Below are 102,675 nucleotides of genomic sequence, written 5' to 3' on the forward strand. Positions count from 1 at the left end.
CAGTTGTGCTGGCGACAATAGCAAGAGTGAACCACCTGATCCCTTCCCGAACTCAGAAGTGAAACCTCTTAGCGCTGATGGTAGTGTGGGGTTACCCATGTGAGAGTAAGTCATCGCCAGCTCATTATTCAAAATCCCCCTAGCTTAAACAGCAGGGGGATTTTTTTATGCGGGAAATTTGTGTGGGAAATAAAGATAAGTAGAATCAAAATGACAGTGAAATGAGAAAAATAGAGAAGATTAACCTTCCTCTTGATTTCTCAACTGTCGGCGAGCATGTTTTAAAGCCGTTCTTAAACCTTCTTCAAGCGTCGGATGATAGAAAGGCTTAGCAAGAAGTTCATCTAACGTTACCCCTTCATCAATCAGCCAGGCAAAAGTATGGGCAAAATGTTCGGCAGATTTTACAAAGAGTTCTGCGCCTAATAACTGGCGTGTACGTTTATCAATATAAATTTCGACAGCGCCTTTATTTTTAGCCAGAACCATCGCCCGACCTTGGCGCTCATAAGAAACCTTTCCAATCACAAAGTCGATGTTCTTGTTTTTAAGCTGTTTATAGCTTTGGCCAGCAATTGCCATTTCCGGTTGACTAAACACAATACTCAGCGGTGTTAAGTCTTTTAAACTCTTCAGTTTTGGATAATTAAGGCAGTTATGCACTGCACCTCGGCCTTCATGGGCTGCTTCATGCTGAATGGGGGTAGAAGTATGCGCATCACCAACCACAAAAATTGGGTAATTTCCCAGTTGTTTGGTTTGTGGATCAATCGGTAGCTCTTTAAGATTACCAAATTGAGAGTCAATCTGTTGTAGATTCAGCGAATCTAAATGACTACGACGGCCGGTGGCCACCAATACGTAATCAACCATAAGGTGCTGCGTTTGACCTTGCTCGCTAAACTCAAGCTTGACCTGATTGCCTACCTTTTCCACTTTTTGCGGTAAGACTTCAAACTTAATCTTTAATTCATTGCTGAGAAGTTCTTGGGCGAGTTGTTGCAGATCAGGGCTGGTCAGGGCACCAACACGACGGCTTCGTGCGAATATTGTCGTATCACAGCCCAACCTTTGCATGGCTTGAGCCAGCTCCAGTGCAATGACACCACTGCCAATCACGGCTAAAGATTTAGGGATGGCGTCTAGTTCAAAGATTTGATCTGAGGTAATCAGTCGTTCACCGAGCTGCTGCTTCCATTCAGCGTCATAGGTTGGGGTAGAGCCGACAGCCAGAATAAAGGCTTTGGCCTGATATTGCTGTTGGTTCACCTGTACGGTTTGAGCATCAATAAACTCTGCCTTGCCTTGAATTTTGTGTTGTGCATCCCAGCTTTCGACTTCTTTTAAAGTGGCTTGAGTGAAATGGTCACGCAAAGCGCGGACATGCGGCATCACCTGTGTGGTATCGACCTGTGCTTTGATGTTGAGACCGACTTTATTTGCCTCGTGTAAATCATGTAGGCGATGTGCAGCAGAAATCAGCACTTTACTGGGCATACAGCCCACTCGGGCACAGGTGGTGTCCCAGGAACCGTCATTAATAATAAGAATATTTTGTGTGTGCTTGATGGCTTCTTGATAAGCAGTGATTCCTGCTGTGCCTGCACCAATAATGATGAGATCGTACATGTGTAGATAACTTCACGTAATAAATAATTTTAGGCTAACACAAGTAAAACATTTATCATCCTTTCATTTACATAAAGCAGTAACTATGGTTACATATCTGATAATATTAATTATATATTTGACCAACTCGTTGTTTTGAGGGATTTAGGGGGGAATAATTCGGTGAAAAACAAAGAAATTAGTTTAAAGTTCTCAGCAGTTGCTTTAGCAGTTTTATTGACCGGCTGTGGAGGTGGTGGGAGTGATGGTTATTATGGTGGTGGCACTTCTCAAGTTAAACCAGAAAATTCTAATGGTATTCAACAGCCAACTTTATCAGCTTTGAATATCTCTGATGTAAAACTAATAGATACTAATAATTTGAATACTGCCATTATAACTAGTGCAGGGGTATTGGCTACAGTAAAAGTTACTGATCAGAATGGTCAACCTGTTAGTGGAGCTTTAGTTACATTTACTGGTGAGAATGTTATTTTCGGTACTTCAAATGGCGCAGTTATCACTAATTTAGACGGTATTGCGAATATTTCTGTAAAACCTTTAGATTCAAAAGATACAGGTAGTTATAAATTATCAGCTTCTGCAGAAAGTAATGAAAAAACTGCTAAATCAAATGATTTGTATTTTTCAATAGAGCCTTTTAAAACTAAATTATTAGATTTAACAGCAGTACCAAATGAAATTGATGCTGGTGGTTCCTCGACTATTACATTAAAAACTGTAGATCCTGTAAGTAATGCTATTCAAAGTAATGTTCAGGTTAATTTTTCTGCTAATTGTGGCACCTTTGAAAATAATTCAGTGTTATCAAATCAAGGTATGGTAGAAACCAAATATATTGCTATTTCTTCAGGCGGACAATTATGTACTGGTCCACAAGTAATTTCTGCATTGGCAAATAATGGTGCGATATCAAGTACAGTCAATATTACTGTTAAATCAATTAAAGCAAATTCATTAGTTTATACCTCAAATGAAATTAAGCTTGGCACAGTTAATAGCGGATCTTCAACTGCGGGGCAAGTGGAATTTACGGTTTATGCTGATAACGTTCCAGCAAAAGACCAAGATGTTCGTGTTGAATTAATTAATGCTCCTCATGATTTAAGCTTTGTTTCATTAGGAAATACAGAAAGCAAGATAATTAAATCAGATGCCGCAGGAAAAGTAGTATTAAATCTTTATCCTGGTAGTTTGCCTGGTCCTATAGAAATAAAAGCTACTCTTGTTTCAGATCCAACTATTTTTGCTTTGACTAAAAGTGTTTCCGTAGCAACTGGACGTGTTTCACAAAATGGTTTAAGTCTAGCTGTTAGTAAAAATTCACTACAATGGGATGTGGATGGAGATAAAGCTACAATTACAGCACGTTTAAGAGACCGGGTAGGTAATAAAGTTCCAAATGGCACGGTGATTAGTTTCGTTTCTGAAGGTGGGAGCATTACGCCAAATTGTTCTACTGCAGATGGTGAGTGTTCAGTTACTCTTCAAACCCAAAATCCACGCCCATTAGATAATCGGGTAACAGTTCTTGCCTTTGTTGAAGGTGATAAGCAATATATTGATAAAGATTCTGACAATCGGTATACAGCTGGTATTGATGAACTAGTAAGTAATATTGGTGATTTCTTTAGAGACGATAACGAAAATACTATTTTTGAAGCAGCTTTAGGTGAGTTTTTATATAAGCGAGGAGCTACTGGAGCTACATGTGCCCCAAGTACTTTCAAACAACCTAATATAGCAGGGACTTGTAATACTGGCTTAGAAGCGGTCATAAGAGAACAGTTAGTTTTTGCATTTAGTGATGATACACCTACTGTTACCTCTGCTAATATTAATTCAGACAAGACGAATTTTAGTTTTAAACTATTTGGTAATACTCTTAGATCTGTACCAATGCCAACAGGGACAACAGTTGATGTAGTTGCGGAAGATAATACAGATAAGAACGAATTATCTTGCACGGCAGAATTGTGGAGTGGAAATCCAACTGTAGCTTCTGTGTTTAATTTATTAACACCAAGTACTTTTGTAAATAGTAGTCAAGTAAATTATTCATATCGTTTAAAAGGGTGTGGTACTGGCGATAGTCTGATTTTGTCAGTCACAGCTCCCAACGGCAAAATCACTAAAGATGAGTTCAAACTTTTTTAAAACCAAAAAAACAGCGCCTCGGCGCTGTTTTTTTATGGGAGTTTAAATAAAAACTATAAAGAGGTCCCCACACTCACCCCCACCGTTGGGCGGACATCCATGGAGCTACAACCTGCCAATACACATGTACAAATCAGCATGATCCAGATTTTATTCATGCAATAACCCCTGATTTTTTGCCTGATTAAATAAGGCTGCCGAGCGTGAACCACTACGACAGACCATTAAAATCGGTTTCGGTAGTTCATTATAGTATTTCGCAAACTCTTGCACATCGGCCTGGGAAATTGCACCGCTGCTGACCGGTTGATAAATCACGCTAACCCGGGATTTCTCGGCAATGTCACGTAATTGATTCACTTTCACCGTGTTACCTGCTTCCTGATCAGGGCGGTTTACAATCACCGATTTAAACCCATCTTGCAGCAAGATCTTAAATTTCTCAGGTGTCATTTGCCCAGAAACACTAAGATTGGCATTTAACGCACGGCTAAAATCACTGGCAGCAACGCATAGGGAGGTCGTGGTCATTGAGAGCGCCAAAACCATCCCCATCCACAACGATTTAGTCATCTAACAGGTCCATTTGTTTGGCCAGTTGATATAAGTTATTTGAGCGGTTGCCGGTACGGCAGAACATCAGAACCGGTTTTGGCAATTCATTAAAGTGATTGGCAAAGGTGCGGACGTCTAATTCGGTGATTTGCCCAGCCACCACCGGTTGATAGACATAATCTAACCCTGCATTACGCGCTGCATCTTCAATTTGTGCGCTGGTCGGTTGTTCCGGGCCACCTTCCATGTCTGGACGGTTGTTAATAATTGATTTAAAGCCTTTTTCAACCACTTGGGTTACGTGTTCCGGGCCAATTTGACCTGCAAAGCCAACATGCTCACTCATAATGCCACTCCATCATCCATATCTGAATATTATGCTCTATAATACCACTAGCCAGATTTTCGCGCAGATTGTTCTGAAATATTTATAAACGATTACAACCATAAAACAACGCACTGGAGCAGCCATGCATGCCTATACTGTCGAGCCTCTCTATGTCAAAAGCGGTCAGGAGGTCATTGCTGCCGATTTTTACCTGCCAAAAACTTCCACTAAACCAGCCGTGATTTTAATGGCGCATGGTCTGGCCGGCCTGCGTCAGTTCAAGTTGGTGCAATATGCCAAACGCTTTGCCCGCGCCGGTTATGCGGTGGTGCTGTTTGATTATCGCTATTGGGGCGGCAGTACCGGGCGTCCGCGGGAGCTGGTGTCGTTGTCGCGGCAGCTGGATGACTGGCGTACCATGATTTCACATGTACAGGAACGGCAATCGGTGGATGGGCGGCGGATTATCCTGTGGGGTACAGCGCTAAGTGGCGGCTATGTTTTAACTTTGGCTTCGCAGTTAAACCATTTAAAAGCGGTGATGGTGCAGGTGCCATTTGTGGATGGTGCGGCCAGTGCCAAGCTGTATCCGATTCAGCAGCTGCCACGTGCCTTAAAAATTTCCAGTCAGGATTATATGGGCGCTAAAGTCGGCTTAATGCCAAAAACCTTGCCGGTAGTTGATCCGAAAGGGCTGTGTTTCTTACCGACGGCGGATAGTTATGAAGGTTATCTGTCGATTTTACATCCAGATTTTTACTGGAGTGGCGAGATTCCGGCACGGGCGCTGTTTCATCTGATCCGTTATCGGCCGATTCAGGATGTGCGCCAGATTAATATTCCGGTGCTGTTTATTGCCGCCAAACGCGACAGCCTGATCCCGATTGAATCGAGTCGTGAAACAGCCACCAATATTGCGCCTTATGTGCAATATCATGAATGGGATATGCAGCATTTTGATGTTTATCATGGCCAATATTTTGAAAAAGCCGTCAAGACTCAATTAGAATTTCTACATCAGCATATTGGAGTAAGCTAAATGATTGTTGTCTGTCCAGCCTGTAGTGCCAAAAACCGTGTTCCGGAGGATAAGCTAACTGCCCATCCAACATGCGGACAATGTCATCAGGCTTTAATTCCACTGGCGCCGATTGACCTGAATGAGCAGAATTTTAGCCAGTTTATCCAGCACAGTGATTTACCAATCCTGATCGACCTGTGGGCAGAGTGGTGTGGACCCTGCAAGATGATGGCGCCGCATTTTGCCCAGGTTGCGGCGCAATATCCGCAAGTAATTTTTGCCAAAATTAATACTGAAGAAAATCCGCGTTTAAGCAGTGCTTTTAATGTGCGCAGTATTCCCACGCTGGTGTTGATGAATAAGACCACCGAAATTGCTAGAATAAGCGGCGCATTAAGATCGACCGAACTGAAACAGTGGTTAGATCAGCACTTAACTTCAAATCCTTAATCACGCCCGGAGCGAATGTGTCAGATTCTCAACTAAAACCGGAAGGGACGCTCTCTCTTCAAACCATTGCTATGCCTGCCGATACCAACTGGAGTGGAGATGTGTTCGGGGGCTGGATTGTTTCGCAGATGGACTTGGCCGGGGCAATTCATGCCGAGCGTTTTACCCAAGGCCGCTGTGCTACCATTGCCATTAACCAGATGACTTTTCTGGTGCCTGTGAAAGTGGGGGATGTGATCAGCTGCTATACCAAAATCCTGAAACTGGGCAATACCTCAATTCAGATGCAGATTGAAGTCTGGGATAGCCATGACAGTTCACGTGCAGCAAAACGTGTTACCGAAGGCGTCTTTACCTTTGTCGCAGTGGATGTCAAAGGCAACAAGCGTCAGATTTCCGAAGAAGTGAAGCAGAAGTATCTGGAATCGAAAGCTGTATAATTTGTGCGCTCAAAGATCAAAAATCCCAGTTCTGAAACTGGGATTTTTTTTATGACTTAAAGTGGGTTAACGGGCTTTTTTAAGCTGATCTTTGCTGACCCAGGCCCAGAGCATTTCACATTGAATTGGCGCTTCACCCGATTCATCGGTCACTTCGACTGCAACCAGCGTTTCACCTTTTTCGGTGTGTTGCATCAAGTGCTGCTGTTCTGCACTCAGCGTTGCGACTGCGGTCATGGCGCCTTGGGTCGGGCGTTTAAAATCAACTTTAAAGCTTTTAATTAACACAATCGAGTGATCGGGCACATTCATGCCGGTGACAAAGCCGGTGGCAGTTTCTGCAATTAGCGCCATAGCACAGGCATGTACCTGGCCAATATGGTTTTGCATGGCTTTATGATTGTCAATTTTCACCACCACTTTGGCCGAACTGACTTCGAGATATTTTAATTTGGCTGTCCCCACCATAGGCACGATCCGGCCAAAGGCTTTGCTCCACAAAGTGGTGCGAATCACCTGTGGAAATTTTGCTGTCGCTTTGACTAATTTTGCTAAACGATTCGCTTGTGCCATGATCGATTCCTATGCGGGAGCAAAGAGCTTAATCTTTGAAGTTGTTAAATTGCAGTGGCAGACCAAATTGCTGTTCTTTTAAAAACGCCATCACTTGCTGCAAGGTGTCGCGTTTTTTATCCGTCACACGGATTTTGTCGCCCTGAATAGAAGATTGCACTTTAATGCCGCTTTCTTTAATGGCTTTATTAATTTTTTTCGCGGTATCAGAGTCAAGACCATCTTTAAGCTTCACCGTCTGAATCACATTTTTACCTGAGGCCGTGGCTTTCTGCGGGTCTAGTGCCTGCACATCAATCTTACGTTTATAAAAATGATTCTCCAGCATGGTATATACTTGCTCACATTGGAAATCACTTTCGGTTTTGATTTTGATCTCTTTGGCTTTCTCATTCAGTTCGATAGAAACATCTTGACCACGGAAATCGAAACGTGTTGCGATTTCTTTTTGAGTATTCTGAACTGCATGATTTACTTCAAAAATTTCTAATTCTGAAACAATATCGAAAGATGGCATAGTTTAGACCTTTACAAATGGAAAGAATATCTGAGATGCTAGGGATGTTTTCTTCATTTGCCAAGTGTTGTTTACATCAAAGGAGTGCACAATGATCCGTAAGCAAGAAATTACAACATTTGAGTTCCCAGAAAATGCAATCATCTGGGATGTCCGTGATGCAAGTGCTTATGCTGAAGCGCATATTCAAGGCGCAGTCAATCAGCCAATTGCCAACTTGTCAGCAGATAGCTTGACTCAGGTGTCAGCGGATCAACCGATTTACATCTTATGTGGCGGTGGCAGCAAAGCGCCGCGTGCGGCTGAATTGTTAGAAGAGCTGGACAGCTCACGTGAATATGTGGTGCTGATGGGCGGTACCCGTGCTGCACGTGATGCTGGTTTGCCTTTGGTTCAAGGGCAATAATCAAAAAGCGCCGTCAGGCGCTTTTTTATGAACACTGTTTATCATTGACTAAAAAAGATCAGAATACTCTCTCACATGATCAAGCATTTAAAATGAAGAAAATAAATGCTCTCCTCGACTTCCACACTAAGCCTGATCTTTCAAACTAAACCGGGCCATCATTCTCGATCTATACAACGTTTTTAGCTTAGGCCTTAAAATACGGTTTCTTGGCTTTGGCTTTCTTTTGAAAACGGCGGATGTTGAGTTTTTCCAGTACCTGCATCGGCACCGGGCAGGCCTCGTTTAAAATCTGCGCGGCCAGAATTTCACTACATAGCGGTGCAAACAGAAAACCTTTGGAACCGAGTCCAGTCAGGCTATAGACTTGCTGTCCGGGTTCAAGCGCCCCGAGCAGCGGGAAATAATCCTGACTTTGCGCACGGATCGACGCGCGGCCTTGCCAGTTGCGTGGATCGGGCAGGGTGTCCGCATAGTCGGGGAAGACGCTGCGAATCAGCGCCAGATTATGTTCATGATCTTCTCGTAAGACTTCGGCATCATCCCGACCCGGATAAAAAGACGCGCCTAAAATCAACTGCTCTGCATCGAGCTGCATACAGTAACCGCCATAACTATAGGCGCTATCTAAACGCAGCGGTTGCTGGGTATTCTTCAGCCAGCTGACCTGACCCCGAATCGGTTTTAACAGCGGATAATGTTCAAAAAACTGGCCAGATTCACGGGCTGTGCAGACAAAGACATGATCAAACTGGCCCAGAGATTGGTTGTCACTGAACAGTTCCGGTCGATCTGTCGGGTGAATCTGGGTGATTTTGGCCTGCTGATATTGAATCCGCTCATGCGCCAGAATCTCCGCACACAGTTGATGTGGCGACACCGCGCCAGCCTGTAGCAGACGCAGGGCAGGAAATTCTGATCGCAGCTGTGCGTCTAAATCTTTTTCCAGAATACCTGGCGGATATTGATCGGCCAGTGCCAGCAGCTGTTCCGGATTTTTTAGCCCAAGCTGATTGACCTGAATCGGGCGGAAGGCCTGAAACTTTGCATAATGATTTAAGGCATGTTGCCAGGCCAGGGTCATTAAATGGGTATGGCTCTGTTCAATAGCACAGAGCTTCGGATTGAGCAGGGCCAGTGGATTGCCCGAGCCACCCGCCAGTGGCGCGCTTTGATCATACAGAGAAACTTGATGCCCACGCTGAGCAAAAGCCCAAGCCAGACTTAAACCGGCAATACCGGCACCAATAATGGCAATATGCCGTTGCTGTACAGAGGTCGAAGGAACTGAGGTTGCTGGTTCAGTTTCCCGTTCTGGGCTAAGCGGTTCTTCTGGCGCTAACCAGATGCCTTTTAGCATTTCGCGTTTATGGCCAAACCCGCGCGGCCGGGAAATATGAATCCCGTGCTGTCTTAAACCTCGCTTTAACACCCCGGCTACACTAAAGGAAGCGAAGGTAGTGCCGACATCTGACAGGCGAATAATATGATTGAGCACCTGTTCTTCCCACATATCCGGATTGCAGGAGGGCGCAAAGCCATCTAAAAACCAGGCATTGACCTGTGTGGTTTTGGCCATCATCGGAAAGACATCGTGCGCATCACCGAGCCAAAGGTCGATAGAAAAACGCTGCTCCGGAAACGACAGGCGATGACAGCCGGCCAGTGGTAATGGATACTGGGCAATCAGCTGATCGGCCAGAGGTTTTAGTTCCGGCCAGGCATTTAAGGCGCGAATTAAATCGGCTTTGGAAAGCGGAAATTTCTCCACCGAAATGGCATGTAAATGGCTGTGATTATTCGGACGCACCTGTTGCCACAGTTGCCATAAGGCCAGAATATTCAGGCCGGTGCCGAAGCCGGTTTCTCCGACACAGAAATATTCATAATCTTGCAGGTCTGCCAGACGCTCGGACAGGTCATTACCGTTTAAAAACACATGCCGGGTTTCCAGCAGGCCATTGTCCTTGGAAAAGTAGACATCCCCAAACTGTTTCGATACCGGGACATCAATGCCCTCAATATGTTGCCAATCGAGATCGGCGGTTTGAATGCGATTAGACAACACCCAGATTACCTTTAATGAAGCAGAACATTACCACTGACGACGACGTTTGGTATACACATAGCTGGCCACCAAAAAGCCCAGCAATACGCCGACAGCCAGCGTGGCAGCGCCGTAAAGAAACATCTGTGCGCTACGTTCACTTTGTAAGACCTGAACCTGTACACCCAGATTGTCATTTTTCAGCTGCAGTTCCTGGTTTTGCGCCAGTGCTTCCAGATTGGCTTTTTCCAGCTGTTGCAGGCGGCTTTCCTGATCTTTGACCAGCGCCTTGATTTTAGCTTCCTGTGCCGCTTTATTCTTGGCTAGCTGCTCAGCGGTCAGCGGCTGGTTGGCCGTTGCCGGCGCTGTGGTGGTGGCCACAGCCGGTATAATCGCCGGTTTGGCTGGCGTTGCGACCGCTGGCGTGACTTGAGCCGTGGTATTTACAGCAGCGGGTGCAGCCGGTTCAACGGCCCACAGTGCAGAACAGAAGAAGGATAGACCCAGTAGACTCGGGACAACAACGCGCATGCAGCTTATCCTTTAGGAAATGCTTTATTAAAAGGTTTGACTTCAATCTGGCCATAGACGCCTGCTTTCAGGAATGGCTCATCTTGCAGCCAGGCATCAAGGGCTTCACGAGAATCAAAATCGACAATAATGGTACTGCCATAAAAACCCACTTGTGGATTGGCCGGATCTTTCGGCATCGCACCGGCGACAATCAGACGGCCTTCATCATCCAGCTGTTGCAGACGTTCAAGATGTTGCGGACGAATGGCCAGACGTTTTTCGACGGTTCCTTCGTTATCGGTACAGGTCACCACAAATAAAGGCATAAGGTATTCTCGCTCAAGCGGACTGAAGGATTTATTCGGCAGTTTTAAAGTATTTACGCAATACAATAAACTGAATAATGATAAAGGAAAACATCACAATCATGTCACCAAAAGCAGTGAATTCTCCCCAGTATTTTCCACCCATAAAGATATAGGCAAAGAAGCCGTGCAGGAAGGACATTAGCAGAAACATCCCGACCCAGGCATAGTTCAGTTTCAGCCAGCCTTTGTCGCTTAAATTGAACACTGGTCCAAACAGACGCTGGATTAACGGCTTGCGATCTTTGCTGAACCATGGTGACAGCAGGAAGGCGCCAGCAAAGACCAGATTCAGCAAGACAGCTTTTAGGCGAATATAGAAGTCATCGCTCAGCATTAGGGTAATACCACCAAAAATCACGGTCATAAACAGCACAATCCACTGCTGTTTGTCCAAACGGAATTTTTGAGAGACAAATAATGCGCCATACACCACTAACATGGAAATGATCAGACCAGTGGTGGCCACAAGAATGTTATTGTTATCCACACCACCGGCAGAGCCGATCATTTGCAGCAAAGGATGGTGGGTATCTTTTGGATCTACAGTTTTATATAAATAAAAGAAAATAATGAGTGGCACAAAGTCTAAAAGTGCTTTCATGTTAGAGTATCTAAATCTGATCAAATAAATGTCATAGTATAGAGATGCACGGCGTAGATTTACATACACATAGCAATATTTCTGATGGAACTTTAAGTCCGCAGCAATTGATTGCAGCAGCAGCTGAACTGTCGATCCATACGCTGGCATTGACTGATCATGACAGCATGGATGGAATTGCACTGGCTCAGGAAGCGGCGAAAAATCACGGGATTAAGCTCATATCTGGCGTAGAAATTTCCAGCCAGTGGTCACGACCGGCGACCAAAAAAAGCTATGCTGTGCATATTGTGGCCTTGAATATGCAAAATCCGGCGCCGATGGCGGCACTACTGGCCCAGCAAAAAAATATTCGTGCTGCGCGCTCCAAACAGATTTGCGAGCTGCTAATTCCGCTGATTGGTGAAGATATTTATACCGATGTGATTGCCAAGGTAGATAATGTCCCGGATCGGGTGACCCGTACCCATATTGCCAAAACCCTGGTGGAAAAAGGCTATGTTAGTCGGCCGCAGCAGGCCTTTGATAAATACATTAAAGAAGGCAAAAAAGCCTATGTGAAATTTGAAGGCTTGGGCTTGGAGGAAACTATTCAGGTGATTCATGCCAGTGGCGGTTTTGCGGTGCTGGCGCATCCGACCCGTTATGATCTGTCGGCGACCAATATCCGTTACCTGATTGAAATTTTTGCCAAATTTGGTGGAGATGCCGTCGAGTTGCCGCCGGCGATTGATCCAAGTTCTACCCGGCAGATGGTGGACCGGATGATTGCCGAGCATGGCTTAAAAGTCTCGGTCGGTAGCGATTTTCATGGTGAAAATATGCCGTGGATGAAACTGGGCAATATTCCCAGCCTGAAACCGGGGCAGGTCGGAATTTGGGAAAGTTTTGTCAATCCATCACCGGCGCTGACTGCGTAAACGTATTTCAGCATCAAAAAAAACCTCAGCTGGGCTGAGGTTTTTTGCTTTAGAGCAGGTTATTGTCCTGTGCCTGAATTGGTGGTGGTGTCGGTTTCCCCAAAGTCGAGAGTAATTCGATTTCAATGGTGCGCACCATCGCATCTAAAGGCAAGTCATTACTTTGCGTACCAAATGGCTCTTCAATTTCCGAGCTTAGGGCGTCCAACCCCAAGAAGGTATAAGCCAGAATCCCGACCAGTAGTGGTGTCGCCAGCCCCAGCGTCGAGCCCAAGCTAAACGGCAGCATAAAGCAGAAAAAGTACACGGTACGGTTTAGCAATACCGAATAGGCAAACGGCAGCGGGGTGGTGGCAATCCGGTCACAACCGGTTTGCACCAGGCTGAGTTCCATCACATGCTGGTTCATCTGGCTGTAAATAATATCGGAAATTTCACCTTCTTTTAGGGCCTGCATCAGTTCCCATTGAATCAGGCTGAGGGTATATTGCGGCGCATTGGCCTGTTGATACAGCTGGGTTACGGCCTGCTGGCTCATACCGCTGGTTTCTACCAGTTCAGTCGGATTGGCAGTTTGATGGCGCAGACGGTCACGCAACACATTGGCAAACACAATCACATGCTGAATCACCCGTTCCCGGCGGCCTTGGGCCAGCATCCGGCAGTCGCGGTCAAAATGGCGCGCATTGGCAATTAACATGCCCCACAGTTTGCGGGCTTCCCACCAGCGGTCATAACAGGCCGAATTTTTAAAGCCAAGGAAAATCGACAGTACCACCCCAATTAAGGTAAAGCCGATCAGGGGGAAATCAGAGAAGTGAAAATACCCGACATAGGACAGGCCGCCGACAATCGCCGACAGCAACATGACCACGCCCAAAGGTGGTAACACCTTCGGTAAGATGGTACCTCGCCAGGAAAATAACAGCCTAAATACGCTCGGTTGGTCACGTACAATCATGTCTGGGAATCAGCTTAAGTTTTTCATGATCTTCTGTGCTGGCCGGGTTTTTGTCAATATGTTGCGCTGCTTAAAATGTCGACTTGATGAGTTGATGTTCAGCAAAGGAAAAACTGCCTTCGGGAGCAATAATACAATGATCAATCAGGCGGATATCAACCAGCTGGCAGGCCTGCTGGATGCGCTGGGTCAATTGTAAATCGGCCGGTGAGGGCTGTGGCTGTCCCTGAGGATGATTATGACTGATCACCAGCGCCGTAGTGTTTTTCTGGATGGCAAAGCGTAGCAGCTGGTTGATCGAAATTTCACATGAATTGAGCGCGCCAAAAAACAGTTTCTTAAAACAGATTTTGCGCAGCTGCGCATCCAGGCACAATACTGCAAATACTTCCTGAGTTTCACCGAGCAGTTCAAAGCGTAAATAGTCCAGTAGCAGCCGGGAGGAGCTGAGTTCCAGTTTGTCCTGCTGCAAATGCTGGGCGGTATAGCGCCGGCCCAATTCCTTGACCGCCATCAGCTGGCTGTATTTACTTGGACCCATGCCATGAAACTGGCTTAAATCGGGCAGGGCGGCATCGAGTACCGCATTCAGGCTGCCAAAGGCCTGTAATAAATGACGGGCCAGTTCAACGGCAGAGTACTGCTGGGAGCCGGAGCGCAGGAAAATAGCCAGCAGTTCGGCATCGGAAAGACTGTGCGCGCCGTACTGGATCAGGCGTTCACGCGGACGCTCCTGTTCCGGCCAATGTTTAATACTGAAGTTCATTGTTATTAGACTTATTGGTGATGAATTGTTATGGATTTCGCCCAGACATGTCTTGGGAATGACAATATTTAATGCTATTGTGAGCCCCACTGCAACAGAAAGGTAAGCTGTTCGTGAGTTTTGATTTAAGTGTCATTCCTAATAAAAATATTATTGTGGGTATTACTGGCGGTATTGCCGCCTACAAAAGTGCCATTCTGGTTCGCCGTTTAAAGGACGCTGGCTTTAACGTCCGGGTGGTGATGACCGAAGGGGCACAAGCCTTTATTACACCGCTGACCTTTCAGGCGTTGTCGGGCAATCCGGTGCATACCCAGTTGCTGGACCCGGAAGCCGAGGCCGGCATGGGGCATATTGAACTGGCACGCTGGGCCGATCTGGTGCTGATTGCACCGGCCAGCTGTGACACCCTGGCCAAATTTGCCGCCGGTCTGGCAGATGACTTGTTATCGACTTTATATCTGGCCACCAGTGCCCCGGTCTGGGTGGCACCGGCCATGAATCAGCAGATGTGGGCGGCCAAAGCTACGCAGCGCAATCTGGCGACGCTGGTAGACGATGGCGTGCATGTGATTATGCCGGAATCCGGCTCACAAGCCTGTGGTGATGTCGGTCTGGGCCGTATGCCTGAGCCGGAAGAGCTAGCGCGTCAGGTCACCGATTATTTCCATAAAGCGCAGCGTGCGATTGCTGAAAAATTTGGCTTACTGGCCAGCAAGCATGTGGTGATTACCGCCGGGCCAACCCGTGAAGCAATTGATCCGGTACGTTATATTTCCAATCATAGTACCGGGAAAATGGGCTTTGCCCTGGCAGCAGCCTGCTATGCAGCTGGCGCCAAAGTTACGCTGATTGCCGGGCCAGTCAGTCTGGATACACCAAACGGGGTCCGCCGTATTAATGTCTCTTCAGCCGTGCAGATGCTGGACACCAGTATGCAGTTGCTGGATGAAGGCTGTGATGTGTTTATTGCCACCGCGGCGGTTGCCGATTATCGCGTGGCTGAAGTTGCAGAACACAAAATCAAAAAATCCGGAGATGAACTGGATATCGCCTTAATCAAGAATCCGGATATTGTGGCGACTATCGCGCAGCAGGACAAACGTCCGTTTATGGTCGGCTTTGCCGCTGAAACGCGCAATGTGGAAGAATATGCGGCCGGCAAACTGGTGGCGAAAAAGCTGGATATGATTGCCTGCAATGATGTGTCCCGTGCAGATATCGGCTTTGCCTCTGATGAAAATGCCATGACGGTGTTCTTTGCTGAAGGCTATCATCTGCCAAAACGCGATCTGGAAAAAGCCTCCAAGCAGGAAATTGCCCAGCAGCTGGTCGAAGCCATTCATGATGCCTTGCACCATGATCCGGCGCAGGATGAAGCCTTCTGATCTTGTCAGAACAAATAAAAAAGCCCTGCAAGTGCAGGGCTTTTTCGTGCTGGACTTAAATGCCTGAATACAATTAAGCCTGACCTTCTGCAGCAGCGGCTTGTGCGCGTTGCATGTTGGCTTCAAATTCAGCATCAAAGTTGATTGGCGTTAACAGCAATTGCGGGAAGCTGCCTTTGGTAACCATATCATTCACTGCTTCACGCAAGAACGGGAACAGGATGTTCGGGCAGTAGGCACCCAGAATATACGGCAGACGTTCTTCTTCTACGCCATCAATCAGGAAAATACCTGCTTGAGTGACATCTACAATAAATGCTGTATCACCGGCATTGTTGGCTTGAACAACAACTTTTAAAGACACTTCAAAGTGGGTTGGATCAATCTTTTCTGCAGAAGACGACAGATTGATATTCAGTTCAGGCTGCCATTCTTTGGTAAATACTTGTGCCCCTGGAACTTCAAAAGAAATATCTTTTGTATAAATACGCTCTAATGCCAATTGTGGTTGAGCTTGTTGTTGTTCACTCATTATTTATTCCTTAAAAATATGAACAGAAAATTAATTGAAATTATGACGCCAGTAAGTCATCGAGTTTGCCTTCACGCTCAAGGGCGTAAAGTTGGTCGAAACCACCAATGAACTGCTCATTAATAAAAATTTGTGGAACAGTACGATGGTTGGTGCGCTGCATCAGTTCAGTGCGGACTTCTGGTGCTTCGTTGGATAAATTGATTTCTTTATAGACAACGCCTTTACGCTCAAGAAGCTGTTTTGCACGTACGCAATATGGACATACAGTTGTTGAATAAATCGTTACTTCAGCCATTGCTAATCTCCTCAAGCGGATTATTTGCTTTTTACTAAAGGTAAGCCTTGTGCTTTCCAGTTACTGATCCCACCATCCAGACGATAGCTATCTGCGTGGCCTACCTGTTGCAGGGCAGTGCCGGCAATTTGACCTAAATTGCAGATAAACACCAATGGACGGTCAGCGGTTTTTAACTCTTCAATATGGCTTGAAATTTTGCTGTAAGGAATGTTGCGGCTGCCGCTGATATGGCCTTCACGGAAGTCTTTGGCATCACGTAAATCAATCAGCATGGCATTTTTGGCTTTCACCAGAATCCCTAAAGATTGTGGGGAAATTTTACGCCCGTTACGTTGGCCTTCCAAAATGAAGAATAAAACCACCAAAACTGCCAGTGTTCCAAACAAGAAGGGGTGATTCCCCATAAACTCGAACCAACGTTCCACAAGTCACCTAAATTACAATTTCAAAAATTGTCACAGAGTATAGCCTATAAATATGGTGATCAAAATCACCGCTTCAAGGGTCGGGCTGCAATTAAACTAATTTTTTTGCTGGGCTTCGTTGACTTCATCAATCAGACGCAAATAACTGTCGAGCCGGCGCGTTAAAATCTCACCCGCTGCTACCGCCTGACGCAAGGCACATTGCTTTTCGTGCTTATGGGTACAGTTACGGAATTGACAGTGACCGAGCAGATTTTCAATTTCCGGAAAACCCTGCTGGATTTTTTCAGTCGTCAAATGCCACAGGCCAAATTCACGGATGCCCGGCGAGTCAATGAGCGCTGAACCTTCACCAAACGAAATTAAGCGGGTGGAAGTGGTGGTGTGCTGACCCAGGGCCGAGTTTTCTGAAATGATATTGGTTTTCTGCGCCGCTTCCGGCACGATGGCATTAATCAGGGTACTTTTACCCACGCCAGACTGACCGACAAAGGCCACAGTTTCATTTTTTAAACGGTTGGACAGTTCGGTCAGATCTGCATCAGACTGGGTCTGCATCACTTCATAACCCAAATTGCGGTATTCTTGCAGTAAATCCAGAATCGGATCATTTTCGGTAAGTAGGTCGGATTTGTTCAGGATCAGCAGCGCCGGAATATTGGCATCGGCACAGGCCACCAGATAGCGGTCAATCAGACCCGGTGCCGGTTCTGGCAGCGGTGCAAACACAATCACAATCAATGAGATATTGGCGGCTACCGGTTTAACTTTGTGGTAACGGTCCGGACGCGTGAGCAAAGACTGGCGCGGATGGATGGCGCTAATAATGCCCAGACCGGTATTTGGATCGGCCTGCCATTTAACCCGGTCACCGGTAACCAGTAATTCCAGGTTGGTACGGGTATGACAGCGCCAGATGCTGCCCAGTTCAATCGGTTTCCAGAACGGTTCAGGTTCACCTTCGGCCACCACGGGTTTTTCAGGATGCTGCTCCGGCACGGAGAGGGCTTGTACTTCCAGCTGGCGTCCATAATGCTGCACCACCAGACCTTCCAGATCATTGGAGCTGTCTATATCTTCCTGCCGGGTTTGCTGCTGTTTCTGAATGCGGCGTTGTTGCTGTTCAGTCAGGCGACGCTTACGAATTAAAGCCATTCATATCCTAAAAAAACCATGAAATCTGGAGTGCAAAAATAGCATGAAGCACGGGCAGAATGACACCCAAGAACACAGAAATTTGCTACTATAGCCGTTTTTAAGACGAATAAGATTGCACATTTATGAGCAGCACGCCTGATACCCGCTTAATTTGGATTGACCTGGAAATGACAGGTTTAGATACCGATAATGATCAGATTATTGAAATTGCCACCATTGTGACAGACGATCATTTAAATATTCTGGCGGAAGGTCCGGTACTGGCCGTGCATCAATCAGATCGTATTTTAAATGCCATGGATGAATGGAACACGCGTCAGCATGGTCAGTCTGGCTTAATTGAGCGTGTACGTCGCAGTAAACTGAGCGCGCAGGATGCCGAGCAGCAAACCTTGGAATTCCTGAAAAAATGGGTCAATCCAAAAACTTCGCCGATGTGCGGTAACTCGATCTGTCAGGACCGACGCTTTTTACACCGGTTAATGCCGGAGCTGGAGCAGTTCTTCCATTACCGTAATCTGGATGTATCTTCTGTTAAAGAACTGGCCAAACGCTGGCGTCCGGAAATCATGAGCGGCTTAAAGAAAAATGCCTCTCACCTGGCCATGGATGATATCCGTGACTCGATTGCCGAGCTGAAATACTATCGTGAATATTTCTTTATTATGAATAAATAAGTATCTGTTCATCATCCATCTATTTGCACTGTGGGGACTAGCGTATCCACAGTGCTTAAGAAGAGGCTTTTGGCCTCTTTTTTTATCTCTATCGTTTTATCTGCTGTTACTCCGGCGTAATTCAGAAATCACACCCGTTATAAAGATGTAATCTTTTTGGTGATTATTTAGACAGGATGCAGCTGCGCGCTTATGATAGGAGCAATGAGTATTTCAAAACCCATTTGCCGCAATGATCGGAGTACCTTAAATCATGCAAAGTAATAACCCGATCCTGACACGCGTTGAGGTGTCGAGTGATTATGCCCAGCCGATGAGCGTGCAGGGAGCAATCCAAAAATCTGTCCTGCTGACTTTAATTGCCGCCGTGGTGGGCATCGGCCTGTTTTTCTACAGTTTCCTGACCGCCAATCTTTCTATTGCCTATGCCGGCGCAATTGTCGGTGCCATTGGCGGACTGATTCTGGCTTTGGTGGCCACCTTTAAGCCAAATACAGCGCGCACGCTGGCCATTCCCTATGCGCTGTTTGAAGGGGCCTTTCTGGGCGGGATTTCAGTGATCTTCCAGTTGCAGTTTCCGGGTGTGCCATTACAGGCCTTGCTGGCTACCTTTGTGACCACATTGGTGATGTTTGTGCTGTATCGTACTCGGGTAATTCGCGCCACTGAAAAATTTAAGGCGGTGGTGATGTCGGCCTCAATTGCGATTGCGATGGTGTTTGTGGTGCAAATCTTTCTGAGTCTGGCTTTGGGGTCGAGTATTCCTTATCTGTTTGAAAGCAACTGGCTTGGAATTGGCTTTGCAGCATTTGTGGCCGTGATTGCCTCTTTAAACCTGATTCTAGACTTTGACCTGATTGAAACCGGAGCAGCACAAGGCGCACCAAAAAGCATGGAATGGCTGAGTGCCATTGCCTTATTGGCTACCTTGGTCTGGATGTATTATTCCTTCCTGCGTTTGCTGGGCTTATTGCAAAGCAATGATTAACTTCCCGGCATTTATCGACATTAAAATCGCGCAACCTTTGCGCGATTTTTACTTTATTCGGAGGAATTGAAAAAAAGGCGCATTATGCAATTTCCGAATTGGCTCAGAATTGGCATGATACTGCAAAATCAATATGAGTGAGATTCACATGGCACAAGGACTATTAGCGGGTAAACGCTTTTTAATCGCGGGTATTGCGAGTAAATTATCCATTGCATTTGGTGTTGCTCAGGCTTTACATCGTGAAGGTGCAGAGCTGGCTTTTACCTATCCGAATGAAAAATTGAAAAAACGTGTGGATGAATTTGCAGAACAGTTCGGTTCTAAAATTGTTCTTCCTTGTGATGTTGCGGTAGATGCTGAAATTGAACAGGTCTTTGTCGATCTTGCTCAACATTGGGATGGTCTGGATGGCGTGGTGCATTCAATTGGTTTCGCACCAGCCCATACCTTAGATGGTGACTTTACTGATGTGACCGACCGTGAAGGTTTTAAAATTGCGCATGACATCAGCGCCTACAGCTTTGTTGCGATGGCGCGTGCCGCAAAACCATTATTACAGGCGCGTCAAGGCTGTTTATTAACCCTGACTTATCAGGGTTCTGAGCGTGTAATGCCAAACTACAACGTGATGGGCATGGCCAAAGCTTCGCTTGAAGCAGGGGTGCGTTATTTAGCCTCTAGCCTGGGTGCTGAAGGCATTCGTGTTAATGCCATTTCTGCCGGTCCAATCCGTACATTGGCTGCATCAGGAATTAAGTCATTCCGTAAAATGTTAGATGCCAACGAAAAAATTGCCCCATTAAAACGTAATGTCACCATTGAAGAAGTGGGCAATGCTGCATTATTCCTGTGCTCACCGTGGGCCAACGGGATTACCGGTGAAATTCTGTATGTAGATGCTGGCTTTAATACCGTGGGTATGAGCGCCGCCATGATGGACGCAGAATAAGTCGGAAGGTTTTAACCTGCGCCGGCTTTTTATCGGATAGTTACATATTGATAAACAAGCGGCCGGGTTGAAGCGATGTTTTATGTGGTTATTTTGTATAAAATAGCCACACTTTTTTTTAGCTATTTATTACAGAACAATGATGCCAAGCAATATATTTGCAGCACTAGAAAAATTAGGCCTCAGCCCACAAAAACGTGCCCTCCATATTCAATTTTCTCAGCCGGCCTTAAATGCCGATGTTTTCTTGCAGCGCATCGACGGTGAACACCAGCTCAATGACGGTTTACATGCCGAACTGATCTGTCTTTCGACCAATGCCCAGATTCCGTTAAAACAGTTTATCGGCGCGCAGGTTGCCGTCGATCAGGTCACTGACCAGGGCCAGCTATTTCGCAGCAGCGGTATTATCACCGCAGCCGCGCAAGGCCAGAGTGATGGCTCTCTCACCCTCTATAAACTTACGCTAGAAGATCCAACCGCACTCTGGCATAAACGCCGTAACAGCCGTGTGTTTATGAATAAAAGCGTGCGTGAGGTCAGTGAAATTTTATTTAAAGAATGGCAGAACAAAAGCCCGCTCTTTGCCGCCAGCCTGACCCTGGACTTAACCGGACTGACCCAGGAACTGGATGTGCGTCCTTTTATCATGCAGTCCAATGAAACCGACTATGACTTTTTGACCCGGCTCTGGCGCAGTGAAGGCATTAACTGGCTGATTGATGAAGCCCAGTTACAGGTCGTACATTCCAGCAGCCCGATACAGGCCCAGAAACTACGTCTGATTGATGACAACAGCCAGTACAGCGCCTTAAATCGTCGCAGTATCCGCTTTCATCGCTCCAGTGCCACCGAACAATTAGACAGCATCACCCAGTTGATTGCCCAGCGCAGCCTGCAACCGACCGCCGTACATCTGCAACGCTGGCAGTCAGATAGCCTGAGCCAGGAAGAAGGCGCTGGTTCTGTACAAAGCAAACACCAGCACAGCCACAATCAGGACAATGCCAGCTTAAGCCTGGAACAAGCCTGGCAGATCAGCCCGGCCTGGATGCAGGATTTAAATGGCGAAGACCAGGCCACAGCCTCTTCCAACAACCAGCTGGATAAACTGAACCAGAACCTCAGCCACTACAACGACCTGCAATCCAAATACTTCAGCGCGCACTCCACCGTCCGTGATGCCCAGGTCGGCTACTGGTTTGAACTGAATGAACATCCGGAAATTGATCAGCACAGCGCAGCAGACAAAGAATTTCTAATTACCGGCAAACAGTTCTATAACCAGAACAACTTACCTAAAGACCTCAATCAGCAGATCAACCAGCTACTCAGCCAGAGCCACTGGCATAGCCATTTTAGTTTTCAACAAAAACAACACCCGGATGAACGTCAAGGCAATACCTTAACCTTACAACGTCGCAACATCCGCACCGTACCGGAATACCATCCACTACAGCACCGACCGGCGGCTCATCCACAGCGCGCCCGGGTAGTCGGTCCTGCTGGCGAAAGCATCCATGTCGATGAATGGGGACGGATTAAAGTCCGCTTCCTGTTTACCCGCAGTGATGACCATCAGCATGATGGTGGGGCCGGTAGCAATGACAATGACACCGATTCCGCCTGGGTCGATGTACTGACACCTTGGGCCGGAGAAGGCTACGGGGCACGTTTCCTGCCACGGATTAATGAAATTGTGGTGATCGACTTCTTTGACGGTAACATCGACCGGCCTTTCGTGGTTGGTCGTTTACATGAAGCAGAACGCTCGCCAACCCAATTCGACCAACAAGGCCAACTACCCGACACCAAAAAACTCAGCGGGATCCGCTCACAGGAAATTGAAGGCAGTGGTTTTAACCAGCTGCGTTTTGATGATACTCCGAAGCAGATTTCAGCCCAGCTGCAAAGCAGCCATGGTGCAACACAACTAAATCTGGGGAACTTGAGCCATCCCAAAGCCAGCGCCGAAAGTGACGGTCGTGGTGAAGGTTTTGAACTCAGAACCGATCAGTGGGGGGCGGTTCGTGCTGGAGAAGGATTACTAATTTCCACCCATCCACAGACACAAGCCGAAGGCAATCATCTCGATGCCAATGAGGCCAAGAGTCAGATTGAAGGCTCACTGAACAATGCCCAAGCCTTAAGTGAAGTGGCCAAAAACCAGCAGACCGATCCTTTAGAAGTTCTCGATAACTTAAAGAACTTCTTAGAGCAGATCGAACAGCAGGATGAAAATAAAGCTGCTGCTTTTAAACAGGCACTGATGATTCTTAGCGCACCAAACTCTATTGCCTTAAGTAGCCAGCAAGATGTACATCTCTCTGCTGATGGTCAGATCAGCCACAGTGCCGGAGAGAGTATTAACCTGAGTACGCAGCAATCCCTGATTGCCCATGCCAGCCAGAAACTGAGCCTGTTTGCAGCACAAGAGGGTGCACGCTTATATGCCGGTAAAGGCAAGGTTGAGATTCAGGCCCAAGGAGATGGCGCAGATCTGATTGCCAGAAAAGGGGTGCAGATTATTTCGACGGAAGATGCGGTTTATATTACCAGTCCAACCGAAATTAATCTGACCGCCGGTGGTTCACAAATCAAGATTAATGGCTCTGGGATTTTTCCGACCACAGGCGGAAAATTCGAGGTAAAGGCGGGGCAGCATTTGTTTAAGAGTGGTGAAAATGTTCATGCAACCATTCCTTTAATGTCTAAATTGGGATTACACAAAATACAATTTGAATTGCGAGATACTGAAACACAAGCGTTGTTGCCTTTCACTTCTTACATGTTAATGAATGATCAAGGACATGTAAGTTATGGGAAAACAGATGCGAATAGTTTGACTCAGGCAATTGTCACTGATAAGCAGGAGAATTACTACCTACACGCAATTAATCACAATATTAAGAAATTGGATAAATAAGATGGCAAAGTATCCTCAACCTAAGATTGCACAAGCAATATTAAAAAATGTACCAAAACATATCACTTTGCCACGTTTGAAATATGTGATCACTGCAAAAACATCTGAAGCTAAATCTACTTATGTATCTAAATTGACACCTTTTAATAAGTTTATGAAAACCCATAAAATTGAGGTTAACTATGATACTGCGGTTGTTCAGGTTGATGTTTTCTTGGATGGTAAATGGTATCAAGGCGCAATCCTTCCACATTTAGCACAATCTGAAAGCGCAAAGTTTACAGAGATCAAATTTAAGTATCATCAAGCGCAAAGTGCCCCTATTGAAGAAAATAAAATCCAAAAAGTTTATATAAAAGAGGGTGTCGAAGTTGGTTGGCTGTTAATTCGAGAAGATGAGACAGTTGATGCACTGTTAAAACGTATTTATGCATATCCTCCTACGACAAAAGAGTTTTCGATTTTTAAAAATAACAATGCCCATTTGCCAGAGTTATCAACCAATGGACCAATGACTGTGCTTAAGCCTTGTCAGGTGGTCATTTTGTCAAATAAATATGGAAATGATCCTAAGCTGAGTGAATATAAGCAGTTAGCAAATAGTGTTGAGGATAAATTAAAACTTTTGAGAAAAATAGATAAATTTGATGCAAAGTTTTTAGCCCATAACTATGAGCTTTTATATGATTATTGGAATATGGCACAAGAAATGGTTTTGGCAAATGAAGTTCCAAAAGATAAAGTTGCTGAATTCAAAAAAGTATATTGTGATACTGGTAGAGAAGACACGACTTTGGAGAAAGTAGAAGATAAGGCAGGAGCAATAGTCGGTTATAGAGAGGAAAAAGATAAAGCTTTACGTACTCTAAAGGCAAATGAGTTAAAAGAACTCAAAGAAGATGCTATTAAAAAGGCAAATAACATTGTAAAGAAAATTGATCAGGCCTATGCCTATGAGGAAAGTATTAAATCACCGTTAGCAAGAGCTGTAAATAGAGAGAAATTTAGGCAAAAATATATCAAGTTATTTAATGAACTAGATACTGTGGCAAAAACAGACTTTCATGCGGTGAAACAAGTAAATTATTCTCCAGCATTAAAGAAGTTTTTAAAAACTGATATTTTATTAAGAGATGAAGCATTTAAAGGTGGTCTTAAAGCTTTTGATCAAAAAATATTAGATTTAGGAAAAATTAGTGCTGGTTTAAAAGATGCTAAAAATTTAGTCATCGGTTTAGGTATGGCAGTTGGAGCGGTACAGGTTCTAGAAGCATATGCAACTGGTGATAAAGAGCTTGCCAAAAAAGTGGCATATGTTGAAACGGCAAAATTTGCTGGAGGGATGGCTGGAGGGGCTTTAGGTGGATTTATTGCTGGTATAGTGGTTGGAACATCAGGAGCTGGTGCCATAGTAATTATTGCTATTGCTGCTTATTACGGTGGAAAACAAAGTAGTGATTTAATACAAGAGAAAGCATCAAGATATTTAGAGATTTGTAAATGATTAGTTTAGAAAATATACCAACCGCAGATGTTGTTTTTTTTAGTGTAATTATTTTTGGAGGACTATATACCGTTTTTTTCTATATTATGGTTGGATATTTCATTAAGAAAAAGAAAGATAATTTTTCTGAAAAATTATTTGGGGATAAAACACACAATTTAAGTTTGGATTTTGAAAATAAATTTATAATATCCACTACATTTGGTCGTTTATATATTTTTTATTTATTCGAAGTGGTTTTGATGAGACGTAAATATATACATATTTTTAAGCGAAAAAAGAATTATATTTTCCCAAATTTAACAAATGAAATTTTTATGTTGGTAATAAATGAAAATAAATTTTTCCTAAATTTTATTTTGGTCTACTTTATTTTTTGTGTATCTTTTTTTGTGTATCTTTTTTTTGTTAATTAAAAAATAAGTTTTATATTACTGGGGGTAGAGCGTTACCAAAAGTTAAAGAAAAATGAATTAAAAGTTCTGAAAGAACAGTCTTTGGAAAAAGTGACCAAAGCCAATAATTCAATCATGTTGATGTATGAAAATGAACGGCAGATGGGTTCAAGACTTGCCAACCCCAAACACTTTTCAGATTTTAAGAAAAAATATGCCTCACTTTATAGCCAGTTGGGTACAGCACTCAAAGATATGCATATTGTAGAGCCTCAGACTCAAATCCCTTTAATGAGAAAGTATATGAAAACGGACTCTCTTATACGCTCAGATGCTGTAAGAGGTGGTTTGAAGCATTACGATAAAATGATCGTCGATTTAGGGAAAATCAGTATCGGTTTAAGAATGGGTAAGCAATTGGTTGTCGGTTTAGGTGCTGCGATTTTCTTTAAAAATACAATGGATGCCTATAACACGGGTTATATGGAGCTTACAAAGAAAGTGGCTATGATTGAAGGCAGTAAGATTGCTGGAGGGGCAGCTGGTGGTTGGATTGGGAAAGTTGTTGGCGGTGGTGTGGTTTATGTTATAGGAATGGCAGCTGGTGCAGTAGGCTACACTATAACAGCACCTGTTTCCTTGACAATTACTGCCGTTGTAGTGGGGACAGGTATTATTGTTGGTGGTAAATATGGTGGTGAACTTGCTGAAGAAAAGATCAAAAAAATTACAGGAATATGTGAATGAATGATCAAACATTAATTTATGATTTTTGGATATTCTTTGGCTCAATGATTTTGGTTCTTTCTTTGGTCTTAATTATATATATATATAACTATTTATTTATAAAGAAAAATAGTAAAGAGCTTTCTGAAAGAATCTATGGTATCGAAGAATACTTAGATGAGGTGGGAGTTTCTTTTGAAAAGGTAATGCAACTAAATTTTATATTTTCCTTGATGTGGTTCTCATATTTTGTACAGCATAGATATTTTAAAAAGAAGATGTCATATTTCGCCAAACGTGGAGAAAAGAGTCCAAGCTTGTATCCAAACCTTTATCAGGATAATGTCATTTATTTATGTGAAAAGTTTGGAAAACAGATAATCACAAATGAGGTCTTAGCTTTTGTCTCTCTATTTTTTGGGATTTCAATGTTTACGTCGAAATATATAGCAAAATTTATTGTCTATTTAGGTTTTTAATATATTTTAAATTAAGCTGGCTATACATATCTTTACCTGTTTCCTTGACTATTACAGCTGTTGTTATTGGTGCAGGTGTGATTGGTGGTGGTAAATATGGTGCAGATTTTGCTGAGGATGAACTCAAAAAAAGGACAGGGGTATGTTAATGGAAGGTCAATTAGTTGATTTTTATGGTAGCGTTTTAATTAGCTTACTTGTTATTGGCTTAATGCTACTTTTATATACATATATATATAACCTGTTATTTATAAAAAAAATAGTAAAGAACTTTCTGAAAAAATATATGGCATTGAAGAGTATTTAGATGAGGTGGGAATCTCTTTTGAAAAGGTACTACAACTTAATTTTATATTCTCTATGATGTGGTTTTCATATTTTATAACATACAGACGTTATGAAAAGATGCCGTATTTTGCAAAACGTGGAGAAAAGAGTCCTAGCTTGTATCCAAATCTGTATCAGGATAATGTTATTTATTTATGTGAAAAATTTAAAAAACAAATTATTATAATTGAGATATTATCTTTGTTTGTTTTTATTTTTGGAATCGCATTTTTTTTCTATGAGTCTATTGCTGATTTTCTAATATATTTAGGTTTTTAATATATTTTAAATTAAGCTGGCTATACATATCTTTACCTGTTTCCTTGACTATTACAGCTGTTGTTGTGGGAGCAGGAACGATTGGTGATGGAATGCTTATTGAAGATGTAGGTTTTGTTGCACAAAGATTTGAAATGCAAAGCGCCCCTAATTGAGCCAAATTTAAGGCGTAACTTGGGTAAGTGGTCGACCTAATTCCGTAAATCTGTTGAGGACTGCTACACGTGCATGAATCTCATTCACCTGACTAGGAAAGCTTCTTGCCATTAATTTATCGCCTAATAATTTGATGCAATGCATCTTGGTTTCTACCAAACTGCGGCGATGATAGCCTGACCATTTTTTCCATAGTGTCCTGCCTAAACGTTTAACTGTTCGAAGTAATTCATTAGCGACTCAATTGCTATATCAAAAGAAAAAAATGGTTACTTATAAGCAATTCTAGTTGTAAAACTTATCAATTCATTAGCTTTGATAGCAATAGGTTTCGGGGGGCTAGCACAAATTTCAGTTGTGGAATCATATATTTTAAAAAATGTTGAAAAAAATATTATTGCGCATGCTGCTAGTAAGTTTTTATTAATTAGTGTTGTAAAATGGGCAGCTAGGTTAACTTGGGTTGGACTAGGATTAACCTTTTTGTACGAGCTAGCTAAAAACTACTATTTTGATAGCAAACTTGAAAGTTGGTGTAGTAAATCAGCTTTTGGTCTAAATAAAAGTAAATTTAAGAATATATTGGAGGAGGATAAGGCATTTAGTGAGGCCTTACAGAGTATATAAATGATTAATGCAAAAAAAATTGTGGGTAGAATAGAAGGTCTTAAATGTGAAGAATCTATTATACAGCCTTTTAAAAATATTGGTAAGCAAGTCGCAACTACAGCTTTGCTAGGAGTGTTGACAGAAAGTACTTCACTTTTAAGTGCGGCCCCAATATTAATTCTTGCTTCAAAAGGTAGGAGAGCAAAAACCTTTACTTATAAAATAAACGGGATTGATGTCATTGGGCAATATACTACAGTAAAATTTAATGAAGGGGACCAAGTTGTTACCATCCTAAGTGAAGAGCAAGATAAAGGCTTTCATTTAGCTTATGCAGTATTAATACCAAATAAGGGAATACTTCATATGTTGTATGATTCTGGGCGTTCATTTAAAAAGCATTGTTTACATTTACTTAAATGGGCAATAATACTAAGTATATTTTCATGTATTTTTTTAACTATTATTGCTCTGGTAGGGTATTTAAATCCTGATAATGGTAAAGATATTATTGACTTTAAAAATCAATTAATAATCTCTTATTTAGTATCATTTATATTTTCCTTTGGTCTACTATTTAGCTTTTTATTTGGTAAGGATAATGTACGTTTTCTAGGGCGTTACAGTGAGAAAATTTTTGAAATATTAGGGTTTGAACAACCCAAAAATCAAAATCTTTTTAATTCATATCTGATCGATGAAAATGGTTTGCATGTGAGTGTTTTGGATTATAGAAAAAGTTTGATTGGAAAAGATCCCTATCCAGCGGATTATTTTGAGAAGAAAAAGGCTTTGTTGCACAAAGATTTCATAACTATATGATTTTAGAAGTTTTGATTATTTTTTGATCCAAAATTAAATTTATTTAAATCAAATGCTTACATATTTATGCAACAAAGCCGAAGAAAAATGAAAAAAATTGAAGGCAAGTTGCAAAATATTGAAATCGTACACTCTAAGATTTTTACATCTTGAATTTAAAAAAGCCCCTTAGGGCTTTTTAATTTTTAATCAAATTTAAGGCAACTGCTGAATCGGGCTTCCACCCAGCGCCTGCAATAAAGTTACATAAGCATTGTATTGGCTCTGACGGGTTTGTACCAAAGACAAACGGGCATTACGCGTGGTTTCCTGTGCATCTAACAGATTTTTTAACGCCACTGCGCCGTTACGATAACGGACTTCAGTCAACCGTTCAGACTTTTCCGCCAGTTCAACATTACGTGCCTGCAAGGCAAGCTGTTTATCCAGCTCATTACGTGCCGATAATGCATTTTCCACATCTGCAAAGGCGGCATATAGGGTCTGGCGATACTGCAAAATCGCTTTTTCATATTCCAGCTCATTGACCTGTAAATCACGTTTCATGTCATTCCATTGTAAAAATGGCAGACTTAATCCAGCACCCAAGGTCAAGGCCGGATTTTGCAATGCACTGCTTAGTGAGGTAGAGGCGACTACACCGCTAGAGAGCGCACCGGTCAAGCTGATCGATGGATAATAGCTGGCCCGATTGGCATCTTTATTGGCCAGGGCTTTACGCAGGCGTAACTCGGCAGCCTGTAAGTCCGGACGACGCGCCAATAATTCTGCAGGTAAACCGGCACTAATCTCCGGCAGCGCCGTGCGTGGTAAACGCGGCGGTTCCTGAATATTCAGCTGCTGCACCGGCATGTTTAATAAAACCGCCAAGGCTGTCCGGGTTTCTACACGCTGCTGCTCAATCTGGCTTAAGGTTGATTTCTGGTTTTGTACCGACTGTTCTGCCTGGGTTACATCCAGACCCGATACCGCGCCAGCCCGATACTGTACTTGTACCAGTTCATAGGTTTTTTGTGCGGTCGCCAGGTTTTGCTGGACCACCTGATAACGTTCATTTAAATAGCCCAGCTGCCAATACAGCTCTGCTGCTGTACCAATCAAACTCTGTGCTGTGGCCTGTAAATCCTGCTCGGTGGCTAAGGCTTCCCAGCGCGCAGCTTCGGTCTGGTTGGCCAGTTTGCCAAATAAATCCAGTTCATAACTCAAGCGTGGATAGCCCAGAGAAATTCCGGTCGAGGCATTACCATCGCCATCCAGACTAAAACGGTGCCCGGTTGAAATGCTGGCATCTCCAATCCGGATCCCTTGCTGGCTTTGAGACTGTCCCGCCTGTAGACGAGCCTGTTGCAGGTTAATCCCCGCAACTGCCAGATCGCTATTGCGCGTCAAGGTTTGTTCAACCAGGGCATTCAGCTGGGCATCCTTAAACAGCGTCCACCACTGATCGGCCTGAACCTGGGCATGTACCTGCTGGCTAACCGCTTTACTGTTCTGGAAACTGCCCGGAATAGTCACAGCGGGTGCCTGATATGGGGTTTTCACCACCGCCGCACAGCCGACCAGGCTGCTGCTCAATAGCAAGGCGGTTGCAAGTTTACTGAAATTCAATTGCATGAAAGTATCCTTATTCTCGAGACAGGGCATCGACGGGATTTAAACGGGCAGCGTTACGGGCAGGAATAAAGCCAAACACAATCCCGATCAGGCTGGAACAGATAAAGGCTGCCACAATGGAGGTGGTCGAGTAAGCCATTTGGAAAGTCCCGCCGGCGAACTGGGTAATCAGTTGTCCAATCCCTAAAGATAAGAGCACCCCGAGAATACCACCTAAAATACAGACCAGTACGGCTTCAATCAGGAACTGCTGCAAGATGTCACTTTGTCGGGCACCCACCGCCATACGAACGCCGATTTCCTGCGTCCGCTCTGTAACCGATACCAGCATGATGTTCATCACCCCGATACCACCCACCACCAGAGAAATCACGGCAATGGCTGAAATTAGCAGGGTCATCGTCGCAGTGGTCTGCTGGATGGTTTCCCGAATACTGTCGGCATTCTGGGTAAAGACATCCTGCGCACCGTGGCGTTGGACCAGCAGGCTTAAAATTGCATTTTCTGCGGTGGCACTTGGATATTCATCTTTAATCCGGACAATGATGCTGCGCACATGCGATTGCCCCAGCATCCGGCTTAAAACGGTGGAGTAGGGCAGATAGACATTCAGGCTATCCGCATTACCGCCCATGCCTTGCTGGGCATCGACCACCCCAATAATGCGGCTCGGTACGCTCCCCAGTAAAATCACCTGACCTACCGGGTTAGAGCCGTCACTAAAGAAAGTCTTTTGGGTGTTGGTATCAATCACCACGTCTTGGGCTTGAGTGCGGACACTGCTCCGGTCAAAAGGTTGACCGCTGTTAAAATCCAGACCGCGTACATAGAAGAAGTCTTCACTCACACCATTCACGGTGGTCGAGGCTTCAATTTCCTTAAAGCGTCCGGTCACGCTGGTATTCACCGACGGGCTGACCCCATCGACATAGGGCTGTTCCGCCAGCGCATCGGCATCTGCGGGAATCAGGGTCCTGACCTGAGAGGAACGTGAATTGTCCCCGAAGCCCCGGCCCTGATACACGGTGATGGTATTGGTACCCAGACTGCTGATGTTTTCCAGAATCTGTTTTTGTGAACCATTGCCGAGTGCCACCACCGAAACAACCGAGGCAATTCCGATAATAATCCCGAGCATGGTCAGAAAGGTTCGCATCCGGTGTGCATTCATGGCCAGTAAGGCCATACGGAAGGCTTCTCCCAGACGGTCCACCGCAGAACGCCAAGACGAAATTTTCTTTTGTGTATTGCGTTGCAGTTGCTGTTTTTCTAGGGGCGCATCGTCAGTTTCTGGCGTATTCGGCTGATCGGAAATAATATTCCCGTCACTGATTTCAATAATCCGGCTGGCACTTTTGGCGACATTGTGGTCATGGGTGACCAGAATAATAGTATGACCCTGGGCATTCAGCTCGCGCAGAATCCGCATTACCTCAATGCCGCTGTTTTTGTCCAGCGCACCGGTCGGTTCATCGGCTAGAATCACATCGCCGCCATTCATTAGCGCACGCGCAATCGAAACACGCTGTTGCTGACCACCAGAAAGCTGGCTTGGACGGTTCTGGGTTTTCTCACCCAGACCCAAATCGGTCAGCAGTTTTTCTGCACGCTGATGACGTTCATCGGCATCGGCACCGGCATAAATCGCCGGGACTTCAACGTTTCCCGCTGCGGTTAAATCGCCCAGCAGATGATAGCGCTGGAAAATAAAACCAAAATATTCACGGCGTAACTGGGCCAGTTCATCGGGTTCCAGTTCACGGGTTTCGCGGCCATTGACGCGGTAGCTGCCCGAGGTTGGTTTATCCAGACAGCCTAAAATATTCATCAGGGTCGATTTGCCCGAACCGGACTGGCCGACAATCGCGACCAGTTCGCCGGGGTAAATCGCCAGATCGACACCCTTGAGAATCTGCACCGTTGATTCACCTGCCGGGAATTCACGAGTCAGATTCTTGACCTCGAGTAGAGGTTGCTGTTGTTGACTCATGCTTACATTCTCATTGGGCCGGAAGGACCACCACGGTTGCTACGTTTGGCGCCATCGTTTGAAGTATCTGAACCATCGGCAATAATGACCTGATCACCTTCTTTCAAACCTTTGATGATTTCAACGCTAACCCGGTTATTTAAGCCGGTCAGGACCTGTTGCGGTTTGGCGCTGCCATCGGCCTGTAAGACACGTACCATTGCCAGTGCAGCTTTGCCTTGATCAATCAGGGCACGTTCCTGTTCGGTCAGGGTTAAGCGCGCAGGACGGTCACCGGCCGGGCGTTGACCACGAGCTTCAGATGCACCGCGTTCAGCCGGCGCCTGATCTGCACCCGGGGCACGGCTACGCTGTGGACGGTTAGAGGCCTGAATGGCTGCCGCTGGAATCATCAGGACATTTTTCGCTTCATCCAGCACAATTGACACCTGTGCGGTCATGTCAATACGCAACTTGCCATCTTCATTCGGAACATCAAACAGGGCGTTGTAATACACCGCAGAGCTTGAAGTGGATGAACTGTTATTGGTCTCGGTATTGATTGAATTTGGTGCCGGTTCAACCTGACGCAAGGTGGCGTAGTGTTTTTTCTCACTGTTGCCCAAGGTGGTGAAGTACACACGCTGGCCTTCTTCCACTTTCATAACGTCGGCTTCAGAAATCTCCGATTTTACGGTCATGGTGTCGAGCTTGGCCAGTTTGACAATAGTCGGCGCACTCTGGTTGGCGTTTACAGTCTGACCTTCTTCCGTAACAATCGCCACGACCGTACCATCCATGGGTGCAACAATACGGGTATAGCCTAAATCTTCACGTGTGGTGGCTAAGGTTAAGCGGGACTGTTCAATCTGGGCATTAATGGCAGCAATATCGGCCTGTGCGGTTTTGTAGCTGGCCAGTGCGGCTTCCAGTTCTGCACGTGAGGTCGCATCCTGGTCATACATGGCCTGTTGTCGGCGATATTCAGCTTCGACTTTGGCAAGATTGGCCTGACGCACCGCCAGTTGGGCCTGCTGGTTTTTAATGCTGGCTTCTGCGGTTTTTAATTCGTTTTCCTGACGTACCGAATCAATCTGGGCAATCAGCTGGCCCTGTTTGACCTGATCGCCGAGTTCGACATACATTTTTCTGACCTGTCCCGACACCTGGGCGCCGACACTGACCATTTTGGTGGCTTCAAGGACACCGGTGGCCAGTACTGAATTTTCAATATCGCCACGACTGACGGCAGCGGTAATGTACTGTGGCTGTTCCTGTTTAGGTTTTAAAAAGAACCAGGCTGCAGCAATAAGTGCCACAATGGCCAGCGCAGCAAGCGCGAGTTTGGTTGGTTTTATTTTAGGCATGATCATCGAAACAGGTAAAAAGAATTAAACGGAATTATAAAAGCGAATTAAGGATAAATCGTGAATATTTTGAAGACATTGCAAATGATAATTATTCTATGCAGGTCTGAATATCCTGTTAAACGGCAAATAAAGGCCGACCACAGAGACTGGCAATGGCTTGCTGCACCAGCTGTTCCGGGTTGTCCTGACTGACGCCTTTAATGGCCGCATCAATATTTAATAACAGCGCCGGCCAGCTTAAAAACGTCTGTGGCGATAAACGGCGTACTGCCTGCTGGTAACTGCTGACCTTATTTTTCCAGATGCCCAGTTGCAAGGCATTCTGTGGTTGCTCGAACAGTTGCATCAGAAGTCGCATTTCCTTGCTGATACTCCATAAGATCAGGCTCATCGGCTCGCCAGAGGCAGTCAGATACTGAAAAATCTTGATAGATTGAGCCAGATTTCCGGCTAAAAGAGCATCGCTTAAATCATAAGTGGTATAGCGTGACTGGTCTTGCAGGCAGGCATATAAATGCTCAATCTGAATCTGTTCAAGGTCCGGAAACGTATCGCGCACCCGCATCAGGCTGTTTTTGGCGGCCAGCAGGTTGTGTTCATGATGCTGTTCCAGCCATTGCCAGGCATCATTGGCCAGTTGAATCCCGAGTTTCTGCGCTTCAACCGCTAAAATCTGCTGTCGGTCACGTGGGTAATTTGCCGTTAAGGCGACGCAAACCCCATTGGCCTCCACCGTCTGGAAAAAGCTTGACTTGAGGCTACTGGCATCCTGCTTGGGCATGACCACCAGCAGCAGGTTATTGCTGTCTTGTTGTAAGTAGTTTTTCAGCAGTTTTAAGCTGCTGGCATCGGGCTTGATGTTGCCATGCACTTCAACTGCCAGTTGGGTGGAAAATAAAGACAGGCTGTTTAAGGCATTAAAGACATTTTTCCAGTCACTGACGCTGCTAATGTCATAGCGCTGACGTTCAATGTCCTGCTTCTGCCAGCTTTGGCGAAAAGCATCAATCAGGTTTTGTTCTAGTAGTGGTTCCTGACCATGCAGCACCCAGGCTCCCCGGGCATCATCAATCCGTTTCAGGGCCTGTAAGTAATCCAGTTTCATGGTGCAGCAGTTTGGCTGGTCGATGCGGCAGGTAAGCGGTTTGATGAAATCTGACGCACAATTTGCTGAGCCACGTCATCAATGATCACATCACGCAGGAATTTCTGTTCCTGATCATCGGTGTTCACTGTTGCGACATCATATTGATAGCTTCGGGTGGCGACTACGGTACGCGGTTCAGTTACCGGATTGCCTTGTGCATCTTCAATACGGAAAGTCACATTTAAACGCAGCATGGTTTCGACCAGCTTGCCATTTAATTCCAGACGGCGCGGGCTATAGTCGAGTACCCGCAGCAGATAGGCATCATTACTATTGCTGAGCTGGACACCGGCGGCACCCAAATAAATCGACAGTTTTTCCTGTAATTCTTCCGCTTGGGCAGGCAGCGCCAGACGCATTTTCGAATAGGCCACCGGGGCGACGGTTGGGTTGGTGCCTTTCAGATGAAAACCACAACCGACCAGGCTAGTAGCTAAACCGCATGTAAGTACAATAGCTGCGACACGTTTGCCCAAATGCATGTGTTGTCCTCTGTGTTGGCCTGAATCAAGCGAAAAATAAAATGAGATTTTGATTGTATGTGCAAAGCCCGTTGACTGGCAACGGGCTTTGTGTTTTTTAAGCCTCCCTTTGGTAAAGGGAGGTTTGGAGGGATTCGTCCTTAAAGGTCCCCCTCTTGCGCCATATATGGCTCACCTTTTACAAAGGGGGACTTCCACGGTCCATATTATAAAAAATGGGTTCTCCTCCCTTTTTTAAAGGGTGAGAAGCATTGCTTCGCAAGGGAGGGATTGTTCCTTTATATTCCCTTCTCCCTTTGGGAGAAGGTTAGGATGAGGGTGCTTTTAATATTTCACCTCTCCCTAACCCTCTCCTGAGAGGAGAGGGAACCTAAGGAATTAAACCACCAAATTCACTAACTTATTCGGCACCACAATTTCTTTCTTGGTTGGACCGGTCAAGAATTGTTGAACTTCAGGTAATGCTTTTGCTTGTGCCAAAATGTCATCTTTCGATGCATCCACAGACACTTCTAATTTGCCGCGAAGTTTACCGTTCACCTGAACCACGATGGTTTGGGTATTACGTGTTAACGCAGATTCATCCACAGTCGGGAATTGAGCAGATGTTAACTCGATCCCAAACTGTGCCAATAAAGTCTGGCTTAAGTGTGGTGCAAATGGTGCCAGTAAAGTCAGAAGTGTGGTGATGGATTCACGAGCAACGGCTACATCGTTGTCATCTTTCGCTTCAAACTTGTTGTTCGCGTTTAGAAGTTCCATCATCGCTGCAATGGCAGTGTTAAATGCATGACGACGTTCGATGTCATCACCCACTTTTTGGATGGTTTCATGCGTTTTACGACGTAAGTCTTGTGCAGCAGTCGAAAGTGCAGCTTTGTCGATGTTTGAAGCAGTGTTACCTTGTTCAAGGAAACCTGTCGCTAAACGCCATACACGTTTCAAGAAGCGGTTTGCACCTTCAACACCAGCATCCGACCATTCTAAAGATTGATCAGGAGGGGCTGCAAACATCATGAACACACGTGCAGTATCTGCGCCGTATTGGTCAATAATCGCTTGTGGGTCGATACCGTTATTTTTCGATTTCGACATTTTCTCTTGACCACCAACGATCACGTCTTGACCATCTTCTTTGTACTTCGCAGAAGTGATACGACCTTTTTCGTCTTTTTCAAGTTCGATGTCGGCAGGGTTGAACCACGTTTTCTTACCTGATTCCGCTTCACGGTAATAAGTATCGGCAAGTACCATACCTTGTGTTAACAAGTTGGTGAATGGTTCGTTGCCTTGTACCACGCCTTCGTCACGCATCAATTTGTGGAAGAAACGTGCATATAACAAGTGCAGAATCGCGTGTTCCACACCACCGATGTATTGGTTCACAGGCAACCAGGTTTGACCCGCTTCAGGTTTTACCATGCCATCGGTGAAATCAGGCGATGCATAACGTGCATAGTACCAAGAAGATTCTACGAAGGTATCCAATGTATCTGTTTCACGACGCGCGTCGCCACCACAGCATGGACATTTAGTTTCATAGAACTCAGGCATTTTATTGAGTGGGTTACCTGAACCATCAGGCACAACATTAGTCGGAAGTACAACCGGAAGTTGATCTTCAGGCACTGGCACTTGACCACAAGTGTCACAGTTAATCATTGGAATTGGACAACCCCAGTAACGCTGACGAGAAACACCCCAGTCACGTAAACGGAATTGAACTTTGACATTGGCAAGGCCTTGTGGTTCAAGTTTTGCCAAGAATGCATCGAAAGCACCTTGGAAGTCTAAACCGTCAAATTCACCTGAATTAACCAGTTTACCTTCTTTAGAGCCGTACCATTCTTGCCACTGAGTTGCATCAAAGTCTGCATCATCAGCGCCTTTGGCATCAATCACTTGCTTAATCGTTAAGCCGTATTTGTTGGCAAATTCGAAGTCACGTTCATCGTGTGAAGGCACTGCCATCACCGCACCTGAACCGTATGACATCAGCACGTAGTTCGCGATCCAAACCGGAACTTCTTCACCTGTCACAGGGTGTTTTACAGAAAGACCTGTTGCCATGCCTTTCTTCTCAGCAGTCGCAAGATCAGCTTCTGCAACTGAACCCATACGGCATTCTTCGATAAATGCAGCAAGTTCAGGGTTGTTTTCAGCTGCTTTAAGCGCCATTGGGTGCTCTGCTGCAACTGCAACATACGTCACGCCCATTAAGGTGTCAGCACGCGTTGTGAAGACTGTTAAGTCATCTGCATACACGTCAGGATTTGCTGAAGGGAAGGTAATTTCCATACCCTGTGAGCGACCAATCCAGTTACGTTGCATGGTTAATACTTGTTGTGGCCAACCGTCTTTCAGCGTGTCTAAATCGTCCAGTAATTCTTGCGCATAGTCAGTAATGCGGAAGTAGTACATTGGAATATCACGTTTTTCAACCAATGCACCTGAACGCCAGCCACGACCATTTTCAACCTGTTCGTTGGCAAGTACTGTTTGGTCGACTGGGTCCCAGTTCACCGTTGAAAGTTTACGGTAGATCAGACCTTTTTTATAAAGCTGAACAAATAACCATTGTTCCCAGCGATAGTATTCTGGTGTACAGGTTGCAAATTCACGATCCCAGTCAATCGATAGACCAAGTTTTTTCAACTGATTACGCATGTAATCAATGTTTTCAAAAGTCCATTTTGCTGGTGCAACCTGGTGTGCAATCGCTGCGTTTTCAGCAGGTAGACCGAAGGCATCCCAACCCATCGGTTGCAGTACAGTTTCGCCTTTTAAGCGGTGGAAACGGCTGATCACGTCACCAATCGTATAGTTACGCACATGACCCATATGCAGTTTGCCACTTGGGTAAGGGAACATCGAGAGGATATAACGACGTGGACCTTCTACAGTGTCGGCAACTTTAAAGGCTTTACGAGTTTCCCAGTCGCTTTGGACTTGAGGTTCAATCGCACTGGCTTGATATTCAGGGTCAATATGAGTAGTCATAAACGGATTAATGAATTACGGTTAAAAGTTTGTTGCACAGCATAGCGCAAAATGCAGCGAAAAGTGAATTTTGCGCGGCGGTTTCTGCTGGAAAAATTTAACTGATCGGGCCAGAGCAAGCAGAAACTTAAAAAACTTGCGGATTGGCACGTTCCTGTTGGGCTTGCTGCAGGGCAGCATTGGCTTCACGTTGCTGTGAATCCATCTCGGGAGCGGTTGCTGGCGTGTTCGCTGTCTGTGCTGTGGTTGGACTGTGCGTATTATTCGCTGCCGTCGTTTGCGCTGAAGTCGTTGGGGCAGAGTTGCGCCAGCCGTAAGTATCGACTTTGCCGTGTTTCTTGGCATTTTTCGGTGGCGGGGTGGTGGTGTAATGGGTTGAACCATTGGCATCGACCCATTTGTAGTACTGTTTGGCCATCACATTGGCGCTGGCCAGTGCGACTACTGAACATAATCCCCAAGTTAAAATAGAGCGATTCATCTTGTTATCCTCATGCTGTATTCAGCTGATCAATCTGCGCGTTTATCTTAGCAATAATTGGCGCCAAAGTTGATTAATTTTTAGGCTGGAAGATGAAAAATAACTGCATGAATCTGCGCCTGAATATCCTCGGCTGTTGTATCTGAAATAACCATTTTACTGCTGCAGAATGATCCATTTTGATGGGTGAATTATAAATAAACGATTTTTTATTTAATAAAATTCATTCATTTTTTTTATGTATTTTATATTTAAAATTTATGTGAAATAAAGGCAAACACATGAAATATCATGTTTTATAACGGAAATTTAAATTTTTCTATGTAATGCTTGAAAACCAGATATGTTTAAAAAACAGGCACACAGCCAAGTTTAGGAAAAAAGCCAATTTTTAAACTTGACTTTAGGGGACGAAACTACAAAAATGCTGTCTTTAGTTTTATATGCCTTAGATCGATCACCCTTCGAATAAGTGTCATGTCATGCAATGGGCAACTTCTCTAGCCGAGAAGCTGAACAAAGCTGTGAAACGTGTTTATCCCAACATGTTTTTAGATCTCATATTGCTCAATCAGCAATCAGATCACAAATTTTTCCTATTGCGATGAAAACTATGAAATATGTGTGCTATAACAGTGCAACAATGAATTAATGAAACGCTGCAAATGCCTCCCATTTCGCAGTGATTAAGATTAGGGTGAATCACGTTGGAACTTTTATCTGGTGGTGAAATGCTCGTTCGTGCATTAGCGGACGAAGGCGTTGAACATGTATTTGGATACCCAGGCGGCGCCGTTTTACACATTTACGACGCGTTCTTTCAACAAGACAAAATCAATCATTACCTTGTGCGCCATGAACAGGCAGCAGGCCATATGGCGGATGCTTACTCGCGCGTAACCGGTAAGACCGGTGTGGTGTTGGTGACTTCAGGTCCAGGTGCAACCAACACCGTTACCCCAATTGCAACAGCCTATATGGACTCCATTCCAATGGTGATTCTGTCAGGTCAGGTTGCTTCTCATTTAATTGGTGAAGATGCGTTCCAGGAAACCGATATGGTGGGGATTTCCCGACCAATCGTAAAACACAGTTTCCAGGTGCGTCATGCCAGCGAAATTCCATCAATTATTAAAAAAGCATTCTATATCGCGTCATCTGGCCGTCCTGGTCCGGTTGTGGTTGATATTCCAAAAGATGCAACCAATCCGGCAGAAAAATTTGCCTACGAATATCCTGAAAAAGTGAAGATGCGTTCGTATCAACCACCACATCGTGGTCACTCAGGTCAAATCCGTAAAGCGATTGATGAACTGATTCATGCCAAACGTCCAGTGATTTATTCAGGCGGTGGTGTGGTGCAGGGCAATGCCGCAGCACAGTTAACTGAGCTGGCGCATATTCTGGGTTATCCGGTGACCAATACCTTAATGGGCTTGGGCGCATTCCCGGGTGATGATCCGCAATTCATCGGCATGCTCGGTATGCACGGTACCTATGAAGCCAACATGGCCATGCACAATGCAGACGTGATTCTGTGTGTCGGCGCGCGTTTCGATGACCGTGTCACCAACAATCCGGCAAAATTCTGTCCGAATGCTAAAGTCATTCATATTGATATTGACCCGGCAACAATTTCTAAAACCATCATGGCGCACATTCCAATTGTGGGTGCAGTTGAACCTGTACTCAAGGAGATGCTGGTACAGCTGAAACAGATGAATGTGTCGAAGCCAAATCCTGAAGCGATTGCTGCATGGTGGGAGCAGATCAATGAATGGCGTAAAGTTCATGGTTTGAAATATGAAAAGCCAACTGATGGCACCATGAAGCCACAACAGGTGGTGGAAGCTTTAGATAAAGTGACTAATGGTGAGGCCATTATTACTTCTGACGTTGGTCAGCATCAGATGTTTGGTGCGCTTTACTACAAATACAAGCGTCCACGTCAATGGATCAACTCGGGTGGCTTAGGCACTATGGGTGTAGGTTTGCCTTATGCAATGGCTGCGAAACTGGCATATCCAGACCAGCAGGTGGTGTGTATTACTGGTGAAGCATCCATCCAGATGTGTATCCAGGAGCTGTCGACCTGTAAGCAATACGGCTTGAACGTGAAAATTCTGTGCCTGAATAACCGTGCCTTGGGTATGGTAAAACAGTGGCAAGATATGAACTATGAAGGTCGTCACTCAAGCTCATATGTAGAGTCTTTACCTGACTTTGCCAAGCTGATGGAAGCGTATGGTCACGTGGGAATCCAGATTGACCATGCCGATGAGCTTGAATCGAAGCTGGCTGAAGCCATGGCCATCAATGATAAATGCGTATTTATTAACGTGATGGTTGACCGTACTGAACACGTTTATCCGATGCAGATTGCCGGTCAGTCCATGAAAGATATGTGGTTAGGAAAAGGGGAGCGTACAGAATGAGACACATTATTTCCGTTCTCGTTGAAAACGAAGCTGGTGCGCTTTCTCGTTTAGTGGGCTTGTTCTCTCAACGTGGTTATAACATTGAGACGCTGAACGTAGCACCGACTGAAGACCCGACTTTGTCACGTTTGACACTCACTACTTATGGTGATGACCACAAAATTGAGCAGATTACCAAGCAGCTGAACAAGCTGGTTGAAGTGGTCAAAGTGGTAGATTTGTCTGAAGGTGCGCATATTGAGCGTGAACTGATGCTGATTAAAGTCAAAGCACTGGGTTCAGCACGTGATGAAATCAAGCGTACTGCCGATATTTTCCGTGGTCAGGTGGTCGATGTGACACCAACGACCTATACCATTCAAATTGCCGGTACCACAGAAAAGCTCGATGGCTTTATTGATGCGTTGGCTGAGAACACCATTCTGGAAGTGGTGCGTTCAGGCGTATCGGGTATCGCACGTGGCGAAAAAGTTTTAACTATTTAATTTAACAACGAATTCACCTCTCTCGGCTGGGAGAGGCGCTAGCAAGCTGAATAATGAAATTGCCCTAGCGGACAGGAATCAAAAGCATTTAAGCGGAGACAGCAATGCAAATTTTTTACGATAAAGACTGCGACTTATCTATCATCCAATCTAAGAAAGTAGCGATCATTGGTTACGGTTCACAAGGTCACGCGCATGCGCTTAACCTTAAAGATTCTGGCGTTGACGTAACTGTTGGTTTACGTGCTGGTTCAGCTTCTTGGAAAAAAGCTGAAAATTCAGGTCTTAAAGTTGCTGAAGTTCCTGCTGCAGTTGCACAAGCTGACGTGGTGATGATCTTGACTCCAGACGAGTTCCAAGCGCAACTTTATCGTGACGTGATTGAGCCAAACATCAAGCAAGGCGCGACTTTAGCATTTGCTCACGGTTTCTCTGTTCTTTATAACCAAGTTGTTCCACGTGCTGACTTAGACGTAATCATGGTTGCACCTAAAGCACCTGGTCACACTGTACGTTCTGAATACCAACGTGGTTCAGGTGTTCCTGATCTTATCGCGATTCACCAAGATGCTTCTGGTAACGCACGTAACCTTGCACTTTCTTACGCTTCAGGCGTAGGTGGTGGCCGTACAGGTATCATCGAAACTTCTTTCCGTGAAGAAACTGAAACTGACCTGTTCGGTGAGCAAGCGGTTCTTTGTGGTGGTGCAGTTGAACTGGTTAAAATGGGCTTCGAAACTCTGGTTGAAGCGGGTTATGCGCCTGAAATGGCTTACTTCGAATGTCTACACGAACTTAAATTGATCGTTGACTTAATGTTCGAAGGCGGTATCGCGGACATGAACTACTCTGTATCAAACAACGCTGAATACGGCGAATACGTAACAGGTACTGAAGTCATCAACGAACAGTCTCGTGAAGCAATGCGTAATGCGCTTAAACGTATTCAATCTGGCGAATACGCGAAGATGTTCATCCAGGAAGGTGCTTTAAACTACCCATCTATGACTGCTCGTCGTCGTCAAAACGCTGCTCACGGTATCGAAGTAACTGGTGCTAAATTGCGTGCGATGATGCCTTGGATTCAAGCAAACAAAATCGTTGATAAAGAAAAGAACTAAGTTCTAATTTCTGAGCCAAAAAGCCCTTGTGTTTCACAGGGGCTTTTTTATGTCATTTAAAAACAGAGCTTACTGAGTTAAGTTAACTTCCGTGCCTTAAAGAAAAGAAAGCAGTGCTTTTCTTTCCTTGCACTTCACTCAGAACAGTGTTCTGAGCTTGCTCATACCTTGGATTCAAGCAAACAAAATCGTAGACAAAGAAAAGAACTAATTTCTCGAATCATTTGATTTGAACGCGAAGACCCACTCACTAGAGTGGTTTTTTTACATTTAATATTGTGTGCCTTGCTTCATTCAAAGGAGTGCTTTTCTTCCTTGTACTTCATACAAAACACTGTTTTTTACTTCTTACGCTTCACTTAAAGTGCTGCTTTGACGTCGCTGCCAGATCATCTGCCCCAAAAATAACTACTGTACTGAGTGAGATGGCTAATCACGCTGGGTCACTAAATTGGCTGAAAAATACTTTTATTTAGAAGAATTATTTTTTACTCAGATTAAAAGTCGAGTGAAAAATGAATAAATGCGAAAAAAGTAAAAAATGAATCAGGAATAAAACAGATTGGGCTGCTTTGGTTTTTTCTGATGGGGTTTATGTATTTTATTATTTCTTCCTGACAGTTTATTGAATAAGGCTATCCCCACTACTAAGTATTTTATATTTAAAATAACAATCAAATAATCTGTTTAAATTGTCAGGCTTTTTAAAAATACGTGAAATTTCAACTAATTTTTGGTGGAAAATTCCAATATTCTAGGGAAAACTAAAAAAAAGTGTAATAAATGTAAAGGAATGTTTATTAAGGATATTTAATATTTTTTATAAAAAACATCTATTTGTTTTTATCTTAAAAAACTGGTTAGAAAAAAATTCCCTAAAAATAGTGACCCAAGTAGCAAGGAGAATTTGGGTCACCAAAAAAAGAGAATTAGCCCAAAAACAGTCGATTAAGCAAGAAAAATAATTTTAAAAAATAAATACTTAGCCTTGTGTGAAAAATCCCGTATAGATGGTTTTTTCTGTGGAATACCTACAATAAAAGGACTTGCTCAGGATCGGGTTTTAATCAGTCTAAAGACATTCTGGTTTGGGTGAGTGATTAGAAAAATGGTTCTTATATTAAAGTTATGGAGAAACACGACATGTCTACATTAATTAAAACAGCTATGGCGGTATTATTTGCAGGTACTTGCTCATCAGTAATTTATGCAACAGAAGCTGAAACAGCTGGTAAACCAGGTGGTAAACATAACTGGAATAACTGTACAACTTTAGGTTGTGAAAAAGATATTCCAATTAAACTAGAAGTTCCAAAAAAATGTGAAATTAAAGGCGGATCAGCAATTGAGTTGAGCAAAGCCGGTGGTACCAAAACATCTAACTATACAGTAAGAAGTAATACTCACTATGTATTAAATATTACAACTGCAAACAATGGTGCCAATGCAAGTACATATGTTAAGCATGAAGATGATGGCACAGTACGTATTCCAACTACAATCACAACAACAAAAACAGGTGGTGGTGCAATTGCTTGGGGTAACAGTAACCATGATGGTCTAGCAGATGATGTCTATACTGTTTCGGTTACTAACTCGGCAGTAGCTCCATTCCAGCGTGCAGGTACATATTCAGACACTTATAAAATCAAAGTGTTCTACTAATTTAGTGTTTCGCCTAACTTGGTCTTCGGACCAAGTTAGGCTTTTTCGTTATAAAAGCTGGGGAATAATATGAAAAAAATAATAGCCTTTTTAGTTTCATCGCTGTGTTATGCATCTGCAAGTTATGCAGGTGTTTCTATTGACCCGGTTCAGATGTATATCAACAGTCAGGCTAAACAAAGAACCACAACGCTTACTTTAGAATCTACAGATGAAACTGAAGCAAAAATTTTTGAAATTAAAGCCTTTAAATGGACGCAACAAGGCAATGGTGAGAATGTTTTGGTACCAGATGACACCCTTATTTTAAATCCCAAAAACTTTATTCTGCAGCCGAATGGCAAACAGACTATCCGTGTTGGTTTTAATCGTCCTTTAGAGTCGGTACTCACCGGTAATCAGGAGGGTGCATGGCGCATTCTGGTAGAAGAAATTCCACAGGCCGTGAAAGAAACTTCAGTTAACTTTCTGCTCAGCTTTAACCTGCCTTTATTTGTCGGTAAGCAGGAAGATACGAACGTTAAATTTAATATTGAGAATAACCGGCTGGTTGCACAAAATCAGGCCAATTCGCATGTTCAGATTAATAATTTGAAGATTGTTGATGCCAATAAGAAGGAAGTATTTAAGGCCGATACTATGGCTTACTTATTGGCCAAAATGAATTACAGCTATGAGTTAAATGGAACCAAGATTGCAGATCCAAAAAAGTATACTGTCCAATTTTTTACGGATAAGAACGATAACATGGTGGAGCTTAAATTCTCGGACTAGCGGTATAGGGGGAATTTGCGATGAATATAAAAAATCGGTGGTTTATTGTTGTTCATATTTTATTTAGCTTCGCAGCGAATGCGAATGAAAATCCGGTAGAAGAAAGTCTTGCCAATCTGTGGATTAATGAACTTGATCATCATACTGATATTATTTTAATCACAGAAGGGCAGCATTATTATATGGGTTGTGATGTGCTGTCCGAACGGCAAATTCAAGTGCAGAAGTTAAAGAAACATCAGCAGCGTGCGGATTTCTGTCTGGTCAGTGAAGGCGATATTCAAGCGGTTTTTGATAGTTCATCGCAGTCCATTAAATTAACCATCCCCACTCACTATTTTCAATCCGATTTAAACGTTTTTAACCAGAAAGTGATTCCTGAAAAAGCCAGTTTTGGTGGCTTTATGAATTATGACTGGGTCTATGCCAACAGCGATTCAAATGAAGCTTATAGTGGTCTGGCCGAGTTGGGGATCTTTAAAGATTACTGGATTCTCAAGAATTCGGTGCTGTATCAGAATACCTCTGTCGAGGAGCAGGTGGTACGTTTAAATAGCAGTTTTGATCTGGAATTTCCGGAAAGCATGACCCGTCTAACCCTGGGCGACACCACAACAACCTATAACCCGTTAATTAACTCTTTGCGTTTTGCCGGTTTAAACTGGGGAACCAACTACACCGAGCGACCAAGTTTTGTCTATTGGAATATTCCAACCTTACAGGGTAGCGCGCGTATTCCATCTACTGTTGAGCTGTTTATTAACGGGGTGAGTATTTATAGCCAGAAAGTCAGCCCGGGTGATTACATGCTGGAAACAGGGGCGCAAATTCAGCAGGCGGGTGATGCACAAATTGTAGTTGAAGATGTTTTAGGTAATCGCAGTGTGCAAACTTTTCCGGTGCTGGTCACTAACCGTTTATTACGTGATGGCCTGGATGAATATAATATTGCCTTAGGTAAGCTGCGTTATAACTACAATCTGGACAGTAGCGATTATCGGGATTTCTTTGTTAATGGCTTTTACCGCAGGGGGCTGTCTAACGCAACCACTTTGGGAACCAACCTGTCCTATAGTGAAGATATTCAGAATGCGGGGGTTATGTGGACTCAGGCCATTAGTAATATTTTAATTGTAGACAGTGTGGTCATGGCCTCGCATGATGACCGGAATCAGATGAACTATTCCTATGGTTTATCCGCCAGCAAAGATTTCGGGAATTTTTCACTGGGTGCCAGTTCCAAGTATACCGAACGGGATTTTAAGTTTTTAGGCGATGATCTGGACAATGTTTCGAATTATCCAAAATTTGAAAATCTGGTGTATTTAGGGTTGACCAATGTGCCTTATGTGCACAATATTAATCTGAACTATGCTGAACAGAAATACTATGATCATCCTGAATTTGAACAGCAGAACCAGCGGGTGATCAATGTCGGATTTAACCGAAATTTTGGACGCCGATTTGCTGTCGGGCTCAGTTATTTCAATGCCTTTGGCGATCGTAAAGATTCTGGCGGGATATTATCTCTTAGTTATAGTTTTGATAATGATAAATCCGTCTATTTTAGTCAGTCTGCAGACCAGAACACCAACCTGCAGCTGGTAAAAAGTGACTCGAGTCAGGTCGGCTTTGACTATGCTGTCGGTGTGAATCATCGCAATGATGACACACTTTATAATGTAAATGGCCTGCTGAAAACCAAGGTGGGTGATCTAGATTTTTACCATGTTCAGGGCAAGGAAACGCGTGACTCGCAACTGGCTTATCGTGGTGCTGTTGTCTGGTTGGGTAATCAGCTAAGTTTTACCAAAATTGTTGAACATGCTTTTGGTTTGGTCAAAGTCGGGGATTATCAAGATATTGATATTCTACGCTCACTGGTTTATGTCGATAAAACCAACAAAGACGGCTATGCCTTTGTGCATGACATTATTCCTTATGTGAAATACGACATTGCCTTTGATGAAAATCAGTTACCTATCGAAGATAAAATTCTTTATTCAAGTAAACAAATTACCGCGTTAAACCAGCGCGGCTACAAAATCAATTTCCCGGTTTTCCATGCTAAACAGGTTCGTATCCGGCCGGTAGATGTCCAAAATCGCAGTTTTGTACCGGGATCAGAGCTGCATATTAACAATGAAGGTGGCGAGGTTTATCCGATTGGTTCGGATGGAACGGTTACTTTATATGGCTTGATTCCAGGGAATTATAGTGTCCGGATTAAAACCCGAGAGGCGCAAACCTGTAGCGCTGTATTACAGGTTTCAGCTCAGGCACAAGATATAACTGTACCGGTTGAACTTGTGTGTAAATAAAAGGAGTAGGGGTGATGAAAGCGAGTGTACTGTTTTTAGTCTGTTGTATCAGCAGCAGTCTGTCTCTGGCACATGCGAGACAATGCCAAATTGAGCGTTTAACGGCAACTCAATTGAATTTGAATGCCTCTTATTTAAGCCAGGCTGCGACTTCCTTTTCGGTGAATTGTGATAGTCGTTATGCCATTAAGTTTAATAGCCGAAATCTGGTGAATAGTACAGGCAGCAGTTATCTGGTGAATGAGAAGAATTATAAGCTCAGAACCCAGATGAATATTAGTGGTGCCAGTTCTTCACGCTGGAATGTTCCGCTTAGTCAGGCCCCCACTGGTCAAGATAAATTTGTGGTGTTGGTTCAATTAATGGAACGTCCAACGGCAAGAACACCTGCCGGTGTATACCGGGACAGTCTATATATTAATTTGATGTTTTAATTGTGATTTAAATATTGGAAATATCAAATATTTTTCCAAGCCTTTAATTAGGCGGTGCAATACCACGAGTTTGATACAAGTATGAAATTAATTTCATGAATTTATCATAAAACTGCAAACTGTAAGGATTATGCTGGGCAGACAACAACAACAGAGGAATACGCGGATGTCAGCGTCTTCACGCACACTGGTATTAAAGTCGCCTAATATTCCTGAGAATTTTAAATTTTATTTTAAACAGGAAAAACAAAAAAACGCGATTAATGAAGTCATTGAAATTGAAGAGCTGGTGCGACCTCGTTTAAGAATTGCGTTAGTGACAGAAACCTGGTCGCCAGAAATTAATGGTGTGGCCAATTCATTATTACAACTGTGCAAAGGATTGCAAAAACTGGGACACAAAATTCTACTGATTCGTCCTGAACAAAAACAACCTTGTACCGATTTTAGTCCCAACAAAGAATGTCTGGTCAAGGCGCAGTCTATTCCGAAATATGGTCATCTGCAGTTTGGCTGGCCACAGCTGTATAAACTCTCTACCGCCATGGATGAGTTTGAGCCAGATATCGTGCATGTGGTGACCGAAGGGCCGCTGGGTCTGGCTGCGTTACAGGTAGCAAAATCCAAGCAGATTCCGGTATCTAGCGGTTTCCACTCTGCTTTTCAGGACTTTAGCCGCTTTTTTGATCTGGCTTTTCTGGTTAAACCGATCCAGCGTTATCTGTGCTGGTTCCATAACAATACGCAACTGACCTGTGTACCCAGTACTGATACCGAGCAGTCTTTACGCCAGTTTGGTGTGGAAGGCCCACTGGTGGTCGTTGGTCGTGGGGTCGACGTCGACAGGTTCTCACCGCAACATCGTTCAGAGGCCTTACGTTTACGTTGGGGCGCCGATGAACAGACCCGGGTGCTGATTTATGTGGGCCGGGTGTCGCCAGAAAAAGAAGTGAATGTGGTGATTGATGCCTATCGGGCCATGCAGTCCATTGCCAAATATCCAACCAAGCTGGTGGTGGTAGGCGATGGTCCGGACCTGAAACGTCTGGAAGGGCTGAACACCGATGGCGAAGTCATTTTTATGGGCAGCTTAAGCGGACAAAAACTGGCTGAAGCTTATGCTAGTGCCGATGTGTTTGTCTTTGCCAGTCAGGTAGAAACCTTTGGTAATGTGGTGCTTGAAGCCATGGCCAGCGGCTTGCCAGTCGTGGCGTATGACTATGCTTGTGCCAATTTGCATGTCAAGCAAGATGAAACCGGCTGGCTTAGTCCACTGGGTGATGTCGCCGGAATTATGCGTTCGATTTATCAGTTGCCAAGCGCAAAAGTATTAAGACAGATGGGTAAAAAAGCCCGTGAATCTACCCAGCATATCGGCTGGCAATATCCGATCCAACAATTTGAACAGGCACTTTATCGGGTGGTGCAGGAGTCGCATATGACGACCTAGATTTTAAGCTCAAGCTTAAAGGAGAGCATAGAATGAAACTTAAAAATGCAAAAATAAGAATACTTGATCTCGACTTGAAAGGCTGTTTGTATCTCAATCATTTTTCCCACTCCGAACGGGTGGCTTATTTCTTTAAAGTGGTGAGCCGCTTAGGCGACGGTTTATTCTGGTATGTCATGTTGGCCACAGTCTGGTTATGGCAGGGTCTGCTGTATGGATTACAGATTATCTACTTGCTGTTAGGTGGATCGGTCGGTACGGGCATCTATAAACTGCTTAAAAGCAAAACGGTGCGTCCCCGTCCTTATCAGGTACATCAGGTGATCCGCCTGGGCGAGCGTCCGCTTGATCACTTTAGTTTTCCTTCCGGTCACACTTTGCACGCGGTCATGATTACCACAGTGCTGGGCTATATTCAGCCGCTACTGCTGGTGTTGATGTTACCTTTTACCATTCTGGTGGCGCTATCACGTATGGTGCTGGGGCTGCATTATCCAAGTGATGTGGCGGTCGGTGCACTAATTGGCGGTGTGGTGGCCAGCGGCATTATTTCGGCTGCGCCGTATCTGGAAATTGCGCTATAGCCCATTCACCGGCGGTACGGCCTGTCAAAGCTGGTACAGCATTTGCAAAATTTGCTAAAGTAGTGCATCACACTAAACTGCCTTAGGAATAGACATGGGTTTACGTTGGACAGATAGCATCGATATCGCCATTGAACTATATGAAGCACATCCAGATGTCGATCCGCAATGGATCCGTTTTACTGACCTGCATGCCTGGGTTTGTGCACTTCCAGATTTTGAAGATGATCCGACCAAGTCAACCGAAGGTCTGTTAGAAGCCATTCAAATGGCATGGATTGACGAAGCACGTTAACAGCGACCTCAAAAAACCGATTTTTTTTACAGATTAAACGCAGAAAAAAGCCCATTTTTCGGTATAATGCGGCAAAATTTCTGTCAACTTTGACTTTAAGGAGCCAATCATGGCTATCGAACGTACATTATCTATCGTTAAACCAGACGCAGTTGCTAAAAACGTAATCGGCGAAATCTTCGCACGTTTTGAAAAAGCGGGTCTTAAAATCGTTGCAACTAAAATGAAACACTTGACTCAAGCTGAAGCTGAAGGCTTCTACGCTGAGCACAAAGAACGTGGTTTCTTCGCTGACTTAGTTGCGTTCATGACTTCTGGTCCAGTTGTTGTTTCAGTTCTTGAAGGTGAAAACGCAGTTCTTGCTCACCGTGAAATCCTGGGCGCGACAAATCCTAAAGAAGCGGCTCCTGGTACAATCCGTGCAGACTTCGCTGTAAGCATCGACGAAAATGCTGCTCACGGTTCTGACTCTGTAGCATCTGCTGACCGTGAAGTTAACTACTTCTTCGCTCAAACTGAGATTGCTCCACGTACTCGTTAATACGCAGTATTCAAACCAGATAAGTGTTATTATACTTATCTGGTTTTTTTATTCTCTGAATAATCCCTCGCTCAGATCTTGAGCATCTCCTTTCATCCTCAGACATGATTTAGGTAATACACATGAGTAATGAAGTGGTCGCTTCATCTGCAACATCTGATGAGCAGCAACAATCTTTGTCCACTCCAGCGCAATCAACTTCTGTGCAGAAAGTGAATTTACTGGGCATGTCGCGTGCTGAGCTGGAAAAATTCTTCGAAGATTTAGGCGAGAAGAAGTTTCGTGCCGGCCAGGTGATGAAATGGATTCACCAGTATTTTGTAACCGATTTTGCCGAAATGACCAATATTTCAGGCAAGTTGCGCGCAAAACTGGAACAGATATGTGAAATTAAAGCGCCAGATGTGGTGCATAAAAACTATTCTAAAGATGGTACACGTAAATGGGTGTTCCGTGTCGGTGATGGTGCGGGTTCCTTGGTTGAAACCGTGCTGATTCCTGCGGAAGATAAAACCGGTTCGCGTAAGACTTTATGTATTTCCTCACAGGTCGGCTGTGCGCTGGACTGTTCATTCTGTTCAACCGGTAAACAGGGCTTTCAACGCGACCTGACCCAAGCTGAAATTATTGGTCAGCTGTGGATGGCCAACTATTCCTATATGGAAGATGTGCCGGTTGCAGAGCGTGAGCGTTCGGTGACGAACGTGGTGATGATGGGCATGGGCGAGCCGCTGCTGAACTATGATGCGGTCTTAAACTCGATGCGTATTATGCTGGATGACTTCGCCTATGGCATGTCAAAACGCCGTGTAACGCTGTCGACCTCGGGTGTAGTGCCAAAAATTGACCAGCTGGCTGAAGATATTGATGTCGCGCTGGCGATTTCTTTACACGCCACCAACGATGAACTGCGCAATGAGCTGGTGCCAATCAACAAGAAATATCCACTGGAACAGCTGATTGCAGCCTGCCAGCGTTATATCAAAAAAGATGGCAACGAAAGTGCGCGTAAGCACGTGACCATTGAATATGTCATGCTCGATGGCGTGAATGACAGCATTGAACATGCCAAAGAGATGATCAAGCTGCTTAAAGACCTGCCAAGCAAAATCAATTTAATTCCGTTTAACCCGTTCCCGCATGCGCCATATGGCCGTTCAAGCCGGAACCGGATTATTTCTTTCCAAAAAACTTTGTCTGATGCCGGATTTGTGTGTACGATTCGTCAGACACGTGGTGATGATATTGATGCCGCGTGTGGCCAGCTGGTGGGACAGGTGGCAGACCGTACCCGTCGTGCGGAACAGTGGAAAAAGAAAGTTGCAGAGCGAAATGAAATTATGCGCTCTCAAGGATAATTAAATTTAGGGGGAGAGGTCCATTGACTAAGTTGATGTATAAATTCACAACCATCAGCACACTGTGTGTGGCTGCATGGATGAGCACCGGCTGTCAAACCACAACTCCTACTTTAAGTCCGAAAGATCCGGAAAAGGCAATTCAGGTGCGTACCCAGCTGGCGGCCGAGTATTTAAAATCGGGTGATTTAGACTCGGCCAAACGTGCCCTGGATCAGGCACTGGAAACAGATTCGCGTGATTCTATGGCCAATATGATGATGGGCGTGCTGCTACAGCAAGAAGGTAGCAAGCTGAATCTGGAGAAGGCCGATACGTATTTCAAGCGTGCCATCTCTGCCGATCCGAACAATGCGCAGGCGCGTAACAACTATGGTACGTATTTGTATCAGGTTGAACGCTATAATGATGCCATTGAACAGCTGAGTATTGCCGGGGCAACACTCGGTTATGATCAACGTTTTCGTGCATTGGAAAACGTGGGGCGGATTTACCTGAAACTGGGCGATATGGCGAATGCTGAAAAATCATTCAAGCAGGCTCTGCAGGCGAACCGTGACTCCTATGTTTCAATGTTAGAGTTGGCGGAAATTTTTTATTTCAACCAGCAGACTCCTGCAGCATCCAGAATGTATGAACAGTTTGTGCGTGCTGTGGGACAAAAAAATCAAGGTGCGCGTGCCTTATGGATTGGGATCCGTGTTGCACGTGCAAATGGCGATCAGTTGGGACAGCAGGTGCTGGTCAATCAGCTTCGGGCATTGTTCCCTGAAAGCCAGGAATATCAACGTTATTTGCAATTACAGCACAGTACTGAGGCCGTATGGAAGTAAATCCTAATTCACCGCAATCAAATACAAATGTAGCGCCCAATGCATTAGGAAATATCCAACGCCCAGGTGAGTATCTGCGTCAAATCCGTCAAAATCAGAAGCTTGAGCTTGAAGATGTGGCGCAAGAATTGAATATTCCGGTCAAAACCCTGACGGCGCTGGAGCAGGATGAATACAAGTCACTGCCTGAAGCGACCTTTATCAAGGGTTATTACCGCACCTACGCCAAATATTTAAAAGTCGATGCCACCAGTATCATCCAGCGTTTTGATGAAATCTATGCCAATGATACCGGCATGCTGCCGAATCATGCCCTGAATAATTCCCCAATTAAAATTATGGGCAAACTGCCTGGCTCGAATCGTGACCGTAACCGCAAATGGTTAAAGCGTATTGCGCTGGCGGTAGTGGTACTGGCCTTAATCTGGATTATCATCGCGGCCGTGCAAAACTGGTCATCTTCGCAGTCGAGCGACACCGAGCAGAATATTGTGCCAATGTCTGATGTCGAAATTATTAATTTAGACAACAGCAGTGCCGTGACCGGCGATCAGCTGTCTTTAAGCTTTAACCGTCCGACGTCGGTTCATATTGTGGATTCGACCGGGAAGGTGCTGGCCACTGGCCGTCAGGCGTCCAGCTTGAATTTAACTGGTGAGGCACCATTTCAGATTCGTTTAGATGATGCAACCGCAGTGTCATTAAGTCTAAACAATGAAAATATTTCATTGTCTCCATATACCGTCAATGGCAAAGCGGAATTCCGTTTGTCGCGTTAATGGCACAGAGTAGAGCGAAATCATGATTGAGAATCCAATTCGACGCCGTCCAACCCGTAAAATTCGTGTCGGTTCAGTCTATGTGGGCGGTGATGCGCCAATCAGCATTCAGAGTATGACCAATACCGAAACCTGTGATGTCGCCGCAACGGTTGCGCAAATTCAGCGCTGTGTTGATGCTGGTGCAGACATCATGCGGGTATCGGTGCCAAGCATGGAAGCCGCACAGGCTTTTGGTGAAATCCGTAAGCAGGTCTCTGTTCCTTTGGTGGCTGATATTCACTTCGACTATAAAATTGCTTTGGCTGTGGCCGATTTCGGCGCTGACTGTCTGCGGATTAACCCGGGTAATATTGGTTCGGAAGCGAAAATCCGTGAAGTGGTGGCTGCGGCCAAACATCATGATATTTCCATGCGGATTGGGGTCAATGCCGGTTCACTGGAAAAAGATATTCAAAAGAAATATGGCGAGCCGACCGGTGCGGCCTTGCTTGAATCGGCCATGCGCCATATTGATATTTTAGACCGTCTGGATTTCCAGGAATTTAAGGTCTCGGTGAAAGCATCGAATGTATTTTTAACCATGGATGCCTATCGTTTGCTGTCGCAGCAAATTGATAATCCGCTACATTTAGGTGTGACTGAAGCGGGAATCTATCGGACCGGTTCGGTGAAATCAGCGATTGCCTTAGGTGGCCTGCTGATGGAAGGCATTGGCGACACCATGCGTATTTCCCTGGCAGCAGAGCCGGAAGAAGAAGTCAAAATTGGCTTTGATATTTTAAAATCGCTCGGCCTGCGTTCTAATGGCATTAACTTCATTGCCTGCCCAAGCTGTTCACGTCAGGAATTTAACGTGATTAAAGCCATGCAGATGTTGGAAGAGCGTCTGGAAGATGTCCGCACTCCAATGGATGTGTCGGTGATTGGCTGTAAAGTTAACGGTCCGGGCGAAGCCAAAGAAGCTGATATTGGCGTGGTAGGTGCAAGTCCGCGTTCACTGGTGTATCGTAATGGTGAAAAGAGCCATTTAATTGATACCAATCAATTGGTTGATGAAATCGAAACAATGGTTCGTCAACGTGTTAAAGAGCTTGAAGAAGCTAAGTCAAAAGAGATTATTCGCACAGGTTTTTCTGAGTAGATCATGAGTTCAATCGTCGCAATCAAAGGTTTTAATGACATTCTCCCAACCCAGACCCCGGCTTGGAGACGTCTGGAACAGCATCTGTCCAGTCTTATGGATGCTTATGGTTATCAGCAAATCCGTTTGCCGATGGTTGAGCAGACCCATCTGTTCAAGCGTTCCATTGGTGATGCAACCGATATCGTTGAAAAAGAAATGTATACCTTCCTCGACAAGGGTAATCCACCTGAGTCGTTGACCTTGCGTCCAGAAGGGACGGCAGGCTGTGTACGTGCCATGCTTGAGCATAACCTGCTGCGCGGTGCAACGCCTCGCGTGTGGTATATCGGCCCAATGTTCCGTTATGAAAAACCACAAAAAGGTCGTTACCGTCAGTTCCATCAGTTTGGTGTGGAAACTTTTGGTGTGGCTACACCAGATATGGATGCCGAGCTGATTTTAATGACCGCGCGTTTATGGAAACGTATGGGCGTTGCAGATAAAGTTCAACTTGAACTGAATACTTTAGGTGAGTCAGATGAACGTGCCGCGTATCGCGCCGCCTTGGTTGAGTTCCTGGAAACGCACAAAGCCGATCTCGATGAAGATTCTCAGCGCCGTTTAAGCACCAACCCGCTGCGTATTCTGGACTCTAAAGATGCCAAAACTCAAAGCATCCTGGAAAATGCACCAAAACTTCACGACTTTATGGGTGAAGACACCATGGCGCATTTTGCCCTGTTGCAGCAGTATCTGACTGATGCCGGTGTCAGCTTCGTGATTAATCAAAAATTGGTCCGTGGTCTGGATTATTACAACAAAACTGTATTTGAATGGACCACCACCCATTTGGGTTCACAGGGGACAGTGTGTGCCGGCGGCCGTTATGATGGTCTGGTGGGGCAGTTAAAAGGCAAGCCAGAACAGTCGGTTCCGGCAGTTGGTTTTGCCATGGGCATGGAGCGTTTATTGCTTCTATTGGAACAGGTCGAAGACAACAGCCCAAGCCGCGATTGTGAAGTATTCCTGGTGGCCGATCCGGCATCACAAGGTAAAGCACTGGTGCTGGCAGAGCAGATTCGTGACCAGCTTGAAGCCAGTGGTAGTGCCATTCGCCTGAAAGTCGGCTCACAAGGCTCGATGAAAAGCCAGATGAAAAAAGCCGACCAGTCGGGTGCACTGTATGCTTTAATTCTGGGTGAGCGTGAGTGGGAAAACCAGCGCTTCGCCGTTAAAGAACTGGCCACTGCCGAGCAGTTGGATGTAGCTGTGGCAGAGATTGTGCCATTTATGATTGAAAAATTTTCTTCAAAATAAGCCAAAGAATATAAGGAAAAGGGTAATTCAATGAGCGCATTAAGTGATGATGAACAACTTGATCATTTAAAATCATTCGCTAAGAAATATGGTTCTGCAATTATTAGCGGGATTTTGATTGCGCTGATTGCCTTTTTCGGATGGCAATACTGGCAGAAGAAAAACCTGGCTGAAGATCAGACCAACACCGCCAAAGTCCAGCAACTGATGGACGAGGCGCGTGCGGCTGAAGGCGATGACAAAGCTTTCCAGAATCTGTCGACCACGGCCGATAAGATTGTGAAAGAAGCACCAGATTCCGTCCAGGCCATTCAGACCCAGTTCTTAATGGCGAAACTGGCCTATGATCAGGGCGATTATGCCGGTGCAGAAAAAGCCTTAAAGAAAGTTGAAAATTCTAAAGTCGATGATGCCGGCTTAATGCAGGTATTAAAACTGCGTTTGGCCTATGCGCAATTGGCACAAAAGAAATATGATGAGGCACTGAAAACCTTGTCTGCCGTCAACGATCCTGCCTTTAAAGCAACAGCTGAAGAAGCGCGTGGTGATGTGTACGTGGCGAAAAACGATATTGAAAATGCCAAAAAAGCGTATCAGAACGCATGGAATGCGTTACTTGAACGTCAACAGGAACGTCAAATTTTACAAATTAAACTCGAAAGTGTCGGCGTTTTAGTTGATGATCCTGAAATTGAACGTCCTGTAATCGACACACAAGTGGATGAAACTGAATGAATAGAAAATATAAGATCCCGTTTGCACTAACTGTTTTAAGCCTTGCATTGGCTGGCTGTTCAAGCAACAGCATTAAAGTTGAAAAAGTAAAACCGAATCCTTTGCCAAAACTGCAACAGGCCAAAACCCTGGTGCCTGTATTTTCTCAAAACACCTCATCGACTGCTGAAGAAGATCCGCTGCGTTTACAGCTAGATGTCGATAATGGCGTAGTATTTAGTATTGATCCTAAAGGTGAAGTGGCGGCCTATCGTGGCAAGCAGCGTTTGTGGCAAACCGAAGTCAGCAAACAGGGGCTGAGCTCAGGTGTAGAAGCGGCAGAAGGTCTGGTGATTGTTGGGAATCAGAAAGGCCAACTGTTTGCACTGGATCAGGCCACAGGTGAGAAAAAGTGGACCGCACAATTGACTGGGGCTATTCTGGCACCTTCGCTGGTGCATGCCAACCGTGTGGTGACTATCAGCAATGATGGTATTGTCTATGCGCATAACCTGGCGACTGGCCAGCAAATGTGGACTTACAATTTGCCGAATGTCCAGTTTAGCCTGCGTGGTAGCGCTGCACCGGTAGCGGTTGATCCGCGTACCGTGCTGGTAGCAACCGCCAATGCTTATATTTATGCAATTGATGTGGTGACCGGTACGCCGCGTATGCAGCGCCGTGTGGCCATCAGTGAAGGTCGCTCCGATATTCAGCGTTTAAATGATATTGATGGCGATCCGGTAGTAGCGGGCCAGTTCCTGGTCACTACCAGCTTCCAGGGCCAGGTGACCGTCACTGATCTGGCTTCACAGCAAGTGGTTTGGAGCGAAGACCTGAGCAGCACCAAACGTCCGGAAGTGGTCGGCAATGGGGTTTTTGTCGCCAGTGCCGATGGCCGTTTAGTGGCTTATGAAATTACCAGTGGCCAGAAGCTGTGGGAAAATGACCAGTTGCTTAACCGTCGTTTAAGTAACCCGGTAATGCTGGGTCAGGACCTGGTGGTGGGAGATATGGATGGTGTCTTGCATCTGTTTAACCCGAGCAACGGTCAGCTGATTGGTCGCGCCAAAACCAGCGGTGAAGTGCGTTCTTTACGTGTCATCGACAACCAGTTATATGTTGGTACGCAAAAGGGTGCATTCAGCATTTGGCAGAACCGTTAACTTTTTGTTGCCTTATGTTAAACTAGGCGACAATTTCCGTATTTTTTAACGCGGGGTGATTGAATGTTCAATGCCCCGTGTTTTTATTCAGGTCTTTGACTGAAATTTTTTCTTCCCATTTGTTTCTGATGTTCAGACCCGTGTAGTGGACTGATCTCAAATAAAGGTTAATCTATGAAACCCGTAATTGCGCTCATTGGTCGTCCGAACGTCGGAAAATCAACGTTGTTTAACCAGATCACCAAGAGTCGTGATGCTCTGGTCGCAGACTTTGCCGGCCTGACGCGTGACCGTAAATATGGTGATGCGACCTATCAGAATAAATCCTTCATCGTGGTCGATACCGGCGGTATTGGCGAATCTGAAGGTGGTATCGATTCTTACATGGCCGAGCAGTCGAAAACCGCCATCCATGAAGCCGATATGATCATCTTCGTGGTCGATGCGCGTGCCGGTCTGCTGGCTTCGGATGAGCAGATTGCCCGTGAACTGCGTACGCTGGGTAAAAAAGTCTTTCTGGTGGCCAACAAGGTCGATGGCGTACATGCAGAAGCCGCGCTGGTTGAATTCTTTAAACTGGGGATGGGCGAGCCAATGCAAGTGGCCGCCAGCCATGGTCGCGGTGTTCAGCAGATGCTGGAAGAAGTACTGCAAGATGTGCCGGAAGATGAAAACCCGGAAGAGCGTGATGAAGACACGGGTCTGCGTCTAGCGATTATTGGTCGTCCAAACGTGGGTAAATCGACGCTGGTGAACCGTTTGCTGGGTGAAGAGCGCGTGGTTGCTTTTGACCAGCCGGGCACAACACGTGACTCGATCTATATTCCGTTTGAGCGTGAAGGGCGTAAATACACCCTGATTGATACTGCCGGTGTACGCCGTAAAGGCAAGGTTGATGAAATGATCGAGAAATTCTCGATTGTAAAAACCTTGCAGGCGATGAAAGATGCCAACGTGGTGGTTGTGGTGGTCGATGCGCGTGAAGGGATTGTCGAGCAGGACCTGCACCTGATTGGTTATGCGCTGGAAGCTGGCCGTGCCATGGTGATTGCGATCAATAAATGGGACAACATGTCTGAATATGATCGCAAGCAGTGTAAGCTGGATGTCGAGCGCCGCTTTGACTTTATTCCTTGGGCGCGTATTCACCTGATTTCAGCGCTGCATGGCACTGGGGTGGGTGATCTTTATCCATCGATTCATCGTGCTTATGAGTCTTCGCGCTTAAAAGTATCACCAGCCAAACTGACTCAGATTCTGAATGATGCAACTGAAGCGCACCATCCGCCAAAAGTGCAGGGTCGTGCCATTAAAATGCGTTATGCACACATGGGAGGCCAGAACCCGCCAACGATTGTAATTCACGGTAACAAGGTGGATAAAACCCCGGCCGATTATCGTCGTTACCTGGAAAACGTGTTCCGTAAGGTCTATAAGCTGGAAGGAACTCCGGTGAAGATTGAATTTAAAACCTCTGAGAACCCGTTTGAAGGACGTAAATCACAGGTGGATGAACGTACTGCTGCGCGTCGTCGTCGTTATGTACAGAAGTTTAAGAAAGCCGAGAAGAAATTTAAACGCGGTTAAGCGGTTTGTCGCTTGATACAAAAAAGCCCGAATCAGATTCGGGCTTTTTTATGGCCATCAGTTTCTAGTCTGGACGCCGTGCCAGCAACATATTGCTATAACGATTCACCCACTGCGGGCTTAGGCGTGACAGGGTAAACAGGAATTTGCTTTTTAATCCGACCGGCTGATGGGTGGCGGTAAATAGCGAGCTTTTTCGCGTAACACAACTGAAAATTTCATCGGCCACATCTTCCACGCTTAAATGTACCCCCATATTTTGGATGGTGCCGGCATCCATATCTTTGACCATGGCGGTTTGTACAAACAGAGGCATCACATCCAGCACCCGGATACCGTATTTTTGCCATTCAACATCCAGCCCTTCGCTTATACCGCGTACCGCAAATTTGCTGGCCGAATACGACACCAGATCGGCCTGTCCATAAATGGCCGAAGCTGATGACAGGTTCACCACCCGGGCAAAAGTCGCCTGTTTTAAATAAGGCAGTGCGGCATGACAGCCATTTAGCACCCCATTGACATTAACCTGCATGGTACGCTGATGCGCCTGAATCTCGGTGTCTTCAAAAGCACCCGAATATAAGATACCGGCATTATTGACTAAAATATTCAGCTCGCCAGCCCAGTCTACAAAACGCGCCAAAGCCGTTTGCCACTGTGCATAATCCGCGACATCCAGCCCGCCGGCTTGCGCATTGGGACCCAGCTGCTGCGCCAGTTGCTCGGCCTGTGCAACATTTAAATCATAAATTCCGACTTTATAACCCGCCTGATAAAATAAGCGGGCCACTGCTGCACCAATGCCTTGTGCTGCACCACTAATGAAGATACTGTGCATGTGGCTAACTCCTTGTGTTTTTGTTTTTCAAAGTGTTGTTCTGTTGAGAGCATAGCAAATATTTTTATGTAGATGATGGTTAAAGAAGGTAGAAATCGGCATGGATCAGTTATTGGCAGTGATGAAACAGCTTCGTGAGCAATGCCCATGGGACCAGAAGCAGACCCCAGAATCGCTGACCAGGTATGCAATTGAAGAAGCCTATGAAGTCGAAGCGGCCGTGCGCAGTGGTCATGCTCAGGACGTTAAAGAAGAACTGGGTGATCTATTGCTGCAAGTGGTATTCCAGTCGCAAATGTATAGCGAGCAGGGTGCTTTTGACTTTCAGGATGTGGTGCAGGCCATTACCGATAAAATGATTCGCCGTCATCCGCATGTATTTCAGCCCGAGCAGTTTGCGGCCTTAAGCCCGGAAGATGTCAGTGCATTGTGGCAGCAGATTAAACAGCAGGAAAAAGCCGGCAAACCTGCATCGCGCTTATCTGAGGTCAAACATGGCCCGGCCATTCAGCAGGCACAGCAGTTACAGCACAATGTCGCGCAGATTGGCTTTGATTTTCCCGATGTCACTGGTGCGATGCAAAAAGTCGATGAAGAGTTGCAGGAGTTGAAACAGGCGGTGGATCGGCAAAATTCCGACGAAATTCTGGATGAGCTGGGTGACTGTTTATTCTCTTTAATTAATGTTGGCCGTAAACTGAATCTGTCCAGCGAAATGGCTTTGCTGAGTACCGTACATAAATTTAGAACCCGCTTTGCTTTCATTGAACAGCAGTTACAACAGCAGCATAAAAATATAGAACAGGTGTCGTTGGCTGAAATGGATCAGCTGTGGGAGCAGGCAAAACAACAATTAAAATGACAGAGTGACCATGACAAGAAGAATAAGATTTCAACACGCTCAAGCTCTAATTCAACTGGCGTTAATGTTCTGCGTGTTTTGTAGCTTTTTCGCGCTGCAAAATGCGCAGGCAGAAAATTATGATGCGCGTTATCTGCAATGGAAGGCCGAACAAGAGGCGATTGATGCCCGCTTAAGCCCGTCGGCTTCTACGAAGACTTCCCAACCCCGTTCAGCTAGCGCAGGCAGCAGTGAAAAAATTAATCTGAATATGGCAACAGCCGCGCAATTACAGCAATTATCTGGCGTGGGACAAAAGAAGGCGGAAGCCATTATTGAGTACCGCAATCGGCATGGAAAATTCAAACGGATTGAAGATTTACAGCTGGTCAAAGGGATTGGACCGGCATTATTGGCCAAAAACCGGCACCGGCTGGGTATTTAATCGGGTCTGATCATCGGCCAACACCGCATCAGCCGGGCCCGAGTATTGAGATAATCAAATTGCCCTTTGATTGTGTTAGAGATATGATTAGCGTCATCTAATCTATTTTACGTTCAGACGTAGGAGACAGCGTCTTTTGCAAACTTTGCGCGCGTCAAAATGTGGTTTATCAACCACGCAATTACCTGCTTACATTCTAGATGTTATTGATGCTTTAACCAAAGCTGGCTATGAAGCTTATATCGTTGGTGGTGGTGTTCGTGACCTGATGTTGGGCCTGAATCCGAAGGATTTTGATGCCGTGACCAATGCCACGCCATCTCAGGTCAAAGAGGTGTTCGGACGCCGCTGTCGCATTATCGGACGCCGCTTTGAGCTGGCTCATGTCTATTCTGGACGTGAACTGGTGGAAGTTGCTACCTTCCGTGCACCGCCGAAAAGAGCGGTGACCTCTGCTGCGGGCATGATTTTAAGAGACAATAACTGGGGCACGATTGAGCAGGATTTTGCCCGTCGTGACTTCAGTATCAATGCTTTGTATTACCAGCCACGTAAAGGAATCGTGCTGGATTTCTGTCATGCAGTTGATGACATTAAATCCAAAACCTTGCGTCTGCTCGGTGATCCGACCGTCCGTTTTGAAGAAGATCCGGTGCGGATGCTGCGGACCTTACGTTTTGCGGCCAAGCTGAATTTCAATATTGATCCGGCCATTCTGGAGATTTTTACTCCGGAAATGACTCAGTTGCTGCGCGATGTTTCTCCGCACCGTCTGTATGATGAATCGCAAAAACTGTTCACCATGGGGCATTTAAATCGCGTCTTGCCGATGCTAATCGACTTCGGTATCTGGCGTCAGCTTTTTGCCGACATCAAGCCGGACATCACACCCTTTATTGAACTGGCTGCAAAAAATACCGATCAGCGCATTGCGATTGGCAAAACCATCAACCCGGCCTTTTTCTATGCGGTGCTGCTGTGGAAGCCATTTTTAGAGCGCTGTGATTTTTATCTATCCAAAGGGGTAATTCCGGCAGAAGCGCGTGCCCAGGCTGGACTGGATGTGCTGAAACGTCAGGCCACCCGCACGGTGATTCCGCGTTTTGCTGAAACCTTTATTCGTGAAGTCTGGGAAATGCAAACCCGTTTGCTGAATCCAAAACCTCAGCAAATTGCTGCCTTGTCCAACCATGCGCGTTTCCGTGCCGGTTTCGACTTTTTGCTGCTGCGTGAAAGATCTGGCGATGCCCAGACTCAAGAGATGGGTACGTGGTGGGATCAGTACCAGACCATGAGCACCGATGAAAAAGAACGTGCCATTGGCCAGTACAACCGTCAGCGGGCCAAGAGCCGTCGCAAAGCTGCACAGGAAGAACATCTGGAGCAGCAGCTGAATGCCGCGCAGACCGCCGAAATTGAACCGCTGGTGAATGAGCCGGAGCCACGCAGCCGCCGTGCCCGTAAAGCCAAACAGCAGGAAGACGCCCGTGCCCAGGTTGCATCAACATCATCAAGCAATGGCTCGGGGATTGGTGCAGACCATCCAATTCTGAAGCGCAAGCGGGTACAACGTGATTTAAGTCAGGTTATTTTCGGGCCAACACAATGAGTAGGGTGACTTATATTGGCCTGGGTAGTAACCTGGGCGATTCACGCCAGATTCTGACCGAAGCTGTGCACAAGCTGGCGACGTTGGGTCAGGTCAAAACCTCTAAACTGTATCAAAGTCCGCCAATGGGGCCACAAGACCAGCCGAATTATTTAAATGCGGTGGTACAGCTGCGTACAGATTTACCGGCGCTGGAATTGCTGGATCAGCTGCAGCGTTTTGAGCAGGAAGCCGGACGGGTGCGTTTACGCCATTGGGGTGAACGCACGCTCGATCTGGATTTACTCCTCTATGGACAGGAGCAGATTCAGCATGAACGTCTGACTGTGCCGCATGTCGGCGTTTTAGAACGCGATTTCGTGGTGATTCCATTACTGGATTTAGACCCCGAACTGCGTGTGCATACGCAATTATTAAAAGACTTGCCGTTCATTCAACAGCCCGCACTGGATGTGCTGGACCATGAACACTGGGCAAATATTTAAAGTGATTTTTAGCATGTTCTATGCTTTTTCTAGAGGAACATCTCCATGATTAGTCTCAGTGACTTAAGACAATTTAAAGCCGATGGTCGCAAATTCTCCTGCCTGACTTGTTATGATGCGAGTATGGCCAAGGCAATGGAAATTGCTGAAATTGATAGTATTTTAATTGGCGACTCGCTGGGGATGTCGATTCAGGGCCGTGACTCTACCTTGCCGGTGACCGTTGAAGATATGGCCTATCATACGGCAGCAGTGCGTCGTGGCAATCAGCATGCTTTTATCATGACCGATCTGCCATTTATGAGTTATGCCACCTTGAATGATGCACTGCAAAGCTCGAAAACCGTGATGCAGGCCGGTGCGCAAATGGTCAAAATGGAAGGTGGTGCCTGGCTGGCTGAAACCGTAGAAGTGCTGACCCGTAACGGAATTCCAGTGTGTGTGCATTTGGGCCTGACGCCGCAATCGGTACATGTCTTTGGCGGTTATAAACTCCAGGCGCGTACCCGTGAAGCGGCAGACAAGTTGATTGCTGACTGTCAGGTGGTGGTTGATGCCGGTGCTGCGCTGTTATTGCTGGAATGTGTACCGGCGCAGCTTGGTCAGGAAATTAGCGCCCTGTTCCCGCATATTCCGGTAATTGGGATTGGTGCCGGTGCAGACACCGATGGTCAGGTGCTGGTGGTGCAAGATATGCTGGGTCTGACGTTTGGCCGCGTTGCCAAATTTGTACGGAACTTTATGAAAGAGCAGTCTGGTGAAACAGCCATTTTAGATGCCTTCAAAGCCTATCATGCTGCGGTACAAGACGGTTCTTTCCCGGCACGTGAACAAACTTTCCAAGTTGAGTTGTAAAACATGAAAACAGAAACCACGATTCAGGGATTGGCAGCCTCATTAAATCCTGCACGTGCAGCGCGTAAAATTATTGGTTTTGTCCCGACCATGGGCAATTTGCATGAAGGCCATCTGAGCTTGGTGCGTGAAGCGCGTCAATTATGTGATGTGGTGGTGGTCAGCATCTTCGTGAACCCGATTCAGTTTGGTCCAAATGAAGATTTTGACAATTATCCGCGAACTCTGGAACAAGACAGTCAATTGCTGGCAGAAGCCGGTTGTGACATTGTATTTGCGCCTTCTGTCGAGCAAATGTATGGCAAAAGCCCGCGTTTAACCAACATCAGTGTGTCTGAAATTACCGAAGACCTGTGTGGTTTGCAGCGTCCGGGACATTTTGATGGTGTCGCGGTGGTGGTGACCAAGCTGTTTAATATTGTGCAGCCGAACTATGCCTTCTTTGGCCAAAAAGATTATCAACAGCTGGCGGTGATCCGTCAGTTTGTACGTGACCTGAATATTCCGCTGGAAGTGATTGGCGTGCCAGTTGTCCGGGCAGAGGATGGTCTGGCGCTCAGTTCACGTAACGGTTATTTAAGTGAACAGGAACGCAAAACGGCACCAGTAATTTATCAAAGCCTGAAAAATGCTGAACAGGCACTGCAACAGGGTGAAAAGCTGTCAGAAGTGTTAGCGAATATTAAGGCAGCATTGACGCAGGCCGGCTTTGTTGTGGACTATGTAGAGGCACGTACACCTGAACTGCAAAAAATTGATGAATTTAATCAAGAGATTGTTTTGTTCGTGGCGGCAAAATTGGGAAGCACCCGCTTAATTGATAATATGCAGATCAAACCGACTGCATAGCTCAGCAATGGAAAGGACAGCCTTGTCATGAAGCGTATTTTGATTGTGACCGGACAATCAGGTTCAGGAAAATCCTCGGCTTTGCAGGTTCTCGAAGACCTCGGATATTACTGTATTGATAACCTTCCTCTGGCATTGCTGCCCGAAATTGTGGCCAAGCTTGATCTGGAAAATAATCTGGAACAGCTGGCGCTAGGGGTCGATGTACGCAGTACCCGCGCCAATTTGCAGGAATTTGACCAGGTGTTTGAACAGTTGCAAGGTCATGGCTCGGTCGATATTATTTATCTGACTGCCCAAGATCAGGAGCTGATCACCCGCTTTAGTGCTTCGCGCCGTCCGCATCCTCTGGCCAGTCGGTTTAAAAGTCTGCATCAATGCATTCAGGAAGAAAAAGTCCTGCTTATGCCGATTCAGCTGCGCTCCACGGTGCACATTGATACCACCGACAAGAGTGTGCATGACTTAAAGCATACCTTGCTGTCGAAGCTGGGTCAGACCGATAAACTGATTGTGATTTTGCAATCTTTTGGCTACAAGTATGGTATTCCGCTGGATGCCGACTATGTCTTTGATATCCGGCATTTGCCGAACCCACATTGGGATCTGTCTTTGCGCAAATATTCCGGGCTGGATGAGCCGGTGCAACAGTTTCTGGAACAGCATGAACAGACCAATGAAATGTTCCAGGATATTTATCAGTTTTTAAATAAATGGCTGCCTGCATTTGCAGAAGGGCATCGTCATTATATGACCATCTCTATTGGCTGTACCGGTGGGCAGCACCGATCTGTTTATATGGTGGATAGACTAAAAAAGGCACTTGAGGCACAATGGTCTATTCAAGTCTTACACCGGGAAATGAAGCACTGGTCATGATTGACACAACTGTTGACGTAATTAATAAACTAGGTTTACATGCGCGTGCATCAGGCAAACTGATTGAAGTCACCACGAAATTCCGTTCGTCCATTCAAATTGGCAAAGGTGACAAGTTGGTCGATGCAAAAAATATCATGTCCCTGCTCATGCTCGGCGCAGGTAAGGGCACAACTTTACGTTTAGTGATTGAAGGTGCAGATGAAGAACAAGCTTTATCTGAAATTCAGGCACTTTTTGCAGCAAAATTTTACGAGGCAGATTAATCGTGGCACGTCGACCGCACCGTTTTACCGAAGATGATTTCGAATCTTTAGAAGGACGTGCAAGTAAAACTGAACAGAAAAAAGCCGTACAGCGTATGGCTGCTTTGGGCGAGCAGTTGGCTCAACTGAACCCGAAGCAAATTCAAAAGCTTCCTGTAGATGAGCGTTTAATTGATGCACTCATTGAAGTGCAGAATATCAGTTCGCATGAGGCGCGTCGCCGTCAGTTCCAGCGGATTGGGAAACTGCTGCGCAATGAAGATGAATCGGTGATTCTGTCTTATTTAACCCCGCAGCAGGGTGCCAAAAAAACCGCACAGCTGCAACGCTGGGTCGAGCGGATTATTAAAGATGGTGATCCGGTAATTAATGATTTCTGCAAAACTTATAATGCGGCAGAACGACATACTCTGCGTCAGCATGTGTTGCGCATTCACCGTGATTTGAAAGTGGAAATGCCGGAAGCAGAACTGGAAGCGTCCAAGTTAAAATTGTTTAACTATGTGCAGCAAGTGGCGCTATTATCTGACAATTAAGCGGATCAGACTTCATCTGGTCTGAAGCCATAAAAAACGACTCGATGGAGTCGTTTTTTATTGCGGTTCATTTTTGGGTGACTGATGTGAAAACGGGCACTGTGACCCGCATCAACATCTCGGCTGGCTTTAACCGAACTCGCCGACAGCGCGTTCTTTGGCCCATTCACGTAATACAAACTTCTGTAATTTGCCGGTCGAGGTTTTAGGAATCTCGGTAATCACCACTTCTTTTGGCACTTTAAAGCGCGCCAGATGCTGCTGGCAGAAGGCAATGATTTCATCTTCGGTCACGGTTTTACCTTCTTTAATTTCAATAAAGGCGCACGGCACTTCCTGCCAGCGCGGATCCGGTTTGGCCACCACTGCCGCGGTGAGGACCGCAGGGTGCTGATACAACACCTCTTCAACTTCCAGCGAGGAAATATTTTCACCGCCGGAAATAATCACATCCTTGGAGCGGTCGGTAATTTTGGCATAGCCGTCCGGCTGGCAAACGGCCAGGTCGCCGGTATGGAACCAGCCGCCGGCAAAGGCTTCGGCCGTCGCTTCCGGATTTTTTAAATAGCCTTTCATCACGATATTGCCACGGAACATAATTTCGCCCATGGTTTCGCCATCGTTCGGTACCGGTTGCATGGTCTCCGGGTCGAGGACTTTCATGCCATCTTGCAGCGGATACGGCACGCCTTGGCGTGAATGCAATTGCGCCTGTTCCTGAATAGTCAGCTCAGACCAGCCAGCTTGTGATGCACATAGCGCCGATGGGCCATAGGTTTCAGTTAAGCCATAAACATGGGTCACGTTAATGCCCAGATTACGCATCCCTTCAATAATCGCCGCAGGTGGTGCAGCACCGGCCACCATCACTTCTACGCGATGCTCAATTTTGATCTGTTGCTGTTCCGGAGCATTAATCAGCATCGACAGTACAATCGGTGCGCCGCAGAAGTAATCAACTTTATGTTCAGCAATCAGTTTAAAAATCAGCTCAGGATCGACTTTACGTAGGCAGATATTGGTACCGCCATTGGCTGCCATGGTCCAAGCAAAACACCAGCCGTTGCAGTGGAACAGTGGCAAGGTCCATAAATAGGTGGCACGTGGGGTCATACCGCAGGCAATAATATTACTGGCGGCATTGATATAAGCCCCACGATGATGATAGACCACGCCTTTCGGGTTGCCGGTGGTGCCAGAGGTATAGTTCAGGCTAATCGCATCCCATTCATCTTGTGGAAGTGACCATTCAAAATTGGCATCGCCTTCAGCCAGCCAGTCTTCATATTCAATCTGGCCAATCGGGGCAGTAAAGCACTGCTCATACAGCTCATCTTCAACATCAATCACAAAAATCTCTTGTGGCACCAACGCCAGCGCTTCTTTGGCCACGGCAGAAAATTCCGGATCAACCAGTAACACTTTGGATTCGGCATGTTCCAGCATAAAGGCCAGACTTTTGGCATCGAGCCGGGTGTTGAGGGTATTGAGGACGGCGCCTGCCATTGGTACGGCGAAATGTGCTTCCAGCATGGCTGGTACGTTCGGGAGTAGGGTGGACACGGTATCATTCTTGCCGACCCCCAGCTGTTGTAGCTGATGGGCAAACTGGCGGCAGCGTTGATATTTTTCTCGCCAGGTAATGCGGCGTTTACCGTGAATAATGGCGTCCTGATGCGGGTAGATATAAGCAGCGCGTTCAAGGTATCTCAGTGGAGACAAGGCCACGAAATTGGCAGGGGTACGCGGCAATTGATCATATGCGCTAACCATTATTATTACTCCCTAATCATATTTATTGTTTCTCTGGTTTAAAGATATTCATTTCAGTGCAGGCTTGCAGTTATTCTTTAGTCGAGTGAGCGGTATTGCTGCTGAATAGGCACGCTATCACCTGAAATATAAACCTTTTTTGATCCGGTAAAATTGTATGGAGATATTTCTTTTTTATCTGGGTGTAGCTGATGATGGCAGTTGCAGATAGATTGGCCAGATCAGCATATAAAAAGCCACATCATCCGTTTGACCGGTAAATCCGGAAATAAAATTGGCCCATGCAGCACATTTTTTTAAATCGGAAAAAATTAAGCATAAACACGAGGCTTAATTTGAATTTTCTCGGAGAAAAGGTTTAATCACCGCGCCAAGACGTGTAAAATTCTAGTCGATTTTTTTATTTACCGCCGTTTTTTATCTTTTGAGGTTCTCCTCGATCATAATCTCGCGGTGACATGCTCCATGGTACGGGGCATCACTCCTTAAGGATTTTCTATGCCAATTATCACTTTGCCGAATGGTGATCAAAAACAATTTGATCAAGCCGTATCTGTGATGGAAGTTGCACAAAGCATCGGCCCGGGTCTTGCCAAAAATACTGTGGCAGGTCGTGTGAACGATCGTCTGGTCGATGCCTGCGATTTAATTACCGAAGATGCCACCTTACAAATCATCACACCGAAAGACGAAGAAGGGGTCGAAATTATTCGTCACTCTTGTGCGCACCTGGTGGGCCATGCGGTAAAACAATTGTTCCCTGAAGCAAAAATGGTGATTGGTCCGGTCATTGAAGAAGGTTTCTACTATGACATCTGGATGCCACGTCCATTTACTTTAGATGACATGGCGGCCATCGAAGAGCGTATGAAAAAGCTCATCGACCAGGACTACGATGTTGTGAAAAAAATGACCCCGCGTGATGAAGTTATTGCTGAGTTCACTGCGCGTGGCGAAGAATACAAACTGCGCCTGATTGCAGACATGCCTGAAGAAACTCAAATGGGCCTGTACTACCATCAGGACTATCTGGATATGTGCCGTGGTCCGCACGTACCAAATACCAAATTCTTAAAATCGTTCAAGCTGACCAAAATCTCGGGTGCTTACTGGCGCGGTGATGCCAAGAACGAGCAGCTGCAACGGATTTACGGTACCGCTTGGGCTGACAAAAAACAGCTGGCTGCCTACATCAAACGTATTGAAGAAGCAGAAAAGCGTGACCACCGTAAAATTGGTAAAGCCTTAGACCTGTTCCATATGCAGGAAGAAGCGCCGGGTATGGTGTTCTGGCATCCAAATGGCTGGACCATTTACCAGGTGCTGGAACAGTACATGCGTAAAGTGCAGCAGGACAACGGTTATCAGGAAATCCGTACTCCGCAGGTGGTCGATTTCACCTTATGGGAAAAATCGGGTCATGCCGCGAACTATGCGGAAAACATGTTTACCACGCATTCTGAAAACCGTAACTACGCAGTGAAGCCAATGAACTGCCCATGTCACGTGCAGGTGTTTAACCAGGGCCTAAAGTCGTATCGTGATTTACCAATCCGTCTGGCAGAATTTGGTTCATGTCACCGTAACGAGCCATCGGGTTCATTGCACGGTATTATGCGGGTACGTGGTTTCACTCAAGATGATGCGCATATTTTCTGTACCAAAGAGCAGATTGGCCAAGAGGTTGCTGACTTTATTCAGTTAACCTTAGATGTCTACAAAGACTTTGGCTTTGAAGATGTGCAAATGAAGTTATCGACTCGTCCTGAAAAACGTGTGGGTGATGATGCACTGTGGGATCTGGCAGAAAAATCACTGGCCGATGCTTTGGATGCAGCGGGTCTGGCCTGGGAACTACAGCCGGGTGAAGGCGCATTCTATGGTCCGAAAATTGAATTCTCATTGAAAGACTGCTTAGGCCGTGTATGGCAGTGCGGTACCATTCAGTGTGACTTTAACTTGCCAGAACGTTTAGATGCTTCTTATGTGACGGAAGATAACGACCGTGATCAGCCGGTAATGTTACACCGTGCGATTCTTGGAAGTTTTGAGCGTTTTATTGGTATACTTATTGAGCATTATGCAGGCTTTATGCCACCTTGGTTATCGCCAACACAAGCCTGTGTAATGAATATTACCGACGCGCAAGCTGAAGCCTGTGGGTCAGTCGTCGAGAAACTGAAAGAAAACGGTATTCGTGCGATTTCTGACTTGAGAAATGAGAAAATCGGCTTTAAGATTCGTGAACGTACTTTAGAGCGTATTCCTTACTTGCTGGTTCTTGGCGACCGTGAAGTAGAGGAAGGTACAGTGAACGTGCGTACCCGCTCAGGAAAAAATTTGGGTACTATGTCAATTGATGCTTTCGTTGACCTAGTAAAAGCAGCCGTTGCCGAACGCGGCCGGTACATTGTGGAGTAAGAAAGATTAAACAGCCTGACCGTAACCAACAACAAGGTGCTAAGAGTAACCGCCCTGCAATTAATGACGAGATCCGTGCAAAAGAAGTACGCCTCGTTGCAGCGGATGGTGAACAAAAAGGAATTGTTTCTTTAGCGGAAGCATTGCGTGCTGCAGAGGATGCAGATCTTGACCTCGTTGAGATTGTGGCAAATGCAGAGCCGCCTGTTTGTAAAATCATGGATTACAACAAGCACTTGTTTGACCTGAAGCAAAAGCAAAAAGATGCCAAGAAAAAGCAGCATCAAGTGCAGGTAAAAGAAATTAAATTGCGCCCAGCAACCGATGTAGGTGACTACAACGTAAAACTGCGTGCAATTATCAAATTCCTTGAAGAAGGCAACAAAGTCAAAATCACACTGCGTTTCCGTGGTCGTGAAATGGCTCACCAACAGTTAGGTTTGGCTCAATTACAAAAAGTTGAAGCTGACGTAGTTGAATATGGTGTAGTTGAACAGGCGCCAAAAATGGAAGGTCGTCAAATGGGTATGCTGCTTGGACCGAAAAAGAAAAAGTAAGCATCTCCGAATCAAAAAAGCACTGCCCAGCAGTGCTTTTTTTGTGACTACAGTTTATGAGGTCACTAATATTTTGACATAATGATCGTTCGGTATGTTGAGCAGCTCAGCATACTTTGCATGATAAAAGCCCGGTGACTTTCGAACAGCTGCGGGTCATCTCTGGTGTTTAATTTTTATGTGACAACAGTTGCCCTGCTCAGGCTTATCTCGTATCTTTAACGGCAGAGCAATAACACATGACAACGACAAGAGCGCAAGGATATACACATGATTGATCTTTATTATTGGGGCACGCCCAATGGTCATAAAATTACGATTGCCTTAGAAGAAATGGCGCTGCCATACCAGATTTTCCCGATTAACATCCTTGAAAACGACCAGTTCCAGCCAGATTTTCTGCGCATTTCTCCCAACAATAAAATTCCAGCTATCGTCGATCAGGATGGACCGAATGGCCAGCCGATTTCGATTTTTGAATCGGGGGCAATCTTGCAATATCTGGGCCGTAAAACCGGTATGTTCTATCCGGTAGATGAGCTCGAGCGGGTAGAGGTGGAGCAGTGGCTGATGTGGCAAATGGGTGGCTTAGGCCCGATGCTGGGGCAGAACCATCACTTTAGCCGCTTTGCACCCGAGCGTATAGCCTATGCCACCGAGCGTTATGTCAATGAAAGCAAACGTCTGTATGGTGTGTTAAACAAGCAGCTGATCGGGCAGAAATATGTAGCCGGTGAATATTCAATTGCCGATATGGCGATTTTACCGTGGTTGTTACGCCATGAATGGCAGCAGATTCCGCTAGAAGATTATCCGCATGTGCAGGATTATATTGAGCGTTTAACCGCCCGTCCGGCAGTACAACGCGCCCTGGCGATTCAGGTTTAAATAATCATCATAAAATCACCTAAAGCATCTTCGGGTGCTTTTTTTGTGATTTCAGTTAAGATGGGCAGAACCTGTTAACTGCATCTGTTATGGCTTATCTGCTGTTATTTCTGTCGGCCTTTGGGGCGGCTACCTTATTGCCGTTGCAATCTGAAGCGGTATTACTGGGCCTGCTCATTCAAGAGCAACATTCGGTGATGGCTTTAATAGCCATCGCCAGTCTGGGCAATATTCTGGGCAGCTGTGTGAACTGGTGGTTAGGACTCAAGATCGAGCAGTATAAAGACAAGCGCTGGTTTCCGGTGTCTGAACCCAAGCTGCAGCAGGCACAGCAGATTTATCGGAAATATGGCTTCTGGTCCTTACTGCTGAGCTGGGTGCCGGTGATTGGTGATCCAATCACCCTAATTGCCGGTTTAATGAAAGAAAACTTCGCCCGATTTCTGCTGATGGTGAGTGTAGCCAAAATCGGGCGTTATCTGTTTATTTATCTGGCTTATGCCATGTTCTAGTTTAGCCCTCACATTCTGCTGGCTGAAAACGGACTTCATCTTTCAGGCTGGATTTTTTATAGATCCAGAATTTGCGTGGTACATCGACCTGTGCACCTTGCAGCGCCTGAATCAGTTTCTGGTCCAGCGCATAACGGCCGGAGCCTTGCTGAATTTTAACCTTGTGGATGTTGCCGTATTTATCGGCTTTCATTTTGAACTGAATCCGGCGGGCATGACCATTTAACTCATCTTCGGTGACGTTCAGTTGAGGCTGGCTTCGATATTGAAACGCGCTTTTTGCGCCGGCTTGCTGCGCTTGCCAGACAGTCGAGTCAAAGCTGTAGTGGCAGTCCTGAGCAGTATCTTTTAAATCCAGATGAAAGACCTGATAACCAATCACTGGAACCGGGGTATCATCGACCAGATGTGGTTTGATTCTGGCCTGTTTTACCGCCTGGCTAATCAGCTGATCTAAAGATTTTAGTCCGGTGCTTTCCTGTACCGTGACCTTGTTGATTTGCCCCGATTCATCGGCATGAATCCGTAAAATGGCCGCGCGGTTTTGCTGCTTTAAATCGGCATTGCTATAACGCAGCTGCGGAAACTCGGTCCATTGAATACGCGTGGTCAGATGGGCGGCCAACGCCGAGGTTTTTTGTACTTGCAGTTGTTCGGCAGGGGCAGCAATGGCAAGCGTGGCACTAAGCGGCAGCGCCAGACACAGACTCAGGCAAATGGTTTTTTTCATGAGGATTAGCTTGTTGTTGGGCAAAAGAAGGAACGCTGCGCAGTATTTCCTGAATCGGGCTTCAGTACAAGTCTTCCGCTATAAAAATAAGATGTTCCATCTTCATGTTTTGGCTGTTCAATAACAAGGAGAGATCCTGCTAATCTCAAAGACCTCATCTGCCGATAGAAGGCGAGCGACTTTTGCAATATTTGCTTTTGTTTTAGACAAAGATGCTTTAGAATACGTGCTCCCTTACCTGCAGGTCGTTTGTAATGGTGCAAATGAGCCGAACAGGTACTTAAAAGAGGTTGTTATGGCTAAGTTAAAAACTCGCCGTGGTGCAGCTAAACGTTTCAAAGCGACTGCTAACGGTTTCAAGCGTAAACAAGCGTTCAAACGCCACATTTTGACCAAAAAATCTGCTAAACGTATCCGTCAATTGCGCGGCTGTGTAATGGTTCACGTGAGTGACGTTGCTTCAGTTCGTCGTATGTGCCCATACATCTAAGGAGATTTATAAATGGCTCGTGTAAAACGTGGTGTACAGGCTCATCGCCGTCATAAAAAAATTCTTGCTCGTGCTAAAGGTTACTATGGTGCTCGTTCACGCGTATATCGCGTAGCGTTCCAAGCGGTAATCAAAGCAGGTCAATACGCTTACCGTGACCGTCGTCAGAAGAAACGTCAATTCCGTGCTCTATGGATTGCGCGTATCAATGCTGGTGCTCGTCAAAACGGCTTGTCTTACAGCCGTATGATTGCTGGTTTGAAGAAAGCTCAAGTGATCATCGACCGTCGCGTACTTGCTGACATCGCTATGCATGACGCAGTTGCATTTGCTGCTTTAGCTGAAAAAGCGAAAGGTGCATTGGCTGCCTAAGTCCTCGTGACTTAAAAGAAGACCGCTTTATGCGGTCTTTTTTATTGCGCAGAATCAGGGTCTGAATGATAGAGTAGGGAAATTGTATGCAGCGAATTAATGTGGTTGGTACTTCGGCTTCAGGCAAATCGACTTTTGCCCGGGCGCTGGCAGAAAAGCTGGGACTGGCCTATATCGAGCTGGATAATCTGTTCTGGTTAGATGACTGGCAGCAAAGTGCTGATACAGATTTTTTTGCCAAAATTCAGGCAGCCATTGAGCAGGCACCCAATGGCTATGTGATTGATGGCAACTATACTCGCACCATTCCCATTAAATGGGCGCAGGCCGATACCATCATCTGGCTGGATTTACCGTTTCATAGCAATTTACTGCGTTCTGTACAACGCGCCGTGCAGCGCGCGGTTTCACAGCAAACCCTCTGGTCCAATTCCAATAATCGGGAAACGATCAGACAGCTGTTTAGCCGCGATTCGATTGTCTGGTGGATGATTAAAACCCATCAGAAAAATCGCCGGCATTATCTGCAGCTGATGCAATCTCCCGAATATGCCCATCTGCACTGGATTCGGCTGACCTCGGTCGCTGAGGTTGAACGGTTTCTGAATCGCGTTTAAAGTCCGAAATAATAGGCTAATAAACAAATTACCACAGTAATAAGAATCAGCTTGATGACTCCAGTCGCACCAACTTTATGATGAGACGGGACTTTGGCTGAATGCGCTGCTTGCGCATGGGTAGCCTTGTTGTCAGATGCGAACGGTTCCAGCGGATTCGGCTGTGCGACAGGCGTCAGCTGGGCGCTTTGGTAATGGTTGGCCACCTTGACAATAAATTTGGCGCTTAAATCATCCAGCTTCTGGGCAAAATGGCGCAGGTCAAGCTGCTCTTCCGGACTCAGCACTTCATTATCTGCATTATAGGGATGCTGGATTTTCTGTTGAATATCATCTTTTAGCGCTTCTAAACGGTACAGCATGCGATGTGCATAATCGGCCTGATAGTGAGTCGGTAATAAAGACAGCTGATGCGGATCAGGTGTATCTGCCGTAAGCGGAACACCATAATAGGGTAAATTCTGCTGTTCAGGTGGCTGAAAGTCGGCCGCCAGTGTATGGGAAAACAGCTCCTGCTCGGTAAACAGATGAATTTCATCCCAGTGAGCGGGTTCTAGATCGGCCTCTACCTTTTTGGCCAGCTTACTATTGAGTTCATAACGCCAGAACGTTTCCTGGCGCAGTTCAATCCGCTGTGCCGATGGAAATTCATAATCATTGTCGGCGTTATACCATTCCGGCAATTCCTTGCCACAAATCCAGGCGAATTTTTTATGTGCTTCATGGCTGACAATAAAATGCGGGTAGGGCAGCAGCTCGACATTGGCGTTGGGATTTTTTTCATCGACCAGCAGACTGGCATTGTGCAGACTCAGTCGGGTTGTACCCTGGCGTTTTAAGCCTTCCAGCCAGATTTCAAAATGCTGGGCCAGCAGATGCTGGGAATTTAAATCACGAAACCAGAACATGTGCTGATTAAAAATGGGATGCGCACGCCAGCGACTGAAACTCAAATCCTGGCTCAGATATTCATTGCCATAGGTGACCAGGGTCAGTTGCTGTTTCCAAATTTGATCGAGCGCCATAGTGTTTGATCTCATTGATATTTTGATTATCTTATACTTTTTCCAAATTGCGATGCCAATCTAATTTTCCTGCAATGCAACTTCATTCTACTGTCCAAAAACTGTTAGAATGTGGGGTTTTTTAATTATATTCAAAATTTGTTGCTTTGAGAGTTACTATGTCACTGGAAGCCCTGACCACTGAAGCGCTCGCTGCCATTGCAGCAGCAGACGACCTTGCTACACTCGATCAAGTACGGGTGCAATTTACGGGGAAGAAAAGCCAGCTCGCGGAACAATCTAAGTCACTTGGTAAAATGGATCCTGAACAGCGTAAAGCGTTTGGTGCGCAAATCCATGCGGTGCGTGAAGCCATTAATACTGCATTAACCGAGCGTCAGGCAGCATTACAGCAAGCGGCATTAGAACAAAAACTTGCCAGCGAAACGGTGGATATTACTTTACCAGGCCGTGGTCAGACCATTGGCTCCATTCACCCGGTAACTCAGGTGCAAGAGCGTATTTGCCAGTTCTTTACCAAAGCTGGCTTTACTGTGGCTACTGGCCCAGAAGTTGAAGATGATTATCACAACTTTGAAGCGCTGAATATTCCAGGCCATCACCCGGCCCGTGCCATGCACGACACGTTCTATTTTGATGCGACTCATTTGCTGCGTACCCATACCTCTGGTGTACAGATTCGGACCATGGAAACCCAGCAGCCGCCAATCCGTATTGTCTGCCCGGGCCGTGTTTATCGCTGTGACTCCGACCAGACGCATTCACCAATGTTCCACCAAATTGAAGGTTTGTACGTGGCGGAAAACACCAGCTTTGCTGAACTGAAAGGTTTACTGGTGAACTTGCTGAACGAATTCTTTGAAAAAGATTTGAAAGTCCGTTTCCGTCCGTCGTATTTCCCGTTCACCGAGCCAAGTGCTGAAGTGGATATTATGGATGAGCGCGGTAAATGGTTAGAAGTGCTGGGCTGCGGTATGGTGCATCCAAATGTATTACGCGCGGCAGGTATTGATCCGGACAAATATAAAGGCTTTGCTTTTGGTCTGGGCGTAGAGCGTTTTGCAATGTTGCGTTATGGCATTAACGACCTACGTATGTTCTACCAGAATGATGTGCGTTTCTTACGCCAGTTTGCTTAAAACAAATTTATACCTCTCCCTGACCTCTCCTAAAAGGAGAGGGGTTGTCCATCGGTGACATAGGGTTCTCCCCCTTTTTTTAAGGGGGAGTTAGAGGGGGATTTTAGAGATTTGAATTACAGGTTTTATATTAATGAAAATTAGCGAAAATTGGCTACGCACGTGGGTCAACCCAGCCATCGATAGCGAAAAACTTTCTGACCAGTTAACCATGCTGGGTTTGGAAGTTGATGATTTATCTCCAGCTGCAAAACCATTTACTGGTGTAGTGGTTGGTGAAGTGCTGACGGTTGAACAACATCCAGATGCAGACCGTTTACGTGTAACGACGGTGAACATTGGTTCAGGTGAGCCTTTACAAATCGTCTGCGGCGCGCCAAACGTACGAGCTGGGATGAAAGCACCTGTGGCAACTATTGGTGCAGTATTACCAGGCGATTTTAAAATCAAGAAAGGCAAACTGCGTGGTGTGGAATCACAAGGCATGCTCTGCGGTGCATCTGAAATTGACTTAGAAGATAAAATCGACGGTCTATTAGAACTTCCTGTGGATGCACCGGTCGGTGTCAACATCCGTGAATATCTGGACCTAGATGACAACGTGATTGACATCAGCATCACGCCAAACCGTGGTGATTGTTTCAGTATTCGTGGGATCGCACGTGAAATTGGGGTGATTAACCAACTGCCTGTGACTGCGCCTGAAATTAAAGAAATGGCTGCAAGCATTTCTGATGAAAAGAAAGTGGTTGTATCGACTGAAGGCTGTCCACGTTATTTAGGTCGTGTGATCAAGAACGTGAATACCAAAGCCGCGACGCCTGAATGGATGGAGCGCGCATTGGCACGTTCGGGTATCCGTCAGCACAGCATTCTGGTTGATATTACCAACTATGTCTTGATGGAACTGGGTCAACCACTCCATGCCTTTGATGCTGCAAAAGTGCAAGGTGCTGTACAGGTGCGTCAGGCGACTGGGGGCGAAAAACTTGTTCTATTGAATGAACAAGAAGTAGAACTGCAAGACGATGTCATGGTGATTGCCGATGATGAAAAAGCTCTGGCGATTGCCGGTATCATGGGCGGTCTGTCTTCATCGGTTACCGATGAAACCACTGAAATCTTCCTGGAATCTGCTTTCTTTGCACCGCTGCATATTGCCGGTCGTGCGCGCCGTTTTGGCCTGCATACCGATGCCTCTCAGCGTTATGAGCGTGGTGTGGATTTTGAACTGCCATTGATCGCCATGCACCGTGCCTCTCAGTTAATTTCTGAGCTTGCAGGCGGTGAGTTTGGCCCAATTACGGTGGCGGAAAATGCAGCAGTATTGCCAACACGTGACGCGATTGAACTGAAACAGGCACAGGTCGATCAGCTGCTGGGTTATAGCGTAGATTCAGACTTTATTACCGATGCTTTAACACGCTTGGGTTGTGAAGTGACGGTAAAAGCGCAAGGTCAATGGTCTGTGGTACCGCCATCGCATCGTTATGACATGGCCATTTACCAGGACCTGATTGAAGAAGTCGCGCGTATTCACGGTTATGACAATATTCAAATCAGCCTGCCGGTGATTGACACCAAACTGGCGAAGTATCAGGATCAGTTTGAAGTGGCACAGCTGCGTCAAACCCTAGTGACTTTGGGCTATCAGGAAGCAATCAGCTTTAGCTTTGCTGACCTGAAACTGGAAAAACAGCTAAATGCAGCGGTCAACCCACTGGCATTGGCGAACCCGATTTCAAGCGATCTGGCGGTGATGCGTTCAACCTTGCTGTCGAGCCTGATTCCTTGCGTACAGTACAATATTAACCGTCAGCAAAGCCGTGTGCGTTTCTTTGAACTGGGTTTACGTTTTGATTATCAGAACGCAGCCTCAATTCATGACCTGAAACAGATTCCAACCCTGGCAATGATTGCTGTGGGCGCTAAAACAGCAGAATCATGGCATGGCAAGCCACAAGCCATGGACTTCTTTGACCTGAAAGGTGAAGTTGAAGAGTTGCTGGCAGCAGGTCGTGTACAGGTCGAATATGTACGCTCAGAGCGTAGCTGGTTGCATCCAGGCCAATCTGCAGAGATTCTGGTCAATGGTCAGTCAATTGGTTATTTGGGCCGTTTGCATCCATCTCTGGAAAATGAACTGGATTTGGGCACCACTTGGGTGGCGGAACTGGATCAGCAGGCTGTTTTGCAAACTTATGTATCTAATTTTACAGAATTATCACGTTTTCCGTCGGTAAGACGTGATATTGCGCTTTTAATTAGTGATAAGATTAATGTTAGCGAAATTCAGCAACTTATCGAACAAACGGGCGGCGAGCTTCTGCATTCAACCTGGTTATTCGATGTGTACACTGGTCAAGGTGTTGAAGCGGGTAAACGCTCATTGGCATTTGCACTGTTATGGCAACATCCGACACGTACGCTTGAAGATGCTGAAATTAAATCAGGTATGGACAATATCCTAAAAGTGTTAGAAAACACTTATCAAGCGACATTGAGGGCTTCATGACAGCATTAACAAAAGCAGAAATGGCTGATCATTTAAGTGAGCTCACGAGTTTAAACCGTCGTGAAGCGAAACAAATGGTCGAGTTATTCTTCGATGAGATTAGCCAGGCGCTAATCTCTGGGGAGCAGGTGAAACTTTCAGGTTTTGGTAACTTCGAGTTGCGTGATAAACGTCAACGTCCAGGCCGAAATCCGAAGACGGGTGAAGAAATTCCGATTTCTGCACGCCGGGTGGTAACCTTCCGTGCCGGACAGAAGTTCCGCCAACGTGTTGGAAATGAGCAGATCGATTGATCTGCTTTTTTATGCCGCTAAAAAAGTAAGGGCTGAGGTTCTAACGGCAGGTATTACCGTGTTCCTTGTATGTGATGATGAGATGTTGTAAGAAATATTCAGACAATAAAAAAGAGAGCCAAAAGGCTCTCTTTTTGTCAATAATCTAAGATTATTGAGCTTCAGAAGCAGCAGCGTCAACAGCAGCATCAGCAGCGTCAGTAGCAGCATCAGCAGCGTCAGTAGCAGCAGCAGCAGCAGTGTCAGCAGCATCAGCAGCAGCGTCTACAGCAGCATCAGCGCCAGAAGCAGCTTCAACAGCAGCAGCGTCAGCAGCAGCTTCAGCTTCAGAAGCAGCTACAACAGCTTCAGATGCAGCTTGGTTAGCGTCAGCAGCAGCTTCTTCAGTTTTTTTAGCACAACCAACGAAAGCTAAAGTAGTAGCAACTGCAGCAGCAATAGCGATTTTTTTGAATAACATGGCATCACTCTCTAAAAAATTGAGATTAAAAAAAACCGACGTTAGCCTGTTATATGCTTTTATTATTCCTAATTTTGTTAGGCACTAACAACGCAGGAGCAGTCTAACTGGTCTGCGAATATGCTATCACTGAGTTTTTTTAATTACTACTAGCTTGCTCTAAAAAATGCCGAAAAAAGCCCTAAAATGCGTTGTTTTTTAACAGAAAATAACAATCAAGAGTTCAGTTTATATTGGCGAAAGGCGATTTAAATCATTAAAAACTATAGGGTTTTTTTGAAATACTTATTTATAATCATTTACTTAAAAATAAGTTTACACAGAAAACGTCCAATTGTATCTTTATGTAAAGATGGTCAACCGAAATAAAAAAGCCATCGTTATACGATGGCCTTTTTAAAAAGTTTTGATCTTAGTTGCTGGCTTTACGCTTCATATGATCAAAGAACTCGTCATTGGTTTTGGTTTCTTTCATACGATCCAGCAGGAATTCCATGGCTGCCAGTTCATCTTGGGTATGCAGCAGCTTACGCAGAATCCAGACCTTACGCAGGTTGTCTTCAGACATCAGGCGCTCTTCACGACGGGTACCTGATTTCTTGATGTTCATGGCAGGGAACACGCGTTTTTCGGCAATACGACGATCAAGCGTAATTTCCTGGTTACCGGTACCTTTGAATTCTTCGTAAATCACTTCATCCATCTTGCTGCCGGTTTCAATTAACGCGGTTGAGATGATGGTCAGTGAGCCGCCTTCTTCAATATTACGTGCGGCACCAAAGAAACGCTTTGGACGTTCCAGTGCGTGAGCATCGACACCACCAGTCAGGACTTTACCTGAAGATGGCACCACGGTGTTATAGGCACGCGCTAAACGGGTAATCGAGTCAAGCAGAATCACCACATCTTTTTTGTGTTCTACCAGACGCTTGGCTTTTTCAATTACCATTTCAGCCACTTGTACGTGACGGGCTGGAGATTCATCAAAGGTTGAGGCAACCACTTCACCACGCACGGTACGTTCCATTTCGGTCACTTCTTCCGGACGTTCGTCAATCAGCAGAACAATCAGGAATACTTCCGGGTTATTACGTACAATCGACTGGGCGATGTTTTGTAATAACATGGTTTTACCAGCTTTTGGCGGCGCTACAATAATTGAACGCTGGCCTTTACCAATTGGCGCAACCAAGTCAACCACACGCGCGGTTAAATCTTCAGTGGTACCGTTACCAAGTTCCATGACCAGTTGTTCGGTTGGGAACAGCGGGGTCAGGTTTTCAAACAGGATTTTATTGCGCGAGTTTTCTGGCGTGTCGTAGTTAATCTGGTTAACTTTTAACAGGGCAAAATAACGTTCGCCTTCTTTTGGTGGGCGAATGGTGCCGGTAATGGTGTCACCGGTACGCAGGTTAAAACGACGAATTTGCGAAGGGCTGACATAGATATCGTCAGGACCGGCTAAATAAGAGCCTGCTGCAGAGCGTAAGAAGCCAAAACCATCTGACAGAATTTCGAGCACGCCATCACCAAAAATCTCTTCGCCATTCATTGCATGACGTTTTAAGATGGCAAAAATAATGTCTTGCTTACGGTTACGAGCCATTCCTTCAAGGCCCATAAACTCGGCAATCTTGATGAGTTCGCCAATCGGTTTTTTCTTGAGTTCGGTTAAATTCATAGGTGATCAGATAGAATCAAAAATTCTGGGGTACAGGTTGGAAGGGAAGCAACATTTGACCGCATGCAGGCAATAAAACGAACGCAATTGTATTTGCACAATAACAATTCAGAGGACTGATTAATTGTTTCAGAGAAAAATGTGAAAAAACAATTTCTGTTGCCGAGCGGCATTTTTGTGTTGTGTCTTTTAAGAAACGGGCGGGACGGGAAGTCCTTTATTTCTTGAGCAAGCAATATAAGAGAGAAACGCCGATTTGTCAATTTATAGACGAAAAAAATACGCTATGAAACATAGCGTATTTTAATTTTTCTAAACAGACAGGATTTAGATGTTTTCATCAATAAATGCAGTCAGTTTCGATTTTGGTGCAGCACCAATCTGCTGGGCAACCACTTCCCCATTTTTGAACATCAACAGTGCAGGGATGTTACGGATGTTGTAGTTCACGGCAGTTTGTTCGCAAGCGGTCACGTCAACTTTCACAATTTTAACTTTGCCTTCATATTCAGTCGCCAAAACTTCAAGTACTGGCGCAATTGCCTTACAAGGCGCACACCAGCCCGCCCAGAAGTCAACCAATACAGGTGTTTCAGATTGAAGAACGTCTGCTTCGAAGTTTGCATCCGTTGTGTTTACGATGTTGCCAGACATGGAATGTGCTCCAAATGAATTTTTGTATAGATAGCTATATTTATTAGTATTACATAGCCATCTAGAACAATGTAGAGGAATATGTAAATTTTCGATCTTTCCTGTGAATTTGTCTAATTGATGCTCACGATGCTGATGATCGTGTCACACAATTGTCACATCTGCCGAAAATTTAAATACTCATCGAAATGTGCGCACAAATGGCTTTTAAATTGCATGTATGTGAATTACTCTAGGCACAATTCTGTATAGGTTTGTTTGAAGAATGTCTGATTTTTTAATTGATGAAGAGTTACTTGCAGCCATCGATATGGGGTCGAACAGCTTCCACCTGGCCATTGCCCGTGTGGATCATGGTGAAGTAAAAAAAGTGGCATCAATGTCAGAAAAAGTACAGCTTGCCGCTGGTTTAGATGAGAATAAAAATTTAACCGAAGCCGCACAGCAGCGCGGTTTAGCCTGTCTGGCACGCTTTGTCGGACGTTTAAGCGCTGTACAGCCGAACCGTTTACGTATTGTTGCCACCAACGCCTTGCGTCAGGCCAAAAACGGACATGAATTTATTCAAAAAGCCGCAGAAATCTTGCCAAAACCCATTGAAATTATTGCCGGTCGTGAAGAAGCCCGCTTAATTTATCTGGGTGTGTCGCACACCATGGAAAACAGTGGTCGCCGCCTGGTGATTGATATTGGCGGTGGTTCAACCGAGCTGATTATTGGTGAAGAATTCGAACCTATTCATACCGAATCTTTACAGATGGGCTGTGTGGCCTATACCAAAGCCTTTTTCGCCGAAGGTGAAATTAACCATAAAAGTTTTGACAAAGCCGTGTTTGCCGCACGCAAAGAATTATCCACCATTGCCAATACCTATAAAAATGCCGGCTGGGATACCGTAGTAGGCTCAAGTGGTACCATTAAAGCCTGCCGCCAGATTACCGTGAATATGGGCTGGAGCAATGCGCAGGAAAATCTGACCCGTGAGGGCCTGGAAAAACTCAAAGATAAGCTGCTTAAATATAAGCATGTCTCTGAAATGGACTTTGACGGTTTAAAAGAAGATCGACGAGCAGTTTTGCCAGCCGGGATTGCGATTTTATATGCAGTTTTTGATATTTTAGATATTGATAAACTGGTTTATTCCGATGGTGCCTTACGTGAAGGCGTAATGTATGACCTGCTGGGCCGTTTCCAGCATGAAGATATCCGGGACCGCAGTGTGCAGGCGCTGATGGGCCGTTATAACGCCGATCCGAAACAGGCAGAACGTGTGGTCAAAACCGCGCAGCACCTGTTTGAAGGCGTGGCCGCGGAGCTGAAATTGACCAGCGATGACAGTGATTTACTGCGCCGCGCGGCCTATTTACATGAAATTGGTCTGGCGATCAGTCATGGTGGCTATCATCGTCATGGTGCTTATTTATTACAACATTCGGATATTCCAGGCTTTTCACAAATTGATCAAAACCATCTGTCGCATCTGGTTGCGCATCATCGCCGCAAGCTGCGTCAGGACGATAAAATTGATGTCAACAAGGTCGGTGGCCATAAATTAATGCATTTATGTCTGCTGCTGCGCCTAGCAGTTTTAGTCAATCATAGTCGTAGCGATCAGATGCTTCCTGCCATTGAATTGAGTGTTCAGAATGCGCAACAATGGCAGCTCAGCGTTTCGGGTGATGCTAAACAATGGCCATTGCTTGTCGCTGAATTGCACGATGAACAAGTGCAGTTCAAGAATTGGGACATTGAATTAAAAATTCATTCGGAACAATTTGTCGATTAACGTTTTGGTTAATTTAGGGATAACAGTCGACTTATGAAAAATAAAGCTGCTCAATCAAAAGCATGGACAACGGTCCAAATTGCACGTCATCCAGAGCGTCCGCAATTCCTGGACTATGTAGGCGAAATTTTCACTGAATTTGATGCGTTGCACGGCGACCGTTTATTTGGTGATGATGGTGCAATGGTGGGTGGCTTGGCACGCTTCGATGGTCAGCCGGTCATGGTCGTGGGCCAGCATCGTGGTCGCAGTACCCGCGAGAAATTGCAGCACAATTTCGGCATGAGTAACCCGGAAGGTTACCGTAAGGCACAGCGTTTGCTAGATATGGCAGAACGTTTCAAGCTGCCGGTCTTTACCTTTATTGACACCATGGGTGCTTATCCGGGTGTGGGTGCAGAAGAACGTGGTCAGGCGGAAGCGATTGCTACCAGTCTTGCTCAATTATCGAACCTGAAAGTGCCGGTCGTGGCAACAGTTTTAGGTGAAGGCGGTTCAGGCGGTGCCTTGGGTATTGGTGTTGCGGATCGTGTGGTGATGTTATCTCACAGTATTTATTCAGTAATTTCTCCAGAAGGCTGTGCATCTATTTTGTGGAAAACTGCAGAAAAAGCAGAACAGGCAAGTGAAGCATTGGCACTGACTGCTGAAAAATTACAGCAGATGGGCATTGTTGAATATGTGGTTGATGAAGGTGAGGGAGCTCACTTGCAACCAGAAAAAGTCATGCAAGATTTAAAAGCCGTGTTAAAACAGGCTCTAGAAGAATTGCAACCGATGGATGCACAAGAACGATGCGAAGCACGTTACCAGCGTTTGATGAAGTTTGGCAGCGACAATTTAGGACTGGCGTCTTAACCCAGATTCAGTCTTTTCCAGAAGATACCCATTTTCTCATCGGATGTAGTGGCGGCATGGATTCCATGCTGCTGCTGCATCTGATGGCGTTTTTATGCCCGGAAAAAGTCCGGGCCATTTATATTGATCATCAATTACAGTCTTCCAGCCAGGCCTGGGGCGAATTTGTCCAGCAGCATTGTCAGGCCTTCAATATTCCGTGCATGATTCAAGCGGTACAGGTCGCCGAAGGCAATCTGGAACAGCAGGCACGCGCCGCACGTTATCAGGCATTTCAGCAGCATATTCAAACCAACGAGATATTGGTACTGGCCCATCATCAGCAGGATCAGGCAGAAACGGTGTTATTGCGTCTGTTTTCCGGTGCTGGAATTCCTGGCCTGGCGGCTATGAAAACTTTCGATTCTCGTCCTGAACTGTCAATCTGGCGACCGTTGCTATCTTTATCGCGTGAGCAGATTCAGACCTGGTGCCAGCAGCTTTCGATTCCACATATTCAAGATCCGACCAATCAGGATATTCACTACGACCGGGCCTGGTGTCGGGAACAGTTATGGCCGCTGTTAAACGCGCGCTTTCCCAAAATGCAGCAAAGCATTTGCCGCAGCAGCCAGCTGATGCAGGATGCCGAGCAGATTTTGGCCGAAGTATTGCGGCAGGATTTGGCCAGCTGTGGCGATGCCGAGCATCTGGATTTACACCGTATTCAGCAATTGTCCGAGGCGCGGCAACGCCAGTTACTGTCGTTCTGGATGAAAGGGGACAGCCAGTACCGGCCAAGTTTTGACATGGTGCAGCGTATTCAGCAGGAAGTGATTCAGGCCCGGGCCGATGCGCAAGCGGCTTTGCATTGCAACGGCTTTTATTATGTGCGCTATCAAAATGTCATTTACCGTCTGCCTCAGCTGGAATATTTGGCCAGTCAACAGGCCATCCCTGCGCGGGAACAGGTGTGCTGGCAGTTGGGGCAAACCCTAGATTTACCAGCCGGACAGTTTCAGTTGAATGCACCGCATCAGGTTGGTTTGTCTTTTGCATTACTCCAACAAGAATTGACTTTAAGTACGCGAGTGGGCGGAGAAAAAATCCATCTTCATGGACGTGTCGGGGCCTGGCCATTAAAAAAGGCGATACAGCAGGCACAAATTTTTCCCTGGAAGCGTCATACAATTCAAATATTAAGCAGAGATAATGTTATGCTAGGGGTTTTCACGCCAAAAGGGTTTTGGCTGGCAGATTCTGCCTATTGCGAACCGGATGGCTGGCAACCGACTTTAATCTCTTAACTATAAAGAACTCAACCAAGAGTGTGAATCATGAGTGCAGTGTTAAATTGTAATATTAGTTTTATTGGTGGCGGAAATATGGCACAGGCCTTAATTGGTGGCCTGATTGCACGTGGCATGCCTTCAACGCGTATTACAGTTGCTGATCCGGTCGAAAAAATCCGTTTGTTGCTGGAAGAAAAAGATGTACATGTGACCGAAGACAACCAGGCTGCCATTCGTGACGCCGATATTGTGGTGTTCGCAGTCAAACCGCAGGTGCTGGCCAGCGTGCTGCAACCGCTAAAAGGGCAGTTTGAAGGCAAACTGGTGATTTCGATTGTTGCCGGTGCAGAAATTGCCACCATTTCGGCATTGCTCGATACCGACCGTGTGGTGCGGGTGATGCCAAATACCCCGGCACTGGTACAAACTGGTGCGCATGGTTTATATGCGCATGATGCGGTCGATAGCAAAGACCGTGAATTGGCAAGTCAGGTTTTGGCTGCCACGGGTTTAACAATTTGGGTAAACTCTGAAGCGCAAATTGATGCAGTCACGGCAGTATCCGGTTCTGGCCCGGCTTACTTTTTCTATATGATGGAAAGTATGATTCGTGCCGGCAAAAACTTGGGCCTGGATGAAAAAGTGGCAACGGCTTTAACCTTGCAAACTGCGTTGGGTGCGGCACAAATGGCAATTACCAGTTCCAATACCCCGGCAGAGCTGCGTAAAAACGTGACCTCTCCAAACGGGACCACGCAGGCAGCGTTGGAAGTGTTTGACCGTGCGCAAGTGTCGCAGAATATTCAGGCGGCGTTGGCGGCTGCCAAAACACGCAGTCAGGAACTGGCTGCCGAGCTGAGTGACAGCATTAAATAAAGTATTTAATTTTAGGAACGTTCAAGTATGGGTGCAAATTCTGCGCTAATTTTTGGCATCATCATTAACGTAGCGATTTTGCTCGTCTTCTTCCGTTTTCTCATGCAGCTGGCTGCGGTGAGTCCTTATAATCCGGTGGTGTTGTCTACGATCAAGGCCACGAAAATTGTAGATGTATTTAGCCGTATTTTCCCGACCGTGGCAAAAGGCCGGGTGAATCTGGCGGCATTGGCGCTGCTGGTGGTGCTTTATCTGCTGAAAAATTACGGCATGATGTATTTAAACGGGGCGATGCCTAATGGCCCGGTACATCTGCTGATTCTCACCTTTGTGACCATGATTCAGGACCTGCTACGTTTCTGTCGTTACCTGATTTTTGCCACCATTATTTTAAGTTGGGTAGTGATGTTTACCCAGTCACGCGGGCCTTATATTGAAGTGATTCAGGAACTGGCAGAACCTTTACTGGCACCGTTTCGCCGGATCATGCCGAATATGGGCATGATTGACCTGTCTCCAATTCTGGCATTTCTGGCGTTATATATTGCTGAAATTCTGATGAACCAGGTGGCAATTGTTTTGCTGACTGGGTTCTAAATTGAGCTCAAGAAAAAAGGACGCTGCGGCGTCCTTTTTTATGGCTCAAGTTTTGAGGTGAAGACCTTGATATTTTGCCCAAGAGGCAAATGACCTTCAGCCCAGCCTTCCTCCGAGGAGGAAGGTGGAAAGACTTTAGTGTGCTTCATCCCAGTTCTGGCCTTTACCCACTTCGACCACCAGCGGAACAGACAGTTCAATCACCGACTGCATCACTTCGGCCAGTTTGGGTGCCAGTTCATCGGCGACATCGGCATCGACTTCAAACACCAGTTCATCGTGTACCTGCAGTAGCATTTTGGCCTGATCGCGTGGCAGCATTTTGTCTACCTCCACCATGGCCATTTTAATAATATCTGCCGCCGAGCCTTGTAGCGGCGCATTAATTGCGGCACGTTCTGCTGCTTTACGCACCATCATGTTACGGGCATCAATATCCGGGGTATATAAACGGCGGCCGGTCAGGGTTTCGACAAAGCCTTGTTCCAGAGCCACCTGACGGGTGCGCTGCATATATTCATAAATGCCCGGATAACGCTGGAAGTATTGCTTGATATAGTTCTGCGATTCTTCACGGGTAAAGCCCAATTGACGGATCAGACCAAATTCGGACATACCATATAACAGGCCGAAGTTAACCGCTTTGGCCTGGCGGCGCTGATCTGGCGTGACATCTTCCAGGGCAATATTCAACACTTCGGCAGCGGTACGGCGGTGTACATCCTGACCATGATTGAAGGCATCAACCAGCGCGTCATCTTGCGAGAAATGCGCCATTAAACGCAGTTCAATTTGCGAATAGTCGGCAGCCAGTAATACGCGGCCTTCTGGTGCAATAAAGGCTTTACGAATCTGGCGGCCAATATCCATACGTACCGGAATATTTTGCAGGTTCGGATCGGTCGAAGACAGACGGCCTGTTGCGGTCAGTGCCTGATGATAACTGGTATGCACGCGATGGCTGCTGCTATTAGCCTGCTTTTGTAAGCCATCGGTATAGGTACTTTTCAGTTTAGACAGACCGCGATATTCCACAATCAGGCTGGCAATCGGGTGCTCAATCTTTTCTAAAATACTTTCACTGGTGCTGTATTGGCCGGTGGCAGTTTTCTTGCCGCCTTTGATGCCCAGCTTTTCAAACAGGATTTCGCCAACCTGTTTGGGCGAGCTGACATTAAACGGCTGGCCGGCCAGTTCAATAATCTGCTGTTCCAGTTGCAGCATGGTGTTGGAAAATTCTACCCCCAGCTGATCTAGGAAATTCAGATTCAGCTTGATGCCGTTTTCTTCCATCTGGGTTAGCACGCGTGCTACCGGCATTTCAATATGATGCAGCAGATTGCTGAGTTCCGGATGACGCTGTAACTTTTCATTCAGCACTTCATACAGGCGATACGTCACATGTGCATCTTCGGCGGCATAATGCGCAGCTGTTTCAATCTCGATCTGGTTAAAGGTTTTCTGTTTGGCGCCTTTACCGGCAATCTGTTCATAGGTGGTGGTCAGATGACTTAAATACAGCCGCGCCACATCATCCATCCCATGACGGGTGGCGACAGAATTTAAGACATACGAGGCCAGCATGGTGTCAAAGTACCAGCCCTGTAAGTGAATGCCGTGGTTTTCCAGCACATGCGCATCATATTTTAAATGATGGCCAATTTTTTCAACCGCTGGATTTTCCAGAATCGGTTTGATCTGCGCCAACACTGTTTCACGGTTTAACTGTTCTGGTGCGCCGGCATAGTCATGCGCCAGAGGCACATAGAAGGCTTCCGTAGCATCAAAAGCCACCGAGAAGCCGACAATCTGGGCAATCCGATAATCCAGACTGGTGGTTTCGGTATCAAAGGCAAAACGTGTGGCGGTGCTTAAACGCTGGAAGAGTACATCCCAGTCTGCCGGGCTTAACACTGTATGATAGGTGGCTTCACCTAGCTGATCTTCACTGCTGCTGAGCTGAGCTTGATCTTCGGTGGCGACTTCTGCGGCCGCTGGTGTTTGGCTAATGGCCTGGCTGACCTGTTTGTAGCTGTTGCTGTTCGGGTTGTTCGGATGATCGAGCGACTGTAGCTGGTTCCGGAACTCCAGTTCGGTATACAGGCGGCGCAATTCTTCGGTATTTGGATCGCACAGTTTCAGGTCTGCAAAGGTCAGGCCCATGTCCAGATCACAGACAATACTGGCCAGTTGATGATCAATGGCAATACCATCGACATTGTCTTTAATATTCTGGCCAACGCGACCTTTAATTTTGTCGACATTTTCTAGAATTCCGCCTAAAGAGCCGTATTCAGTCAGCAGTTTGGCGGCAGTTTTAGCACCCACGCCCGGAACACCCATAATCCCGTCCGAGGCATCGCCCATCAGGGTCAGATAATCAACAATCTGATTCGGCCAGACGCCAAATTTCTCAAAGACACCCTGCACATCCATTGGTTTCTCTTTGAAGCTGTCTTCCAGCGTAACTTTGTCGGTCACCAGCTGAGCCATGTCTTTGTCGCCGGTGGAAATTAACACCTGATGACCTTCGGCTTCGGCGCGTTTGGCCAGCGTGCCAATAATATCGTCGGCTTCGGCACCCGGCAGCATATAAAGAGGAATCCCCAGTGCGCGAATTAAGGCGTGTAAATAAGGAATCTGCTGTGACAGTTCATCTGGCATACTTGGACGGTCACCTTTATAAATGGGTGACAGTTCGTGACGGAAGGTTGGTTCCGGGGTATCAAAAATCACCGCCATATGGGTGGGCTGGGTACGGCGCATCAGTTTCTGGATTGCGGAAATTGCCCCACGGATGGCGTTGGTATGTATACCGGTTGACGTGGTTAAAGGGGGTAAGGCGTGAAACGCACGAAATAAAAAATAAGACCCATCGACCAAGACAAATGGTGGCATTGAAAGTTTCCTAATCCAAAAAACCTGTTTATTGTACGTGATTTTACACACGCACGCTGAGTGATGATTGTATATGCAGGTTACCGAATATCTGATGAATATAAAATAAGCACTGTGCAAGTTGTTGTATGATCAGCACAATTAATAAAGGAATAAAACAAGATGCTGAGAGGGCAGAGCGAAACCCGCATGATCTGGTTGATGAGCCTGATGATTGTCGCCATCAGCGCGTGGTTTTTATCATTTCCACTGCTGACCTATGTCTGTGGTTTTGCGCTGCTGATGAGTGTCATGCACTATGTCGATGCTATTCAGCAACCGGCCCAGGCGCTAGGCGAACAAAGGTTAATTGCATTTCGTGCCACCTCCAAAGTGCCGCTGTATCTCTCCTCGATTATTGCCGTGGTCGGTGGGCTGCTGGATTGGGGCTGGATGATTGCCGCTGGCGCTGCGGCCTGGATTTTCTTTTTTCTGCGCTGGCTTCGGCGTCTGGAACAGTATTTGGGTCAGATTCAACAGGCCCAGCATTTTTTGCCGCAGCCGGCTTCTTCGGTACAGTCGGACATACCGCCTTTACCGTTTAGTGCAACAGCTGAAGCTGCACCAGCGCCCGCTCCCAATTTAGTCCAGCAAATCAAACACTGGATTTTTGAGGGTAATCCGGTGCTGAAAACCGCGATTTCTATTCTGGTGATCGGCATTATTCTGCTGCTGCGTTTTGCCACGGAACATTGGCAGCTGAGCCTGGCCACCAAACTGGCCATGGTCGCGCTGAGTAGTGCTGCCGTGACCGGACTGGGTTATCGCTTGCAGCAGCGCAATCGCAGTTTTGCCCTGGGGCTGGAAGGGCTCGGGCTGGCAGCCTTGTGTCTGACCTTATTCTTTGCCTATTACAATGCAATAATTCCAAACTTGCTGATTGCCAGTGGCTATTTTCTGCTACTAATGGCCCTGACGTTATGGCTGAGTTTAAGACAGCAGTCGGTTGAACTGGCGTTAATGGCCATGGTGATGGCCTATCTTGCACCATTTACCTTACCGGTGCGTGATGCAACTGCACCGGAATTTATTGGCTATTATCTAGTGATTAATATTGCGGTGGCCGTGCTCAGCAGCCTGCGACCGTGGAAGTTTCTGAATCAGATTGCTTTTTTAATGACCGTGCTGGTCGGTGGCAGCTATGCCTTTGTGCATGGCAGCGATGCTGACCGCGACCTGATGACCGTGCTGATTCTGGCACATGCCGCTATCTTTATCTGGCTGGGTTTCCGTTTTAGCCAGTTATTGGCACAGCAGGATTTAGACAAGTTTAAGCTTAAACCGGCGCTGGATATTGGGCTGATTTTTGCTGCACCGTTGCTGGCCTATAGCAGTTTATATGTGCTGCATTTCCAGGACACAGCCTGGCAGGCGGGCCTCAGTCTGCTGTTTGCACTGCTGTTCGCCGTGTTGTACCGATTGTCCAGACACCATCAAACGGTACAGCTAATTGCGCACAGCTATTTAAGCCTGACCTTAATTTTTCTGGCCTTAATTCCGCCGATTTTATTACCAGCTGAAAAAAGTGTTATGGGCTGGGCCATTGAAGGCCTGCTGATTTTCCTGTTGGGGCTGGTGCGGCAGTCCAAAATCAGTCTGTATCTGGCCATGGGCCTGCTGGTCGTGGCGGGGCTGTCGAGCCTGTACTATCTGGTGGAGCTGATTGTATTTCCACGCGCCATGTTCTGGGTGCTGTGCCTGAGCTATGTGGGCGTGGTATTGCTGTCCAATAGCCGGCTGCAATTTCAGCAACAACTTAGTAGCAGTATGATTGGCTTTCAATGTCTGCTGATGTTGCTGGCGACCACCATGCTGCTGGTGCTGCTCCAGGATGAATGGTCCGGCGAGCTCAGTGCGGTGCTGAGCCTGCTCAGCCTGAGTCTGGCCTATTGGGTTGTGAATGAAATCCTGTTACGCCGACAGGCCGGGGTGGCCTGGTTATTCAGCAAATGGTCGGGCCTGGTTCCCTTGCTGCTGTTTGCGGCAGGAATTGTCATGCTGCGGATGCAGCAGGGTAGTATTGTCTGGGCATCTTTCAATGAGCGGCTGTTGTTTGCCGGAGCTAGCATCATCCTCAGTCTGCTCTGGTTAAGGCCGCTTTTAGGTGTACGAACCGAAAAAGAATGGGTCAGTGCCGGTACTTTACTCAGTCTGCTACTGACCAGTCTGACTTTATTACCGCAGCAACCGTATATCAGTATGGTGATTTTACCGCTGCTGTTTTGCGGCTGGTGTTACTGGCAGGCACAGCCCGACTGGCAGATGTTCTGGCAGGCCCGAAGCAGTTTGCTGTTGATGCTGGCCTGGATGATCTGTTCGCAGCTGTTAAGCCAGCAGGCGTTTCATGGCTATCTGCTGCCCATCTTAAATCCTTTTGATCTGGTCAGCATCGCCATGCTGGTCGGCTTTTTATGGATGCTGTCGTTACAGGTTAAGGCCGGGCTGGACCGCAGTATGGCCGCAGTGTTGATGGTGCTGAGTTTATTGTGGCTGAGTAGCTATATTGTGCTGCGTGGCTTGCATGTCTATGTGGGTACACCGCTGAATGAATTGGCGCTGTGGCGTAATGGCACGGTACAACTGAGTTTGACTTTACTTTGGGTCAGCCTGGCATTTGTTACCATGAGCTGGGCCAGTCGCAAACAGCTGTGTTCGGTCTGGGTCCTGGGCGGCAGTATTCTGGTGGTTGTCAGCTTAAAGCTGGTGCTGTTTGATCTGTCGCATATTGGCACTTTAACCCGGGTGATTTCCTTTTTAGCCGCCGGTGCGGTGATGCTGATTATTGCCTATATTGCGCCAATGCCCGATCCAGAACAGCCAGTTGAACGGTCACCCTCTGAATAGAAAAAAGCCTTCTCTTGGTGGAGAAGGCTAATATTAAAAAATCTATTTTAAATCCGGTTCACGTTTCAGGGCTTTTTCATTGGCATATTGATCAATCTCTGCATTTTCCAGCGGTCGAGACAGCGGATGATCGACAAAGCCCATTTTCGGTACCGGAATTTCAATCTGGTTATCGACAAAGCCATTACGAATCCGTTCCTGCATTTCATCACGTACTCGCAGGAAATTTTCCTGCTGGCACCAGATCGCAAACAGCAGTTCAATTGAGGATTCACGGAAGGCAGTTACTGTCACCGCAGGTTTCGGATCGGCCAGCACCAATGGATATTTATTGGCCACATCCAGCAGCACTTCACGCACCTTGATAATATCTTCATGGAAATTAATGGCCAGAGTAATTGGAATCCGCCGGATCGGGAATTTGGACAGGTTGTGTACTGGCGCCCGAATCAGCTGTTCGTTCGGTAAACGCACATACACGTTGTCCTGGGTGAGCAGTTTTACCGAGAGCAGGTCAATCGAAATCACTTCACCTTCTACGGTATGACCACGAATGAGGGTAATCTGGATGGTGTCGCCCACTTCAAAGGAACCTTCACCAATCAGGAACAGACCGCTGATTAGGTTGGAAGCCGAAGTTTGTGACGCGAAACCCAACGCCACGGTTAAGATACCGGCTGCACCCAGGAAGACACTAAGTTTAAAGCCGGCTTCTTTCAGGCTGGCCATCACAAAAATCAGGAAAATAAAATAGAAAATCCCGCGACGCCAGACCAGACTCTGATGCGCATTAAAGCGTTTACCAATGGTGCGGATAAAGGCATTAGAGACAAAACGCGCCACCAGAAAGCCTAAGAAGCACAGCACCAGCGCCACCAGAATTTCAGTCAGGCGCTCGGTGTTGATATTGGTGAAAATCCCTTTCAGGCTATTGGTAATTTCTTTAGGGATATTGGAATCGGCCATGTCTACTCCCTAGAAGAATGAATCAAACATATTAAATAACGCCCCCGCGGTTTCACGTGGCGGATGCACATAAATCACTTCACCGGCATGCGGTGGGGTACGGTTTTCAATTCGTACCCGTGGTGGCCGGTCAGAGCCTTCGTGCAAGACTTTAATTTGGGAGGTCCATAAACGTCCGGTACTTTCACTAAAAAATAGCGGCAGTGCCGGCACCGGTACATTCATCCGGTCAAAGCGCAATTGCTGGTTGCTGATATTATGAAACTCGATAGGCGTAATGGCACGAAAAGCGCGCGGGCGTAGCTGGTGCAGCTCGGTCCGGCCATCCACCGCGGTGGCATAACAGATTTCGCCATAACGGTGATTCGGTCCAAACCAGGTATCTTTGGGCAAAATCACCGGCAAATCAAAAATCGGCTCGCGCTGACCATTGACAAAACCGGCAATCCATAACGGGGTACTAATGTACAGCGTGCCACGCTGGCCAGCCGGAATATAAATCGGATCGACCGGTTTAATCACCACCGACCGATCTGCCAGACGCGGCATCAGCTGGAGCTTGTTGGTGGTCGATTTGAACATGTAGCGTTCAATTTTCACTGGCTGCGGAAAGGAAAAATTCGGGTCATTGATGCGATGCCATTGCTGTTCATAGTCATATTGCACCTGCGGACGATGATATTCCAGACGCCACTCCTGCATGCCGCGTGTTAAACGAAACAGCAGGGAGCCAAATTGCCAGGCTTTGGGCTGATGCAGCTCAAACTCGTGTTCGCCCCACCATTTTAAATCGGGCAATTCATCATGATTCAGTAATTCATTCGGATGCGGCAAGGGCGTCTTCCTTTCAATTTAAAACCCTAAAAAACAGACTTCACGCTGTCATAAGCTTAGAGTACACTCAAATGAGATTTTTTCATCATTATTATAATCGCTGATGCAAGTACTTAAACAATTACAAATTCCCTATAGTTTTGCAAAACGCCATGGCGTGCTGATTCGCTATGAGGGGGATCATGCTTTTATCGTGCGCCGTGAAAATACGCCGCTGCTGGCCATTCAGGAAGCACGCCGTTTTCTCGGGCATCCGGCCCAGTTCCAGTTATGTACCGATCAGGAATTTCATCAACTGTTAAGCAGCAGTTTTGCCGGCGATACCGGGGAATCACAACAGGTTGCAGCAGGCCTGGAAGATCATCCGGATTTACTCAGTCTGGCCGACTCGGTGCCTGAAGCCGAAGATTTAATGGATCAGGAAGATGATGCGCCCATTGTCCGGCTGATTAATGCACTGCTGTCCGAAGCCATTCGGGTCGGTGCGTCGGATATTCATATTGAATCGTTTGAAAAACGCTTATCGGTGCGTTTGCGGGTAGATGGACAATTACGTGAAATTGTACAGCCGCGTCGTGAGCTGGCGCCGTTACTGGTATCGCGGATTAAAGTCATGGCCAAACTGGATATTGCTGAAAAACGCATTCCGCAAGATGGCCGTATTTCGCTGCGCCTGGCGGGCCGTGAAGTCGATGTGCGGGTCTCAACCTTGCCATCTTCGCATGGTGAACGGGTGGTAATGCGTCTGCTGGATAAACAGGCCGGACGGCTGAACATGACCCATTTGGGCCTGATGCAAAATGATTATGACCGGCTAAAACAGCTGGTACATCGTCCGCATGGCATTATCTTGGTGACTGGTCCAACCGGTTCGGGGAAAACCACCACCTTGTATGCAGCACTGTCGGACCTGAATGATGGCTCGAAAAATATTCTGACTGCTGAAGATCCGATTGAATATCAGCTGGAAGGGATTGGGCAGACTCAGGTCAACACCAAGGTCGATATGACTTTCGCGCGTGCTTTAAAAGCCATGCTGCGTCAGGACCCGGATGTGGTGATGGTCGGGGAAATCCGTGATCTGGAAACTGCAGAAATTGCGGTACAGGCTTCGCTGACTGGTCACCTGGTATTATCGACCTTGCACACCAATACTGCGATTGGCGCCGTAACCCGTTTAAAAGATATGGGCATTGAACCTTTCCTGCTGTCCAGTTCCCTGATTGGTGTGATTGCGCAGCGTCTGGTCCGAACCTTGTGCGCGCACTGCGCCACCTGGCATGATGCTGATGACTTTGAAAAAGAACTGTTTAAACCTGTCAGCAGTGCAGAGGTATTGCGCCTGCCGAAACCGAAAGGCTGTGAGCAGTGTGCGCATACCGGATTTACCGGTCGGACCGCCATTTATGAAATTGTGCCGGTAGATGATCACATGCGTCGCCTGATTCATGGCAATGCTGCAGAGTATGAACTGGAAAACTATGCGCGCCAGCAATCCGGTTCGATTCGTGAAGATGGTTTGCGTAAAGTACTGGCCGGTAAAACCACAGTCGAAGAAGTGTTACGTGTCACCAATGAAGCGGCAGACTAGCAGAGCTGTAGAGCCTGTTTAAAAAAATCGTCAGTCCCTACCACAGGCTGACGATTTTTTGCATTAAGAGGGCGCGTAAGGGTGCCGTCGGATTGCCGGGATTGCGCTGGCTTTCATGAGTATAAAATGCCTGCCAGGCCTGCACCATCTCCAGGGTTAAACCTTGAATTTGCATCTGATGCACATCGGCAGCTGTGATGGAATCTAAACGCCCTTGCGCACCTTCCGGGCCGCTGCCCCAGCCAATCAGTCCCTGTCCAAAGGCCGGAAGATTCATCTGATTCGGTGTGGCTGGAACCGGCAGACGTGCCATCTCCGGATTGACCTGAGAATAAACCACAGGACGCATTTTTTCAGAAATACTCAGCTCGGCCAAGGCCAGTGTCGAGCACAGCAGCCCCAGACTGGTGATCACGATTTTAAACATCAGGATAATTTGTTGTTGAAAATAAGAATCATTATTATATGCAAGTTGAAAGCTTACGTCGATAACAATATCAGCGAGATCAAGGGAAAGACTTAATAATTGACTAACACGCGATGCTGCATTAAAGGCATTGACTCGCGTACCTGTTGCTGTTCTTTCAGGTCAAATTCGACTGTAATCAGTTGCGCGCCTTCGTCCTGCACCATGGCCAGTAATTGTCCACGGGAATTGGTCGCACCAGAATGACCCCAGGTTTGACGTTTTTCGCCGTGCCAGCCTTGCTGGGCAGCACCTAAAACCTGACACTGACTGTCCATGGCACGTGCTTGTAGCAGCAGCTGCCAGTGCATCTGGCCAGTGGTGTAGGTAAAAGCAGAAGGTGCTGTCAGAAGATTGGCGCCTTGTGCACGCAGTTTTAGCGCCAGTTCCGGGAAACGTAGGTCATAGCAGACCATCAGGCCAATATTGCCAAATGGGGTTTTGGCCACCACAACGTCTTGGCCCGGTTCAAAGAATTTGGATTCCTGATAACCCCCGACGGCATCACCCACCTGTACATCAAACAGGTGAATCTTGTCATAACGGGCTTCGGTTTTTTCCGGACTGATACACAGGCTGACAGTACGTACCCGGCCATCTTCAATGACTGAACCATCCGGGCGGAATGGACACGGCAGGGTACCCGCCACCAGCCAGATTTGATGCTGACGGGCCAGTTGTTCCAGACGTTGTTGAATAGATTCAAACTGGGCTGCAGTTTCGCGCTGCTTGCCGGCAGCAAAACAGATAAAATTTTCAGGAAGAACCAGCAGTTCACTGCCGGCGGCTTTACTCTGCTGAATCAGCTGCTCGACTGTGTTGAAATTGGCTTCAATATCATTTTGCGAGTTCATCTGTGCAACAGAAACGAAAGTCATGCAGGCATTCTCCCAAACTGAAAATTATACGTTTTGCTGATTAGACACCTGTTCCAAGTTGTCCTGTTCTTTTTGTAGCTGTTTGACCAGGGGTTCAAACATATTCTGGTTGCTGTCGTTGAGTTTCATCAGGGTTTTATGGGCATCCAGTACGGTCGAGAGCATATTGCTATGCGTCACATGCTCTTCAATCAGGGCACGGGTGCAGACACTCGGATCGCCACAGTAATTCAGAATCACAAACACCTGCCCCAAGCCCATGCTATTGGCCAGTGTGGTGATGTCTGGATTGGTCGACAGCATGACCGCCTGAATCTGATGTACCTGTTTAAGTTTTAGCCCGAGTTTTGCCAAAACACCCAAAACAGTACTGTCAATAAATGTGGTTTGAGTTAAATCGACAATGGCGCCGACCACATTGGTTTGCTGTTCAATTTTACTGAGTAGTTTGTCTAAACTGATACAAGATTGGGCACGCACTTCGCCGATCAGCTTGAAAATATGCGTTCCATCCAAACTTGCGTATTCAACATGACCTGTTGACATATAAATGCCATTTGCAGAGAAGGATAGATAAAATTATCCCATAGGGACACCACAGACTCAAGTGTCTGCTATGGACATAAGTCTAAGGATGGTTTTAAGTGGTTGATTAAGTGATTAATTCAGTCGGCACAAACTGAGGATGGCAATATCGTCGGCCACGTGTTCTGGCGCTTTAAAGGACTGATTCTGCAAGTGATAGACCAGTTGTTCAAACTGTTCATTGAGTCCACCAACATAGGGTTCCAGCGCACCATCTGAACAGATAATAAAGCGCGCCTGACGTGACAGCACGCATTCATATTCTTCTACTTCCAGGTCTTCGGTCAGGCCCAACGGGAAGCTGCTGGTGTTTAAGATTTTCGGTGGCTGATTTGGCTCAAAGATAATCGCAGGCGGATAATGTCCGGCACTGGACCAGCGCAGCTGATGGGTTTCCAGGTTTAAAATCCCGCTAATCATGGTGATATGCTTTTCAATATTTTCCTGTACCAGCATCCCGTTCAGTTTTTTCAGTAACTCGCGCGGGGTTTTGGAGCGGCCATGAAAAGCCGCCATCCACGACGTTAATAAACTGCTGGTTACCCCATGTCCGGACACATCGGCCAGATAAAAAATTAGCTCTTTATCGCTAATTTTCCAGTAATCGAACCAGTCGCCAGATAAATAGGCGGAAGGCTGAAACAGGGTTTCAATTTCATAATTGACCAGTTCAATCGGGTTCGGCAGCAAACGTTTTTGTAACTCTGCAGCCGAAGGTAAATCACGACTGTCCTGATTGCGTTTATATTGCGCATCAATTTTAAGCAGGGCCTGCTGCGGTTCTGTCGGCAGTTTGCTCCAGATCCAGCCGGCCAAAGCGCCTTGTTCCCAGGCTTGCGATAGGGCCAGCCCTTCATCTTCAAAGCCCAAAACAATGGTCGGTAAATTCCAGCGATGGGTTAAATAATCCTGCACATCGGCAATGGCAATGATGGTCTGATCATATAGGTCGATGTCATCTATGCGAATCATTTGCACACTGGGCAGTGTGTCAATCACCTGATCTAGATAGGGAATATCACGTGTGGGCTGAATGAAATACATAAATGTAGAATATAATCCTATGCGCTTTAGGGGATAGATGTACTATAACAATCAATGAATTACTAGGGGAAGTTGAACTTCCCGCCAGAAAGAAGTATTACAAATTATTCAGTGAGCGGTGCAACTGAATCAAAGTTTTCTTCATCTTCGATGTAGTCGTCTTCGACATCTTCAATAAATGAAATGCTCTCGGCCTCTAAGCCTTTTTTCTCGGCAATTTCAAAGTTTTTACGCTGCAGGTAAATATCACGAATAGCGGCATAGCGATCCCCTTGTAACACCTGTTCTACATCCAGAATCTGGGAACGGGCATCAATGCCGCGTAAAGCCTGCTCGGTCCAGTACAGTCCATCATGATCTTCTAGAATGTATTTTTGTGGACGGGCCTGACTGTCAACCAGACGGCCAAAACCATCACGGAAGGTACTTGGGCCAATAATCGGCAAAACCAGATACGGGCCAGACGGCACCCCGAAATAGCCTAAAGTAGTGCCAAAATCTTCATCTTCGGTTTCCATTCCCAAACGACGGGCCGGATCAGCCAGACCTAAAGTGGTGATGGTATTTACAGTAAAACGGCCCAGCGTTTTTGCTGCTCTGAGCGGACGGCCCTGAATCAGCTGGTTTACTGCATTCCATGGTTCACCCAGGTTTTTACGGAAGTTACGATAAGAACCACGCACATCGCCAGGAACTTTTTCTGTATATTGCACAGCCAGCGGACGGGCGATATTGCGGTCTAACACATCATTTAAGGCATAGACCTGACGGTTTAAAGGTTGTAGTGGATCTTTAACACTTTCCGGTTGTGCGGCATTGGCATTCACTTTCAAATCTTGTGCTTTAATATTTTTCAGCTCTTTTAAGGATTCAAGGCGTGAAGGGGCTTTGCTGGTTGCTGCAGATGAGTCTGCTTCTGCTGTGGTGCGGGTAGAACTGTCTACTGCAGATTCATTGGCAAAAGCAGGGGAGGCCATCCCTAAAGTCAGCAGGCTAATCCATACATATTGTTGTTGACGCATAAAAGATCCTAGTGCTTTGAATACTGAAAGCAAAAAAGAGAAAGCAGGGTCATTCGACCCAGCGCACATTTTAAGAGAGTATTTAAACACTTTTGGCCGAAATTTATAGCTAAAAAAGGTAAAATGAATAAAAAATAATCGGATGATTAAATTTTTTTATCAAAGGGCTTGCAAGCGTAAATATTTCGCCTATAATGCACATCCATCGGCGGTGATGTTGATAAAAACTTGTTGATAAACAAGGATTTAGCTAAAATGGTTGAGTTCTGGTTTAGGTGGTAAGTTTAGAAATAAAATCAACATTGTATATTGTATGTTGACTTTCTAAAAATAGAGAGTAATATAGCCGACCTAGCTTGATGCTGACGAAGCATCGAGAAGATCATTAAGAGATTATGAAGAACAACTTGTGTGGATTTTTACTGGTTGATTAATCGAAT

At 46.0% G+C, this 102,675-nt stretch carries 99 protein-coding genes, 1 rRNA gene and 1 pseudogene; 63 read left to right on the top strand and 38 right to left on the bottom strand.

Features of this window, described 5'->3' with window-relative positions:
- Positions 1–7 precede the first annotated feature (7 nt).
- A 5S ribosomal RNA gene (gene rrf, locus FTT89_RS11815) occupies positions 8–122 on the top strand.
- 118 nt (positions 123–240) lie between these two features.
- Here the strand turns inward: rrf and FTT89_RS11820 are convergent.
- A complete protein-coding gene (locus FTT89_RS11820; protein WP_180057755.1) occupies positions 241–1,629 on the bottom strand; it encodes a dihydrolipoyl dehydrogenase in 1,389 nt (462 codons plus the stop codon).
- Between the two features lie 162 nt (positions 1,630–1,791).
- On the opposite strand from FTT89_RS11820, the gene FTT89_RS11825 reads away from it, so the two are divergent.
- The gene (locus FTT89_RS11825; RefSeq protein ID WP_180007028.1) at positions 1,792–3,786 is read left to right on the top strand and encodes a hypothetical protein; all 1,995 of its coding nucleotides are present in this window, start codon (positions 1,792–1,794) and stop codon (positions 3,784–3,786) included.
- A gap of 150 nt (positions 3,787–3,936) precedes the next feature.
- Here the strand turns inward: FTT89_RS11825 and FTT89_RS11830 are convergent, their stop codons facing one another.
- Positions 3,937–4,359, bottom strand: coding sequence for a beta-lactamase hydrolase domain-containing protein (locus FTT89_RS11830; RefSeq protein WP_127800592.1), 423 nt, complete (start codon positions 4,357–4,359; stop codon positions 3,937–3,939).
- Complete coding sequence (locus tag FTT89_RS11835) at positions 4,352–4,687, bottom strand: TIGR01244 family sulfur transferase (protein WP_005182227.1); 336 nt, start codon at positions 4,685–4,687, stop codon at positions 4,352–4,354. Before FTT89_RS11835 ends, FTT89_RS11830 begins: the two co-directional genes overlap by 8 nt.
- Before the next feature lie 124 nt (positions 4,688–4,811).
- Between FTT89_RS11835 and FTT89_RS11840 the strand changes: the two genes are divergently transcribed.
- The 3 genes from FTT89_RS11840 (at position 4,812) to FTT89_RS11850 (ending at position 6,580) form a co-directional block, all read left to right on the top strand.
- Entirely contained in the window at positions 4,812–5,708 is an 897-nt protein-coding gene (locus FTT89_RS11840; RefSeq protein WP_005182237.1) for an alpha/beta hydrolase, read from the top strand.
- The gene (trxC, locus tag FTT89_RS11845) at positions 5,709–6,140 is read left to right on the top strand and encodes a thioredoxin TrxC (protein WP_016659552.1); all 432 of its coding nucleotides are present in this window, start codon (positions 5,709–5,711) and stop codon (positions 6,138–6,140) included. It abuts the gene before it with no gap.
- Positions 6,141–6,211: 71 nt separating this feature from the next.
- Positions 6,212–6,580 carry an acyl-CoA thioesterase gene (locus tag FTT89_RS11850; RefSeq protein WP_218946685.1) on the top strand — a complete coding sequence of 123 codons (369 nt, stop codon included), beginning with the start codon at positions 6,212–6,214 and terminating at the stop codon, positions 6,578–6,580.
- A gap of 66 nt (positions 6,581–6,646) precedes the next feature.
- Here FTT89_RS11850 and FTT89_RS11855 read toward each other — a convergent pair whose 3' ends face one another.
- Together FTT89_RS11855 and FTT89_RS11860 are read right to left on the bottom strand one after the other, a co-directional pair.
- Positions 6,647–7,153 carry a DUF4442 domain-containing protein gene (locus tag FTT89_RS11855; protein ID WP_180007026.1) on the bottom strand — a complete coding sequence of 169 codons (507 nt, stop codon included), beginning with the start codon at positions 7,151–7,153 and terminating at the stop codon, positions 6,647–6,649.
- A gap of 28 nt (positions 7,154–7,181) precedes the next feature.
- Complete coding sequence (locus tag FTT89_RS11860; protein WP_005182257.1) at positions 7,182–7,670, bottom strand: YajQ family cyclic di-GMP-binding protein; 489 nt, start codon at positions 7,668–7,670, stop codon at positions 7,182–7,184.
- A 91-nt stretch (positions 7,671–7,761) separates the two neighbouring features.
- Here FTT89_RS11860 and FTT89_RS11865 point away from each other — a divergent pair, with 91 nt between their 5' ends.
- Positions 7,762–8,076 (top strand): rhodanese-like domain-containing protein, encoded by a 315-nt coding sequence (locus FTT89_RS11865; protein WP_005182260.1) that lies wholly within the window; start codon positions 7,762–7,764, stop codon positions 8,074–8,076.
- A 187-nt stretch (positions 8,077–8,263) separates the two neighbouring features.
- Here FTT89_RS11865 and mnmC read toward each other — a convergent pair whose 3' ends face one another.
- From mnmC to FTT89_RS11885, 4 genes are read right to left on the bottom strand one after another with little or no spacing between them, the layout of a single operon-like run.
- Entirely contained in the window at positions 8,264–10,141 is a 1,878-nt protein-coding gene (gene mnmC / locus FTT89_RS11870; RefSeq protein ID WP_180007024.1) for an FAD-dependent 5-carboxymethylaminomethyl-2-thiouridine(34) oxidoreductase MnmC, read from the bottom strand.
- 30 nt (positions 10,142–10,171) lie between these two features.
- Complete coding sequence (locus tag FTT89_RS11875; protein ID WP_005182267.1) at positions 10,172–10,654, bottom strand: hypothetical protein; 483 nt, start codon at positions 10,652–10,654, stop codon at positions 10,172–10,174.
- 5 nt (positions 10,655–10,659) lie between these two features.
- A complete protein-coding gene (locus FTT89_RS11880) occupies positions 10,660–10,962 on the bottom strand; it encodes a YciI family protein (RefSeq protein WP_163146136.1) in 303 nt (100 codons plus the stop codon).
- 31 nt (positions 10,963–10,993) lie between these two features.
- Positions 10,994–11,605 (bottom strand): septation protein IspZ, encoded by a 612-nt coding sequence (locus FTT89_RS11885; RefSeq protein ID WP_075175311.1) that lies wholly within the window; start codon positions 11,603–11,605, stop codon positions 10,994–10,996.
- A 44-nt stretch (positions 11,606–11,649) separates the two neighbouring features.
- Here FTT89_RS11885 and FTT89_RS11890 point away from each other — a divergent pair, with 44 nt between their 5' ends.
- Entirely contained in the window at positions 11,650–12,525 is an 876-nt protein-coding gene (locus FTT89_RS11890; protein WP_016659548.1) for a PHP domain-containing protein, read from the top strand.
- A gap of 49 nt (positions 12,526–12,574) precedes the next feature.
- Here FTT89_RS11890 and FTT89_RS11895 read toward each other — a convergent pair whose 3' ends face one another.
- Together FTT89_RS11895 and radC are read right to left on the bottom strand one after the other, a co-directional pair.
- Positions 12,575–13,486, bottom strand: a complete 912-nt coding sequence (locus FTT89_RS11895; protein ID WP_005182277.1) for a bestrophin family protein — start codon at positions 13,484–13,486, stop codon at positions 12,575–12,577.
- Between the two features lie 70 nt (positions 13,487–13,556).
- Positions 13,557–14,252 (bottom strand): DNA repair protein RadC, encoded by a 696-nt coding sequence (gene radC, locus FTT89_RS11900; protein WP_005182279.1) that lies wholly within the window; start codon positions 14,250–14,252, stop codon positions 13,557–13,559.
- A 113-nt stretch (positions 14,253–14,365) separates the two neighbouring features.
- Here radC and coaBC point away from each other — a divergent pair, with 113 nt between their 5' ends.
- On the top strand, positions 14,366–15,640 hold the full coding sequence (gene coaBC, locus FTT89_RS11905) for a bifunctional phosphopantothenoylcysteine decarboxylase/phosphopantothenate--cysteine ligase CoaBC (protein WP_005182280.1): 1,275 nt from the start codon (positions 14,366–14,368) through the stop codon (positions 15,638–15,640).
- Positions 15,641–15,713: 73 nt separating this feature from the next.
- Here coaBC and secB read toward each other — a convergent pair whose 3' ends face one another.
- The 4 genes from secB to rsgA all read right to left on the bottom strand — a co-directional run bounded on the left by secB (position 15,714) and on the right by rsgA (position 18,053).
- A complete protein-coding gene (secB, locus tag FTT89_RS11910) occupies positions 15,714–16,172 on the bottom strand; it encodes a protein-export chaperone SecB (RefSeq protein WP_005182282.1) in 459 nt (152 codons plus the stop codon).
- 40 nt (positions 16,173–16,212) lie between these two features.
- Complete coding sequence (grxC, locus tag FTT89_RS11915; RefSeq protein ID WP_005182284.1) at positions 16,213–16,470, bottom strand: glutaredoxin 3; 258 nt, start codon at positions 16,468–16,470, stop codon at positions 16,213–16,215.
- 20 nt (positions 16,471–16,490) lie between these two features.
- Positions 16,491–16,898, bottom strand: coding sequence for a rhodanese-like domain-containing protein (locus tag FTT89_RS11920; RefSeq protein ID WP_005182291.1), 408 nt, complete (start codon positions 16,896–16,898; stop codon positions 16,491–16,493).
- 96 nt (positions 16,899–16,994) lie between these two features.
- Positions 16,995–18,053 carry a small ribosomal subunit biogenesis GTPase RsgA gene (gene rsgA, locus FTT89_RS11925; protein ID WP_180172862.1) on the bottom strand — a complete coding sequence of 353 codons (1,059 nt, stop codon included), beginning with the start codon at positions 18,051–18,053 and terminating at the stop codon, positions 16,995–16,997.
- A gap of 125 nt (positions 18,054–18,178) precedes the next feature.
- On the opposite strand from rsgA, the gene orn reads away from it, so the two are divergent.
- From orn to FTT89_RS11965, 8 genes are all read left to right on the top strand, one after another.
- Complete coding sequence (gene orn / locus FTT89_RS11930) at positions 18,179–18,733, top strand: oligoribonuclease (RefSeq protein WP_005182297.1); 555 nt, start codon at positions 18,179–18,181, stop codon at positions 18,731–18,733.
- A 253-nt stretch (positions 18,734–18,986) separates the two neighbouring features.
- Positions 18,987–19,721: a Bax inhibitor-1/YccA family protein gene (locus tag FTT89_RS11935; RefSeq protein ID WP_016659546.1), complete on the top strand. Its 735-nt coding sequence runs from the start codon at positions 18,987–18,989 to the stop codon at positions 19,719–19,721.
- 148 nt (positions 19,722–19,869) lie between these two features.
- The gene (locus tag FTT89_RS11940) at positions 19,870–20,673 is read left to right on the top strand and encodes an enoyl-ACP reductase (RefSeq protein ID WP_005182307.1); all 804 of its coding nucleotides are present in this window, start codon (positions 19,870–19,872) and stop codon (positions 20,671–20,673) included.
- Between the two features lie 139 nt (positions 20,674–20,812).
- Positions 20,813–23,599, top strand: coding sequence for a type VI secretion system Vgr family protein (locus FTT89_RS11945; protein WP_373688342.1), 2,787 nt, complete (start codon positions 20,813–20,815; stop codon positions 23,597–23,599).
- A gap of 1 nt (position 23,600) precedes the next feature.
- Positions 23,601–25,103, top strand: a complete 1,503-nt coding sequence (locus FTT89_RS11950) for a hypothetical protein (RefSeq protein WP_180172864.1) — start codon at positions 23,601–23,603, stop codon at positions 25,101–25,103.
- Complete coding sequence (locus FTT89_RS11955; RefSeq protein WP_004954007.1) at positions 25,100–25,519, top strand: hypothetical protein; 420 nt, start codon at positions 25,100–25,102, stop codon at positions 25,517–25,519. Before FTT89_RS11950 ends, FTT89_RS11955 begins: the two co-directional genes overlap by 4 nt.
- 81 nt (positions 25,520–25,600) lie before the next feature.
- A complete protein-coding gene (locus tag FTT89_RS11960; RefSeq protein WP_257229722.1) occupies positions 25,601–26,245 on the top strand; it encodes a hypothetical protein in 645 nt (214 codons plus the stop codon).
- Positions 26,242–26,703 carry a hypothetical protein gene (locus FTT89_RS11965; protein WP_045796769.1) on the top strand — a complete coding sequence of 154 codons (462 nt, stop codon included), beginning with the start codon at positions 26,242–26,244 and terminating at the stop codon, positions 26,701–26,703. Before FTT89_RS11960 ends, FTT89_RS11965 begins: the two co-directional genes overlap by 4 nt.
- Positions 26,704–27,471: 768 nt before the next feature.
- On the opposite strand, the pseudogene FTT89_RS11970 reads toward FTT89_RS11965, so the two are convergent.
- A pseudogene (locus FTT89_RS11970) lies at positions 27,472–27,699 on the bottom strand (IS5/IS1182 family transposase); the annotation flags it as partial.
- Between the two features lie 123 nt (positions 27,700–27,822).
- Between FTT89_RS11970 and FTT89_RS11975 the strand changes: the two are divergent.
- Together FTT89_RS11975 and FTT89_RS11980 are read left to right on the top strand one after the other, a co-directional pair.
- Entirely contained in the window at positions 27,823–28,092 is a 270-nt protein-coding gene (locus tag FTT89_RS11975; RefSeq protein WP_160241622.1) for a hypothetical protein, read from the top strand.
- Positions 28,093–28,896, top strand: coding sequence for a putative type VI secretion system effector (locus tag FTT89_RS11980; RefSeq protein ID WP_180006943.1), 804 nt, complete (start codon positions 28,093–28,095; stop codon positions 28,894–28,896).
- Between the two features lie 195 nt (positions 28,897–29,091).
- Here FTT89_RS11980 and FTT89_RS11985 read toward each other — a convergent pair whose 3' ends face one another.
- The 7 genes from FTT89_RS11985 to FTT89_RS12015 form a co-directional block, all read right to left on the bottom strand.
- A complete protein-coding gene (locus FTT89_RS11985) occupies positions 29,092–30,510 on the bottom strand; it encodes an efflux transporter outer membrane subunit (protein WP_104470581.1) in 1,419 nt (472 codons plus the stop codon).
- A 10-nt stretch (positions 30,511–30,520) separates the two neighbouring features.
- Entirely contained in the window at positions 30,521–32,500 is a 1,980-nt protein-coding gene (locus FTT89_RS11990; RefSeq protein WP_160241618.1) for a MacB family efflux pump subunit, read from the bottom strand.
- A 2-nt stretch (positions 32,501–32,502) separates the two neighbouring features.
- Positions 32,503–33,846: a MacA family efflux pump subunit gene (locus FTT89_RS11995; protein ID WP_005182348.1), complete on the bottom strand. Its 1,344-nt coding sequence runs from the start codon at positions 33,844–33,846 to the stop codon at positions 32,503–32,505.
- A gap of 118 nt (positions 33,847–33,964) precedes the next feature.
- Positions 33,965–34,954 (bottom strand): DNA polymerase III subunit delta, encoded by a 990-nt coding sequence (holA, locus tag FTT89_RS12000; protein WP_180006944.1) that lies wholly within the window; start codon positions 34,952–34,954, stop codon positions 33,965–33,967.
- Complete coding sequence (gene lptE, locus FTT89_RS12005) at positions 34,951–35,478, bottom strand: LPS assembly lipoprotein LptE (RefSeq protein WP_005182353.1); 528 nt, start codon at positions 35,476–35,478, stop codon at positions 34,951–34,953. Before lptE ends, holA begins: the two co-directional genes overlap by 4 nt.
- Before the next feature lie 378 nt (positions 35,479–35,856).
- Positions 35,857–38,478: a leucine--tRNA ligase gene (gene leuS / locus FTT89_RS12010; RefSeq protein ID WP_180006945.1), complete on the bottom strand. Its 2,622-nt coding sequence runs from the start codon at positions 38,476–38,478 to the stop codon at positions 35,857–35,859.
- A gap of 127 nt (positions 38,479–38,605) precedes the next feature.
- On the bottom strand, positions 38,606–38,959 hold the full coding sequence (locus FTT89_RS12015; protein ID WP_180006946.1) for a DUF4124 domain-containing protein: 354 nt from the start codon (positions 38,957–38,959) through the stop codon (positions 38,606–38,608).
- Between the two features lie 707 nt (positions 38,960–39,666).
- Between FTT89_RS12015 and FTT89_RS12020 the strand changes: the two genes are divergently transcribed.
- From FTT89_RS12020 to der, 19 genes are all read left to right on the top strand, one after another.
- The gene (locus FTT89_RS12020) at positions 39,667–41,394 is read left to right on the top strand and encodes an acetolactate synthase 3 large subunit (RefSeq protein ID WP_180006947.1); all 1,728 of its coding nucleotides are present in this window, start codon (positions 39,667–39,669) and stop codon (positions 41,392–41,394) included.
- The gene (gene ilvN, locus FTT89_RS12025) at positions 41,391–41,882 is read left to right on the top strand and encodes an acetolactate synthase small subunit (protein WP_005182370.1); all 492 of its coding nucleotides are present in this window, start codon (positions 41,391–41,393) and stop codon (positions 41,880–41,882) included. Before FTT89_RS12020 ends, ilvN begins: the two co-directional genes overlap by 4 nt.
- A 104-nt stretch (positions 41,883–41,986) precedes the next feature.
- Entirely contained in the window at positions 41,987–43,003 is a 1,017-nt protein-coding gene (gene ilvC / locus FTT89_RS12030; RefSeq protein ID WP_005182373.1) for a ketol-acid reductoisomerase, read from the top strand.
- Positions 43,004–44,146: 1,143 nt separating this feature from the next.
- Entirely contained in the window at positions 44,147–44,668 is a 522-nt protein-coding gene (locus FTT89_RS12035) for a hypothetical protein (RefSeq protein ID WP_180006948.1), read from the top strand.
- A 69-nt stretch (positions 44,669–44,737) separates the two neighbouring features.
- The gene (locus FTT89_RS12040) at positions 44,738–45,442 is read left to right on the top strand and encodes a molecular chaperone (RefSeq protein WP_016659537.1); all 705 of its coding nucleotides are present in this window, start codon (positions 44,738–44,740) and stop codon (positions 45,440–45,442) included.
- Between the two features lie 20 nt (positions 45,443–45,462).
- Complete coding sequence (locus tag FTT89_RS12045; protein WP_180006949.1) at positions 45,463–47,763, top strand: fimbria/pilus outer membrane usher protein; 2,301 nt, start codon at positions 45,463–45,465, stop codon at positions 47,761–47,763.
- Between the two features lie 14 nt (positions 47,764–47,777).
- Complete coding sequence (locus tag FTT89_RS12050; RefSeq protein ID WP_005182377.1) at positions 47,778–48,197, top strand: hypothetical protein; 420 nt, start codon at positions 47,778–47,780, stop codon at positions 48,195–48,197.
- A 166-nt stretch (positions 48,198–48,363) separates the two neighbouring features.
- Entirely contained in the window at positions 48,364–49,647 is a 1,284-nt protein-coding gene (locus tag FTT89_RS12055; protein WP_180006950.1) for a glycosyltransferase family 1 protein, read from the top strand.
- 32 nt (positions 49,648–49,679) lie between these two features.
- Positions 49,680–50,231, top strand: a complete 552-nt coding sequence (locus FTT89_RS12060) for a phosphatase PAP2 family protein (protein ID WP_104470590.1) — start codon at positions 49,680–49,682, stop codon at positions 50,229–50,231.
- Between the two features lie 94 nt (positions 50,232–50,325).
- Positions 50,326–50,526, top strand: coding sequence for a Fe-S cluster assembly protein IscX (gene iscX, locus FTT89_RS12065; RefSeq protein WP_005182385.1), 201 nt, complete (start codon positions 50,326–50,328; stop codon positions 50,524–50,526).
- A 109-nt stretch (positions 50,527–50,635) separates the two neighbouring features.
- A complete protein-coding gene (ndk, locus tag FTT89_RS12070) occupies positions 50,636–51,067 on the top strand; it encodes a nucleoside-diphosphate kinase (RefSeq protein ID WP_005182388.1) in 432 nt (143 codons plus the stop codon).
- A gap of 122 nt (positions 51,068–51,189) precedes the next feature.
- Positions 51,190–52,425: a 23S rRNA (adenine(2503)-C(2))-methyltransferase RlmN gene (gene rlmN / locus FTT89_RS12075; RefSeq protein ID WP_005182389.1), complete on the top strand. Its 1,236-nt coding sequence runs from the start codon at positions 51,190–51,192 to the stop codon at positions 52,423–52,425.
- Positions 52,426–52,460: 35 nt separating this feature from the next.
- Positions 52,461–53,258, top strand: coding sequence for a type IV pilus biogenesis/stability protein PilW (gene pilW / locus FTT89_RS12080; protein WP_104470591.1), 798 nt, complete (start codon positions 52,461–52,463; stop codon positions 53,256–53,258).
- On the top strand, positions 53,249–54,037 hold the full coding sequence (locus FTT89_RS12085) for a helix-turn-helix domain-containing protein (protein ID WP_005182393.1): 789 nt from the start codon (positions 53,249–53,251) through the stop codon (positions 54,035–54,037). The genes pilW and FTT89_RS12085 overlap by 10 nt, the downstream gene beginning before the upstream one ends.
- 22 nt (positions 54,038–54,059) lie before the next feature.
- A complete protein-coding gene (ispG, locus tag FTT89_RS12090; RefSeq protein ID WP_005182396.1) occupies positions 54,060–55,181 on the top strand; it encodes a flavodoxin-dependent (E)-4-hydroxy-3-methylbut-2-enyl-diphosphate synthase in 1,122 nt (373 codons plus the stop codon).
- 3 nt (positions 55,182–55,184) lie between these two features.
- Positions 55,185–56,480, top strand: a complete 1,296-nt coding sequence (gene hisS / locus FTT89_RS12095) for a histidine--tRNA ligase (RefSeq protein ID WP_005182398.1) — start codon at positions 55,185–55,187, stop codon at positions 56,478–56,480.
- A 30-nt stretch (positions 56,481–56,510) separates the two neighbouring features.
- Complete coding sequence (locus tag FTT89_RS12100) at positions 56,511–57,215, top strand: tetratricopeptide repeat protein (RefSeq protein WP_005182401.1); 705 nt, start codon at positions 56,511–56,513, stop codon at positions 57,213–57,215.
- Entirely contained in the window at positions 57,212–58,360 is a 1,149-nt protein-coding gene (bamB, locus tag FTT89_RS12105) for an outer membrane protein assembly factor BamB (RefSeq protein ID WP_104472416.1), read from the top strand. The genes FTT89_RS12100 and bamB overlap by 4 nt, the downstream gene beginning before the upstream one ends.
- A 174-nt stretch (positions 58,361–58,534) precedes the next feature.
- Entirely contained in the window at positions 58,535–59,947 is a 1,413-nt protein-coding gene (der, locus tag FTT89_RS12110) for a ribosome biogenesis GTPase Der (RefSeq protein WP_005182406.1), read from the top strand.
- 64 nt (positions 59,948–60,011) lie between these two features.
- Here the strand turns inward: der and FTT89_RS12115 are convergent, their stop codons facing one another.
- Positions 60,012–60,788: an SDR family oxidoreductase gene (locus tag FTT89_RS12115; protein WP_160243526.1), complete on the bottom strand. Its 777-nt coding sequence runs from the start codon at positions 60,786–60,788 to the stop codon at positions 60,012–60,014.
- A 100-nt stretch (positions 60,789–60,888) separates the two neighbouring features.
- Here FTT89_RS12115 and mazG point away from each other — a divergent pair, with 100 nt between their 5' ends.
- The 9 genes from mazG (at position 60,889) to yjgA (ending at position 67,553) form a co-directional block, all read left to right on the top strand.
- The gene (gene mazG, locus FTT89_RS12120) at positions 60,889–61,650 is read left to right on the top strand and encodes a nucleoside triphosphate pyrophosphohydrolase (RefSeq protein ID WP_005182408.1); all 762 of its coding nucleotides are present in this window, start codon (positions 60,889–60,891) and stop codon (positions 61,648–61,650) included.
- 10 nt (positions 61,651–61,660) lie between these two features.
- Complete coding sequence (locus FTT89_RS12125) at positions 61,661–62,074, top strand: ComEA family DNA-binding protein (protein WP_005182409.1); 414 nt, start codon at positions 61,661–61,663, stop codon at positions 62,072–62,074.
- A gap of 136 nt (positions 62,075–62,210) precedes the next feature.
- A complete protein-coding gene (pcnB, locus tag FTT89_RS12130) occupies positions 62,211–63,683 on the top strand; it encodes a polynucleotide adenylyltransferase PcnB (RefSeq protein WP_005182410.1) in 1,473 nt (490 codons plus the stop codon).
- Positions 63,680–64,168 (top strand): 2-amino-4-hydroxy-6-hydroxymethyldihydropteridine diphosphokinase, encoded by a 489-nt coding sequence (gene folK / locus FTT89_RS12135; RefSeq protein ID WP_005182411.1) that lies wholly within the window; start codon positions 63,680–63,682, stop codon positions 64,166–64,168. The genes pcnB and folK overlap by 4 nt, the downstream gene beginning before the upstream one ends.
- 45 nt (positions 64,169–64,213) lie before the next feature.
- Positions 64,214–65,023 (top strand): 3-methyl-2-oxobutanoate hydroxymethyltransferase, encoded by an 810-nt coding sequence (gene panB / locus FTT89_RS12140; protein ID WP_180006951.1) that lies wholly within the window; start codon positions 64,214–64,216, stop codon positions 65,021–65,023.
- Between the two features lie 3 nt (positions 65,024–65,026).
- Positions 65,027–65,872, top strand: a complete 846-nt coding sequence (gene panC, locus FTT89_RS12145; protein ID WP_180006952.1) for a pantoate--beta-alanine ligase — start codon at positions 65,027–65,029, stop codon at positions 65,870–65,872.
- Positions 65,873–65,899: 27 nt separating this feature from the next.
- Positions 65,900–66,751 (top strand): RNase adapter RapZ, encoded by an 852-nt coding sequence (gene rapZ / locus FTT89_RS12150; RefSeq protein ID WP_016659525.1) that lies wholly within the window; start codon positions 65,900–65,902, stop codon positions 66,749–66,751.
- The gene (locus FTT89_RS12155; protein WP_034598158.1) at positions 66,748–67,017 is read left to right on the top strand and encodes an HPr family phosphocarrier protein; all 270 of its coding nucleotides are present in this window, start codon (positions 66,748–66,750) and stop codon (positions 67,015–67,017) included. The genes rapZ and FTT89_RS12155 overlap by 4 nt, the downstream gene beginning before the upstream one ends.
- Before the next feature lie 2 nt (positions 67,018–67,019).
- On the top strand, positions 67,020–67,553 hold the full coding sequence (gene yjgA, locus FTT89_RS12160; protein WP_005182421.1) for a ribosome biogenesis factor YjgA: 534 nt from the start codon (positions 67,020–67,022) through the stop codon (positions 67,551–67,553).
- A 129-nt stretch (positions 67,554–67,682) separates the two neighbouring features.
- Here yjgA and FTT89_RS12165 read toward each other — a convergent pair whose 3' ends face one another.
- Positions 67,683–69,326 (bottom strand): acyl-CoA synthetase, encoded by a 1,644-nt coding sequence (locus FTT89_RS12165; RefSeq protein WP_127801702.1) that lies wholly within the window; start codon positions 69,324–69,326, stop codon positions 67,683–67,685.
- Between the two features lie 498 nt (positions 69,327–69,824).
- Between FTT89_RS12165 and thrS the strand changes: the two genes are divergently transcribed.
- The 4 genes from thrS (at position 69,825) to FTT89_RS12185 (ending at position 73,704) form a co-directional block, all read left to right on the top strand.
- Complete coding sequence (thrS, locus tag FTT89_RS12170) at positions 69,825–71,747, top strand: threonine--tRNA ligase (RefSeq protein ID WP_016659522.1); 1,923 nt, start codon at positions 69,825–69,827, stop codon at positions 71,745–71,747.
- A 5-nt stretch (positions 71,748–71,752) separates the two neighbouring features.
- Positions 71,753–72,304 (top strand): translation initiation factor IF-3, encoded by a 552-nt coding sequence (gene infC / locus FTT89_RS12175; RefSeq protein WP_160241813.1) that lies wholly within the window; start codon positions 71,753–71,755, stop codon positions 72,302–72,304.
- A gap of 270 nt (positions 72,305–72,574) precedes the next feature.
- Positions 72,575–73,192 (top strand): glutathione S-transferase N-terminal domain-containing protein, encoded by a 618-nt coding sequence (locus tag FTT89_RS12180; RefSeq protein ID WP_045795980.1) that lies wholly within the window; start codon positions 72,575–72,577, stop codon positions 73,190–73,192.
- Between the two features lie 89 nt (positions 73,193–73,281).
- Positions 73,282–73,704, top strand: a complete 423-nt coding sequence (locus tag FTT89_RS12185; RefSeq protein WP_005182435.1) for a YqaA family protein — start codon at positions 73,282–73,284, stop codon at positions 73,702–73,704.
- A 1-nt stretch (position 73,705) separates the two neighbouring features.
- On the opposite strand, the gene FTT89_RS12190 is transcribed toward FTT89_RS12185, so the two are convergent.
- Positions 73,706–74,434, bottom strand: coding sequence for an energy transducer TonB (locus tag FTT89_RS12190; RefSeq protein WP_005182437.1), 729 nt, complete (start codon positions 74,432–74,434; stop codon positions 73,706–73,708).
- A 295-nt stretch (positions 74,435–74,729) separates the two neighbouring features.
- On the opposite strand from FTT89_RS12190, the gene rpmI reads away from it, so the two are divergent.
- From rpmI to FTT89_RS12205, 3 genes are all read left to right on the top strand, one after another.
- Positions 74,730–74,924 (top strand): 50S ribosomal protein L35, encoded by a 195-nt coding sequence (gene rpmI, locus FTT89_RS12195; RefSeq protein ID WP_001096359.1) that lies wholly within the window; start codon positions 74,730–74,732, stop codon positions 74,922–74,924.
- 12 nt (positions 74,925–74,936) lie between these two features.
- Complete coding sequence (gene rplT / locus FTT89_RS12200) at positions 74,937–75,296, top strand: 50S ribosomal protein L20 (RefSeq protein WP_005182440.1); 360 nt, start codon at positions 74,937–74,939, stop codon at positions 75,294–75,296.
- An 86-nt stretch (positions 75,297–75,382) separates the two neighbouring features.
- Positions 75,383–75,913: an AAA family ATPase gene (locus tag FTT89_RS12205; RefSeq protein ID WP_034598321.1), complete on the top strand. Its 531-nt coding sequence runs from the start codon at positions 75,383–75,385 to the stop codon at positions 75,911–75,913.
- Here FTT89_RS12205 and FTT89_RS12210 read toward each other — a convergent pair.
- Entirely contained in the window at positions 75,910–76,938 is a 1,029-nt protein-coding gene (locus tag FTT89_RS12210; RefSeq protein ID WP_168414776.1) for a hypothetical protein, read from the bottom strand. The genes FTT89_RS12205 and FTT89_RS12210 overlap by 4 nt on opposite strands.
- A 158-nt stretch (positions 76,939–77,096) precedes the next feature.
- Here FTT89_RS12210 and pheS point away from each other — a divergent pair, with 158 nt between their 5' ends.
- From pheS to FTT89_RS12225, 3 genes are all read left to right on the top strand, one after another.
- A complete protein-coding gene (gene pheS / locus FTT89_RS12215) occupies positions 77,097–78,077 on the top strand; it encodes a phenylalanine--tRNA ligase subunit alpha (protein ID WP_016659518.1) in 981 nt (326 codons plus the stop codon).
- 133 nt (positions 78,078–78,210) lie between these two features.
- Positions 78,211–80,592, top strand: a complete 2,382-nt coding sequence (pheT, locus tag FTT89_RS12220) for a phenylalanine--tRNA ligase subunit beta (RefSeq protein WP_180057343.1) — start codon at positions 78,211–78,213, stop codon at positions 80,590–80,592.
- Positions 80,589–80,885, top strand: a complete 297-nt coding sequence (locus FTT89_RS12225) for an integration host factor subunit alpha (protein WP_004649746.1) — start codon at positions 80,589–80,591, stop codon at positions 80,883–80,885. Before pheT ends, FTT89_RS12225 begins: the two co-directional genes overlap by 4 nt.
- A gap of 151 nt (positions 80,886–81,036) precedes the next feature.
- Here FTT89_RS12225 and FTT89_RS12230 read toward each other — a convergent pair whose 3' ends face one another.
- The 3 genes from FTT89_RS12230 to trxA form a co-directional block, all read right to left on the bottom strand.
- Entirely contained in the window at positions 81,037–81,345 is a 309-nt protein-coding gene (locus tag FTT89_RS12230) for a hypothetical protein (protein ID WP_005182453.1), read from the bottom strand.
- 412 nt (positions 81,346–81,757) lie between these two features.
- A complete protein-coding gene (gene rho / locus FTT89_RS12235; RefSeq protein ID WP_005182456.1) occupies positions 81,758–83,026 on the bottom strand; it encodes a transcription termination factor Rho in 1,269 nt (422 codons plus the stop codon).
- 327 nt (positions 83,027–83,353) lie between these two features.
- Positions 83,354–83,680 carry a thioredoxin gene (trxA, locus tag FTT89_RS12240; protein WP_016659515.1) on the bottom strand — a complete coding sequence of 109 codons (327 nt, stop codon included), beginning with the start codon at positions 83,678–83,680 and terminating at the stop codon, positions 83,354–83,356.
- A gap of 265 nt (positions 83,681–83,945) precedes the next feature.
- On the opposite strand from trxA, the gene ppx reads away from it, so the two are divergent.
- The 5 genes from ppx to FTT89_RS12265 are packed head-to-tail and all read left to right on the top strand — an operon-like array spanning position 83,946 to position 89,068.
- The gene (ppx, locus tag FTT89_RS12245) at positions 83,946–85,466 is read left to right on the top strand and encodes an exopolyphosphatase (protein WP_005182484.1); all 1,521 of its coding nucleotides are present in this window, start codon (positions 83,946–83,948) and stop codon (positions 85,464–85,466) included.
- A gap of 33 nt (positions 85,467–85,499) precedes the next feature.
- Positions 85,500–86,324, top strand: a complete 825-nt coding sequence (locus FTT89_RS12250) for an acetyl-CoA carboxylase carboxyltransferase subunit alpha (RefSeq protein ID WP_045795976.1) — start codon at positions 85,500–85,502, stop codon at positions 86,322–86,324.
- On the top strand, positions 86,261–87,610 hold the full coding sequence (gene tilS / locus FTT89_RS12255; RefSeq protein WP_180006954.1) for a tRNA lysidine(34) synthetase TilS: 1,350 nt from the start codon (positions 86,261–86,263) through the stop codon (positions 87,608–87,610). The genes FTT89_RS12250 and tilS overlap by 64 nt, the downstream gene beginning before the upstream one ends.
- A gap of 30 nt (positions 87,611–87,640) precedes the next feature.
- Complete coding sequence (gene proC / locus FTT89_RS12260; protein WP_005182498.1) at positions 87,641–88,471, top strand: pyrroline-5-carboxylate reductase; 831 nt, start codon at positions 87,641–87,643, stop codon at positions 88,469–88,471.
- Positions 88,472–88,498: 27 nt separating this feature from the next.
- Positions 88,499–89,068 (top strand): YggT family protein, encoded by a 570-nt coding sequence (locus tag FTT89_RS12265; protein ID WP_005182501.1) that lies wholly within the window; start codon positions 88,499–88,501, stop codon positions 89,066–89,068.
- A 135-nt stretch (positions 89,069–89,203) separates the two neighbouring features.
- Here FTT89_RS12265 and polA read toward each other — a convergent pair whose 3' ends face one another.
- On the bottom strand, positions 89,204–91,966 hold the full coding sequence (polA, locus tag FTT89_RS12270; protein ID WP_180006955.1) for a DNA polymerase I: 2,763 nt from the start codon (positions 91,964–91,966) through the stop codon (positions 89,204–89,206).
- 162 nt (positions 91,967–92,128) lie between these two features.
- Here polA and FTT89_RS12275 point away from each other — a divergent pair, with 162 nt between their 5' ends.
- Positions 92,129–94,849, top strand: coding sequence for a DUF2339 domain-containing protein (locus FTT89_RS12275; RefSeq protein WP_180006956.1), 2,721 nt, complete (start codon positions 92,129–92,131; stop codon positions 94,847–94,849).
- A gap of 42 nt (positions 94,850–94,891) precedes the next feature.
- Here the strand turns inward: FTT89_RS12275 and FTT89_RS12280 are convergent, their stop codons facing one another.
- Positions 94,892–95,815, bottom strand: a complete 924-nt coding sequence (locus FTT89_RS12280) for a mechanosensitive ion channel family protein (RefSeq protein ID WP_016659510.1) — start codon at positions 95,813–95,815, stop codon at positions 94,892–94,894.
- Between the two features lie 9 nt (positions 95,816–95,824).
- The gene (locus tag FTT89_RS12285; RefSeq protein WP_373684733.1) at positions 95,825–96,628 is read right to left on the bottom strand and encodes a hypothetical protein; all 804 of its coding nucleotides are present in this window, start codon (positions 96,626–96,628) and stop codon (positions 95,825–95,827) included.
- Positions 96,629–96,752: 124 nt separating this feature from the next.
- On the opposite strand from FTT89_RS12285, the gene gspE reads away from it, so the two are divergent.
- Positions 96,753–98,240 carry a type II secretion system ATPase GspE gene (gspE, locus tag FTT89_RS12290; protein ID WP_104472732.1) on the top strand — a complete coding sequence of 496 codons (1,488 nt, stop codon included), beginning with the start codon at positions 96,753–96,755 and terminating at the stop codon, positions 98,238–98,240.
- A gap of 37 nt (positions 98,241–98,277) precedes the next feature.
- On the opposite strand, the gene FTT89_RS12295 is transcribed toward gspE, so the two are convergent.
- From FTT89_RS12295 to FTT89_RS12315, 5 genes are all read right to left on the bottom strand, one after another.
- Positions 98,278–98,667, bottom strand: coding sequence for a DUF4951 domain-containing protein (locus FTT89_RS12295; RefSeq protein WP_168399188.1), 390 nt, complete (start codon positions 98,665–98,667; stop codon positions 98,278–98,280).
- 92 nt (positions 98,668–98,759) lie between these two features.
- A complete protein-coding gene (locus FTT89_RS12300) occupies positions 98,760–99,584 on the bottom strand; it encodes a carbon-nitrogen hydrolase family protein (RefSeq protein WP_180006957.1) in 825 nt (274 codons plus the stop codon).
- Between the two features lie 24 nt (positions 99,585–99,608).
- The gene (gene gigB, locus FTT89_RS12305) at positions 99,609–100,130 is read right to left on the bottom strand and encodes an anti-anti-sigma factor GigB (protein WP_005182525.1); all 522 of its coding nucleotides are present in this window, start codon (positions 100,128–100,130) and stop codon (positions 99,609–99,611) included.
- A gap of 114 nt (positions 100,131–100,244) precedes the next feature.
- Positions 100,245–101,213, bottom strand: coding sequence for an RsbU family protein phosphatase GigA (gene gigA / locus FTT89_RS12310; protein ID WP_104472728.1), 969 nt, complete (start codon positions 101,211–101,213; stop codon positions 100,245–100,247).
- 104 nt (positions 101,214–101,317) lie between these two features.
- On the bottom strand, positions 101,318–102,235 hold the full coding sequence (locus FTT89_RS12315; protein ID WP_180006958.1) for a VacJ family lipoprotein: 918 nt from the start codon (positions 102,233–102,235) through the stop codon (positions 101,318–101,320).
- Positions 102,236–102,675 lie beyond the last annotated feature (440 nt).

The sequence above is a fragment of the Acinetobacter sp. YH01025 genome, assembly GCF_013420185.1.
Lineage (GTDB): Bacteria > Pseudomonadota > Gammaproteobacteria > Pseudomonadales > Moraxellaceae > Acinetobacter > Acinetobacter indicus.

Coding starts and splice junctions, on each gene's coding strand:
- FTT89_RS11820 (WP_180057755.1), bottom strand. CDS start 1,629: ATGTACGATCTCATCATTATTGGTGCAGGCACAGCAGGAATCACTGCT.
- FTT89_RS11830 (WP_127800592.1), bottom strand. CDS start 4,359: ATGACTAAATCGTTGTGGATGGGGATGGTTTTGGCGCTCTCAATGACC.
- FTT89_RS11835 (WP_005182227.1), bottom strand. CDS start 4,687: ATGAGTGAGCATGTTGGCTTTGCAGGTCAAATTGGCCCGGAACACGTA.
- FTT89_RS11840 (WP_005182237.1), top strand. CDS start 4,812: ATGCATGCCTATACTGTCGAGCCTCTCTATGTCAAAAGCGGTCAGGAG.
- trxC (WP_016659552.1), top strand. CDS start 5,709: ATGATTGTTGTCTGTCCAGCCTGTAGTGCCAAAAACCGTGTTCCGGAG.
- FTT89_RS11850 (WP_218946685.1), top strand. CDS start 6,212: ATGCCTGCCGATACCAACTGGAGTGGAGATGTGTTCGGGGGCTGGATT.
- FTT89_RS11855 (WP_180007026.1), bottom strand. CDS start 7,153: ATGGCACAAGCGAATCGTTTAGCAAAATTAGTCAAAGCGACAGCAAAA.
- FTT89_RS11860 (WP_005182257.1), bottom strand. CDS start 7,670: ATGCCATCTTTCGATATTGTTTCAGAATTAGAAATTTTTGAAGTAAAT.
- FTT89_RS11865 (WP_005182260.1), top strand. CDS start 7,762: ATGATCCGTAAGCAAGAAATTACAACATTTGAGTTCCCAGAAAATGCA.
- FTT89_RS11875 (WP_005182267.1), bottom strand. CDS start 10,654: ATGCGCGTTGTTGTCCCGAGTCTACTGGGTCTATCCTTCTTCTGTTCT.
- FTT89_RS11880 (WP_163146136.1), bottom strand. CDS start 10,962: ATGCCTTTATTTGTGGTGACCTGTACCGATAACGAAGGAACCGTCGAA.
- FTT89_RS11885 (WP_075175311.1), bottom strand. CDS start 11,605: ATGAAAGCACTTTTAGACTTTGTGCCACTCATTATTTTCTTTTATTTA.
- FTT89_RS11890 (WP_016659548.1), top strand. CDS start 11,650: ATGCACGGCGTAGATTTACATACACATAGCAATATTTCTGATGGAACT.
- FTT89_RS11895 (WP_005182277.1), bottom strand. CDS start 13,486: ATGATTGTACGTGACCAACCGAGCGTATTTAGGCTGTTATTTTCCTGG.
- radC (WP_005182279.1), bottom strand. CDS start 14,252: ATGAACTTCAGTATTAAACATTGGCCGGAACAGGAGCGTCCGCGTGAA.
- secB (WP_005182282.1), bottom strand. CDS start 16,172: ATGAGTGAACAACAACAAGCTCAACCACAATTGGCATTAGAGCGTATT.
- grxC (WP_005182284.1), bottom strand. CDS start 16,470: ATGGCTGAAGTAACGATTTATTCAACAACTGTATGTCCATATTGCGTA.
- rsgA (WP_180172862.1), bottom strand. CDS start 18,053: ATGGCTTTAATTCGTAAGCGTCGCCTGACTGAACAGCAACAACGCCGC.
- orn (WP_005182297.1), top strand. CDS start 18,179: ATGAGCAGCACGCCTGATACCCGCTTAATTTGGATTGACCTGGAAATG.
- FTT89_RS11935 (WP_016659546.1), top strand. CDS start 18,987: ATGCAAAGTAATAACCCGATCCTGACACGCGTTGAGGTGTCGAGTGAT.
- FTT89_RS11940 (WP_005182307.1), top strand. CDS start 19,870: ATGGCACAAGGACTATTAGCGGGTAAACGCTTTTTAATCGCGGGTATT.
- FTT89_RS11945 (WP_373688342.1), top strand. CDS start 20,813: ATGATGCCAAGCAATATATTTGCAGCACTAGAAAAATTAGGCCTCAGC.
- FTT89_RS11950 (WP_180172864.1), top strand. CDS start 23,601: ATGGCAAAGTATCCTCAACCTAAGATTGCACAAGCAATATTAAAAAAT.
- FTT89_RS11955 (WP_004954007.1), top strand. CDS start 25,100: ATGATTAGTTTAGAAAATATACCAACCGCAGATGTTGTTTTTTTTAGT.
- FTT89_RS11965 (WP_045796769.1), top strand. CDS start 26,242: ATGAATGATCAAACATTAATTTATGATTTTTGGATATTCTTTGGCTCA.
- FTT89_RS11980 (WP_180006943.1), top strand. CDS start 28,093: ATGATTAATGCAAAAAAAATTGTGGGTAGAATAGAAGGTCTTAAATGT.
- FTT89_RS11985 (WP_104470581.1), bottom strand. CDS start 30,510: ATGCAATTGAATTTCAGTAAACTTGCAACCGCCTTGCTATTGAGCAGC.
- FTT89_RS11990 (WP_160241618.1), bottom strand. CDS start 32,500: ATGAGTCAACAACAGCAACCTCTACTCGAGGTCAAGAATCTGACTCGT.
- FTT89_RS11995 (WP_005182348.1), bottom strand. CDS start 33,846: ATGCCTAAAATAAAACCAACCAAACTCGCGCTTGCTGCGCTGGCCATT.
- holA (WP_180006944.1), bottom strand. CDS start 34,954: ATGAAACTGGATTACTTACAGGCCCTGAAACGGATTGATGATGCCCGG.
- lptE (WP_005182353.1), bottom strand. CDS start 35,478: ATGCATTTGGGCAAACGTGTCGCAGCTATTGTACTTACATGCGGTTTA.
- leuS (WP_180006945.1), bottom strand. CDS start 38,478: ATGACTACTCATATTGACCCTGAATATCAAGCCAGTGCGATTGAACCT.
- FTT89_RS12015 (WP_180006946.1), bottom strand. CDS start 38,959: ATGAATCGCTCTATTTTAACTTGGGGATTATGTTCAGTAGTCGCACTG.
- ilvN (WP_005182370.1), top strand. CDS start 41,391: ATGAGACACATTATTTCCGTTCTCGTTGAAAACGAAGCTGGTGCGCTT.
- ilvC (WP_005182373.1), top strand. CDS start 41,987: ATGCAAATTTTTTACGATAAAGACTGCGACTTATCTATCATCCAATCT.
- FTT89_RS12035 (WP_180006948.1), top strand. CDS start 44,147: ATGTCTACATTAATTAAAACAGCTATGGCGGTATTATTTGCAGGTACT.
- FTT89_RS12040 (WP_016659537.1), top strand. CDS start 44,738: ATGAAAAAAATAATAGCCTTTTTAGTTTCATCGCTGTGTTATGCATCT.
- FTT89_RS12045 (WP_180006949.1), top strand. CDS start 45,463: ATGAATATAAAAAATCGGTGGTTTATTGTTGTTCATATTTTATTTAGC.
- FTT89_RS12050 (WP_005182377.1), top strand. CDS start 47,778: ATGAAAGCGAGTGTACTGTTTTTAGTCTGTTGTATCAGCAGCAGTCTG.
- FTT89_RS12055 (WP_180006950.1), top strand. CDS start 48,364: ATGTCAGCGTCTTCACGCACACTGGTATTAAAGTCGCCTAATATTCCT.
- FTT89_RS12060 (WP_104470590.1), top strand. CDS start 49,680: ATGAAACTTAAAAATGCAAAAATAAGAATACTTGATCTCGACTTGAAA.
- iscX (WP_005182385.1), top strand. CDS start 50,326: ATGGGTTTACGTTGGACAGATAGCATCGATATCGCCATTGAACTATAT.
- ndk (WP_005182388.1), top strand. CDS start 50,636: ATGGCTATCGAACGTACATTATCTATCGTTAAACCAGACGCAGTTGCT.
- rlmN (WP_005182389.1), top strand. CDS start 51,190: ATGAGTAATGAAGTGGTCGCTTCATCTGCAACATCTGATGAGCAGCAA.
- pilW (WP_104470591.1), top strand. CDS start 52,461: ATGTATAAATTCACAACCATCAGCACACTGTGTGTGGCTGCATGGATG.
- FTT89_RS12085 (WP_005182393.1), top strand. CDS start 53,249: ATGGAAGTAAATCCTAATTCACCGCAATCAAATACAAATGTAGCGCCC.
- ispG (WP_005182396.1), top strand. CDS start 54,060: ATGATTGAGAATCCAATTCGACGCCGTCCAACCCGTAAAATTCGTGTC.
- hisS (WP_005182398.1), top strand. CDS start 55,185: ATGAGTTCAATCGTCGCAATCAAAGGTTTTAATGACATTCTCCCAACC.
- FTT89_RS12100 (WP_005182401.1), top strand. CDS start 56,511: ATGAGCGCATTAAGTGATGATGAACAACTTGATCATTTAAAATCATTC.
- bamB (WP_104472416.1), top strand. CDS start 57,212: ATGAATAGAAAATATAAGATCCCGTTTGCACTAACTGTTTTAAGCCTT.
- der (WP_005182406.1), top strand. CDS start 58,535: ATGAAACCCGTAATTGCGCTCATTGGTCGTCCGAACGTCGGAAAATCA.
- FTT89_RS12115 (WP_160243526.1), bottom strand. CDS start 60,788: ATGCACAGTATCTTCATTAGTGGTGCAGCACAAGGCATTGGTGCAGCA.
- mazG (WP_005182408.1), top strand. CDS start 60,889: ATGGATCAGTTATTGGCAGTGATGAAACAGCTTCGTGAGCAATGCCCA.
- FTT89_RS12125 (WP_005182409.1), top strand. CDS start 61,661: ATGACAAGAAGAATAAGATTTCAACACGCTCAAGCTCTAATTCAACTG.
- folK (WP_005182411.1), top strand. CDS start 63,680: ATGAGTAGGGTGACTTATATTGGCCTGGGTAGTAACCTGGGCGATTCA.
- panB (WP_180006951.1), top strand. CDS start 64,214: ATGATTAGTCTCAGTGACTTAAGACAATTTAAAGCCGATGGTCGCAAA.
- panC (WP_180006952.1), top strand. CDS start 65,027: ATGAAAACAGAAACCACGATTCAGGGATTGGCAGCCTCATTAAATCCT.
- rapZ (WP_016659525.1), top strand. CDS start 65,900: ATGAAGCGTATTTTGATTGTGACCGGACAATCAGGTTCAGGAAAATCC.
- FTT89_RS12155 (WP_034598158.1), top strand. CDS start 66,748: ATGATTGACACAACTGTTGACGTAATTAATAAACTAGGTTTACATGCG.
- FTT89_RS12165 (WP_127801702.1), bottom strand. CDS start 69,326: ATGGTTAGCGCATATGATCAATTGCCGCGTACCCCTGCCAATTTCGTG.
- thrS (WP_016659522.1), top strand. CDS start 69,825: ATGCCAATTATCACTTTGCCGAATGGTGATCAAAAACAATTTGATCAA.
- FTT89_RS12180 (WP_045795980.1), top strand. CDS start 72,575: ATGATTGATCTTTATTATTGGGGCACGCCCAATGGTCATAAAATTACG.
- FTT89_RS12185 (WP_005182435.1), top strand. CDS start 73,282: ATGGCTTATCTGCTGTTATTTCTGTCGGCCTTTGGGGCGGCTACCTTA.
- FTT89_RS12190 (WP_005182437.1), bottom strand. CDS start 74,434: ATGAAAAAAACCATTTGCCTGAGTCTGTGTCTGGCGCTGCCGCTTAGT.
- rpmI (WP_001096359.1), top strand. CDS start 74,730: ATGGCTAAGTTAAAAACTCGCCGTGGTGCAGCTAAACGTTTCAAAGCG.
- rplT (WP_005182440.1), top strand. CDS start 74,937: ATGGCTCGTGTAAAACGTGGTGTACAGGCTCATCGCCGTCATAAAAAA.
- FTT89_RS12205 (WP_034598321.1), top strand. CDS start 75,383: ATGCAGCGAATTAATGTGGTTGGTACTTCGGCTTCAGGCAAATCGACT.
- FTT89_RS12210 (WP_168414776.1), bottom strand. CDS start 76,938: ATGGCGCTCGATCAAATTTGGAAACAGCAACTGACCCTGGTCACCTAT.
- pheS (WP_016659518.1), top strand. CDS start 77,097: ATGTCACTGGAAGCCCTGACCACTGAAGCGCTCGCTGCCATTGCAGCA.
- pheT (WP_180057343.1), top strand. CDS start 78,211: ATGAAAATTAGCGAAAATTGGCTACGCACGTGGGTCAACCCAGCCATC.
- FTT89_RS12225 (WP_004649746.1), top strand. CDS start 80,589: ATGACAGCATTAACAAAAGCAGAAATGGCTGATCATTTAAGTGAGCTC.
- FTT89_RS12230 (WP_005182453.1), bottom strand. CDS start 81,345: ATGTTATTCAAAAAAATCGCTATTGCTGCTGCAGTTGCTACTACTTTA.
- rho (WP_005182456.1), bottom strand. CDS start 83,026: ATGAATTTAACCGAACTCAAGAAAAAACCGATTGGCGAACTCATCAAG.
- trxA (WP_016659515.1), bottom strand. CDS start 83,680: ATGTCTGGCAACATCGTAAACACAACGGATGCAAACTTCGAAGCAGAC.
- ppx (WP_005182484.1), top strand. CDS start 83,946: ATGTCTGATTTTTTAATTGATGAAGAGTTACTTGCAGCCATCGATATG.
- FTT89_RS12250 (WP_045795976.1), top strand. CDS start 85,500: ATGAAAAATAAAGCTGCTCAATCAAAAGCATGGACAACGGTCCAAATT.
- tilS (WP_180006954.1), top strand. CDS start 86,261: ATGCGAAGCACGTTACCAGCGTTTGATGAAGTTTGGCAGCGACAATTT.
- proC (WP_005182498.1), top strand. CDS start 87,641: ATGAGTGCAGTGTTAAATTGTAATATTAGTTTTATTGGTGGCGGAAAT.
- FTT89_RS12265 (WP_005182501.1), top strand. CDS start 88,499: ATGGGTGCAAATTCTGCGCTAATTTTTGGCATCATCATTAACGTAGCG.
- polA (WP_180006955.1), bottom strand. CDS start 91,966: ATGCCACCATTTGTCTTGGTCGATGGGTCTTATTTTTTATTTCGTGCG.
- FTT89_RS12275 (WP_180006956.1), top strand. CDS start 92,129: ATGCTGAGAGGGCAGAGCGAAACCCGCATGATCTGGTTGATGAGCCTG.
- FTT89_RS12280 (WP_016659510.1), bottom strand. CDS start 95,815: ATGGCCGATTCCAATATCCCTAAAGAAATTACCAATAGCCTGAAAGGG.
- gspE (WP_104472732.1), top strand. CDS start 96,753: ATGCAAGTACTTAAACAATTACAAATTCCCTATAGTTTTGCAAAACGC.
- FTT89_RS12295 (WP_168399188.1), bottom strand. CDS start 98,667: ATGTTTAAAATCGTGATCACCAGTCTGGGGCTGCTGTGCTCGACACTG.
- FTT89_RS12300 (WP_180006957.1), bottom strand. CDS start 99,584: ATGACTTTCGTTTCTGTTGCACAGATGAACTCGCAAAATGATATTGAA.
- gigB (WP_005182525.1), bottom strand. CDS start 100,130: ATGTCAACAGGTCATGTTGAATACGCAAGTTTGGATGGAACGCATATT.
- gigA (WP_104472728.1), bottom strand. CDS start 101,213: ATGTATTTCATTCAGCCCACACGTGATATTCCCTATCTAGATCAGGTG.
- FTT89_RS12315 (WP_180006958.1), bottom strand. CDS start 102,235: ATGCGTCAACAACAATATGTATGGATTAGCCTGCTGACTTTAGGGATG.